General features: G+C 65.4%; 81 protein-coding genes, 2 tRNA genes, 3 rRNA genes and 1 pseudogene (1 of these 87 cut by a window edge). 37 read left to right on the top strand and 50 right to left on the bottom strand.

All coding sequences use genetic code 11. The annotated features are described in order from the left end of the window. Window positions 1-3 precede the first annotated feature (3 nt). Window positions 4-207 (top strand): cold-shock protein, encoded by a 204-nt coding sequence (locus tag AC3AP7_RS20530; RefSeq protein ID WP_487364398.1) that lies wholly within the window; start codon window positions 4-6, stop codon window positions 205-207. Between the two features lie 189 nt (window positions 208-396). On the opposite strand, the gene AC3AP7_RS20525 is transcribed toward AC3AP7_RS20530, so the two are convergent. Next, complete coding sequence (locus AC3AP7_RS20525) at window positions 397-1320, bottom strand: LysR substrate-binding domain-containing protein (RefSeq protein WP_487364954.1); 924 nt, start codon at window positions 1318-1320, stop codon at window positions 397-399. 117 nt (window positions 1321-1437) lie between these two features. Then, window positions 1438-2361: a polyphosphate kinase 2 gene (ppk2, locus tag AC3AP7_RS20520; RefSeq protein WP_487364397.1), complete on the bottom strand. Its 924-nt coding sequence runs from the start codon at window positions 2359-2361 to the stop codon at window positions 1438-1440. Between the two features lie 170 nt (window positions 2362-2531). Here ppk2 and AC3AP7_RS20515 point away from each other — a divergent pair, with 170 nt between their 5' ends. Continuing rightward, window positions 2532-3578, top strand: a complete 1047-nt coding sequence (locus AC3AP7_RS20515; RefSeq protein ID WP_487364396.1) for a S1C family serine protease — start codon at window positions 2532-2534, stop codon at window positions 3576-3578. A gap of 15 nt (window positions 3579-3593) precedes the next feature. On the opposite strand, the gene ggt is transcribed toward AC3AP7_RS20515, so the two are convergent. Then, window positions 3594-5327, bottom strand: a complete 1734-nt coding sequence (ggt, locus tag AC3AP7_RS20510; protein WP_487364395.1) for a gamma-glutamyltransferase — start codon at window positions 5325-5327, stop codon at window positions 3594-3596. 146 nt (window positions 5328-5473) lie between these two features. Next, complete coding sequence (locus AC3AP7_RS20505) at window positions 5474-6877, bottom strand: MFS transporter (RefSeq protein WP_487364394.1); 1404 nt, start codon at window positions 6875-6877, stop codon at window positions 5474-5476. Window positions 6878-7223: 346 nt separating this feature from the next. Here AC3AP7_RS20505 and AC3AP7_RS20500 point away from each other — a divergent pair, with 346 nt between their 5' ends. From AC3AP7_RS20500 to gmtX, 8 genes are all read left to right on the top strand, one after another. Further along, window positions 7224-7655, top strand: coding sequence for a hypothetical protein (locus AC3AP7_RS20500; RefSeq protein WP_487364393.1), 432 nt, complete (start codon window positions 7224-7226; stop codon window positions 7653-7655). A gap of 563 nt (window positions 7656-8218) precedes the next feature. Beyond that, a complete protein-coding gene (locus AC3AP7_RS20495; protein WP_487364392.1) occupies window positions 8219-9379 on the top strand; it encodes a porin in 1161 nt (386 codons plus the stop codon). A gap of 201 nt (window positions 9380-9580) precedes the next feature. Next, entirely contained in the window at window positions 9581-9925 is a 345-nt protein-coding gene (locus tag AC3AP7_RS20490) for a sugar ABC transporter ATPase (RefSeq protein WP_487364391.1), read from the top strand. A 103-nt stretch (window positions 9926-10028) separates the two neighbouring features. After that, a complete protein-coding gene (locus tag AC3AP7_RS20485) occupies window positions 10029-10547 on the top strand; it encodes a metal-dependent hydrolase (RefSeq protein WP_487364390.1) in 519 nt (172 codons plus the stop codon). A 302-nt stretch (window positions 10548-10849) separates the two neighbouring features. After that, on the top strand, window positions 10850-11140 hold the full coding sequence (locus AC3AP7_RS20480) for a hypothetical protein (RefSeq protein ID WP_487364389.1): 291 nt from the start codon (window positions 10850-10852) through the stop codon (window positions 11138-11140). Between the two features lie 6 nt (window positions 11141-11146). Beyond that, complete coding sequence (gene gmtY / locus AC3AP7_RS20475) at window positions 11147-12559, top strand: gamma-mobile-trio recombinase GmtY (protein ID WP_487364388.1); 1413 nt, start codon at window positions 11147-11149, stop codon at window positions 12557-12559. Continuing rightward, the gene (gene gmtZ / locus AC3AP7_RS20470) at window positions 12556-15156 is read left to right on the top strand and encodes a gamma-mobile-trio integrase GmtZ (RefSeq protein ID WP_487364387.1); all 2601 of its coding nucleotides are present in this window, start codon (window positions 12556-12558) and stop codon (window positions 15154-15156) included. Before gmtY ends, gmtZ begins: the two co-directional genes overlap by 4 nt. Then, complete coding sequence (gene gmtX / locus AC3AP7_RS20465; RefSeq protein ID WP_487364386.1) at window positions 15153-15791, top strand: gamma-mobile-trio protein GmtX; 639 nt, start codon at window positions 15153-15155, stop codon at window positions 15789-15791. The genes gmtZ and gmtX overlap by 4 nt, the downstream gene beginning before the upstream one ends. A 541-nt stretch (window positions 15792-16332) precedes the next feature. Here gmtX and AC3AP7_RS20460 read toward each other — a convergent pair. The 4 genes from AC3AP7_RS20460 to AC3AP7_RS20445 all read right to left on the bottom strand — a co-directional run bounded on the left by AC3AP7_RS20460 (window position 16333) and on the right by AC3AP7_RS20445 (window position 21023). Continuing rightward, a complete protein-coding gene (locus AC3AP7_RS20460; RefSeq protein WP_487364385.1) occupies window positions 16333-17505 on the bottom strand; it encodes an NAD(P)/FAD-dependent oxidoreductase in 1173 nt (390 codons plus the stop codon). A gap of 36 nt (window positions 17506-17541) precedes the next feature. After that, window positions 17542-19041: an L-piperidine-6-carboxylate dehydrogenase gene (gene amaB / locus AC3AP7_RS20455; RefSeq protein ID WP_487364384.1), complete on the bottom strand. Its 1500-nt coding sequence runs from the start codon at window positions 19039-19041 to the stop codon at window positions 17542-17544. Window positions 19042-19305: 264 nt separating this feature from the next. After that, window positions 19306-20262 (bottom strand): copper chaperone, encoded by a 957-nt coding sequence (locus AC3AP7_RS20450; RefSeq protein WP_487364383.1) that lies wholly within the window; start codon window positions 20260-20262, stop codon window positions 19306-19308. Then, window positions 20259-21023 (bottom strand): DUF899 domain-containing protein, encoded by a 765-nt coding sequence (locus tag AC3AP7_RS20445; protein ID WP_487364382.1) that lies wholly within the window; start codon window positions 21021-21023, stop codon window positions 20259-20261. Before AC3AP7_RS20445 ends, AC3AP7_RS20450 begins: the two co-directional genes overlap by 4 nt. A gap of 153 nt (window positions 21024-21176) precedes the next feature. On the opposite strand from AC3AP7_RS20445, the gene AC3AP7_RS20440 reads away from it, so the two are divergent. From AC3AP7_RS20440 to AC3AP7_RS20420, 5 genes are all read left to right on the top strand, one after another. Further along, the gene (locus tag AC3AP7_RS20440; RefSeq protein ID WP_487364953.1) at window positions 21177-22397 is read left to right on the top strand and encodes a helix-turn-helix domain-containing protein; all 1221 of its coding nucleotides are present in this window, start codon (window positions 21177-21179) and stop codon (window positions 22395-22397) included. A gap of 41 nt (window positions 22398-22438) precedes the next feature. Continuing rightward, on the top strand, window positions 22439-23095 hold the full coding sequence (locus AC3AP7_RS20435) for a Vgb family protein (protein WP_487364381.1): 657 nt from the start codon (window positions 22439-22441) through the stop codon (window positions 23093-23095). 59 nt (window positions 23096-23154) lie between these two features. Then, window positions 23155-23487, top strand: coding sequence for a DUF2322 family protein (locus AC3AP7_RS20430; RefSeq protein ID WP_487364380.1), 333 nt, complete (start codon window positions 23155-23157; stop codon window positions 23485-23487). Between the two features lie 146 nt (window positions 23488-23633). Next, a complete protein-coding gene (locus AC3AP7_RS20425) occupies window positions 23634-25034 on the top strand; it encodes a bifunctional enoyl-CoA hydratase/phosphate acetyltransferase (protein WP_487364379.1) in 1401 nt (466 codons plus the stop codon). Continuing rightward, complete coding sequence (locus AC3AP7_RS20420; RefSeq protein WP_487364378.1) at window positions 25031-26239, top strand: acetate/propionate family kinase; 1209 nt, start codon at window positions 25031-25033, stop codon at window positions 26237-26239. The genes AC3AP7_RS20425 and AC3AP7_RS20420 overlap by 4 nt, the downstream gene beginning before the upstream one ends. A gap of 84 nt (window positions 26240-26323) precedes the next feature. Here AC3AP7_RS20420 and AC3AP7_RS20415 read toward each other — a convergent pair whose 3' ends face one another. Continuing rightward, window positions 26324-27475, bottom strand: a complete 1152-nt coding sequence (locus AC3AP7_RS20415) for a porin (protein WP_487364377.1) — start codon at window positions 27473-27475, stop codon at window positions 26324-26326. Between the two features lie 300 nt (window positions 27476-27775). Here AC3AP7_RS20415 and AC3AP7_RS20410 point away from each other — a divergent pair, with 300 nt between their 5' ends. After that, window positions 27776-28831 carry a Dyp-type peroxidase gene (locus AC3AP7_RS20410; protein WP_487364376.1) on the top strand — a complete coding sequence of 352 codons (1056 nt, stop codon included), beginning with the start codon at window positions 27776-27778 and terminating at the stop codon, window positions 28829-28831. Continuing rightward, window positions 28824-29624, top strand: a complete 801-nt coding sequence (locus AC3AP7_RS20405; RefSeq protein WP_487364375.1) for a family 1 encapsulin nanocompartment shell protein — start codon at window positions 28824-28826, stop codon at window positions 29622-29624. Before AC3AP7_RS20410 ends, AC3AP7_RS20405 begins: the two co-directional genes overlap by 8 nt. 539 nt (window positions 29625-30163) lie before the next feature. On the opposite strand, the gene AC3AP7_RS20400 is transcribed toward AC3AP7_RS20405, so the two are convergent. Beyond that, the gene (locus AC3AP7_RS20400) at window positions 30164-30403 is read right to left on the bottom strand and encodes a hypothetical protein (protein ID WP_487364374.1); all 240 of its coding nucleotides are present in this window, start codon (window positions 30401-30403) and stop codon (window positions 30164-30166) included. Between the two features lie 344 nt (window positions 30404-30747). On the opposite strand from AC3AP7_RS20400, the gene AC3AP7_RS20395 reads away from it, so the two are divergent. Both AC3AP7_RS20395 and AC3AP7_RS20390 read left to right on the top strand, forming a co-directional pair. Continuing rightward, window positions 30748-30972 (top strand): hypothetical protein, encoded by a 225-nt coding sequence (locus tag AC3AP7_RS20395; RefSeq protein ID WP_487364373.1) that lies wholly within the window; start codon window positions 30748-30750, stop codon window positions 30970-30972. A gap of 176 nt (window positions 30973-31148) precedes the next feature. After that, entirely contained in the window at window positions 31149-32588 is a 1440-nt protein-coding gene (locus AC3AP7_RS20390; RefSeq protein ID WP_487364372.1) for an alkaline phosphatase family protein, read from the top strand. Between the two features lie 242 nt (window positions 32589-32830). Here AC3AP7_RS20390 and AC3AP7_RS20385 read toward each other — a convergent pair whose 3' ends face one another. The 11 genes from AC3AP7_RS20385 to AC3AP7_RS20335 form a co-directional block, all read right to left on the bottom strand. Continuing rightward, window positions 32831-34129, bottom strand: a complete 1299-nt coding sequence (locus AC3AP7_RS20385; protein ID WP_487364371.1) for a sugar efflux transporter — start codon at window positions 34127-34129, stop codon at window positions 32831-32833. Window positions 34130-34419: 290 nt separating this feature from the next. Then, window positions 34420-34752, bottom strand: coding sequence for a cytochrome o ubiquinol oxidase subunit IV (cyoD, locus tag AC3AP7_RS20380; RefSeq protein WP_487364370.1), 333 nt, complete (start codon window positions 34750-34752; stop codon window positions 34420-34422). After that, entirely contained in the window at window positions 34753-35373 is a 621-nt protein-coding gene (cyoC, locus tag AC3AP7_RS20375) for a cytochrome o ubiquinol oxidase subunit III (RefSeq protein ID WP_487364369.1), read from the bottom strand. Between the two features lie 2 nt (window positions 35374-35375). After that, window positions 35376-37376 (bottom strand): cytochrome o ubiquinol oxidase subunit I, encoded by a 2001-nt coding sequence (cyoB, locus tag AC3AP7_RS20370; protein WP_487364368.1) that lies wholly within the window; start codon window positions 37374-37376, stop codon window positions 35376-35378. A gap of 2 nt (window positions 37377-37378) precedes the next feature. Next, window positions 37379-38266, bottom strand: coding sequence for a ubiquinol oxidase subunit II (cyoA, locus tag AC3AP7_RS20365; RefSeq protein ID WP_487364367.1), 888 nt, complete (start codon window positions 38264-38266; stop codon window positions 37379-37381). Window positions 38267-38612: 346 nt separating this feature from the next. Beyond that, window positions 38613-40160, bottom strand: a complete 1548-nt coding sequence (locus AC3AP7_RS20360) for a complex I subunit 4 family protein (protein WP_487364366.1) — start codon at window positions 40158-40160, stop codon at window positions 38613-38615. Between the two features lie 575 nt (window positions 40161-40735). Beyond that, window positions 40736-40848 (bottom strand): 5S ribosomal RNA (gene rrf / locus AC3AP7_RS20355). A gap of 164 nt (window positions 40849-41012) precedes the next feature. Then, window positions 41013-43893: ribosomal RNA gene (locus AC3AP7_RS20350) — 23S ribosomal RNA — on the bottom strand. Window positions 43894-44180: 287 nt separating this feature from the next. Further along, a tRNA-Ala gene (locus AC3AP7_RS20345) sits at window positions 44181-44256 on the bottom strand. Window positions 44257-44290: 34 nt separating this feature from the next. After that, window positions 44291-44367: transfer RNA gene (locus AC3AP7_RS20340), tRNA-Ile, on the bottom strand. Between the two features lie 61 nt (window positions 44368-44428). Beyond that, window positions 44429-45959: ribosomal RNA gene (locus tag AC3AP7_RS20335) — 16S ribosomal RNA — on the bottom strand. The 16S, 23S and 5S rRNA genes sit together here with 2 tRNA genes alongside, the layout of an rRNA operon. A 697-nt stretch (window positions 45960-46656) precedes the next feature. On the opposite strand from AC3AP7_RS20335, the gene rpoD reads away from it, so the two are divergent. The 3 genes from rpoD (at window position 46657) to AC3AP7_RS20320 (ending at window position 49950) form a co-directional block, all read left to right on the top strand. Beyond that, window positions 46657-48648 carry an RNA polymerase sigma factor RpoD gene (rpoD, locus tag AC3AP7_RS20330; protein WP_487364365.1) on the top strand — a complete coding sequence of 664 codons (1992 nt, stop codon included), beginning with the start codon at window positions 46657-46659 and terminating at the stop codon, window positions 48646-48648. An 80-nt stretch (window positions 48649-48728) separates the two neighbouring features. Further along, window positions 48729-49145 (top strand): lysozyme inhibitor LprI family protein, encoded by a 417-nt coding sequence (locus tag AC3AP7_RS20325; RefSeq protein WP_487364364.1) that lies wholly within the window; start codon window positions 48729-48731, stop codon window positions 49143-49145. 178 nt (window positions 49146-49323) lie between these two features. Further along, entirely contained in the window at window positions 49324-49950 is a 627-nt protein-coding gene (locus AC3AP7_RS20320) for a helix-turn-helix domain-containing protein (protein WP_487364363.1), read from the top strand. A gap of 42 nt (window positions 49951-49992) precedes the next feature. Here the strand turns inward: AC3AP7_RS20320 and AC3AP7_RS20315 are convergent, their stop codons facing one another. Together AC3AP7_RS20315 and pcaQ are read right to left on the bottom strand one after the other, a co-directional pair. Beyond that, complete coding sequence (locus tag AC3AP7_RS20315) at window positions 49993-51117, bottom strand: 4-hydroxyphenylpyruvate dioxygenase family protein (protein WP_487364362.1); 1125 nt, start codon at window positions 51115-51117, stop codon at window positions 49993-49995. Between the two features lie 179 nt (window positions 51118-51296). Further along, a complete protein-coding gene (gene pcaQ, locus AC3AP7_RS20310) occupies window positions 51297-52274 on the bottom strand; it encodes a pca operon transcription factor PcaQ (protein ID WP_487364361.1) in 978 nt (325 codons plus the stop codon). Window positions 52275-52379: 105 nt separating this feature from the next. Between pcaQ and pcaH the strand changes: the two genes are divergently transcribed. Both pcaH and pcaG read left to right on the top strand, forming a co-directional pair. Further along, window positions 52380-53084, top strand: coding sequence for a protocatechuate 3,4-dioxygenase subunit beta (pcaH, locus tag AC3AP7_RS20305; protein WP_487364360.1), 705 nt, complete (start codon window positions 52380-52382; stop codon window positions 53082-53084). Window positions 53085-53087: 3 nt separating this feature from the next. Next, the gene (gene pcaG, locus AC3AP7_RS20300) at window positions 53088-53678 is read left to right on the top strand and encodes a protocatechuate 3,4-dioxygenase subunit alpha (RefSeq protein ID WP_487364359.1); all 591 of its coding nucleotides are present in this window, start codon (window positions 53088-53090) and stop codon (window positions 53676-53678) included. A 23-nt stretch (window positions 53679-53701) separates the two neighbouring features. Here the strand turns inward: pcaG and AC3AP7_RS20295 are convergent, their stop codons facing one another. Both AC3AP7_RS20295 and AC3AP7_RS20290 read right to left on the bottom strand, forming a co-directional pair. Continuing rightward, window positions 53702-54283, bottom strand: a complete 582-nt coding sequence (locus AC3AP7_RS20295; RefSeq protein ID WP_487364358.1) for an NnrU family protein — start codon at window positions 54281-54283, stop codon at window positions 53702-53704. A 210-nt stretch (window positions 54284-54493) separates the two neighbouring features. Then, complete coding sequence (locus tag AC3AP7_RS20290) at window positions 54494-54757, bottom strand: H-NS family nucleoid-associated regulatory protein (RefSeq protein ID WP_487364357.1); 264 nt, start codon at window positions 54755-54757, stop codon at window positions 54494-54496. Between the two features lie 369 nt (window positions 54758-55126). Here AC3AP7_RS20290 and AC3AP7_RS20285 point away from each other — a divergent pair, with 369 nt between their 5' ends. Further along, window positions 55127-55768 (top strand): LysE family translocator, encoded by a 642-nt coding sequence (locus tag AC3AP7_RS20285; RefSeq protein ID WP_487364356.1) that lies wholly within the window; start codon window positions 55127-55129, stop codon window positions 55766-55768. 35 nt (window positions 55769-55803) lie between these two features. On the opposite strand, the gene AC3AP7_RS20280 is transcribed toward AC3AP7_RS20285, so the two are convergent. From AC3AP7_RS20280 to recC, 4 genes are all read right to left on the bottom strand, one after another. Continuing rightward, the gene (locus AC3AP7_RS20280) at window positions 55804-57477 is read right to left on the bottom strand and encodes an acyl-CoA synthetase (RefSeq protein WP_487364355.1); all 1674 of its coding nucleotides are present in this window, start codon (window positions 57475-57477) and stop codon (window positions 55804-55806) included. A gap of 212 nt (window positions 57478-57689) precedes the next feature. Continuing rightward, window positions 57690-59831 carry an exodeoxyribonuclease V subunit alpha gene (gene recD, locus AC3AP7_RS20275; protein ID WP_487364354.1) on the bottom strand — a complete coding sequence of 714 codons (2142 nt, stop codon included), beginning with the start codon at window positions 59829-59831 and terminating at the stop codon, window positions 57690-57692. Then, window positions 59828-63751, bottom strand: coding sequence for an exodeoxyribonuclease V subunit beta (recB, locus tag AC3AP7_RS20270; protein WP_487364353.1), 3924 nt, complete (start codon window positions 63749-63751; stop codon window positions 59828-59830). Before recB ends, recD begins: the two co-directional genes overlap by 4 nt. Beyond that, window positions 63748-67353, bottom strand: coding sequence for an exodeoxyribonuclease V subunit gamma (gene recC, locus AC3AP7_RS20265; RefSeq protein ID WP_487364352.1), 3606 nt, complete (start codon window positions 67351-67353; stop codon window positions 63748-63750). The genes recB and recC overlap by 4 nt, the downstream gene beginning before the upstream one ends. A 537-nt stretch (window positions 67354-67890) precedes the next feature. On the opposite strand from recC, the gene alr reads away from it, so the two are divergent. Then, on the top strand, window positions 67891-68958 hold the full coding sequence (gene alr, locus AC3AP7_RS20260; protein ID WP_487364351.1) for an alanine racemase: 1068 nt from the start codon (window positions 67891-67893) through the stop codon (window positions 68956-68958). Between the two features lie 50 nt (window positions 68959-69008). On the opposite strand, the gene AC3AP7_RS20255 is transcribed toward alr, so the two are convergent. Continuing rightward, a complete protein-coding gene (locus tag AC3AP7_RS20255; RefSeq protein WP_487364350.1) occupies window positions 69009-72122 on the bottom strand; it encodes an autotransporter family protein in 3114 nt (1037 codons plus the stop codon). Between the two features lie 799 nt (window positions 72123-72921). On the opposite strand from AC3AP7_RS20255, the gene AC3AP7_RS20250 reads away from it, so the two are divergent. Further along, the gene (locus AC3AP7_RS20250) at window positions 72922-75378 is read left to right on the top strand and encodes a fimbria/pilus outer membrane usher protein (protein WP_487364349.1); all 2457 of its coding nucleotides are present in this window, start codon (window positions 72922-72924) and stop codon (window positions 75376-75378) included. 92 nt (window positions 75379-75470) lie between these two features. On the opposite strand, the gene AC3AP7_RS20245 is transcribed toward AC3AP7_RS20250, so the two are convergent. Next, a complete protein-coding gene (locus AC3AP7_RS20245; protein ID WP_487364348.1) occupies window positions 75471-75683 on the bottom strand; it encodes a hypothetical protein in 213 nt (70 codons plus the stop codon). A 172-nt stretch (window positions 75684-75855) separates the two neighbouring features. Between AC3AP7_RS20245 and AC3AP7_RS20240 the strand changes: the two are divergent. After that, window positions 75856-76448, top strand: a pseudogene (locus AC3AP7_RS20240) (hypothetical protein); the annotation flags it as partial. Window positions 76449-76597: 149 nt separating this feature from the next. On the opposite strand, the gene AC3AP7_RS20235 reads toward AC3AP7_RS20240, so the two are convergent. From AC3AP7_RS20235 to AC3AP7_RS20215, 5 genes are all read right to left on the bottom strand, one after another. Next, a complete protein-coding gene (locus tag AC3AP7_RS20235) occupies window positions 76598-77296 on the bottom strand; it encodes a DUF1120 domain-containing protein (RefSeq protein WP_487364347.1) in 699 nt (232 codons plus the stop codon). 30 nt (window positions 77297-77326) lie between these two features. Further along, complete coding sequence (locus tag AC3AP7_RS20230; RefSeq protein ID WP_487364346.1) at window positions 77327-78019, bottom strand: DUF1120 domain-containing protein; 693 nt, start codon at window positions 78017-78019, stop codon at window positions 77327-77329. A 26-nt stretch (window positions 78020-78045) separates the two neighbouring features. Continuing rightward, the gene (locus AC3AP7_RS20225; protein ID WP_488324860.1) at window positions 78046-78747 is read right to left on the bottom strand and encodes a DUF1120 domain-containing protein; all 702 of its coding nucleotides are present in this window, start codon (window positions 78745-78747) and stop codon (window positions 78046-78048) included. A 219-nt stretch (window positions 78748-78966) separates the two neighbouring features. Further along, window positions 78967-79794 (bottom strand): fimbria/pilus chaperone family protein, encoded by an 828-nt coding sequence (locus tag AC3AP7_RS20220; RefSeq protein ID WP_487364344.1) that lies wholly within the window; start codon window positions 79792-79794, stop codon window positions 78967-78969. Window positions 79795-80057: 263 nt separating this feature from the next. Then, complete coding sequence (locus tag AC3AP7_RS20215) at window positions 80058-83042, bottom strand: hybrid sensor histidine kinase/response regulator (RefSeq protein WP_487364343.1); 2985 nt, start codon at window positions 83040-83042, stop codon at window positions 80058-80060. 492 nt (window positions 83043-83534) lie between these two features. Between AC3AP7_RS20215 and AC3AP7_RS20210 the strand changes: the two genes are divergently transcribed. Then, a complete protein-coding gene (locus AC3AP7_RS20210; protein ID WP_487364342.1) occupies window positions 83535-84284 on the top strand; it encodes a response regulator in 750 nt (249 codons plus the stop codon). A 69-nt stretch (window positions 84285-84353) separates the two neighbouring features. Here AC3AP7_RS20210 and tssH read toward each other — a convergent pair whose 3' ends face one another. Continuing rightward, complete coding sequence (gene tssH, locus AC3AP7_RS20205) at window positions 84354-87020, bottom strand: type VI secretion system ATPase TssH (protein ID WP_487364952.1); 2667 nt, start codon at window positions 87018-87020, stop codon at window positions 84354-84356. Between the two features lie 467 nt (window positions 87021-87487). Between tssH and AC3AP7_RS20200 the strand changes: the two genes are divergently transcribed. The 8 genes from AC3AP7_RS20200 (at window position 87488) to AC3AP7_RS20165 (ending at window position 96434) form a co-directional block, all read left to right on the top strand. After that, complete coding sequence (locus AC3AP7_RS20200) at window positions 87488-88540, top strand: TagK domain-containing protein (RefSeq protein WP_487364341.1); 1053 nt, start codon at window positions 87488-87490, stop codon at window positions 88538-88540. Window positions 88541-88589: 49 nt separating this feature from the next. Then, window positions 88590-89402: a type VI secretion system accessory protein TagJ gene (locus tag AC3AP7_RS20195; protein ID WP_487364951.1), complete on the top strand. Its 813-nt coding sequence runs from the start codon at window positions 88590-88592 to the stop codon at window positions 89400-89402. Then, a complete protein-coding gene (gene tssE / locus AC3AP7_RS20190) occupies window positions 89389-89907 on the top strand; it encodes a type VI secretion system baseplate subunit TssE (RefSeq protein WP_487364340.1) in 519 nt (172 codons plus the stop codon). The genes AC3AP7_RS20195 and tssE overlap by 14 nt, the downstream gene beginning before the upstream one ends. Before the next feature lies 1 nt (window position 89908). After that, on the top strand, window positions 89909-91789 hold the full coding sequence (gene tssF / locus AC3AP7_RS20185) for a type VI secretion system baseplate subunit TssF (RefSeq protein ID WP_487364339.1): 1881 nt from the start codon (window positions 89909-89911) through the stop codon (window positions 91787-91789). Continuing rightward, a complete protein-coding gene (gene tssG, locus AC3AP7_RS20180; RefSeq protein ID WP_487364338.1) occupies window positions 91786-92835 on the top strand; it encodes a type VI secretion system baseplate subunit TssG in 1050 nt (349 codons plus the stop codon). The genes tssF and tssG overlap by 4 nt, the downstream gene beginning before the upstream one ends. Before the next feature lie 18 nt (window positions 92836-92853). Then, window positions 92854-93906, top strand: a complete 1053-nt coding sequence (locus AC3AP7_RS20175) for a type VI secretion system protein TssA (RefSeq protein WP_487364337.1) — start codon at window positions 92854-92856, stop codon at window positions 93904-93906. Window positions 93907-94004: 98 nt separating this feature from the next. Next, window positions 94005-95036, top strand: coding sequence for a fimbrial protein (locus AC3AP7_RS20170; protein WP_487364336.1), 1032 nt, complete (start codon window positions 94005-94007; stop codon window positions 95034-95036). Window positions 95037-95075: 39 nt separating this feature from the next. Next, window positions 95076-96434 carry a GlcNAc-transferase family protein gene (locus tag AC3AP7_RS20165; protein WP_487364335.1) on the top strand — a complete coding sequence of 453 codons (1359 nt, stop codon included), beginning with the start codon at window positions 95076-95078 and terminating at the stop codon, window positions 96432-96434. Here AC3AP7_RS20165 and AC3AP7_RS20160 read toward each other — a convergent pair. The 13 genes from AC3AP7_RS20160 to AC3AP7_RS20100 form a co-directional block, all read right to left on the bottom strand. Beyond that, complete coding sequence (locus AC3AP7_RS20160) at window positions 96345-99785, bottom strand: RHS repeat-associated core domain-containing protein (RefSeq protein WP_487364334.1); 3441 nt, start codon at window positions 99783-99785, stop codon at window positions 96345-96347. The genes AC3AP7_RS20165 and AC3AP7_RS20160 overlap by 90 nt on opposite strands. Window positions 99786-99796: 11 nt before the next feature. After that, entirely contained in the window at window positions 99797-100066 is a 270-nt protein-coding gene (locus tag AC3AP7_RS20155) for a PAAR domain-containing protein (protein ID WP_487364333.1), read from the bottom strand. Window positions 100067-100156: 90 nt separating this feature from the next. Next, on the bottom strand, window positions 100157-102508 hold the full coding sequence (locus tag AC3AP7_RS20150) for a type VI secretion system Vgr family protein (protein WP_488324859.1): 2352 nt from the start codon (window positions 102506-102508) through the stop codon (window positions 100157-100159). A gap of 103 nt (window positions 102509-102611) precedes the next feature. Next, complete coding sequence (locus AC3AP7_RS20145; RefSeq protein WP_487364950.1) at window positions 102612-103157, bottom strand: hypothetical protein; 546 nt, start codon at window positions 103155-103157, stop codon at window positions 102612-102614. 2 nt (window positions 103158-103159) lie between these two features. Beyond that, window positions 103160-107059, bottom strand: a complete 3900-nt coding sequence (gene tssM / locus AC3AP7_RS20140) for a type VI secretion system membrane subunit TssM (protein ID WP_487364331.1) — start codon at window positions 107057-107059, stop codon at window positions 103160-103162. Window positions 107060-107073: 14 nt separating this feature from the next. Then, a complete protein-coding gene (tssL, locus tag AC3AP7_RS20135; RefSeq protein ID WP_487364330.1) occupies window positions 107074-108369 on the bottom strand; it encodes a type VI secretion system protein TssL, long form in 1296 nt (431 codons plus the stop codon). After that, window positions 108366-109715, bottom strand: a complete 1350-nt coding sequence (tssK, locus tag AC3AP7_RS20130; protein WP_487364329.1) for a type VI secretion system baseplate subunit TssK — start codon at window positions 109713-109715, stop codon at window positions 108366-108368. The genes tssL and tssK overlap by 4 nt, the downstream gene beginning before the upstream one ends. After that, window positions 109712-110260, bottom strand: a complete 549-nt coding sequence (gene tssJ / locus AC3AP7_RS20125) for a type VI secretion system lipoprotein TssJ (RefSeq protein ID WP_487364328.1) — start codon at window positions 110258-110260, stop codon at window positions 109712-109714. Before tssJ ends, tssK begins: the two co-directional genes overlap by 4 nt. A 149-nt stretch (window positions 110261-110409) precedes the next feature. Next, on the bottom strand, window positions 110410-110892 hold the full coding sequence (locus tag AC3AP7_RS20120) for an Hcp family type VI secretion system effector (protein ID WP_487364327.1): 483 nt from the start codon (window positions 110890-110892) through the stop codon (window positions 110410-110412). 244 nt (window positions 110893-111136) lie between these two features. Further along, complete coding sequence (gene tssC / locus AC3AP7_RS20115; protein ID WP_487364326.1) at window positions 111137-112636, bottom strand: type VI secretion system contractile sheath large subunit; 1500 nt, start codon at window positions 112634-112636, stop codon at window positions 111137-111139. Between the two features lie 34 nt (window positions 112637-112670). Further along, window positions 112671-113216 carry a type VI secretion system contractile sheath small subunit gene (gene tssB, locus AC3AP7_RS20110; RefSeq protein WP_487364325.1) on the bottom strand — a complete coding sequence of 182 codons (546 nt, stop codon included), beginning with the start codon at window positions 113214-113216 and terminating at the stop codon, window positions 112671-112673. A gap of 225 nt (window positions 113217-113441) precedes the next feature. After that, complete coding sequence (locus AC3AP7_RS20105; protein WP_487364324.1) at window positions 113442-115130, bottom strand: OmpA family protein; 1689 nt, start codon at window positions 115128-115130, stop codon at window positions 113442-113444. Then, window positions 115127-115343 carry the final stretch of a DotU family type IV/VI secretion system protein gene (locus tag AC3AP7_RS20100; protein ID WP_487364323.1) on the bottom strand. The gene runs 446 nt beyond the window's last position, so only the last 217 of its 663 coding nucleotides appear in the window; its start codon lies beyond the right edge, outside the window — the gene reads right to left on this strand; its stop codon occupies window positions 115127-115129. Before AC3AP7_RS20100 ends, AC3AP7_RS20105 begins: the two co-directional genes overlap by 4 nt.

Below are 115343 nucleotides of genomic sequence, written 5' to 3'. Positions count from 1 at the left end.
AAAATGGCAACAGGTACCGTGAAGTGGTTCAATGATGCAAAGGGCTTTGGTTTCATCACGCCGGACGACGGCGGCGAGGATCTGTTCGCGCATTTCTCCGAAATCCAGTCGAACGGCTTCAAGTCGCTGCAGGAAAACCAGAAGGTCAGCTTCGAAGTGAAGCAAGGCCCGAAGGGCAAGCAGGCGGCCAAGATCACGCCGATGTAATACCGCTGCGCGTCGTCCGCGCATGCCAGGATGGCCCGCGCAAGCGGGCCATCGTCGTTTATGGCCGCAGGAACACCGGTTGCGCGCGGCAAACGCGGCGGACCACGGCTGGCCCAGGCCATCTTGCCGCCTCATTGATTCGCACAACCAGGCGATGGTCCGGCCGCCCTCTCGTTCGCGCGAGCGCGCTTACGGCTGCGGCGCGGCCGACGGATCGAAGCCGCGCCCGGTCAGCCAGACCTCCTGCAGCAGCCAGTCGCGAAACGCCGCCAGTTGCGGCAGATCCGCCTGGCCGGGGCGCGTGACGAGCCAGTAGGACTGGTGCCCGTCGACGTGCACGTTCAGCACCTGCGCGAGCTCGCCGGCGGCCAGTTCGCGCGCGATCATGTGGCGATCCGCGATCGTGATGCCGAGCCCGTCGATGGCCGCCTGTATCGCGAGATCGAGCAGATCGAACTCGTAGCCGCCGTGCGTATCCACGCCGTCGATGCCGGCCGCTTTCAGCCAGTGCTGCCAGGTCAGATAGCGCTGATCGGCGCTCGCGAGCACGTGCAGCAGCGTGAAGCGGTTCAGGTCGATGCCCGCCTGTCCGGCATGACGCGCCAGCAGCGCCGGCGCGCACACCGCGACGTGACGCTCGGTCATCAGAAGCCGGTTGTCGAAACCCTCCCACTCGCCGTCGCCGAAGCGGATCGCGCAGTCGAGCACGCCGGACTCGGCGAGCCGGTCGTCGATGCGCGTCGACAGGCTCACGTCCAGCTCCGGGTGCGCGTCGCGCAGGCGTCCGAGGCGCGGCATCAGCCAGCGGCTCGCGAAGGTCGGGGGAGCGTTCAGACGCAGGCGGTTCAGGTGCGTCTTCTCCTGAATGCTGCGCACGGTCAGCTCGATCTTGTCAAACGACTGCTGCAGCGCCTGCAGCAGCAGACGGCCCGCCGCCGACAGCTCCAGATGATGATGGCGGCGCTGCAGCAGCGGCTCGCCCAGTTGTTCCTCGAGTTGCCGGACCTGGCGGCTCACCGCGCTCTGCGTGACGTTCAGCAGTTCGGCAGCGCGGGTGAAGCTGCCGGTGCGGCCGGCCACTTCAAAGGCTTTGAGCGCGTTCAGCGCGGGCATCTTTCGTTTCAAGGGCGTCTCGGCGGGAAGGCGGCGGTCCGGAGCGCCATTCTACGCGCTCGCCCGCGCGCCCCGGCCCCCGCCGCCGGCCACCCCGCCGGGGCTGCGGGACCGCCCTCAATAGATATCGGGCACGATCATGTCCGCCGGCACCGGCTGACGGATGTACTCGGCGTTGTAGACGCGTTCCGGCAGCGTGACGGCCGGATGCTCGACCTCGTGATAGGGCACCTGGCCGAGCAGATGGTGGATGCAGTTCAGCCGTGCGCGCTTCTTGTCGACCGCCTGCACGACCCACCACGGCGCCTCCTGGATATGCGAGCGCTGCAGCATCACCTCTTTCGCCTGCGTGTAGGCCTCCCAGCGGCGCCGGCTTTCGAGGTCCATCGGGCTCAGCTTCCACTGCTTCAGCGGGTCGTGAATACGGCTCCGGAAGCGGATTTCCTGCTCCTCGTCGGTGATCGAGAACCAGTATTTGAGAATCTGGATGCCGCTGCGCACCAGCATCTTCTCGAACTCCGGCACCGAGCGGAAGAACTCCTCGTACTCCGCGTCGGTGCAGAAGTTCATCACGCGCTCGACGCCGGCGCGGTTGTACCAGCTGCGATCGAACAGCACCATTTCGCCGCCGGCGGGCAGGTGCGGCACGTAGCGCTGGAAATACCATTGCGTGCGCTCGCGGTTGCTCGGCGCCGGCAGCGCCGCGACCCGGCACACGCGCGGATTCAGGCGCTGCGTGATGCGCTTGATCGCGCCGCCCTTGCCCGCGGCGTCGCGCCCCTCGAAGATCACCACCAGCCGGTGACCGGTCGCGACGATCCAGTCCTGCAGCTTGACCAGCTCGCCCTGCAGCCGGAACAGTTCGCGGAAGTAGGTCTTGCGCAATTCGCGCTGCTCTGCCGAGAACACGCCCTCGCCGTCGAGGACGTCGTCGTCCCGCTCCATTTCGAGCTCTTCGTCGTACGCGTCGATCAGGTCTTCTTCGAAGCGGCGCTGCCGCTCGGCCAGCGCGGCGACGGCTTGCGGATCCTGTTCTTTCATTGCGGCTCTCCTCTGGGCGGGATGGCGCCGGCACGCGGCGCCGAACGCCTGATTATCGCAGCGCCACGTTTCAGCGGTATGTCGGAAACGGTCGACGGGCCGCGCCGGCGCCCCCTTGAAAGCCGCTGCGCCGCCCCGCAATTACGGACCCGTCTCCGAGGACCTGCATCATGGGAAGCCGTCCCCGCTTCATCGACGACCTGCCGTCCGGGCACGCCGCCGCCTCCGGCCGCCCGTCGCCGGGCGCACGGGACGCGCCGGACGACGGCGCGCTGCTCGACGCGTACTCGCGCACCGTCATCGGCGCGCTCGCGCGGGTGCAGCAGGCGGTCGCGTTCATCGACGTCGAGCGCCGTGGGTCCGGCGAAGCCGGCGCACGCCGCGCGCGCGGCGGCTCCGGCTCCGGCTTCCTGTTCACGCCGGACGGCTATCTGCTGACCAATAGCCACGTCGTGCATGGCGCGACGCGCCTCCACGCGACGCTCGCGGACGGCAGCCGGTACGACGCCGATCGGGTCGGCGACGATCCCGACAGCGACCTCGCGGTGCTGCGAATCGGTTCGCCGGAGCCGCTGCCTCACGCGACGCTCGGCCACTCCGGCGCGCTGCAGGTCGGCCAGATCGCGATCGCGGTGGGCAATCCGCTCGGACTCGCGCAGACGGTCACCGCCGGCGTGGTCTCCGCGCTCGGCCGTTCGCTGCGCTCGACCTCCGGGCGCCTGATCCACGACGTGATCCAGACCGACGCGGCACTGAACCCGGGCAACTCCGGCGGGCCGCTGATCAACTCGGCAGGCGAGGTGATCGGCGTGAACACGGCCATCATTCCGGGCGCGCAGTCGATCTGCTTCGCGACCGCGATCGACACCGCGAAGTGGGTGATCATGCAGATCTTCGCGCACGGCCGCGTGCGGCGCGCCTATATCGGCGTGGCCGGAACGACGATGCCGTTGTCGCGGCGCGTGCAGCGCTACTTCGGGCTCGCGCAGGAAAGCGGCGTCCGGGTGCTCGAAATCGTCAAGGGCAGTCCGGCGGCGACGGCCGGACTGCGCACCGGCGACACGATCGTCGCGATCGACGCGCTGCCGGTCGACGGCGTCGACAGCCTGCAGCAGATCCTCGACGCGTCGCGCATCGCGCGCGCCGTGAACGTCACCGTGCTGCGCGGCGCGCAACGGCTCGACCTGGGCGTGACGCCGGTCGAGCAGCGCGGTTGACGCGTCGAGGCGGCATCAGCGGATCACGCGCGCGACCCCGCGGCCGCGCGGATCGGATGCCGGCTGCGGCGTGTCGCCCTGGACCAGGATCGCCTGGATGTCGCCGTTAAAGTGCTGCCCCTTCAGCACGTAACCCATCGCCTGGAGCTGCTGCGCAAGCGTGCCGGTGATCGGCGCATACGGCTCCCAGTAGATCGTATCGGGCGGCAGCAACTGATGGTGAAAGCGCATCGCCGCCACGGCCTGCGGTAGCGGCAGATGGAAGTCGTACAGGTCGGTGATCACCTGGAAGATCGACGTAAAGATGCGCGAGCCGCCCGGCGTGCCGATCACGAGCGCGACCTTGCCGTCCTTCGTGAGAATCGTCGGCGTCATCGACGACAGCGGGCGCTTGCCCGGCTCGATCGCGTTCGCCTCGCCGCCCACCACGCCGAACATGTTCGGCGCGCCCGGCTTCGCGGAGAAATCGTCCATCTCGTCGTTCAGCACGATGCCGGCGCCGTCGACGACCTCGCCCGAACCGAAATAGCCGTTCAGCGTGTACGTGTTCGACACCGCGTTGCCCCACCGGTCGATCACCGAGAAGTGCGTCGTTTCCGCGCGCTCCGGCATCGACGTGCCGAGTCCGGGCTGCACGCGCTGCGTGTCCGACGGCGCAGCCGGGTTGACTTCCGCCGCCCGTTTCGCGAGATACGCGTCGTCGGTCAGCTGCGCAACCGGCACCTTGTAGAAGTCCGGATCGCCGAGATACTGCGCGCGATCGGCAAACACGCGCTTCTCGATCTCCGCGACCAGATGGATGTACTGCGCGGAGTTGAGCGGCACGCCGTTGAATGCGGGCGCGAGATCGGCTTTCATCTTCAGCAACTGCACGAGGCCGATGCCGCCCGAGCTCGGCGGCGGCGCGGTGATCACGCGGTAGCCGTTCCAGTCGGCCTCGACCGGCTGCCGCCACACCGCGCGGTACGCGCGCAGATCGCGCTTCGTGATGAGCCCGTGACCGGCGCGCATCGACGCGACAATCAGATCGGCCGTCTTGCCGTCATAGAAGTCGGTCGCGCCGTCGTTGGCGATGCGCGTGAGTACCGCCGCAAGCTGCGGCTGCGTGAAGCGGGTGCCCGTGTTCAGGCGGCCGAACCACGCGTCGAAGTTCGTCTTGCCGCCGAATGCTGTCGCGGCCGCATCGCGACGTGCCTGCAACGCAGGGCTTACCACGAAGCCCGCGCTGGCGTAATGGATCGCGGGCGCGAGCACCTGTTTCCATGTCAACCGTCCGAAGCGGCGCTGCGCGTCCCACATGCCCTCGACGGTGCCCGGCACGCCCACCGCGCGATAGCCGTGCCGGCTCATGTCCCTGATCACGTGGCCGGCGCTGTCCTGATACATCGTGCGCGTCGCGGCGAGCGGCGCTTTCTCGCGATAGTCGAGGAAATACGGCTTGCCGTGCACGTACAGCGTCATGAAGCCGCCGCCGCCGAGGTTGCCGGCCTCCGGGTACGTGACGGCCAGCGTGAACGCGATCGCCACCGCGGCATCCACCGCATTGCCGCCCTCCTTGAAAATCCGCGTGGCCGTGTCGGCGCCGTAGCGGTCGGCAACCGCGACTGCCGACGCATCCAGGACAACCGGCTCCGTTTGCGCGGCGTCCTTCGCACAGGCCGGCGACCCGTCGACGAAGCCCGCCGACACGACGGCGAGCGCCCCGACCGCAAGCGGGCGCGCGAACCGCGCTGTTTCAAGCCATGACATGGAATGTCTCCTTCGGTTGACTTCGGCTGACTTCGGTTGACTTCGGCTGCCCCGGCTACCTTCAGTTGTCCTTATGGACCGGTCGCAGTGCTCGCTGCGCCGATGTCCCGCAGCCGCCCGCTTGCGCAGCACGCCGCGTGCCCGGCTTACGCGCGCCCACGTCCGCCGCGCGCCACTTCGTCGCCGCTGCCTTGCGGCATGCGCGCGGTGACAGGAATCGAGCAGAGCGAGAACAGCCCGATCGCGACGAACGCCGGCCAGAAATCCGACCACACGATGGCCGGATGCCCTTGCAGGCGGTGCGAAATCTGCAGCACGAGGCCGCCCACCGTGACGCCGAGGCCAAGCGACATCTGCTGGATCACGCTCGCGACGCTGGTCGCCCGCCCCACGTCGCGCGCCGGAATGTCCGCATAGGCCAGCGTGTTCAGCGACGTGAACTGCAGCGACGGAAAAATACCGCCGACGAGCACGATGCACCAGATCAGCCCGCGCGACATGCCTGGATGAAAGCACCCGTAGACTGCGATCGCGAGCCCGGCGAGCACCGCGTTGACCATCAGCACGCGCCGGAACCCGAAGCGCGCGAGCACGCGCGCGGCCACCGTCTTCATGAAGATCGAGCCGAACGCCGAGGCGCACGTGATCGCACCGGACATGAAGGCCGTCATGCCGAGCCCTTCCTGCAACGCGAGCGGCAGCAGAAACGGCACCGCGCCGAGACCGATGCGAAACAGCGAACCGCCGAGCACACTGGCCTGGAAGCTCGGAATGCGCAAGAGACGCAGATCGAGTACCGGCAAGGCGGCCCGGTTCGCGTACCCCCCGTATGCGAGCAGCAGCGCGACGCCGCAGGCGAGCATCACGAACGCGCGGCCGGTTGGGATCAGTTCGCCGCCGACGAGCGACAGGCCCAGCATGAACAGCGTCGCGCCGCCGGCGGACAGCACGAAGCCGGCCCAGTCGAGCCGCCCGGGATGCGCTTCGCGCACGTTCGCGATATGCCGGTTCGCCAGCCAGATGCCGAGCACGCCGATCGGGATGTTGATGAAGAAAATCAGCCGCCAGTGCAGATAGGTGGTGATGAAGCCGCCGAGCGGCGGCCCGACGACCGGGCCGAGCAGCGCGGGCACGGTCAGGTAGTTGACGGCCCGGATGAACTGCGACTTGGGCAGCGCCCGAAAGATGATGATCCGCCCGACCGGCACCATCAGCGCGCCGCCGATGCCCTGGATGAAGCGCGCGCCGACGAACATGCCGAGCGACGTGGATGCCGCGCAGATCAGCGAGCCGGCCATGAAGATGCCGATCGCGGCGCGAAACACGGTGCGCGAACCGAAGCGGTCGGCCACCCAGCCGCAGATCGGAATGAACACGCCGAGGCCGATCACGTAGCTGATCAGCGCCAGTTTCAGCGTGATCGGGCTATGGCCGAAGTCGCGTGCCAGCGCCGGCAGGGACGTCACGATGACCGTGCCGTCGACGTTCTCCATGAACATCGCGCACGCGACGATCAGCGGCACGATGAAGGCACCCAGGGCAAGAGGCATCGGCGGATCGATGGGCGGAAAGGCCCGATTATCGCATCGTCGCGCAACATTTGTTGTCGACGATCCCCGTTGCCACAGCAGAATCTGCGGCACCGCCGCGATCGTTGAGCACGCAACCAGATGACGCGGCGGCGCTCGCAACGCCATCCGGCTCGCCGCGCGTGCGCAGCGCAGTGCAGCGCCGGCAAGCTTGCGAATGTCTTTCATTGTTGCGCGCATTCGCTGCCAGGATGCGCGAACTGCACAGAAAACCAGCAGAACCCGGGGAAGATTGGTAAAGTGCGAACTCGGTTGCCGGCGGTTTCCGCCGCGGCCGCCACTGTATTTTCAACCTGCCCCGCCGCACATGAAGCACGTTTTGCCTGCCGTTCTCGCCGCCGCCGGCATCGCCCTGTCCACCGCCTGTCAGGCGGCCGCGCTGGACACGCCGCTCACGTGCAACGAATCCGCTCACCAGTTCATCGCCGACCTCGCGCGCGCGCAGCTGATCGATCCGACACCCACGCGCGTCGAAAGCAATTCGATCAACGCGTTCAGTCCGGCGCGAGGGGCGGACCTCAGCGCGTTCGGCTTTCATGTATTCGCGGTGGTGGGCTACGAGAAAAACGATCCGATCTTCCGCACCGGCGACGGCGCGCCGATCGCGAACTCCGCGTATGGCGCCGTCGTGTTCGGCAGCGACTCCAGCGTGCAGGCCGCGGTGACCCAGGCCGGCAGCACGGCGATCGTTCATCACGTCGCGCCGCACATCACGGCGATCTTCTGCAAGCGCAGCTAGCGCGCGGCGGCGCGCCTTCCGCGGACGCGACGCCATTATTTCCCGATCAAGAACGATATTTTTCCGGCTTTCGCGGAACCTGATATCCGTTCAAATCTGCCATTTCATTCACGCATAAAAAAACGCGGCCCGCGGGCCGCGTTAAAACAGATGAAAAGACACCCCCGGTCAAGGGGTGCCTTCGATTTTAAACCCGTCAAACCAGGCCGGCCCGCGACTAAACTGGAATAGTGAATTTCAGATATCGAATCAATATAAACCCGCACTAATCGCGTGCCTATTCGCGCGCCGCGGCAATACGCGTTGCCCGTCGCATCGGCACAACAGCCCAAAAGGCTTGACAGCCCGTCCCGCGCCGCCCGGATAATCACAAAAATGCTTTGTTTATCCGCACTTACCCGAATCGACATCACCATTCCTGATTCAGGAAAGGATTATTGTGTCGATCAACCTTAATCAATTCATCTGCAGGAATACACTTCGCTTCGAATCGTCGGGTAAACGTCTATTTGACGGACCGCCCGCAAGCCGATTCCCTATGGACTGTTTCGGAGTATAAAAGCATGAAAAAAACCCTTATTGTCGCGGGCATCATGAGCGCATTTGCGATCAGCGCTCATGCACAAAGCAGTGTCACGCTGTACGGCACGCTCGACGCGGGCCTCGTCTACTCGAACAACCAGACCGGCCACAGCAACTGGCAGGAACGCAGCGGTTCCGTGTCCGACACGTACTTCGGTCTGCGCGGCAGCGAAGACCTCGGCGGCGGACTGCACGGCATCTTCGATCTGGAAAGCGGTTTTAACGTGAACACCGGCCAGTTCACCGAAAGCAACACGCTGTTCAACCGTCAGGCGTACGTCGGTCTGCAGAGCGACCAGTACGGCACGGTCACGCTGGGCCGCCAGTACGACTCGATGGTCGACTACCTGTCGCCGCTGTCGGAAGCGGGCGCGGACTTCGGCAACAACCTCGCCGCCCACCCGTTCGACAACGATAACCTCGACGAATCGTTCTCGATCAAGAACGCGATCAAGTACCAGAGCGCGAACTACCAGGGTCTGCGTTTCGGCGGCCTGTACGGCTTCAGCAACGCGGCCGGCGAGTTCTCGAACAACCGTGCATGGAGCGCGGGCGCCACTTACACGAACGGCCCGCTGAACTTCGCCGCCGCCTACCTGCAGACGAACAACTCGCCTGACCTGTCGAATGACGCAGGCGGCGCGGTGTCGGCCGGCGACGGCAACAACGCGAACCTGACCGCGGCGCTGCAGCGCACGTTCGGCGCCGGCGTGAACTACTCGTATGGCCCGGCCACCGTTGGCTTCGTGTGGACCCACACGCAGGACGAAGATCTGCTCGCGGGCGCACAGGGCGGTACGGCCTTTGCCATCCCGACCGATACGAACCTGCGCCTCGACAACTTTGAACTCAACGGCAAGTACGCACTGACGCCGGCGCTGAACCTGAACGCGGCCTACACGTTCACGGACGGCAAGTCGACCGGCGGCGTGACCGAAGGCGATCCGAAGTGGCAGACCGTGTCGCTGCAGGCGGACTATTCGCTCAGCAAGCGCACCGACGTGTACCTCGAAGGCGTGTACCAGCACGCATCGGGCGAGATGGCCAACGGCCAGGCAAACGTAGCGATGATCAACACGCTCGCGCCGTCGACCAACGGCAACCAGGTCGCGGCCGCAGTGGGTCTGCGTCACCGCTTCTGATCGAAGCAGCGGACCGGTTCTGCGGAACCGGTCGCCCCGCCCGCGCGCGCGTGAACCGGTCACGCGCGCGTTTTCTTTTTGCGCGTCGATTTGCGCACGCGGCGCGCGGGGTGCGGCCACGCGTGCAGCGTGCGCCGCTATACTCGTGGATATCGCCCTGCGCGCCGCGCGTCGCGGCGTCCCGATCTCTACGACTCCACCATGAAAAGACTCCTCGCCATCGTTCCCGCCGTGCTCGCGCTCGCCGCCTGCGGCAGTCCCGGGGGACCGTCGCGCGATGCCTCGCAGCCGCTCGTCTATCTGCGCTCGGCGCGCAGCGCGTCCTCGATCAGCGCGTGCCTCGAAAGCCGGCTGGCGCGCGTGCGTGCGACGATCGTCGGCAACGAGACCGAACTCGCGGTCGGCTCCGACTCCGATACCGCGTACTTCGTCACGCTGACGCCGCTCGCCGATGGCGCGGTCGTCAAGGTGATGCGCCCGGCGCACGCATCGGACGATCCGCCCGAGCCCGAGCTGCGCTTCGACATCGCCCGCTGCACGACCTGATCCGCACAGCGGCCGCGCACGCGCCGCTGTCATTTTTTGCACGCTTCTGCGAACATAGCCGCCCTTCGTTTCCGATCGGCGTGTCGCGCGCCGTGCAATTCCGATGGCTTCACGTCATGCCCATCATGCGACCGGCTTCGCGGCCGGCGTGATCGCTGCAGTTTTTATCGTGCGCGCCGGCGCGGGCGGGCCGTTCGGCCTGATGGCGTTGCCTGGCTTCATCAGTGCAGTCGCGGGCAGCACGGCGCCCGACTGGCTCGAAATCGCCTGGTGGTCGCGCAGGCGGCGGCTGTGGATCACGCACCGCACGCTCACGCATTGGGGCGTCGCATGGGCTGCGCTGCTCGTCGTGTCGTATCGCTCGCTCGGCCCCGCGCACCCGTGTGCGGCGCTCGCGTTCGGGTTCGCCTGCGGCGGCATCATGCACCTGCTCGCGGACTGGCCGAATCCGCTGGGGGTGCCGTGGATCGCGACCCGTCATTCGCTGAACTGGTGGACGAGCGGGCGCTGCGACCTGCTGGTCGTCGGCGCCTCGTGGCTGGCGGCGGGATGGGTTGCGAGCCATATGTGGCTGCCGCGCCTGTCGCTGGCGGGATGGCACCGGCTGGCGGGAATGGGTTAGACGCGTCCGGGGCGCGACGAGGTGCGCGACGCGAAGCCGAAGCCGGAGTTACCCACAGATTCTTTATTCCCCCCAAACATAGATACATAGCTAGGCTGATTCAGCTCACAGTAGCCCGCAAAACCCCTCTAGTTGGGGGTTTTTTTTGATTGATGGTTGGCAAACTTATTCCATAATTATGCATCGCATGTAGATTCCGCCCGAAGGATGTCGCGATGTCTTTGGGTTTCGAGTAGCAGTCTTTCTTTGAAAGACGAGTAGCAGGTGGGGGGCCGGGGGAGGAGCGTATGGGACGACGGTCTGTGGATAACTTGACGCTGGAGCGCTGGCGGGCGCTCGATGCCATCCTGGTGTTGGATAAGCTGGGGTGCTATGCGAAGGCCGATGACACTTTCGAGCCCATAAGGGCACAGGGCACTCTGCGCTATCACGTCAATGCTGAAGGACGAGATTTCGAATTGCTTCTTCGCGGCCCAAAGTTCTTCGACATCCGGCTCAAGCGCGGCGGAGGGGGGGCGTTGGATTTGGTCATGCATTTGCACCATCTCGACTTCAAAGGTGCGGCGGACCTGTTGCGTCGTCTCTCTGTTTAGGTCCCCATGTTCGTGACTGTTAAAGCTAAGGTCTACACAGACGCCACAGGCGTCTATACCGAACTGCCAGGACTCCTGACCCCAGTTGGGGTACTGGAGCCTTTGCTCGACTACTACCTGTACCGCAGCCACGACCGCAGCCTGGCCTGGATGTCTAAAGTGACCCGCTCAGTGCGGATGTTCCTCGAATACCTGCAATCCAACCCCGCCGAGTGCGACACCTACCGCCTGTTCCAGAACTTCGCCCAGCGGCTCTACACCGGCACCTTCGACCGTACGACCGGTCTCGACCCCAGCGGCCTGTGCTGGGCGCCGCGCTCACCCCAGGACGCCTCGCACATTGTCACCCACCTGACCGACTTCTTCGACTGGCTCTGCGAAATGCGCCCCGAAGCGGCACAGGTGAACCCGCGCTATGCGGGCGGCGCCTTCGACCGGCAGACCGACGAGGTCGCCTACCAGTTCCGGCGAAGCAAGGCCTTCCTCGGGCACACCTGGGCAGCGAACGCATCCCCCGCCGAAACCGGGCACCGTGTCCGTGGCCAGCGCCTGCCAAAGGTTGAAAAAGACGAGCCGCCGGCCTTCCCGGAAGAGCGCTTCGAGGAACTGCTTGCCAAGGGATTCAGCGCAGCCGGACGCCCGGATTATCGCGGCATGCTCATCACGCTGCTGCTCCATGGCGCGGGCTTCCGCGAATCGGAGCCCTTGCATCTCTACGTTTCGGACGTATTCCCGGACCCGGCCAACCCGCGACAAGCCAAGGTGCTCATCCATCATCCGAGCCACGGCGCCGCGCCGGCGGATTGGCGCGATGAAAGAAGCAAGCCGCGCAAAGGCAACCGAGCGGAATACCTCGCCCAGCAGTTCGGCCTCGTGCCCCGCACCGAGGTCCTGGACCGGCGTCACGCCGGCTGGAAGGGTGGCATGCACGATGGAGCCTACTACAAGCAGGCGTACTGGTTCACGCCGGAGTATGGTGAGTGGTTCCTGCAATTGTGGCACCGCTACCTCGAACAGGTCGTACGTGTCGAGCGCGACCACCCCTTCGCCTTCATAAACTTGAGTCGCGAGCCCGTGGGCGCGGTGTACACGCTCACCCAGTACAACAAGGCGCATGCCGCCGCTTGCAAACGCATTGGCCTCGACGTCGGCAAGGCACTGGGCACGACACCGCACGGCCACCGTCACGCCTACGGCCGGCGCCTGCGGAATGCCGGGGTCGACAAGCATCTAATTCGGCGCTTCATGCATCACGCCTCCGAACAGAGTCAGGAGGTCTACACGCAGGCGAGCACCCGCGAGGTCCTGGCGGCGCTTGAAGCGGCCGCGCAGCGACTGCGGGACAAACACGGCGGCACGCCATTCGTACTGGGCCAGTTGCTACCGGACATTGCCCTCAACGACAAGGATTCCATATGAAAAAACGGAAGACAGCGACCGCGCCGTCTACCGCTGCCGCTGCCCGCAAATTAGGTGTACAGCGAAGTACGGATGCGGATTTGGGTTGGGTGGAGCGGGAATATCCTCAATTGGCTGCCTGGCGCGTCTTCGGGGTTGATTGGCTCAAAGGGGAAGTGAGCGCAATTAAGCCAAAGCTCGGCGCCTTGGTGGCTTTCTTCGAGCGTTACCTCGTTAGGCAGGGCTTGCCACTCGAACCGGCGGTGCTTCTAAACCGAAGCACGGTACTGCCTGACTTCTACCGTACAGCCTGCCCGGATTCGTATGAAGGCATCAAATACAACAATTACATCAACGCCTTCCTACAATTTGTACTGCTCCGCGAGTTCAGCGAAACTGACGACAACGGGAAGCCAGTGGTCTCGCCAGCCTTCCGAAACCCTCTTCCGCGGTTGTCCTTTGGCGGCCAGCCCAGACGGGACGAGAGCGTGCATTCGCCGCTGCCCTACGGCTACATCGACGAACTGCGCCAAATGCTCGCAGCAGGACCGCAGTTCCGGGACTGGCACTTTGCGCAGAACGCCTTGAGTCCGGGCGTCAGCTATCGGCTCAACTACGCGCCTGACTGGTTCGAGGTGACTGAAGACCAGATTGACCGGAACGACCCGGACTGCGTGTGGCGACTCCGCAAAGTGAGCCAGGACCATCGCGATGAGCGGCAGGTGCTAGAAATGTGGTCCCCAGTACGTTGGGTCGCTCTGCTCGTGAAGCTTATCGTGCCGCTACGCACCTTCCAGGTCCGCATGCTCGACTCTGGCGAAGCAGATACTTGGCGCTTCGAAAATGGCAACTGGATGCTGAACGCAGGCCGGCTTGCTCAGGGCAACGAACGCCGCCCCCTGCAGCAAGGAGTGTTTCGCCGCAACAGCCCGCTCGCCGATGGCGAAGCCGTCCCAGCCGTGCTTTACATCAATACCAACAAAACCGCCGACATCGCCAAGTCCGGGCCTGAGAAGGGCTATGTGTTGCCCTGGTTCTGTGGCGGCCCAGTGCACCAGGATGTCTTCTTCTGGATGGAGAAGTTGCGCAACTGGCAGGAAAAGTACAACCCCATCTCGCAGCGCACGGCCTGGACGGAATTGGACGGCCGCCATATCGGAGCCAAGAGCGAGGTTCAATTGGCAAGCTACTCCGACACTTGCTTTCTGTTCAGGATGCCTGAAGCCGGTAATGCAGAGCGTCATCTGCCTGGTAGGGTGGCCGTGTTGGACACCTGCTGGTTTGCGATGCTCAAAGAGATGGAAATACGGCTTGCAGCACGGGGCGAGACCCATCGCAATGGCTCGCCGATTAAATTCCTCCCTCCGATTGAAGAACGCACAGGCAATCCGACAACTCTCTTTCCTCTGCATAGTCTGCGCGTCTCCCTCATCACCGCACTGGCCTTGGAAGGGCAGGTGCCGTTTCCAATTCTTCAAAAGCTCGTCGGCCACAGTCGGTTGCTGATGACGATGTACTACACCAAACCGGGCGCGACATACATCCACGACGTGCTGCTGGGCGCGGCGGAGCGGCTCGAAAATGGCAAAGAACTGAGCATTCAGAATTTCCTGCTCGACACCTCGCACGACGAACTGTTGCACAAGGCCATCTGCAACAGCGTGCCCAGCCTCGCCGCAGCCATCCCTCAGCACCCGGCCGCGCGCAACCCGGCGGGCTGGATGCCCATGCACCACGGCCTGTGCCTGGTCGGCGGCAACACTAGCGAGGTTGAGGACAACGGTGCGGTCGGTGGCTGTTATAACGGCGGACCGCAGATTGGCCCCGCAACCTTAAAGAAGTATGGCCCCGTGCCCGGTGGCAGCCGCAACTGCGTGCGTTGTCGCTGGTTCGTGACCGAGCCGCATCACCTGCCGGCGCTGACCGCTCACTTCAATACGCTCGCCTACCACTTTGATGAGGCGCGCAATGACTGTCTCACTCGTGAAAACGCGTTGCTGGACCTGAAGAAGCAGAAAGCCGATGCGGAATACGCAGGCCAGCCGTTCACCCGACTGGACGCCCACCGGCAGGCCGAGCGTGTGTGGGAGAGTTCCATGAAGCGCTTCAGCGACCTCGCCGAAGACCTGGTGGCCTGCTGGCGTTTAATCGAACGCTGCAAGGCGGCCCTCGATGCGCTGCAGGGCGATGGAACCCAGTTGGTCTCCGCCGGCACAGTGGGTGACGTGCGTCTCGCGTTCGAGGAGACGGAATCGGAATTGTTCCAGCTCGCCGGCGTGTGCGAAAACGTCGAGGTCTACCCTGACTTGGAACCGGGCAAGGCGGTGTTCCGTCGCAGCCAGCTACTTGACGCCGCGCTCTATCGCGACGACCTACCGCCCGTGTTTATGCTTATGAGCGAACAGGAGCAACTGCTTGCAGGCAACGCCTTCATGCGCCGCCTTGCCCAGCAGGTGGACCCCACGAATCCCGCGCTCGGCCAGCGTCGAGTGATTCACTTGATGGACGCAGGCATGAGCCTCAGCCAGCACTTCGATATAGACCTGACCGCGCTGCTGCCCACGACCAATCCGCTCCCGGTAATTCGGCTCCAAGCTCTCACGGGAGACAAAGCATGAATGGTGCGACGGACATCCACCCGGACGCTGTGCTCGAGTCGCTGCTCGCCAAAGGCGGACGCTCGAACCGGCGTGCAAATCTGGCAAAGATGCACGAGCTCTGCCGCAGGCAGCACGAAGTGGGCTCGCGCGACTTCTCGCTGCCGGCCGTAGGACGCCTGGCAGAAGCGTCAGGCATCATGAAGGGGCGTGCGCTTTACAACGCCCAGTCGGCCGACTACCGGGCGCTCATCGAAGCGTGGGCCGCCTACGCAGGCCCGCCCGCACCCAAGCCACCGAAGACGCTTGCAAGCCACGAATACCTAATGCGCATCGAGGACCCGGCCATCCGCTCCATCATGCAGGCCATCATCGCCGAGCGCGACAAGCTCAAGGCGCAGCTCAATGTGCTGAAAGCCAATGCGCAAGTGACGGTGGACCGGCGCCCACTACCCGTCTCGCAACCTGTGAACGTGCTCGCTATGACCGCACAGTTCACGCCGTCCGAGCTTGAGGCGATACAGAAAGCGGTTTCGGCCGACTTCCTCGAAGCGCGCGGCCTGCGCGAAGGTAGCCATGGCGAGATTGTCGACGCGCGCGGACGGACGGTATTTGAGGTGGGATTTGCGCGGGCAATTCGAAAAGTGCTTGTTTAGGCAAAGCAAAAATTAAAGGGGAACAACATGAGTGTGGCTTACTACCTTGCCTGCATTGAATCCAGGCAGTATGTGTGGGTCGGGGCACTAGGTTCGAACTGCCAAGCAATGCCGGACGGGCAAGCCGGCGCGATATCGCGATTTGCGCTGGCCCATCGTGGTAAGCCTCTGGTTGTGGTGAGTGATACCCATCCTATCCTTGGTGATGGCAAGGAGTGGGAGGCGGCGCCGGAGGAATAGCAGGCTCAAAGGGCACACCACCAAGCCCCCTGATGTACGAACTACGCGATAGTCAAAGCGCCCGCGTTATCGCTGGCGCTTGGAAGTTTCCGTGTATTACGATGTATTTATACATCGCAAGGCTCTGCTCCTTAAAACCCAACTCTAACCTGAATTCCTCGCTACTTACCCAGGAACTATGTATCGTTAGGGTATAAGTCAGTTTCTGTTCAAAACCCTGTGGACATCCTGCGCACGCATCCGGCAAGTCCCTGAACGCACGGCGAATCGCCACGCTGCCCGCGATCCGCGGTCGTCCCGCTCAGACGACGTTCTTCTCGACGATCGGCCGGTTCTCCAGCACGCGCGCGAAGCCCAGCGCCGACAGGTCGAGCGTCGTGTAACGGCCGTGCAGGATCAGCTCGCTGACGCCGCGCCCGGTGGCCGGGCCCTGCTGCAGGCCGTGGCCGCTGAAGCCATTCGCGAAAATGCAGTTGTCGATGTCCGGATGCGGGCCGATGACCGCGTTCTGATCCAGCACGTTGTACTCGTAGTAGCCGGACCAGCAACGCTCGACGCGCAGCGCCTCGAACTGCGGCACGCGGTGCGCGAGCACCGGCCAGATCACCGCGTCGAACAGCGCATGATCGACTTCGTCGAGCGGCAGGTCGTCCGGGTCGTGGTCCGCGTGCGGCGACGTCCCGCAGAGGTACGTGCGCCCCTCCGGACGGAAGTAGACGCCGCTCGGGTCGATCAGCAGCGGGCACGGTTCGAGCCGCGCCGGGGAACTGACATTGAAGATGCTGCGGCGGCGCGCGTACACCGGCAGGTCGATGCCGAGCATCTGCGCGATCCGGCGCGACCACGCCCCTGCGGCATTGACGACGACGTCGCATGCGTGATGCCCGCCGCGCGCGGTGACCACCTCCGTCACGCGCCGGCCATCGCGGCGCAGGTCGACGACCTCGTCGGCCGCGTAGCGCGCGCCGAGCGCCTGCGCCTTCTTGCGCAGCGCCTGCACGAGACCGTAGCCGTCGAACCAGCCCTCGCCGCTCTCGCCGAAAGCGCCGGCGGCCAGATCGGCCGTGTTCAGCCACGGGAAACGCACCTGCAGGGCAGCCGCGTCGAGCAAGCTGATGTCGGCGCCCAGACGCCGCTGCAGCGCATGATTCTCGCGCAGCGTCGACGCGCCCTCCGCTGTCGCGAGAAACAGATAGCCGCCTTCGTGCAGGTCAATCGACGGTTGCACCCCGTCCACCGCCAGGCGCTCGCCGAGCGAGCGCAGGAACGCAATGCCGTACAGCGACATCTGGATCGAAAGCGGCGTCGAGAACTGCTGCCGGATCGACGCGGCCGACAGCGCCGACGACGACCGCGCATAGGTCGGATCGCGCTCGATCACGACCACCTCGACTTGCAGGTCTGCGGCGCGCAGAAAATACGCGATCGCGCTGCCGATCACGCCTCCGCCGACGATGACGACTTTCGCAGTCACGACGCACTCCTCGACGACGGGGCCCGCGCGCGGCGCTCAGCCGAGATTGAAGTCGATGCCCTGCGCGAGCGGCAGCGCGGACGAGTAATTCACCGTGTTGGTCGCGCGGCGCATGTACGCCTTCCACGCGTCCGACCCCGACTCGCGGCCGCCGCCGGTTTCCTTTTCGCCGCCGAACGCGCCGCCGATTTCCGCACCGCTCGGCCCGATGTTCACGTTCGCAATGCCGCAGTCGCTGCCCGACGCGGACAGGAAGCGCTCGGCCTCGCGCAGGTCGGTGGTGAACACGCACGACGACAGCCCGTGCGCGGCGGCATTGTTCGCCTCGATCGCCGCGCCGAAGTCGCGGTAGCGCAGCACGTACAGGATCGGCGCGAACGTCTCCTTGAGCATCACCGGCGTCTGCGACGGCATCTCGACGAGCGCGGGACGCACGTAGTAGCCGCCGTCGTGCCCCGGCACGTCGACGCGCTCGCCGCCGCTCACGCGGCCGCCCTCGGCCGCCGCCCGCTGCAGCGCGTCCTGCATGCGCGCGAATGCCCGCTGGTCGATCAGCGGACCCATCAGCGTGCCTTTTTCGAGCGGGTTGCCGATCGGCACCTTCGCGTACAGCTGCTTCAGATGCGCCACGGTCTGCTCGTACACGCTCTCGTGCACGAACAGGCGCCGCAGCGTCGTGCAGCGCTGGCCGGCCGTACCCACCGCGGAAAACACGATGCCGCGCAAGGCGAGCGCCGGGTCGGCGCTGCCGGTCACGATGCCGGCGTTGTTGCCGCCCAGTTCCAGCAGCGAGCGGCCAAAGCGCTTCGCCACTTCGACGCCGACCGCGCGGCCCATTTCGGTGCTGCCAGTCGCGCTCACGATCGACGCGCGCGGATCCGCCACCAGTTGCGCGCCGACCTCGCGGCCGCCCTGGATCAGCGCGGTCAGCCCGGCGGGCGCGTCGCCGAACGCCGCGAGCGCCTCTTCGAGAAGGCGGGTGACGGCGAGCGCGGTCAGCGGCGTCTTCTCCGAAGGCTTCCAGATCACCGCGTTGCCGCACACCAGCGCGAGTGCGGCATTCCACGACCAGACGGCCGCCGGAAAGTTGAACGCGGAAATCACCACGCAGGTGCCCAGCGGATGCCAGCTTTCGGCCATCCGGTGGCCCGGACGCTCGGAAGCGATGGTCAGCCCGTACAACTGGCGCGACAGCCCGACCGCGAAGTCGCAGATGTCGATCATTTCCTGCACTTCGCCGAGCCCCTCCTGCAGGATCTTGCCCGTTTCGAGCGTGATCATGCTGCCGAGCGCCTGCTTCTTCTCGCGCAGACGGCTGCCGAGCAGCCGCACGAGCTCGCCGCGGCGCGGCGCGGGCACGTCGCGCCACACGCTGGCCGCCTGCTTCGCCGCGGCCAGCGCCGCATCGACCCGTGCGGCGGGTTGAGAGGCAACGCGCCCGATCAGTTCGCCGTTGATCGGCGAGTGAACCGCGATGTCGCCGGCTTGTGCCGCGTCCGCAATACCGAGTTCGGCAAGGATGGTCGAAGCGTTCATGGCGGCCCCTTTGAATTTCCAATACGAAACAAAAGTAAGTTCGGAAACTATACACGTGGGGGAACAGGGCGGCAAGCACGGCCGGCCCGGGACCTGGCGCTGCCACAGCGCAGATCTGGTGAAAATGGCCGCGCGCGGGCCGCCGTCGGGCGCACGGACTGGCGCTGCGCGACGCTACCCGTCCGCCCCGCCGTGTTTCTGATCGGAAAATTTCGGCCGGGGCGCCCCGCCCACGCGTCGCCGATCCCGCGCGGGCGTACCCGCTCAGATGAAGCCCGCCGCGCGCGCGATCTGCCAGGCGCCGGCCCCGCCGAGCGCGACGCCGATCGCGCGGGCAACGCGCGCACCGCGCGGGGCGAAACGCTCGGCCGCGAGCGCGATGGTCATGCCTGTCATCGTGCGCAGATCCATCATGCCGGTCACGACGAGCGCGAGCGTCAAACCCGCGCAGCAGACGCTGCAGTGAAGGCCGGCACGCAGACCATGCCGCCACGCCGTGCCCGTGCCCGTGCCCGTGCCAGTGCCCGTGCCAGTGCCAGTGCCAGTGCCAGTGCCAGTGCGCGGCGCGCGCCGCGCATCGCAACCGCCGTGCGCCAGCCCGGCGCGGCAGCACGCGAGCGCGCGCGCCTTGCATGCGCTGAACTGGAACAGACCCGCGCCGATCAGCGCGATCCCCGTGGCCCACGGCGCCGCGCGGGCCAGCAGCGGCCCGCGCAGCGCGAGCGCGGCGCAGGCCGCGCCGGCCAGCCATATCGCCGGGCCGAGCGCGCTCCAGACCAGCCCATAGCCGGCCGCCGCTTGCGCGAGCCACCCCGCGCGGCGCGCGGCGCCGATGCCGACGCGGGCGAGCGCGGCCTCCTCGCGGCCGAGCATCGGCGCGAGGAGCGGCACCATCATCGCGCCCATCATCGTCGACCACATGCCGGCGAACGACCTCGCCATCGCCCACCCGGTTTGCCCGCAACCCGGCACCCAGAGCGTCGACAGCATCCAGCCGCCCGGCATCGGCAGCGCGCCCATCGCGGCCATTGCGGCGCTGGCGCGCACCGTCAGCACCGCGCAACCCGCGCATGACAGCGCGGCAAACGCATAGAGCACATAGAGGCCGCAAGGTCGCCCATGCCCGGCGCGCTCCGCGCGAGCATCATGCGCGTTCGTTGACGCCTGCGCGCCCGCGCGCGTCGAGACATGCGCGAACAGCACCCGCCGGCGTCCGTTCATGGCCGCGCATACTCGTCGTGACGACGCCACCAGATGCCCGTCTCGTTGCGCCCGCGCGGTGCGCGGTCGAGCCACGGGTACATGCCCCACAGCGCATCGAGACCGCGCGCGTAGGTCGAGTACGTGTGATAGACGACGCCCTCCTCGCACACGAACGCGCTCATGCCCGGCCGGTCGCGCGCGTACGTGGCCGGGTCGGTGCCGCAGGTCGCCGCGAACTGCGCGACGGGCGCGGGAGCCGGCGTCGCGTCCATCGGATGACGCCCGCGCGCATAGTTATACTCGACCTCGCCGTCGCGCTGCTGCGCTTCGGTGAATGCCACGTTGAAGTCGAAATTGAAGTCGCTGTCCTGCGACGACGCCCACGGAAACGTCCAGCCCATCCGATCGCGGTACGCAAGCAGCTTCGCGAGCGGCGCGCGCGAAACGGCCATCAGCGTGACGTCGTGATGCGCGAGATGCACGACGAGGCCATCGAACCCATCGGCGATCGCCGAGCACGACGGACAGCCCGCCGCGTAATCCGGGCCGAACATGAAGTGATACACCAGCAGTTGCGAACGGCCGCCGAACAGATCGGCAAGCGACGCGCCACCATCTGCGGTGTCGAACCGGTAGGGCCGCTCGACGCGCACCCAGGGCAGCGCCGCGCGCTGCTGCGCCAGCGCGTCGCTCTGGCGGGTGAGCGCCTTCTCCGCCTCGAGCAGATCGAGCCGGGCTTTCAGCCACGCTGCGCGCGTGGTCACGGAATGGGTCGTCATGATGGCAGCCTCCTTGGGAAACAGGTTATCGCGCCGCGCCGGCAGCCGGCCCGCGCGGCCAAAACGACGAAACACGTGTGCTAGATTAGGCGCCGGCTTGCCAACGGTGGGAGTGACAAAAATGGCGGGATTCATGGGGGGAGTCGCCGCATGATGGACTCGCTCGTTACAGCGGCTGCGTCTGCGCTCGCCGCGGGCGATCCGCTCGGCGCGCTGAACCGCATCGCGTTGCGCGACGACCCGCCTGCGCTCGCGCTGCGCGGCATCGCGATGGCACAGCTCGGCGACCTGACGCGCGCCCGCGCGCTCGTGCGCCGCGCGGCGCGCGCATTCGGCCCGCGCGAGGCGCTCGCGCGCGCCCGCTGCGTCGTCGCCGAGGCCGAGATCGCCCTGGCGGCGCGCGAGCTCAACGGGCCCGGCAAGGCGCTCGCCGCCGCGCGCGCGACGCTCGAAGCGCACGGCGACCGGCTCAACGCGACGCATGCGCGGTACGTCGAGATCCGCCGTCTGCTGCTCGTCGGCCAGCTCGACGACGCGCACCGCCAGCTCGCCGCGCTCGACATCGCGCACCTGCCGCCTGCCGCCCGCGCAACGCACGCGCTGATCGAAGCGGGCATCGCGATGCGGCGGATCCACGCGGATCGCGCGCGCGCCGCGCTGGCCGATGCGAACGCCGCCGCACACGCGTCCCGCATTCCCGCGCTGCGCGCCGAGATCGAGCACGCCGCGCGGCTGCTCGATGCGCCGGCGGCGCGGCTCGTCGCAGGCGGCGCACCGCGCCTGCTCACGCTCGACGACATGCAGGCGCTGTTCGCGTCGCCCGCGTTCGTCGTCGATGCCTGCCGTCACGTGGTGCGTGATCCGCGGACCTCCGTCGTGCTCGCGCGCCGTCCGGTGCTGTTCGCGCTCGTGCGCGCGCTTGCCGAAGCGTGGCCGCGCGACGTGCCGCGCGACGAACTGGTCGCGCGCGCCTTTCGCCTGCGGCTCGCGGACGAATCGCATCGCGCGCGCCTGCGCGTCGAGATGGGACGGCTGCGCGCGATGCTGCGCGCGCTTGCGGACGTGAACGCGACCGCGCGCGGCTTCGTGCTCGCGCCGCATGCCGCGCGCGACGTCATCGTGCTGGAGCGGCCCGTCGACGAAACGCATGCGGGCCTGCTCGCGCTGCTCGCGGACGGCGAGGCATGGTCGAGCTCGGCGCTCGCGCTCGCGCTCGGCACGAGCCAGCGCAGCGTGCAGCGCGCGCTCGACGCGCTCGCGCAGGCGGGCAAGGTGCAGCCGCTCGGCCGCGCGCGGGCGCGCCGCTGGACGATGCCGCCGCTGCCCGGATTCGCGACGCCGTTGTTACTCGCGGTGCCGCTGCCGGACGGGTAGCATCGACGCATCCCTTTTGATCCGTCGACGAGGAAACCGCCATGAAACGCTCACCTGCAGAAATCGTCCGCGAATACGGCCCGTTTGCGGGCGTCGAGCAGATCGGGGGCGTCACGTATGACGGCCACCGGATCTGGTTCGCATCCGGCGACCGCCTCACCGCGCTCGATCCGGCGAGCGGCGCGAGCGTGCGCACGCTCGACGTCGCGGGACACGCGGGAACCGCCTTCGACGGCCGGCATCTGTACCAGATCGCCGAGGACCGGATCCAGCGCATCGATCCCGACAGCGGCCGCGTGCTCGCGACGATCCCCGCACCGGGCGGCGGCGCCGACTCGGGGCTCGCATGGGCCGAAGGCTCGCTGTGGGTCGGGCAGTACCGGGAACGCAAGATCCATCAGATCGATCCGCAGACCGGGGCGATCCTGCGCACGATCGAGTCGAACCGCTTCGTGACCGGCGTCACCTGGGTCGACGCCGAGCTGTGGCACGGCACCTGGGAGGCCGGCGAAAGCGAGTTGCGGCGCATCGATCCACGCACCGGCGCCGTGCTAGACAGCCTGCAGATGCCGCCCGATACCGGCGTGTCCGGGCTCGAATCCGACGGCGATGCGCTGTTCTACTGCGGCGGCGGCAACAGCGGCAAGGTGCGGGTCGTGCGCCGGCCCGCGCGCGGCGGCGCGAGCGGGCAGGACTGACGGGCGATCGGCCGGGGTACGGCCCGCCTTTCCCGCACACAACCGGCGGAGCACGTTCGATGATTCAACCGGGCCACGTATTCAAGGACAACCTCGCGCAACTGCCGGCGATCGACACGATCGCGCGTCTCGATCTGCTCGACGGCAGCGGCGCCGTCGTCGCCAGCATCGGGAACACACCGGGCAAGCAGGGCTCGCTCGCGGTCTATCACTTTCTGCGCGAAACCTTCGGCACGCTGGATGCGCAAGCCGCCGGGCACGGTCTCGCGGTGTTCGCCGACCATACGGCCAACGCACGCAGCCGGCCCGGCGCGCATCCGAACGTCGACCGCCTGCTCGCGATCGCGGCGGGCGCGCCCGCGCTGCGCATCGAGGTCGTGGCGGCTGCCTGAGCGGACCGCGCCGCCGCGCGACGACGCCGCGGCCGCATGCGTTTGACGTCGATCAACATGCGCACGACGTCGATCGCCGATAGTGCCCGGGTTGCGGCGGTGCAGCGGTGCGATTGCGCGCCGGTAGCCGCCAGCGGGGCGCGAAGATGGAACAGATCGAGAATCACACGTATGCGGAACTGCGCGTCGGCGATGCCGCGACGCTCACGCGCACCTTCGGTCGCCGCGACCGTGCGCTGCTCGGCCAGCTCACGGACGGCGACGCATCGCTCGACGCGAGCGCGGACGCGGACGCGGACGCTTGCGCGTCGCCGCGCGCGAACGTCGATGCGGGCCTGTGGGGCAGCCTGCTGCTGTCGACGCTGATCGGCGCGCGGCTTCCCGGCGCCGGCACCGGCTGGGTCGATCAGTCGCTGCGCTTCGCGGCCGCGATCGCGCCCGGCGATACGCTGAGCGCGTCCGTGCGCGTGACGGACAAGGACGACGCCGCGCAATGCGTCACGCTTGCCTGCACCGCGTTCAACCAGCGCGGCGAATGCGTGATCGACGGCACCGTGCGGGTCGTCGCGCCGACCCGCAAGATTGCGCGGCCGCGCAGCGCGCTCGCGCAGACCGGGCTGCAGGATACCGGGCAGCGCTACCAGCGTCTGATCGCGATGACGCGCGGACTCGAACCGATACGCACGGCGGTCGTCAACCCGGTCGACAGCGTGTCGCTGGGCGGTGCGATCGAGGCGGCCCGCGAAGGCCTGATCGTGCCGGTGCTCGTCGGCCCGGAAGCCGGGATTCGCGCGGCCGCCGAGCAGGCTGCGATCGACGTGTCGCCGTATGCGATCGTTGCGGCCGCGCACGGCGAAGCCGCGGCCGCCGAAGCCGTCGCGATGGCGCGCGACGGCCGCGTGGAGGCGCTGATGAAAGGCGCGCTGCATACCGACGAACTGATGCACGCGGTCGTCGATGCCGCAGCGGGGCTGCGCACCGCGCGCCGCATCAGCCACGTGTTCGCGATCGACGCACCGGGCTATCCGCGGCCGCTCCTCGTCACCGACGCCGCGATCAACGTCGCGCCGACGCTCGAAGACAAGCGCGACATCATCCAGAACGCGATCGATCTGGCCCACGCGCTCGGGATCGTGCAGCCGCGCGTCGCGATCCTGTCGGCGGTCGAGACCGTCACCGAGAAACTGCGCTCGACGCTCGACGCCGCCGCGCTGTGCAAAATGGCCGAGCGCGGCCAGATCACCGGCGGCCTCCTCGACGGGCCGCTCGCGTTCGACAACGCCGTATCGGAAGAAGCGGCGCGCACCAAGGGCATCCATTCGCCGGTCGCGGGGCGGGCCGATGTGTTCGTCGTGCCGGACCTCGAAGCGGGCAACATGCTCGCAAAGCAGCTCGAATACCTCGCCGGCGCGCACATCGCCGGCATCGTGCTGGGCGCGCGCGTGCCGATCATCCTGACGAGCCGCGCCGATCATGCGCTCGCGCGGCTTGCTTCCTGTGCGATCGCGCTGCTGCTCGCGCGACACCATGACGGGGCCCGCGGATGACCCCGTCCACGACGGACACGATTCTCGTCCTCAACGCCGGATCGTCGAGCGTCAAGTTTTCGCTGTTCCCCGCACACCAGCGGCCCGAGCGCGCGCATCTGATCTGCGAAGGCGAGTGCGAGGGCATCGGCGCGCGGCTGCGTCTGCGCATCGTCGAGCGCGGCGGCCGCGCCGTCGCCGACATGCAGCCGCCCGGCGCGACGCATGAAGACGCGCTGGCCGCGCTGCTGCACTGGCTCGCGCAGCACTATCCGCGCCAACGCGTGAGCGCGGCCGGGCATCGCGTCGTCCACGGCGGCGCGCACTATGTCGAACCGGTGCGGATCGGGCCCGAGGTCGTCGCGGCGCTGCGGCGCCTCATCCCGCTTGCGCCGCTGCACCAGCCGCATCATCTGGCGGCGATCGACGCACTGTCCGCGTTGCATCCCGCGCTGCCGCAGGTCGCCTGCTTCGATACCGCGTTCCATCACACGCAGCCGCCCGTCGCGACCACCTTCGCGCTGCCGCGCGCATTGAATGACGAGGGCGTGCGCCGCTACGGCTTTCATGGCCTGTCGTACGAGTACATTGCCGGTGCGTTGCCGGAATACCTCGGCGCGGCGGCGGCCCACGGGCGCGTGGTGGTCGCGCACCTCGGCAGCGGCGCGAGCATGTGCGCGCTGCGCGAGCGCCGCAGCGTCGCGACGACGATGGGCTTCACCGCGCTCGACGGGCTGCCGATGAGCCGCCGCTGCGGCAATCTCGATCCTGGCGTGGTGCTCTATCTGATGCAGGCCAAAGGGATGAGCGCGGATGCGATCGGCCACCTGCTCTATCACGACTCGGGGCTGTTCGGCGTGTCGGGCCTGAGCGACGACATGCGCGTGCTGCTCGCGAGCGACGCAGCGACCGCGCGCGAAGCCGTCGCGCTCTTTGTCTACCGGATCGTGCGGGAACTGGGCTCGCTCGCCGCCGCGCTCGGCGGCATCGACGCACTGGTGTTCACGGCCGGCATCGGCGAGCATGCCGGCGCGATCCGGCGCGGGGTCTGCGAAGCGAGTGCGTGGCTCGGCATCGCGCTCGACGCAGCCGCCAACCTGGCGCACGGCCCGCGCATCAGCGCGCCGCACAGCCGGGTATCCGTCTGGGTGATACCGACCGACGAGGATCTGATGATCGCCCGCCACGTGTGCGCGGTGCTCGGCAAGGGCGCTCCGCACGATTGAGGAACGCGGCAAAAAGACTCATCGCGCGGAGATGCCGCGCGATGAGCCGCAAAGGGCATCACGTCGTGTGATGCCGCGTGGTGGTTAGAACTTGTGACGCAGCGCGACGCGCACGACCACCTGGTCCGACGTCGACGACGGCGCATCGGTGCCGGTGATGAATGCGTCGTCGAGGATCGAGCCGGTCTTGTCGCCCGCGACCTTCTGGTAGACGCCCTGCACGTAGAAGTCGGTGCGCTTCGACAGGTTGTAGTCCGCCATCAGGCCGACCTGATGGATCTTCGGCTGGGTCGAGCCGGTCGACGCGTCATAGTTCTCCATCGTGTACACATACTCGGCGCCGACGAAGAAGGCCGGCGTGATCTGGTACTTGCCGTTCACTTCGAAGTTCTGGTACTTCAGCGTGTTCAGCGTGGAGCCGGCCGCGACGATCGCACCCGGCGTGCCGAGGTAGCCGTTGCCGGTCGGGTTCCTGTAGTTCGTGTTCGTGTAGGCAAAGCCCAGCGTCGCCGGACCGAACGTGTAGTTGATGCCCGCGCCGAACACGCGCATGCGCGCGGCGATGAAGCTGGCGTCGTTCGCGGTGACCGCGCCGGTCGAGCCGCTGCCGACGTTGTCCGCCTGCAGGTAGGCGGCCGCGAGCAGCAGGCCGCCGTTCGCGTACTGCGCACCGAGGCTGTACGCGCGGTTGTTCGCAAAGTTCGTATCGTTGCTGAACGCGTACGCGCCGCCGAACTGGAAGCCGTTGAAGTCCGGGCTCGCATACTTGACCGCGTTATCGAGGCGGAACGAGTTGTCGGTGTTGTCGTTGTCGTACGGATGCGCGAACAGGTAGCCCGCCCAGTTGCCGTTCGCGGTCGTCTGCGCGAGATAGTCGACCACCGAGTCGTACTGGCGGCCGAGCGTCACCGTGCCGTACGTGTTGCTCGCCAGACCGACGAACGCTTGCCGGCCGAACATGCGGCCGCCCTGGCCGAGGCCGCCCGAATTCACGTTGAAGCCGTTTTCCAGCTGGAAGATCGCCTTCAGGCCGCCGCCCAGATCTTCGGCGCCCTTCAGGCCCCAGCGGCTGCCTTGCGCGTAGCCGCTCGCGAGTTCGTAGACATGGCCGCCGCCGACGTTGTTGGTGTAGTCGATTCCTTCGTCGATCACGCCATACAGGGTCACGCTGCTTTGCGCGAATGCCGGGGCAGCCGCTGCGGCCGAAACGGCCAACGCGATGAGGTGCTTTTTCATGAAATCTCCAGTGTCTCGAATCGAAACAGCTTGTTTTAAATCCGCCGGCCGGCGATAACGCATGCGCCGGTCCGGTTTCGATGAGCGTTCGTGCGACGCCGGACCGGATGCTTGCATGCCTGCCCATCGGGCGTCCAGCAACGGATGTGACGCAACGCAATACCGTTGTGAAATCCCAACCGGGGCCGGGGCAATCCCGCGAATTGCCCCTCTCGCAAGCCGTTGCGACCGCATCAATTCCGCGCTTTGCCACCCGCTGAGCTATGCTGTTGCCGAGCCCTCTCACCCGCCGAGCCCCCGATGCCCAACCCGTCCACTTCGCCTGTTCCCGAACCTCAGGCGATCGCCGCTCCGGTGACACGCAGCGCGATCTTTCTGGTCCTCGCGCTCGGCCCGGATCCGGTGCATCACGACACCGTGCGCGCGTGGTGCGCGGACATCGCCGCGCGCGTTCGCTCGGTCGGCAAGCGCGTGCCGGCAGCGGCGCTGTCGTGCGTGTGCGCGTTCGGCGCGAACGCGTGGGATACGCTGTTCGGCGCGCCGCGTCCCGTGGCGCTGCATCCGTTTCGCGAATTCGGGCCGCCCGGCCGGCGCGCGATCGCGACGCCCGGCGATATCCTGCTGCACATCCGCGCCGACCAGATGGACCTGTGCTTCGAACTGGCAACCCAGTTGCTTGCGCCGCTCGGCGGCGCGGTGAGCACCGTCGACGAAGTGCACGGCTTTCGCTATTTCGACCAGCGCAGCATCGTCGGCTTCGTCGACGGCACCGAGAATCCGGAAGGCAGCGAAGCGGTCCGCTTCACGGTGATCGGCGACGAGGATCCGGCGTTCGCGGGCGGCAGCTACGTGCTGGTGCAAAAATACCTGCACGACATGACGGGCTGGAACGCGCTCACGGTCGAGGCGCAGGAGCGCATCATCGGACGCACGAAACTCTCGGACATCGAACTCGACGACTCCGAGAAACCGGCCAACGCGCACAATGCGCTGACCGTGCTCGAAGAGAACGGCGAAGAGATCAAGATCCTGCGCGACAATATGCCGTTCGGCCGCCCCGGCTCGGGCGAGTTCGGCACCTATTTCATCGGCTATGCGCGCTCGCCCGCGCCCATCGAACAGATGCTCGAAAACATGTTCGTCGGCCGTCCGCCCGGCAACTACGACCGGCTGCTCGATTTCAGCCGCGCCGTCACCGGCGGACTGTTCTTCGCCCCCGCCGGGCCGCTGCTCGACGCGCTCGCCGCCCGCAGTCCAGCCGGTGCGGCGCCGGTCCCCGAATCCCCCTCGTCCGCCGGTTCCAGCGACGGCTCGCTGAACATCGGCTCGCTCAAAGGAGCTCCACGCCATGAATAATCTGCACCGCGAACTCGCCCCGATCTCCGCAGCCGCGTGGTCGGAAATCGAGGAGGAAGTCGCGCGCACCTTCCGGCGCTCGCTGGCCGGCCGCCGGGTGGTCGACCTGCACGGTCCGGCCGGCGCCGGTCTCGCGGCCGTCGGGACCGGCCACCAGAGCGCGATCGAGCCGCCGCAGCCGGGCATCGGCGCGCGTCGGCGCGAAGTGAAGGCGCTCGTCGAATTGCGCGTGCCGTTCGAATTGCAGCGCAGCGCGATCGACGACGTCGAGCGCGGCGCGCGCGACTCCGACTGGCAACCGGCGAAGGACGCCGCGCAACAGCTTGCCTACGCGGAAGACCGCACGCTCTTCGACGGCTACAAGGCGGCGCACATCGTCGGTATCCGCGAGGGTTCGTCGAATCCCGCACTGACGCTGCCCGCGAACGTGCGGGACTATCCGGCGGTGATCGCCAGGGCGCTCGCGCAACCGCGCCTTGCCGGCGTCGACGGCCCCTATTCGGTGCTGCTCGGCGCCGATGCGTACACCGCGCTCAGCGAAGCCAGCGATCAGGGCTATCCGGTGCTCGAACACATCAAGCGGCTCGTCAACGGCGAGATCATCTGGGCGCCGGCCATCGACGGCGGCTGCGTGCTGTCCACGCGCGGCGGCGACTTCGACCTGCACGTCGGCCAGGACCTGTCGATCGGCTACCTGAGCCACAGTGACGACGTGGTCCGGCTGTATCTGCAAGAATCGCTGACCTTTCTGATGCAGACGAGCGAAGCGTCGGTCGCGGTGCTACCGGAGTAAGCGCGGCAAGTGGGCGCGGCGTGTGAGCGTTCTCCACAGAAACTGTCGGCAAGCCTGTGGATATCCTGCGGACACGTCGCGCAAGTGGTTGATCCGGCTCGCGTTGAGCACCGTGCGTGCCATGCGTGCGCCGTTGCCGGGACAAGCGCGGCAGAGTGGGATATACGGGGGGTAGACGGGTGCGGAAGTCGAGCGCCTTATGCTCTGCAGTCCGAATGATTATCCTCGCGCAAAAACGGTTATACGGCGACCGGTTATACAAGGACAGGCCATACAGCGACTGGCTACACAGCGACCGGCTACACAGCGACTGGCGATTCAGCGCCCCGCGCAGCGGGCAGGCGCCTGCCGGTTCGGCGTCGCCCCACCCGGCACGCGCACAGGACGCCGCGGCAGTTCATCAAGGCAGTTACCCACAGATTCTGTTCGCAAGCCTGTGGACAACCGTGGGGCAAGCACGCGATGTCATTGATGCGGCACGATTCCGGCACGTTGCTCCGGCGCCGCGACAACGTGGCGCGCCGCGCGCCTTCCTGCGATTAAACGTGCTCGCGGTCGCAGAATTCGTCGATCAGCACTTTGGCGCGATGCTCAAGCGTGCTCATGGCCATCAACGGATCGATCTTCAGGCGGGGAATCGCCAGTTCGGGACTTTCCGGCACGCCCTTGCTGGTATCGCCATCGACGCGCTCGATCACGGCGCGACAAAGCCACTGGACGCCCAGTTCATCCGGCGTCACATCGACATTTACACGAAAACCACGATGTTCGAATGCCACACTACCCTCCAGACTGACGACATGGTTAGCTTTGTGCGCCGCCACAAAGCAACGCCCAAGATTCGCATCGTAACACGTTTGTGCTCAACTTTTAAGCAAACCCGGCGTCCGGGCCACCGAATAGACGGGGTCGGAACCGCGCGCGCGAAACGATGATCCGGTATGGCTTTGCCGATGATTTAACGAAGCTTCGGGCAAGCTTTAAACTGCCTTTCATATCGCGGGATATTCAGGCCGTTTTTGCATCATTTTTGATGTTGCGTCGCAACATTCCACCCCGGCGCCGGTCAAACGCCAGCAGGGGGGCGTCGATGCCCCGCAGCTTACGACGAGCGGAGGTAAAGATGACAAATCCGCGTAGCTCACCCGAGATCACGCTTCACGTTTTCGAACAGGACGGCAGCTGGCATTGGGCGCTGACGCTTCCCCGGCCGCACGGCATCGGCAAGAAGGTGGTCGCCTATAGCGACGCGCAGTTCGGCTCGGAAGCCGAAGCCCATGCGGCCGGCGCACACGAAAAGCATCAGTGGGAACAGGATGCCGGCTTGCAGCGCACCGCGTTCGCCTGACCGCGCGGGCACGACGACGGCCGCGCCGGGACGACGCTGTCACGCTGTCACGCTGTCACGCTGGCGACGCAGCACCGGCGTAGAAGTGCAGAGTAGTGCGCCGAAGGCCCCGTGCGCGGGCGCCTCGCGGACCACCGACCACCCCTGACGCCCTGCGCGGCAATCTGGAGGCAAGCATGGCCAATCGCCTCGATGCGATCGAGCATATCGTCGTGCTGATGCTCGAAAACCGGTCATTCGACCACATGCTGGGTTTTCTCTACACGGACCAGCAGAACCGGTCGGCGTCGGGCCAACCGTTCGACGGCCTCACGGGCGCCGAATCGAATCCGGGTGTCGACGGCGAGCCCGTGCGCGTCTATCCGATCAGAGCCGACGACGAAAACGCGTACTTCCAGCCAGGCGCCGACCCGGGCGAAGGCTACTCCGCGACCAACGCGCAGCTGTTCGGCAGCATTCATCCTCCGTCGCCGCCCGCGGCGGGCAACCGCGGCTTCGTGACCGACTACGCGTACACGCTCGGCTGGGAATCGAAGAAGCCCAGCTGGTCGGTGCTGCCCGGCACCGTCGCGACCGACATCATGGGCATGTTCACGCCGTCGATGCTGCCGGTGCTGTCGGGGCTCGCGCGCGGCTACGCCGTTTGCGACCAGTGGTTCAGTTCCGTGCCCACGGAAACGCTGCCGAACCGCGCCTTCGTGTGCGCGGCGACGAGCCAGGGCCACATGGACGACACGACGAAGTCCTTCACTGCGCCGAGCATCTTCGGTCTGCTGACGCAGCACGGCGTCAGCTGGGCTATCTACGGCTACGACCAGCAGCCGCTCACGCGCCTGAACTTCCCGGATACGTCCGCCGCGCCGGACAGCCATTTCGGGCTCTTCGCGGATTTTCAGCGCGCCGCGCAGGCGGGCACGCTGCCCGCCTATACGTTTCTCGAACCCAGCTGGGACGCGGCGGGCAACAGCCAGCATCCGAACTACGACGTCGCGCTCGGCGAACAATTCATCCACGACGTCTACTACGCTTTGCGCAGCAACGACGCGCAATGGCAGCGCACCTTGCTGATCGTCACGTACGACGAGCACGGCGGCTGTTACGACCATGTGGCGCCGCCGCTCGACGCCGTGCCGCCGGACGGCTCGGTCGGCGAATACGGCTTCGACTTCCGGCGCTTCGGCGTGCGCGTGCCGACCGTGCTCGTGTCGCCGCTGATCGAACCCGGCAGCGTGTTCCGCGTGGCGGACGGCACGACGCCGCTCGATCACACGTCGATCCTGAAGACCGTCGAAACGCGCTGGAACCTGCCGTCGCTGACTGCGCGAGACGCCGCCGCGCAGGACGTCGGCGACGCGCTGACGCTCGCGCTCGCGCGCACCGACGATCCGCTCGCAGGCGTCGTCGTGCCGATTTCGAACGGAGCGGCGCCGGCACAGGACGCGCCGTCGCATCTGCAACAGATCCACGCGGAACTGGTCGCGCGGTTGCCGGTGCCGGATGCGCAGGGCGGCACGCATCACACGATGCCCCCGCTGCACACCCGTGCCGAGTATGCGCACTACATTGCGAGCCGCACCGCGGCATGGATCGCCAGCAGGAAGCCCGGCACGCCGTGATGAACGGCAGCGCGCGCATGCGGTCACAAGGCCGGCGACGGGTCGCCCCGGCGGCCGCTCGCGCGACGCTGTCGCGCGCTGTCCGCGTCAGCGGCTCGACAGAGCACGCGCACGCCGACGGATGCGCCGCCCGAGCCCTGAGCGCGAGGCCGCTTGTTTGCCGCTTGTTTGCCGCTCAGGGCCCGCTTGTTTCCCGCCCACGCACAGCCCGCACACTGCTCACGTGTCGCTCACGCACCCGCTCACATACCGTCCCGGCGTGGCCAGTACGCCTGCATGCGAGCGGCGATGCGACGCCACGGCGGATCTGCGAACAGGATCAGCGCACCGAGCGCGAGGCAGCCACAGCACAAGAACGTGCCGCGATAGCCGAGCGCGGCGACCATCAGTCCCGACAGCACCCCCGACAGGATCGACCCGACCCGCGCCGAATTGAAGAACAGCGCGGTCGCCTCGCCCGGTGTGCGCGGCATCAGATCCTGAACGTATGTCAGGCCGAGGCAGGACGTCACCGCGACCACGAACGCGTTCAGCCCCTGCATCGGGATCAGGAAGGGAATCGACGCCGCCCCCGCCACGCAGACGAAGTACAGCGTATGCACGCCCGCACACGCAGCCAGCCAGCGCGCCTTGTTGAGCCGCTCTCCGCGCGCGCCGAGCGCGAGCATCATCGGGATTTCGAGGAATGCGCCAAGGCCGAGCATGATCGATACGTCGATGCGCGTGCCGTGCAGTCCGTGCACGACGTACAACGGCAGCACGATCATCGTCGCGTTCGCGGCAAGACCGATCAGCGTCAACGCCAGCACCGCGCGCCAGATCACGCGAGGCGGTGCGAGCGGATGCACGAAATCCGGCTCGATCGGATTCTCCGGCTCGACCGCGGTCACCTCCAGCGACGAAGCCGGATCCCCCGCGACGTGTTCCGGTTGCGGGGCAGGCGCGAGCGCGTGCGGCACCTCGCGCATGCGCCAGACGATCGCGGCACAGGCCGCAAAGCATGCCGCGGCGAACAGGAAGAGGCCGTAGAAGCCGGTGCCCGCCAGCACGAGCGCACCCACCGACGGGCCGAATACCCATGCCCCCGACAGCACGGTGCGCAACGTCGCGGTGGCGAACGTGCGCTCCGCTTCGCCGGCGACCGGCAGTGCGACGCGCCCGAACGAGAACACCAGCGACAGCGCCGAGCCGCCCGCCCCGAGAAACGCAATCCCGATGACCAGCAGCGCGTGATAGTTGCGCACGAAACAAAGCAGCAAAAAGCCGAATGCCGCCGCCGCGAGCGCGGCGAGCAGCAGCGTTCGATGATGACCGTGACGGTCCGACCATTTGCCCGCCCATGCGCTCGCGCCGACGCCGCTGGCGGCGATCACCGTCATGAACAGGCCGAGTCGCAGGGGCGTCATCGCCGCCTGCTCGACGCCGAACAAGGACAGATACGGCGCGGTGAACGACATCGCAATCCCCAGCATCAGCGTGGCGCTAGCAAGGGGCACGAAGTGAGGAATGCGCGCGAGACTGGCGAGCCTGGACAGGTTCATCGACGATGCTGCGTGGAAGAGGCGAACCGCCTGGAAATCGGCCCTTGCGGGCCCCGCTGAGGACGGTCGGCGGGGGCGCGACACGGCATCCCAGATACCGGATACGCGTGGCGCGCGGCTAACCGGCAGTATGCCAAAGGTCGCTGAATCGTGTTAGCGGTCTCGCCAATCGGCCAGTTTTAGCGCCGGCCATCGCGCGAGCCGCGCATCGGGACGCGCGTCAGAACGGCGCTCAAAACAAAACGGCCCCTTCAGAAGGGGCCGCTTGTCAGGTGTGAAGCGCGAAGTGCTTAACGCGACATCATGTTCAAGCCGACGTTATGCATGATCCACAGCGAACCGATGATCAGGATCACCGCGGTCAGCACCGTGAAGGCAAACGCCGTGATGTTCCAGCGCTGCGCCGACGACGAGTTCATGTGCAGGAAGCACACGAGGTGAACGACGATCTGCACGAACGCGAGGCCGGCAATGCCCAGCAGCGCCGCGTGCGGCGACACCGCGCCGCTCAGCACCAGGCCGAATGCCGCCGCGGTCAGTACAACGGAGAGGATGAAGCCGACCGCGTAGGTGCCGAAGCTGCCGTGGCCTTCACCCGCGTGAGTGGTATGGCTATGGTCCATTTAAATCACACTCGCAAGATAAACGAAGGTAAACACGCCGATCCAGACGATGTCCAGAAAGTGCCAGAACAGGCTCAGGCACGTGAGGCGGCGCAGTTCGCGCTCGGTCAGTTCCGGCGCGCGGATCACCTGCACGGACAGCACCACCATCCACAGCAGACCGAAGGTCACGTGCAGACCGTGGGTGCTCACCAGCGTGAAGAACGACGACCAGAATGCGCTGCGGCTCGGGCCTGCGCCCACTTCGATCAGGTGCGCGAACTCGCGCAGTTCCAGCACGAGGAACGACACGCCCAGCAGGAACGTGACGGCCAGCCAGCCGAGCACCGCGCCCTTCTTGCCCTTGTACGCGCCGAGCATCGCGAAGCCATACGTAATCGAGCTCAGCAGCAGCGCCGCGGTTTCGAGCGCGACACCGGGGATCTCGAACAGGTCCTTGCCGGTCGGGCCGCCCGCGAACTGGTCGCTCATCACCGCGAATACCGCGAACAGCGAAGCGAACAGAATGCAGTCGGTCATCAGGTACAGCCAGAACCCGAATACCGATTGCGACGGCACGTGGTCGGCATCGTGCGCGTCGTGCGCCGAATGCGACGGATGTGCGAGAGAAATATTCTGCATGGTCAGTCAGCCTCCACCAACTCGGTCGCCGCGCCGGCGCCGGAACCAGAACGCCGTTCTTCGATCATTCGGACCGTCTCGGCAGGGATGTAGTAATCGACATCGGTTGCGAAGCTGCGCGCGATCACCGTGCCGATCGCACCGGCGAAGCCGATAATCGCGAGCCACCAGATGTGCCAGATCGCCGCGAAGCCGAGCACGAGGGCGAATACGCCGATGAAGACGCCTGCACCCGTGTTGGACGGCATATGGATGTCGCGGTACACCGGCTTTTCCTGCACCTTCTTCGCGTTCGCCTTCTGATAGGCGAGTTCGTCGAGTTCGTGCACGGTCGGCAGGATCGCAAAGTTGTAGATCGGGGGCGGCGAGGTCGTCGCCCATTCGAGCGTGCGGGCATTCCACGGATCGCCGGTCAGGTCGCGGTTTTCCGGCAGGTTGCGGTCACGGATGCTCACGTACAGCTGCGCGACCTGATGCGCGATGCCAATGGCGACGAGGATGGCGCCGACTTCCGCGGCCAGCAGCCACGGATGCCATGCCGGGTTGTCATAGTGGTTCAGACGACGCGTCATGCCCATGAAGCCCAGCACGTAGAGCGGTCCAAACGCGACCCAGAAACCGATCTGCCAGAACCAGAACGCACGCTTGCCGAGCTTTTCGTTCAGCTTGAAGCCAAACGCCTTCGGGAACCAGTAGTTGAACCCGGCCAGATAACCGAACAGCACGCCGCCGATAATCACGTTGTGGAAGTGCGCGATCAGGAACAGGCTGTTGTGCAGCACGAAGTCCGCGCCCGGGATCGCCATCATCACGCCGGTCATGCCGCCGATCGTGAAGGTGATCATGAAGCCGAGCGTCCACAGCACCGGGGTCGAGAACTCGAGACGCCCCTTGTAGATCGTGAACAGCCAGTTGAAGATCTTCACGCCCGTCGGAATCGCAATGATCATCGTCGCGATGCCGAAGAACGCGTTGACGTCGGCGCCGGAGCCCATCGTGAAGAAGTGATGCAGCCACACGACGAACGACAGCACCATGATCGCGCAGGTCGCATAGACCATCGTCTTGTAGCCGAACAGCGGCTTGCGTGCGTACGTCGCGATCACTTCCGAGAAGATACCGAACGCCGGCAGGATCAGGATGTACACCTCGGGGTGACCCCATGCCCAGATCAGGTTCAGGTACAGCATGGCGTTGCCGCCGCCGTCATTCGTGAAGAAGTGCGTGCCGATGTAGCGGTCGAGGCCGAGCAGCGCCAGCGTAACCGTCAGGATCGGGAACGCAGCCATGATCAGCACGTTCGTGCACAGCGCGGTCCACGTGAACACGGGCATCTTCATGTAGGTCATGCCCGGCGCGCGCATCTTCACGATCGTCACGAAGAAGTTGACGCCTGTCAGCAGTGTGCCGATACCCGAAAGCTGGAGACTCCAGATGTAGTAGTCGACCCCCACGCCCGGGCTGAACTGCAGCTCCGACAGCGGCGGATACGCCAGCCAGCCCGTCTTCGCGAATTCGCCGACCACGAGCGAGATGTTGATCAGGATCACGCTCACCGCGGTCAGCCAGAACGACACCGAGTTCAGGAACGGGAACGCGACGTCGCGCGCGCCGATCTGCAGCGGCACGACGAGGTTCATCAGGCCGATCATGAACGTCATCGCCATGAAGAAGATCATGATGACGCCGTGTGCCGAGAAGATCTGGTCGTAGTGATGCGGCGGCAGATAACCGGGGTTGTGATACGCGATCGCAAGCTGGGTGCGCATCATGATCGCGTCGGCGAAGCCGCGCAGCAGCATGATCAGCGCGACGAAGATGTACATCACGCCGAGCCGCTTGTGGTCGACGGACGTGAGCCACTCGGTCCACAGATACTTCCACTTGCCGAGATACGTAATTGCGCCGAGCACCGCGAGCGCGGCCAGAATCATGCCGCCGCCCGCCACCACGATAATGGGCTCGTGGTAGGGAATCGCGTCTAATGTGAGCTTACCGAACATATTTACCCCTTCGAACCACACGACGCACCGAAATCGACGAAGTGGCCGTTGTTGTACTTTGCAACAATGTTTTCAAACAGCTTCGGATCAACCGACGAGAAGTACGTCACCGGTACCTTCCCGCCCGGCTGCGTCAGCGTGTTGTACCGGTTCATGTCGAGGTGATCCGTCGACGCGCGCACCTGGGCAACCCACTTGTCGAAATCGGCCGGCGATTCCGCGAGCGCGCGGAACTTCATGTCCGAGAAACCGTTGCCGCTGAAGTTGGCCGACAGGCCCGCATAGTTGCCTGCATCGTCGGCGATCAGGTGCAGACGCGTCTGCATGCCCGCCATTGCATAGATCTGGCTGCCCAGCTGCGGGATGAAGAACGAGTTCATCACCGAGTCGGACGTGATATTGAAGTTGACCGGCGTACCTACCGGGAACGCGACCTGGTTGACGGTCGCAATGCCCAGATCGGGATAAATGAAGAGCCATTTCCAGTCGAGCGACACGACCTCGACGTTGATCGGCTTCACCTGGGATTCGAGCGGACGGTACGGATCGAGCTCGTGCGTGCTTTTCCACGTCAACACGCCAAGGAACACGATGATCAGCGTCGGCACCACCCACACCACCACTTCGATGGCGGTCGAGTGCGACCAGTTCGGACGATAGTCAGCGCTCGTGTTCGATGCACGGTAACGCCACGCAAAGAACAGCGTCATCAGGATCACCGGGATCACGACGATCAGCATCGCCCACGTGGACGTGGCGATCAGGTCTCGCTCCGCGACGCCCACACTGCCTTTGGGGTTCAACAGATCGAGATTGCTGCAGCCCGAGAGCAGCGATGCCAGACCGATGGCCACGAAACTCATCGATCCTCTTAGAGTCTTTTCTTTCATATCGATTGCCTGCTCTTTACGTCTTTGACGAATATCATCCGACCGCCTCCAGTGAAAGCGGACGCATGGTAAAGCCCCGTCTGCCGAATAAAAACAGCGAATTTTGCAACGATGTGTTGCGGGACTGGACCGTGTGACACGTTGTCGCAGCGACGCGGGGACGAAAAACCGGGGCCGTTCGATACAGGTCGATCAAACGGCTGGCGTAACGCCGGACCACTTGCAAAACTGCGCGCGCAACCAGAAGGCTGCGCGCGCATGATGAAGCATTGGGCCGCACATCGCAACTGTTCAGTCGCGCAACGGCACAAAAATGATACCTGGCGACACAAAAACGATGGTTCGATCAACCCGGCGCATGGGTCGGATTGACATTGGCAACCGTACGTGCTGCCTGCTGGCTGTCGGCGTTGGCAAGCGAGGCGGGCTGCGCCGAACGGTCCGCTTGTGCGAGCAGCGTTTGCGAGGTCGCACTGATTGCATCGGTGAAAGGTTTCGGATAGATGCCGATGCCCAGCACCATGACCGCCATCGCACCGAGCAGCAGGAATTCGCGCCGGCCGATGTCGCGCAGGTTCGCGACGCGCGTGTTCTTTACCGCGCCGAAGATCACGCGCTTGTACATCCACAAGGTGTAAGCCGCGCTCAGAATCAGGGTGGACGCCGCGAGCGCGCCGATCCAGAAGTTGAAGCCGACGGCGCCCATCAGCACCATGAACTCGCCGACAAACCCGGCGGTGCCCGGCAGCCCGACGTTGGCCATTGCGAAGAGCATCGTGAACACGGCGAACTTCGGCATCGTATTGACGACCCCGCCATACGCGTCGATCGCGCAGCTCTGCGTGCGATCGTGGAGCATGCCGGTGCACAACAGCATCGCGCCGGAGATGATGCCGTACGAGACCATCTGCATGACCGCGCCCGACTGGCCGAGCGGGTTGAAGATGAACAGGCCGAGCGTCACGAGGCCCATGTGAGAAACCGACGAGTACGCGAGCAGCTTGCGCATGTCGGTTTGCACGAGCGCGAGCAGGCTTGAGTAGATCACCGCGACGAGCGCCAGCGTGATCATGGCCGGGGCGAAGAAATGACACGCCTGCGGCGTGATCGGCAACGCGAAACGCAGCAGGCCATAGCCGCCGATCTTCAGCATGCCGATCAGGACGGCCGCGCCGGTCGGACCGTCGAGGTGCACGTCCGGAAGCCAGCTATGCACCGGCCACATCGGCACTTTCACCGCGAAGGCGGCCAGGAACCCGAGGAAGACAAGCGCCTGCGGCACGAACCCGAGCTGCGCGGACTGCCAGCGCGCGAGATCGAAGCTCTGCGTTTGCGCGTACAGATACAGCATCGCGATCAGCATCATCAGCGAGCCGACCAGCGAGAAGAAGAAGAATTTGACCGCGGCGTGCCGACGGTTCTTGTGGCCCCAGGTACCGATCAGCAGATAGAGCGGAATCAGCGTCGCTTCGAAGAAGATGAAGAACAGCATGCCGTCGAGCGAGCTGAACACGCCTTGCATGAAACCCGACAGCATCAGGAAGGAGCCGAAATATTGCGCGCTGCGCAGCGTGATAGACCGCCAGCCCGCGACGACGATGATCAATGTGGTCAATGCGGTGAGCACGATCAGCCACAGCGAAATTCCGTCCACGCCGAGATGCCACGCGATGTCGAACGTGGGCAGCCACTTGGCGTTCTCGACGAACTGCATTCCCGGCGCGCCATTCTGAAAGCCGGCGACCAGCGGAACGACCGGCGCGGCCCCTGCGAGTGCGCCGACAAGAGCGAGCCAGCGCGCGCGGACCGGCGAACTGGCGCCCGCCCGCAGAACAATGATCCCCGCCACGATGGGGACCCAGATCAGAAGGCTTAAGAGCGGAGGGGATTGCATTTGATCTTCAAGGTCTGAGGCAGAAAACCGTCCGACACAACGCTTTGCTGCCGAAAGCATTGCAATGAAAATTACATTTAACCTTCATTCGGGCGGCGCTGAAGTAAGTTTCAGCGCCAGGTCAGTGCGTCGAAAAGGCGCACTTCCGCCGAGGGTTAACCAGCATAACCCAAAAACAATATTTTTGCAGCGCCACATGCACCTGCTGGCCATGTAGACAACAGGCGGTAAACTTCATTGGAATCAATGGTCTAGCTTTCTGGAGTGAGACGGATGCCTGTGCAAAACCCGATGTTTTGCAACGATCTGACGACCCGTTTCAATGCACGAAAGCCGTAGCGTGAGAGGTGGGAGTATCTGAAATCAGGCCGACAAAGCTTATTACAAAAAGAAAGCTTTTCGCCATCAACCATTCAGATTTCTTACAAGACGCGCTTTATTCGACCAATAGTCTCCGCCTGTGCCGCCGGTCAAAAAATCGATCTCAAATACCGGAACGACAAAATTATAGTCTTTCCGTAAACGGCCGAACCCCGCCACGGAGGTGGACGGGGTTCGGAGCGAGGGCATGAGGAGCCTGACGATTACCTACTTTCACACGGGAATCCGCACTATCATCGGCGTGGAGTCGTTTCACGGTCCTGTTCGGGATGGGAAGGGGTGGGACCGACTCGCTATGGTCATCAGGCATGACGGGTTGCTGCGTCGCCGGCACGGCGCCGCAGCCAATCGGGAAGAAGCGTAAAGAGGGATGCTGAAGCGGGGTTGCGTTGTTTCAGGCACAACACGCGATCTCAACCCGGGTGGTCTGCCGCGCATCCCGGTTCGGGGGCGGCGAAACACACCGGTTATAGGATCAAGCCTTACGGGCAATTAGTATCAGTTAGCTTAACGCATTACTGCGCTTCCACACCTGACCTATCAACGTCCTGGTCTTGAACGACCCTTCAAGGGGCTCGAAGCCCCGGGGAAGTCTCATCTTGAGGCGAGTTTCCCGCTTAGATGCTTTCAGCGGTTATCTCTTCCGAACATAGCTACCCGGCGATGCCACTGGCGTGACAACCGGTACACCAGAGGTTCGTCCACTCCGGTCCTCTCGTACTAGGAGCAGGCCCCCTCAAACTTCCAGCGCCCACGGCAGATAGGGACCAAACTGTCTCACGACGTTTTAAACCCAGCTCACGTACCTCTTTAAATGGCGAACAGCCATACCCTTGGGACCGGCTACAGCCCCAGGATGAGATGAGCCGACATCGAGGTGCCAAACACCGCCGTCGATATGAACTCTTGGGCGGTATCAGCCTGTTATCCCCAGAGTACCTTTTATCCGTTGAGCGATGGCCCTTCCATACAGAACCACCGGATCACTATGACCTGCTTTCGCACCTGTTCGACTTGTCAGTCTCACAGTCAAGCACGCTTATGCCATTGCACTATCAGCACGATTTCCGACCGTACCTAGCGTACCTTCGTACTCCTCCGTTACACTTTGGGAGGAGACCGCCCCAGTCAAACTGCCTGCCATGCACTGTCCCCAGACCCGCTTCAGGGCCCAAGGTTAGAACCTCAAACAAGCCAGGGTGGTATTTCAAGGACGGCTCCACGCAAACTGGCGTTCACGCTTCACAGCCTCCCACCTATCCTACACAGGCCGGTTCAAAGTCCAATGCAAAGCTGCAGTAAAGGTTCATGGGGTCTTTCCGTCTAGCCGCGGGGAGATTGCATCATCACAAACACTTCAACTTCGCTGAGTCTCGGGAGGAGACAGTGTGGCCATCGTTACGCCATTCGTGCAGGTCGGAACTTACCCGACAAGGAATTTCGCTACCTTAGGACCGTTATAGTTACGGCCGCCGTTTACCGGGACTTCAATCAAGAGCTTGCACCCCATCATTTAATCTTCCGGCACCGGGCAGGCGTCACACCCTATACGTCCACTTTCGTGTTTGCAGAGTGCTGTGTTTTTATTAAACAGTCGCAGCCACCAGTTTATTGCAACCCTTTCACCCTCCAGGCGCAGGCCTGTCAAGCTACAAGGGCGTACCTTATCCCGAAGTTACGGTACCAGTTTGCCGAGTTCCTTCTCCCGAGTTCTCTCAAGCGCCTTGGAATACTCATCTCGCCCACCTGTGTCGGTTTGCGGTACGGTCAATGTGAAACTGAAGCTTAGAGGCTTTTCCTGGAACCCCTTCCAGTTGCTTCGCTTCCGGAGAAGCTCGCGCCACGCCCTTGAATCCCGTGCCCGGATTTGCCAGAGCACCTTCTCCAACGCAGCGACCGGGACTTCCAACACCCGGACAACCTTCCGCGATCCGTCCCCCCATCGCATTTCACACTGGTGCAGGAATATTGACCTGCTTCCCATCAGCTACGCATTTCTGCCTCGCCTTAGGGGCCGACTCACCCTACGCCGATGAACGTTGCGTAGGAAACCTTGGGCTTACGGCGAGGGGGCCTTTCACCCCCTTTATCGCTACTCATGTCAGCATTCGCACTTCCGATACCTCCAGCACACCTTCCGGTGCACCTTCGCAGGCTTACGGAACGCTCTCCTACCATGCACATTGCTGTGCATCCGCAGCTTCGGTATATGGCTTAGCCCCGTTACATCTTCCGCGCAGGACGACTCGATCAGTGAGCTATTACGCTTTCTTTAAAGGGTGGCTGCTTCTAAGCCAACCTCCTGACTGTTTTAGCCTTCCCACTTCGTTTCCCACTTAGCCATATTTCGGGACCTTAGCTGGCGGTCTGGGTTGTTTCCCTCTTGACACCGGACGTTAGCACCCGATGTCTGTCTCCCGTGATTGCACTCTTCGGTATTCGGAGTTTGCTATGGCGAGGTAATCCGCAATGGACCCCTCAACCATGACAGTGCTCTACCCCCGAAGGTGATACACGAGGCACTACCTAAATAGTTTTCGGAGAGAACCAGCTATTTCCAGGTTTGTTTAGCCTTTCACCCCTATCCACAGCTCATCCCCTAACTTTTCAACGTTAGTGGGTTCGGCCCTCCAGCACGTGTTACCGTGCCTTCAGCCTGGCCATGGATAGATCACCTGGTTTCGGGTCTACACCCAGCGACTGGACGCCCTGTTCGGACTCGCTTTCGCTACGCCTGCCCTATTCGGTTAAGCTCGCCACTGAATGTAAGTCGCTGACCCATTATACAAAAGGTACGCCGTCACCCCTTGCGAGGCTCCGACTGTTTGTATGCATGCGGTTTCAGGATCTCTTTCACTCCCCTCCCGGGGTTCTTTTCGCCTTTCCCTCACGGTACTGGTTCACTATCGGTCGATCACGAGTATTTAGCCTTGGAGGATGGTCCCCCCATCTTCAGACAGGATTTCACGTGTCCCGCCCTACTTGTCGTACACCCAGTTCTTCCACACTGCCTTCGCCTACGGGGCTATCACCCACTATGGCCGCACTTTCCAGAGCGTTCAGCTGACAATGCAGATAAAGAGTACAGGCTGCTCCCATTTCGCTCGCCACTACTCTGGGAATCTCGGTTGATTTCTTTTCCTGCGACTACTTAGATGTTTCAGTTCGCCGCGTTCGCTTCGCATGGCCTATGTATTCAGCCACGGATACTCCATTCGGAGTGGGTTTCCCCATTCGGACATCTGCGGATCAAAGCTCGTTTGCCAGCTCCCCGCAGCTTTTCGCAGGCTACCGCGTCCTTCATCGCCTGTGATCGCCAAGGCATCCACCACATGCACTTGTTCGCTTGACCCTATAACAGGTGTGTCTCTTCCGACACCTTCCCGCTACAGGTTGAGTTTTCGCGTTGTGCCGTATTCCACTGCCCTCTTCCGAGGGCCCTGAGATACATCGATACAATCACAACCCTGATTCACCTACTCGCATCCATCTCGAGATGCTTTCGGCCAATCTCTTTACTACTTCTTCCTGATTGTTAAAGAACGACAGCCGGCGCACACCCTGTGCGCGCCGCCATGACTGGCTCAATCGCCAATGCACGCAGGCCCTGCCACCGCAGGCGCTTCGTGCATTGAGGACTGGTGGAGGCAGACGGGATCGAACCGACGACCCCCTGCTTGCAAAGCAGGTGCTCTCCCAGCTGAGCTATGCCCCCCATGTCTTCCCCCAGGGGCCCGCCTCCGACAGATTGGTGGGTCTGGCTGGATTCGAACCAGCGACCCCCGCCTTATCAAGACGGTGCTCTAACCAACTGAGCTACAGACCCCTGAGTCTGTCATGCCTACAGCCGATAAGCGTGAGCACTTGCGCCATGGCGCAGGCTCTGGAAAGGAGGTGATCCAGCCGCACCTTCCGATACGGCTACCTTGTTACGACTTCACCCCAGTCATGAATCCTGCCGTGGTGACCGTCCTCCTTGCGGTTAGACTAGCCACTTCTGGCAAAACCCACTCCCATGGTGTGACGGGCGGTGTGTACAAGACCCGGGAACGTATTCACCGCGGCATGCTGATCCGCGATTACTAGCGATTCCAGCTTCACGCACTCGAGTTGCAGAGTGCGATCCGGACTACGACCGGTTTTCTGGGATTGGCTCCACCTCGCGGCTTGGCTACCCTCTGTTCCGACCATTGTATGACGTGTGAAGCCCTACCCATAAGGGCCATGAGGACTTGACGTCATCCCCACCTTCCTCCGGTTTGTCACCGGCAGTCTCCCTGGAGTGCTCTTGCGTAGCAACTAGGGACAAGGGTTGCGCTCGTTGCGGGACTTAACCCAACATCTCACGACACGAGCTGACGACAGCCATGCAGCACCTGTGTGACGGCTCCCTTTCGGGCACCCCCACCTCTCAGCGGGGTTCCATCCATGTCAAGGGTAGGTAAGGTTTTTCGCGTTGCATCGAATTAATCCACATCATCCACCGCTTGTGCGGGTCCCCGTCAATTCCTTTGAGTTTTAATCTTGCGACCGTACTCCCCAGGCGGTCAACTTCACGCGTTAGCTACGTTACCAAGCCAATGAAGGCCCGACAACCAGTTGACATCGTTTAGGGCGTGGACTACCAGGGTATCTAATCCTGTTTGCTCCCCACGCTTTCGTGCATGAGCGTCAGTATTGGCCCAGGGGGCTGCCTTCGCCATCGGTGTTCCTCCACATCTCTACGCATTTCACTGCTACACGTGGAATTCCACCCCCCTCTGCCATACTCCAGCGCTGCAGTCACCAATGCAGTTCCCAGGTTAAGCCCGGGGATTTCACATCGGTCTTACAGCACCGCCTGCGCACGCTTTACGCCCAGTAATTCCGATTAACGCTCGCACCCTACGTATTACCGCGGCTGCTGGCACGTAGTTAGCCGGTGCTTATTCTTCCGGTACCGTCATCCCCACGAGGTATTAGCTCAAAGGTTTTCTTTCCGGACAAAAGTGCTTTACAACCCGAAGGCCTTCTTCACACACGCGGCATTGCTGGATCAGGGTTGCCCCCATTGTCCAAAATTCCCCACTGCTGCCTCCCGTAGGAGTCTGGGCCGTGTCTCAGTCCCAGTGTGGCTGGTCGTCCTCTCAGACCAGCTACAGATCGTCGCCTTGGTAGGCCTTTACCCCACCAACTAGCTAATCTGCCATCGGCCGCCCCTGTAGCGCGAGGCCCGAAGGTCCCCCGCTTTCATCCACAGATCGTATGCGGTATTAATCCGGCTTTCGCCGGGCTATCCCCCACTACTGGACACGTTCCGATGTATTACTCACCCGTTCGCCACTCGCCGCCAGGCCGAAGCCCGCGCTGCCGTCCGACTTGCATGTGTAAGGCATGCCGCCAGCGTTCAATCTGAGCCAGGATCAAACTCTTCAGTTCAAACCTGTTACTGTTTTCGGTTCCGCGGTCTCCCGCTAAACCGGTCGCTCACTCAACGTACTGACGTTGTGGCCAGGCCCTGCCCCTTGACGAAGCAGCCCTGACCTTCCTTTCAATACTGTGTGAGACACTTTGATACTTTTGCCCTGCGCGCGGCTCTTGCGAACCCCGCGCTGCGCGCCCTGCATCAAGTGCCCACACTTATCGGCTGTATGTTTTTAAAGAACATTCGCTGCGTGCTGCGCCCCGCTACTGCCCTGTTCACTCCGGCGCTGCTTCGCTGCGTTGCTGCGTCTGCAGCAGAGAAACGAGATTATGCAGAACCTCCTCCCCCCCGTCAACTCCACCTGCGAAAAAATTTGCAGCCACAGCGAACACTGGACCACGCGGATAGTCAGACCGTGAACCTGACCTTGTCGACACCGGTTCCGTCCATCAGGGCGCGCACCACTTGACTCATCCGCAACAATTCTCAAACACGAAACAAGCAGGACGTCGAGTTCGGATATAATCGCTCGCCGCGCGAAATTCGCGCGCTTCCATCGGCCCGCTGCGAGCGGGCCAATCTTTTCGCTCCCTATCCGAGCACTGACAAACTTTCCGGCTGCAACAGTCACGGCCGTGACCGTTGCAGCCTTGCCCCTGCGCGTGAGCGTCGCGACCCGCGCCTCATTGCGAAGCCTTCGAGGAGAAGATATTGAACCCATTCGATCGGGACGATTCCGCAGACAGCACGGCCGGATTCAACATCAAGGTTCCGGCCGGACGCAACGCCAAGGGCAAGAATGCAGGCAAGGCGCTCCCGGCCGCAGCCGACGCCGCTCCCCAGCCGGTCGAGGAACAGCAGCGCCAGATGCGCGCCCTCATCCAGCTGGGCAAGGAGCGCGGCTATCTGACGCACGCGCAGATCAACGATCACCTGCCCGACAACTTCGCCCAGACGGCTGCGATGGAAACCATCGTCGCGACCTTCAACGACATGGGCGTGGCCGTCTACGAAACCGAGCCCGACGCAGAAGCGCTGCTGCTGAACGCCAACTCGCCGATCGACTCGGACGATCAGGCCGATGAGGAAGCCGAAGTCGCGCTGTCGACCGTCGACTCCGAATTCGGGCGCACCACGGACCCGGTGCGCATGTACATGCGGGAAATGGGCGCCACCGAACTGCTCACGCGCGCGGGTGAAATCGCCATCGCCAAACGTATCGAAGACGGTCTGAACGAGATGGTGCAGGCCATCGCCGCGTGCCCGTCGGCGGTCGCGGCCATTCTCGCGAGCGCCGAGCAGATCGCGGCCGGCGAGTTGCGCATCGACGAACTGATCGACGGTCTGAACGACAGCGGCGACGAAGCGCAGGTCGAGGACGAAAGCGCCGACCCGCCCGCCGAACTCGAAGCCGAAGCCAGCGACGACGACAGCAGCGATGATGACGACGACATCTCCGCCGACTCCAGCGGCATGGACGAAGCGCGTCTGAAGAAGCTCACCGCGGACTGCCTCGACATTTTCGCGCGCGTGCGCGCGCGCTTTGCCGACGTCACCGCGCTGCAGGCGAAGGGCGACACGTCGTCGGCCGCCTACCGGCGCGCCTGCACCGACATCCAGCAGGAACTCGCCGCACTACGCTTCACCGCGCGCACCATCGACCGCCTGTGCGGCAACGTGCATAACCGGGTGACGGAAGTGCGTGCCATCGAACGGCGCATCCAGCAGATCGTGCTGGAGCGCAGCGGCATGCCGCGCGAGCTCTTCATCGACACGTTCCCCGGCCACGAAACCGATCTGGACTGGACGATGCGCATGGCGAAGAAGTCGAAAGACTTCGGCCCCGCGCTCGAGCGCCACCTGCCCGCGATCCAGGCCGAGCAGCAAAAGCTGATCGCGATCGAGGACGTGGTCTCGCTGCCGCTGCAGCGGCTCAAGGAAATCAATCGCAAGATGGTCGCCGCCGAGGCGAAGATGCGCAAGGCGAAGAGCGAAATGATCGAGGCGAACCTGCGCCTCGTGATCTCGATCGCCAAGAAGTACGTGAACCGCGGCATGCAGTTCCTCGATCTGATCCAGGAAGGCAACATCGGCCTGATGAAGGCCGTCGACAAGTTCGAATACCGGCGCGGCTGGAAGTTCTCGACGTATGCGACGTGGTGGGTCCGGCAGGCCGTCACGCGTTCGCTCGCCGATCAGGCGCGCACGATTCGCGTGCCGGTGCACATGATCGAGACGATCAACAAGCTGAACCGGATCTCCCGCGAGATCACCCAGCAGACCGGCCTCGAACCGCATCCGTCGGTGCTCGCCGAGCGCATGGACCTGACCGAGGAGAAAGTGCGCAGCATCCTGAAGATCGCGCGCCAGCCGGTCTCGATGGAAACGCCGATGGGCGAGGACGGCGATGCGACGCTCGGCGACATGATCGAGGACACCGGCGTCACCTCGCCCGCGGATGCCGCGGTGCAGGCGAATCTGCGGCTCGCGATCGACGACGCGCTCGACTCGCTGTCGCCGCGCGAAGCAAAGGTGCTGCGCATGCGCTATGGTCTCGACACCAAGTCCGACCACACGCTCGAAGAAGTCGGCAAGCAGTTCGACGTGACGCGCGAGCGGATTCGCCAGATCGAAAGCAAGGCAATGCGCAAGCTGATGCATCCGAGCCGCGCAGACCGCCTGCGCTCGTTCCTCGACCGCTGACGCGCACCGGCCGGGCGCGCCGCGCATTTGCCCTGGAGCAGGCGCCCGCGCCCACCGTCCTATACATCAAAGGATTGCCCGTGAAGTTCCTGCATAGCGTCGCCGCCCTGCTGCCCCTCGTCGTGATGCCGCTCGCGGCCCACGCTGCCGATTGCAGCCATCCGTCAGGCGGACCCGGCATGTCGAGTGCGCAGGCGAGCTTTCAATGCGCCGAACAGGTGCGCATTCGGGACGACCAGCAGCTCGACGGCCTCTACAACAAACTGCTCGCCACGCTGCGCGACGATCCGCGTCTGCATACCCATCCGCGCGAAGACCTGACCGCCGCTCACCGCGCGTGGCTCGCCTACCGCAACGCGGAATGCCAGTTCCGCATCAGCCTCGCGAGCGGCGCGCCGCAATGGGCACAGGTGAATCATTCGCAATGCCTGTCGAACCTGACCGAGGCGCGGATCAGGACGCTCGCTGACTATCTGCAGCAGGCCCAGGGCGAATAGCCGAATGAGCGGGCGCGGCTGCGCCCGTTTCCGATCCGAAAAACCGCGGCCGGTCCTGGCCCCTCCCGATCCCACATCGGCCGCGCACAAAGCCCGCCCTCGGCGGCGAGTCGCGCGAACGGGGTGTTATGATCGGAAACACCGCGCGCCGGCAGGCGCTTTTCCCTGCTTCACGTCCATGGACACTCACCTCACAAAACCCGCCGAACCGTCGACCCCGGATCTGGGCCGGCGCGTGAGGGCTGCGCGCCAGGCGCAGGACCTGACGCTCGAAACGGCGAGCAGGCTATGCGGCGTTTCGCGCTCGACCCTCTCGAAAGTGGAAAACGGGCTGATGTCTCCCACGTTCGACGTCTTGCAGAAGATCGTGCTCGGTCTGAAGATCGAAATCGGCGAGCTGTTCGGCTCGGCGCCGATTGCCAGCGCCGGCGGCCGGCGCGCGCTGACCCGCAAGGGCGCCGGCCAGCGTCACGCGTATCGCGGCTACCAGATGGAGCTGCTCGCCACCGACCTCGCGCACAAGGCGATGTTGCCGTTTCGCATCCGCATTTCCGCGCATACGCTCGACGCGTTCGACGACTGGGGACGCCACGAGGGCGAGGAATTTCTCTACGTGATCAGCGGCAGCGTGTGCCTGTATTCCGAGCTTTACGCCCCCACGCATCTGAACGCGGGCGACAGCATCTATTTCGACAGCCGCACCGGTCACGCCGCCATCTCGACCAGCGAAGAAGACGCCGAGGTCCTGTGGATGGCCACCCGTGCGGACGTCCCGCTGCCGCCGCCCGAGCCGCCGCGCACCTAGATCGGCTGCATCCGCGCAGCGCCGGCGTCCGGCGGCCCGGCTTCAGGCATCGCGCGCCTGCGCGAGCGCGGCGAGATTGCCTTCGCCGAACCCGTGATGCCCTTTGCGCTGCACGATCTCGAAGAAAATCTCGCCCGGGCCGCGACGCACGAACGTCTGAAAGAACAGCAGCGGCACGCCGTCGGCGCCCATCTCGCCATCCACCAGAATGCGGCCGCGCTGGAGCCGCGCGAGATCGAGGCCGTGCCCCGGCAGACGCGCATCGATCTGTTCGTAATAGCGCGCGGGCGGCTCGACCATCTCGACGCCATTGGCCGCGAGCCGCTCGACGCACGCGACGATATCCGCGGTCGCGAGCGCGATGTGCTGGACACCCTCGCCCGGATGATCGGGCAGATACGCATGCATCAGGTCGGTGCGGCGCGTGCCCTCCTCGTACAGCGGGATGCGGATCGCGCCGCACGGCGACACCATCACGCGCGAATCGGCGCTGATGTGCCAGTTCGCGTGCAGCTCGCGGATTTCGCGGAAATTCAGCAGATCGTGATAGAAATCGAGCCATTCCTGCATGCGGCCCGCGCCCACCGTCTGCGTCAGGTGATCGACCGCGATCAGGCCCGTGCCCACGTGGCTCAGGTCCGCCTGAGCGGTGTCGATCTCGATCGGGCGGAAATCGATGTCGAAGATCGAGATGTCGCCGACGCCGCCGCGCAGCCCGCCGCGCCCCCGCCAGCGGTCCACGAAGTACATGTGCGAATCGCCGATGCCCTGGATCGACGGAATCACCAGTTCGCCCTTGCCCACGCGCTCGCCTTCGAACGACCACGCGCCCAGCCCGATCGCGCGCTCGTACGCCGCCTGCGCATCCGCCACGCGCAAGCCCAGCGCGCAAATGCCGGCGCCATACTCCTGCGCGTAACGCGCGGCGAACGAGTCCGGCTCCGCGTTCAGGAGGAAATTCATCTCGCCCTGACGATACAGCGTGACGTCCTTGCTGACGTGGCGTGCGATCGGCTTGAAACCGAGCTGCCCGAACATGCGCGCAAGCGCCTGCGGATCGCGCGCGGCAAACTCGACGAACTCCAGTCCCGCCGTACCGAGCGGATTGTGCAGCGGATCCGCCGCGGCCTTCAGGGCGTCGCTCCGAGAAGGCAGGTCGCTGGGCATGGCTATCTCCTTTCAGGTACGTTCGTCGCCGCCAACCATGTCGCATGTGCGCTGCGCTCGCACACCGGTACGCGCGGCGCATGGCTTGCGCACCGTGTTTGTACACCGGGTGGGGCGCCGCGCGCAACCGAATTTTGTACCAGATAGTTCACATTGGAGCCCCCGCGGCCGCCCGCGGATCAGCGCGGTCTGCCGCGCCGCTTCGGCTCGTGACTGTCCGCATGCTGCGCCATCCGCTCGCGCGCGACCGCGCGCAGCGCCTCGATCAGCGCCCGCCCGACCGGCGAAGGCTGCGTGTCGGAACGGCGAATCAGTCCGACCGGCTCGTCGGTCCCCGCAACCGGCAGCGGCACGCGCACGAGCAGCCGGTGAGCCAGTTCGTATTCCACTGCGCTTTGCGGCACGAGCCAGAGTGCGTCGTTCTCGAGCGCGAGCGCGCGCCCCGTCGACACTGACAGCACCTCGACAAAAGCCGGCAAGGGCAGAACGCCCCACGCGGCCAGCAGGCTGTCCGCGGATTGCCGGATCAGCGTGCCGAACGGCGGGACGACCACGGTAAAGCCGTCGAGCCTTGCCGCCGGGGACGCGCCGTCCGACGCGAGCGGATGCCCGGCCCGCACGACCGCGATCAACGGCTCGCTGAACAGCTGCTCGAAACTGAGACCGACCGTGCGTTCCGGATCGGCCAGCCGCCCGACCGCAAACTCGATCTCGCCGGCCTTCAGCCGCTCCAGCAATTCCGCGTTCGCTCCGGTCGCCAGACGCACGCTGACACGCGGCCACTGCTGCGCGAAACGCCTGAGCACCGGCGGAATCAGCGCGCCGGCGACGGTCGGCAGCACGCCGATCGACAGCGTGGCCGACGCCGCGCCCTCCACCTGCGCGAGCAGGTCCACCCCCTCGCGCAGCGCGCTGACACAGGCGTTGGCGTGCGGCATGAACAACTGACCTTCGCGGGTCGGCACCGCGCCATGCCGGCCGCGCTCGAACAGCCGCACACCGAGGATCGCCTCCAGCTCGGCCACCGTTTTCGACACGGCCGGCTGCGTGATCGACAGGCTGGCCGCCGCCTTCTGCACGCCGCCGAACTGCGCGACCGCGAGAAAGCACTGCAGGTGACGGAACTTGACGCGGCTATCCGCAAGACTTCTTTGCATAACAGACTGTTATACGAATAGCAATAAAACATCATTTTGCATAACTTCCTGGATTAGATAAAGTCCGCTCATACCCGTATCAATCCGATCCCCAGGAGACACCGCATGGACGAGCCGACGCTCACCCCGCGGGACTTCGCGTCCCATCCCGCGTACCTTCATCCCGCCTACCGCTCGTCCGTGAAACGCGGCCCGACGCGCCCGCTGATTCCGCTGAAGGAAAAGCTGCGCGACCAGCGCGTGCCGGTCTATGGCGCCGAAGACCTCGGCCCGCTCGACCACGACCTGACGCGCAACGCCGTGCGCAATGGCGAACCGCTCGGCGAGCGCATCATCGTCACCGGCCGGGTGCTCGACGAAGGCGGGCGGCCGCTGCGCAACACGCTGGTCGAGATCTGGCAAGCCAACGCGGCGGGCCGCTATGTGCACAAGGCCGACCAGCACGACGCACCGCTCGATCCGAACTTTCTCGGCGCGGGCCGCTGCCTGACCGACAACGAGGGCCGCTACCGCTTTCTGACGATCAAGCCGGGCGCGTATCCGTGGGGCAATCATCCGAACGCGTGGCGCCCGAACCACATCCACTTTTCGCTGTTCGGCGAGTATTTCGGCTCGCGCCTCGTCACGCAGATGTATTTCCCCGGCGACCCGCTGCTCGCCCACGACCCGATCTTCCAGGGCACGCCCGAAACAGCACGCGAGCGCCTGATCTCGCGCTTCTCGCTCGACACGACCGAGGAAGCGTACGCGCTCGGCTACACGTTCGACATCGTGCTGCGCGGCCCGAACGAAACCCCGATGGAGCGCTAAGCCATGACAGCCCTGAAACAAACGCCTTCGCAAACGGTCGGCCCGTACTTCGCGTACGGCCTGTGCCCCGAGCAATACCATTTCGACCTGAAGAGCCTGTTCACGCCGGCGATCGCCGACCATGACGCGGCCGGCGAGCCGATCACGATCGTCGGCCAGGTATTCGACGGCGACGGCAACGTGGTCGGCGACGCGATGCTCGAAATGTCGCAGGTCGATAGCGAAGGCCGCTATCCGGCGTCCACGGCGCAGGCAAGGGCGAGCGGCTTTCGCGGCTTCGCGCGCGTCGGGACCGGCACGGATCCGCACCAGCGCTTCGTCGTCGACACGGTAAAGCCGGGCCGCGCGAGCCCGGGCGACGCACCGCATCTGAATGTGGTCGTGACGATGCGCGGCATGCTGCTGCACACGTTCACCCGCATCTATTTCGAAGACGAAGCCGCCGCCAACGAAGCGGACCCGGTCCTCGCCGCCGTCCCCGCCGAGCGCCGCCATACGCTCCTCGCCCGCCGCGTGCCCGGCACGAACCGGCCGGTTTACCGTTTCGATATCCGCATGCAGGGCGACGGCGAAACCGTATTCTTCGACCTCTGAGACCGCGCGGATTCAGCCGCGCTTCACGCGAGCGGCTGCACGCCGATCAACAGTCCGTGCAGCCAGAACGCAAAGATCGCCCACACAATGGCGCCGCTCACCACCGCCATCAGATCCTTGCGCAGCGTCCCCGGCGGATAGGTCGTGCCGAGCAGGCGGTCGCGGCGGCGCGCCGCCGCGTAATCGACCACCGCCCAGACGAAGAACGCGCCGAACAGAATGACGTCGTCCAGCGTTCCGTTGGCCAGCAGATGCCCGAATGCCCACAGCCCGACCCCGGTCACCATCGGGTGCCGGAGCCATGCCTTGAAGTGATTGCCCGGAATGTGCGCAGCCGGAAACAGGATGAACGCAATCAGCGTGAACAGCGCCGTCAGATGCGGCGCCCAGACCGGACGCGCCCACAGCACCACCGCCGGTTCGCGGCGCGCGAGCGCATAGCCCCAGATCACCAGCACGAGTCCGATGATGGACACGAGCGAATAAAGCGCCCGCCAGCGCCGGGCGCCGAGTTGCTCAATCTGTCTGTTGCGCCAGGATTCCGCGAAGATGCGAACCGAATGAAGACCCAGGAACACCACCAACCCGACAATCAGCAACCGCATGGCCAGCTCCTTGAGAGGGGATGTGACGAATCGCGGCGATTGTCGCTCAAGCAGATGACGTTGCCAATCGCGGGCGCGAGCGCAGGCGGGCCGCGCCGGCTGGCGCGGGGCAGCGGAATGAAACAGGTGGGAGGACAGGCGGTGGCGGTGGCAGCAGCAGCGGCGCATTCACACGCGGCGCGACGTGCGCCAGAACGTCAGCGCATCGCGTCAGCAGCGAAAGTGATCGATACTCTGGCCGGCATGGATCGCGCGCGCGAGCCAGTCGGGCTTGTCGCCCTCGCCGTCCCACGTGTTGCCGTACGCGTCACGGTACCGGATGGCCTTCGTCGCGGCCGCGTCCGCGGCCATTGCCGCCGCCAGTGCGTCCAGCGTAATGCCGTATTCGTCCATCCTGCGCCGTATCCACACGACGAGGCGCTCACGCGCGTTTCCATCGAGTTCGAACACGCGTTGTTCTTCTCGCTCTTTCATAACGTACCGATGTCGCGGCTGATTCTGCGCGCTTGAGGAAAATAAAACGTTTCGCGGGGAAACCCGTAACCGATAAAAGATTCGCGAAAGCCGGATGCCGCGCACGCATTGAGGGCACGCCGCCGGCCGTGGTGCACGGCGCAATGTGGGTCGAACACGATGTCCGCTCGCTGAGCGGCACGAACTTTTGCCGGTTCGGTCTTCGCTTTGCGGCGACCGTTTTAGCGTTTATGCATTGATTTTAGCATCCATTTTCCGGATCGCACGGCACACGCTGGCAAGCACGCGCGCGCACCGGCGCAATCCCCCGATTTATCGTGCTATTTTAGCGGCTCATCGCGTCTTTTCATCCCCCACCGGAGCATTCCGATGTCAGCCAATACCGCCATTGTGGCGATCCTTGCCGCACTGATGCTCGGCGCGATGAGCCCCGGGCCGAGCTTCGTCATCGTCGCGCGTACCGCGATCGGTCTATCACGTCGTGATGGACTCGCGACCGCGCTTGGCATGGGCATCGGCGGCGTCTGCTTCAGCGCCATTGCGTTGCTCGGGCTCTACACGTTGCTGGCGGCCGTCACGTGGCTGTATGTCACGCTGAAGATCGCGGGCGGCCTGTACCTGATCTGGCTCGCGTCGAAAATCTGGCGTGGCGCGGCCACCCCGCTCACGGTCGACATGGCCGCCGCCGGCGCGCCGCGCGGCCGCCCGAGCAAATCGTTCTGGATCGGCCTGAGCACGCAGTTGAGCAACCCGAAAACCGCGGTGTACTACGGCAGCATCTTCGCGGCGCTGCTGCCTCAGCATCCGCCGCACTGGTGCTACTTTGCGCTGCCGCCGGCGATCTTCGCGATCGAGGCCGGCTGGTACACGATCGTTGCGTTGTGCTTCTCGAGCCGCGCGCCGCGCGAATGGTATCTGCGCGCGAAAGCGTGGGTCGACCGCGCCGCCGCCGGCGCCATCACCGCACTCGGCCTGCGCCTGATCGTCGCCGCACACCGCAGCGGCCTCTGACATCGAGCGCGCGGCGCTCGCTGCGCCCGCGCCGCTCAGGATCCGGGCTGTGCCGCGTCGCCCGCCTCGCCCGCGAGATCGATCGCGCTGCCCGACTTCACGCGGGCGCGCAGTTCGAACTTCTGGATCTTGCCGGTCGAAGTCTTCGGCAACTCGCCGAAGCGCACCGCCTTCGGCAGCTTGAAGCCGGCGAGAAACTGCCGGCAATGCGCGAGGATCTCGTCCTCGCTCGCGCTGCATCCGTCCTTCAGTTCGACGAACGCGCACGGCACCTCGCCCCACTTCGGATCGGGCATCGCCACCACGGCGGCAACCGCGACCGCCGGGTGACGGTACAGCGCGTCCTCGATCTCGATGCTCGAAATGTTTTCGCCGCCGGAAATGATGATGTCCTTGCTGCGATCGCGAATGCGGATGTAGCCGTCGGGCATCGTCACGCCGAGGTCGCCGGTATGGAACCAGCCGCCGCGAAATGCGTCGTCGGTTGCGCGCGGGTTCTTCAGATAGCCCTTCATACAGATGTTGCCGCGGAACATGATCTCGCCGAGCGTCTCGCCGTCGCGCGGGACGGCCTCGAGCGTCTCCGGGTCGCGCACCGTGACCGCCGCCTGCAGGTGATACCGCACGCCCTGGCGCGCGTTGAGCCGCGCGCGCTCGTCGTCGCCGAGCGCCTCCCAATCGGCCTGCTTCGCGCAGACCGAAGCCGGTCCGTAGACCTCGGTCAGTCCGTAGACGTGCGTGAGGTCGAAGCCGATTTCCTTCATCTTCGCGATCACCGCCGGCGCGGGCGCGGCGCCGGCCACCATCGTCGCGACGCGATGGGCGATCCCCTCGCGCCACGCGGCCGGTGCATTGGCGAGCGCGCCCTGCACGATCGGCGCGCCGCAGTAATGCGTGACCCGCTCGCTACGGATCAGCTCGAACACGGTCTGCGGATCGAAGCGGCGCAGGCAGACGTTGACGCCGGCGCGCGCCGCGACCGTCCACGGAAAGCACCAGCCGTTGCAATGAAACATCGGCAACGTCCACAGATACACCGCGTGCTTCGGCATGTCCCATTCGAGGATATTGCTGAGCGCGTTCAGGTAGGCGCCCCGGTGATGGTAGACCACCCCCTTCGGATCGCCGGTCGTGCCGGACGTGTAGTTCAGCGCGATCGCATCCCATTCGTCGGCGGGCGGCTGCCAGGCGAATTGCGGATCGCCGCCGGCAAGGAACGCTTCATAGTCCACCGCGCGCGGAAAATCGCGTGGGTCCGCCGGCATCGCATCGGCGACGCTGATTATTTTCAGCGCGGGCGATTCCAGCGACACGCGGCGCGCGAACGACGCAAACTCGGTATCGACGATCAGCGCCTTCGCATCGCCATGCCGCAGCATGAACAGCAGCGACGCCGCGTCGAGCCGCGTGTTCAGCGTATTGAGCACCGCGCCCGCCATCGGCACGCCGAAATGCGCGTCGATCATCGCCGGGATATTCGGCAGCAGCACCGCGACCGTGTCGCCGCGTCCGACGCCGGCTTGCACCAGCGCGCTCGCGAGGCGCCGGCAGCGCGCGTAGGTTTCGCTCCAGGTCCGGCGGATCGCGCCATGAACGACAGCGGGCCGCTCGCCATAGACCTCCGCCGCGCGGGCAATGAAATCGATCGGCGTGAGCGGCACGTAGTTGGCTTCCCGGCGGCCCAGCCCGTCTTCGAACATCGGCACCATCGCATCGTCTCCCCGGGAGCGCCCGGCCCCCTCTCGTTTTCGGCCTTGCCGGCGTACCGCGCCCGGCCGTCGCGCGGATGACGCGGCCGGCCTTCGGGCATCCGTCATCGTGCATCGCCGCCCATCGGCAGATCGTACTCGCGCGCCGCGCGCGCGAACACCGGGAATGCGCGCAGCGGTTGCGCTGCATCAGCCCCACGCGCGCGCGCCGGTCAGCGCGCTTCCTCTGCGCCATCCCACCCGGCCAGCAAGCCGCTCGCGCGCTGCACGCGCGCCGCCACGGCCCGGTCGAGCACCGGGCGCCCTTGCGGCAGCACCAGCGTCAGGAACGCGCGCGCGCGCGTGATGCCGGTGTACACGAGCTCGCGCGTCAGGATCGGGCTGAAGGTGTCGGGCAGCGCGAGCGCCGCGTGGGCAAACTCGGAGCCCTGCGACTTGTGAACGGTCAGCGCCAGCACCGTCTCGACCGCCTGCAAGCGGCTCGGCAGCACCCACTTGATGCTGCCGGAGCCGTCGCTTGCCGCGAACGCGACGCGCAGCACCGTGCCCTGCTGCGCGCCGCCGGGCAGTTCGAGCGTGATGCCGATATCGCCGTTCATCAGACCCAGCTCGTAGTCGTTGCGGGTCACGAGCACCGGCCGCCCCGGATACCACTCGCCGCGCGGCGCGATCAGCCCGGCTTCCTGCAGCAGACGCGCCACGCGGCGATTCAGTCCGTCCACGCCCCATGGCCCGCGCCGCAGCGCGCACAGCAGCTGGAACTCGCCGTGTGCTTTCAGCACCTCGGCCGCCCATGCGTCGAATGCGGCCGGTTCGGCGTTGCGCGGCGGCGCGCCGCGGCGCATCGTTTCGAGGTAGTGGCGGTAGCCATGACGCGGACGCGCGAGGTCGCCATTCGCGTCGAACAGCTGCGCGGACGGGGCCGCGCCGTTGTCGCCGTCGATCACGAGCGCCTTGAACGCCGCGTCGTCGCCGGCAGGGCAGACGAGCAGCGCCAGATCCGCGTGCCCGTGCGACCAGATACGCGCGACCCGCGCGGCATCCCCTGCGTTGACGAGCGCGGCGAGCTGGCCAATGCCGCTGTGCGCCGAGAAGCGATGGCTCTCGCGCAGCATCGCGACCGCCTGGTCGAGCGCGGTGCCGTGCGCATCGAGCATCGTCTCGTCGATCCGCTCGCCGGTGGCCGCCTCCAGCCAGGCGCGCGTCGCGGGCGTGTAGTGGCCCTGCGCGGCACGCGCGCAAAGCTCGCCGAGCACCGCGCCCGCCTCGACGGAGGCAAGCTGGTCCTTGTCGCCGAGCAGGATCAGGCGCGCCGAGGACGGCAATGCGTCGAGCACGGCGGCCATCATTTCGAGGTCGACCATCGACGCCTCGTCGATCACGAGCACATCGACCGGCAGCGGATTGCCCGCATCGTGGCGAAAGCGCCGGCTGTCGGGACGCGTGCCGAGCACCCGGTGCAGCGTCGCGACGACGGTCGGGATCGCCGCGCGCACGGCCGCGCCGTGCGGCAGCGCGTCGACCGGCAACTGCGCGACCGCCCCCGCGACCGACGCGTTCAGCCGGGCCGCCGCCTTGCCGGTGGGCGCCGCCAGCCGGATCCGCAGCGGCCGCGCGGGGCGGCCCGCGTCGGCGGGCTGCCCGAGCGCGAGGGTCTGCAACAGCGCGAGCAGCCGCACGACCGTGGTCGTCTTGCCGGTACCCGGCCCGCCCGTGACGATGCTGAACGCGCTGCGCGCCGCGAGCGCGCACGCGAGCTTCTGCCAGTCGGCGCCGGGCGCCTCGCCGCTGCGCGGCGCAAACAGGACGTCGAGCGCGGCGCGCACCGCATCGGTCTGCAGCGACGCTTCCGTCTGCGCGGACGCCGCGAGCCGTCGCCCGATCGCCGCGCGCACGTCCTGTTCGTACTGCCAGTAACGGCGCAGATAGAGGCGCGTGCCGGCGCGCACCAGCGGCGTGTTGCCGGCGCCGGCGCCGACCAGGTCCGCTGCGTCCAGCGCATCGAGCCAGGCGGCGAGCGTCACGCCGTGCAGGACATCCGCGGGCAGCGGCTGCGCTTCGAGGTCGTCTGCATCGAGCGGCCCGTCGGGCGGCAGCGACAGCGCAAACGCGGGGTCGTCCAGCGTCGCCTGCAGATCGAGGCACGCGTGGCCGCGTCCGAGCTGGTGGCTCGCCAGCGCGGCGGCCAGCACCAGCAGCGGCGTCGCCTGCGGCGCTTCGCGCCACAGGAAGCGCGCGAGGCTCGTGTCGAGCGGGCGCAGCCAGCCGCGCGCGACCCACTGGTCGAGCACGTCGAGCATGCGCGACGTGTCGCGCTGCGCCGCGCGGACGGTTTCGGTCGGGCGTGTCGTCATGCGGCTTCCCCGGGCGCCGTGGCGGCGCTGCCGCCTCCCTCGAACAGGTCGTCCAGCGCGTCGATCAGCGCGCGCGGCGGACGCTCGACATGCAGCCCCTGGCCGGGCGCCGCGCCGCCGCGCAGGAACAGATACACCGCGCCGCCGACATGGCGGTCGTAGTCGTAATCGGGCAGGCGCACTTTCAGCAGCCGATGCAGCGCGAACAGATACAGCACGTACTGCAGTTCGTAGCGCGATGCGAGAATCTGCGCGCGCATCCGGGCGGGCGTGTACGCGTCGTCGTCGGGTCCGAGCCAGTTCGACTTGTAGTCGGCCACGTAGTAGCGGCCGTCGTGCTCGAAAACCAGATCGATAAAGCCTTTCAGCATGCCGTTCAGCCGGGTGGGTTCGAGCGCCGGACGGGCGGCGCCGCCGAGCGTGCGGCGGGTGACCTCGGCATCGAGCGCGAGCGTGTCGACATGGTGTGCGGACAGCCAGAACTCCATTTCGGGCAGATACGCGCCGAGCGCGGCGAGCGTCACGGGCGCCACCGCGCCGCCGTCGATCGCGGGGAGCGCGAGCGGCGTCCCGAGCAGGTGCAGCAGCCAGCCGGTCAGCGGTTCGATCCAGCGCGCCCAGCCGCGCAGATGACAGCGCCGCGCCACCGTATCGCGCACCCGTTGCGGATGCGCGGCAGCCTTCGCGAAGCCTTCGTTGGCCGCCCACTCCATCAGCTCGTGCAGGAAGCTGCCGGCATCGGCGCCCCGCACGAACGCGTGCAGGCCGACGCCGCGCGCAGGCGCCTCGCGTGCGGCGTCGACCGCATCGCGTATCTCGGCCTCGCGCAGTTCGTGAAAGACGTCTTCGCTGCGCGTGTCGGGTGCGCTTCGCGCGGGGTTCGAGGCGGATGACGCGAGCAGTGGCGCGAGCGGCAAGGCAAGCGTTGGCGTAGGCGTTGGCGTTGGCGTTGGCGTTGACGTAAGCGTTGGCGTAGGCGGCAACGCAGCCGAACGGCTGGCGTCGTCCGCATGCGGACCGGACGCCGTGCGCAAGCTCGAATAGCTCGCGATCCACCAGTGCTCGCGCACGGCACGCGTCAGCGTGCGCGCCGCGCCGCGCGCCTGCCGTGCGTCACGCGGCACGTACGGATCGGCGCTCGCAAGCGGCGCCTCCACGACGTCGATTTGCGTGCAGTCGCCCCGCCAGGCCGCGAGCTGTCCGGGCAGCGCATCGGCCGCGACCGGCTGACCGCCGCCCAGCAGATAGCCGAACGCGCTTAGCTCGATCGCCTGAATCGGCGCGATGCCGACCCATGTGGCGTAGCGCGCGCGCGTGAGCGCCACGTACAGCTTGCGCAGATCCTCGCCGAGCCGCTCGCGATCCACACGGGGCAACACGTCGGCGTCGCCGATCGCGATATGCAGCGCGCCGTCGGCATCATGCCATTTCAGCGGCATGTCCGAGACTTTCGCGGGCCGGAACGCGCACGCGAACGGCAGGAACACAAGCGGATATTCGAGCCCTTTGGACTTGTGCACGGTGACGATCTGCACGAGCCCCGCATCGCTTTCGAGACGCAATTGACGCGCATCGCCGCCCACACCGCCGCTCTCGGCGCCGCATTGCTCGTCGAGATAGCGCAGCAGCGCGTGCTCGCCGTCGAGCTGCGTGCTCGCCTGCTGCAGCAGTTCCGCCAGATGCAGCAGGTTGGTCAGCGCGCGCTCGCCGCCGACGGCCGCTCCCGCGTGCTGCCCGAGCAGGCGCTGCGGCACCCGAAAGTCGCTCAGCAAACGACGCAGCATCGGCAGCACGCCCTTGCTGCGCCAGCAGTCGCGATACGACCTGAACTGCAGCACGCGTTGCTCCCATGCGAGTTCGTCGTGGTTCAGCGTGTCGAGCGCGGCCCAGTCGAGCCCCAGTGTCGCGCCTGCGAGCGCGGTGCGCACGAGCCGGCCGTCATCGGGATCCGCGCAGGCCGCGAGCCAGCGCCGCAACTCGGCCGCCTCCTCTGTCCGGTACACCGAATCGCGGTCCGACAGATAGACGCTGCGCACGCCGCGCTCCGCCAGCGCGGCGCGAATCGCGCGCGCCTCGTTGCCGTTGTTGACCAGCACCGCGAGATCGGCGGGGCGCAGCGGCGCGATGCCCCGCGCACCGGCGAACCCCGCTTCGCCGGCTTCGCCCAGGTTCAGCAGCCGCACCATCTCGGTCGCACAGGCGGCCGCCATGCCGCGCAGATACGCGTCGCGGGTGAGCGGCCGGCCGTCCTCGCCGCCGCGCAGCCACCAGGCGGTCAGCGCGGGCACGGCGGCGCCGCGCACCTGCAGCGCGTCGTCACGCCCGTAGGCGTCAGCCGGGATGAACGGCAGCGGATTGTGTGTGCCGTGTGCGCCGTGTGCGCCATCCTCGCGGTCCGCGCCGCGAAACAGGAACGCACCCTCGCCGCCCTCCCGAGCCTCCGCCGCCTCGAAGCAGCGGTTGACCGCGGCCACCATCTCGCGCGTCGAGCGGAAGTTCGTCTGCAGCGTGAACAGGCGCCCCTCGCAGGCGCGACGCGCCTTCAGGTACGTATAGATGTCCGCGCCGCGGAATGCATAGATCGCCTGCTTCGGATCGCCGATCAGCACGACCGCGGTCTGCGGGTCGTTGCGCTCGATCCGGTAGACCGCATCGAAGATCGCGTACTGAACCGGATCGGTGTCCTGGAACTCGTCGATCAGCGCGACCGGGTACTGCTGCCGGATCAGTTCGGCGAGCCGCGCGCCGTTGGGCGCGTGCAGCGCCGCGTTCAGGCGCGTGAGCAGATCGTCGAAGCCCATCTGCGAGCGCCGCGCTTCCTCCTCGGCAAAACGCTGCTCGGCCCAGCGCGCCGCGTGACACAGCAGGTCCCGGTAAGCGCTCGGGGACGCCGCGAGGCGCGCGCGCAGCGACGCCAGCGCGACGAACGCCGGATGCGCGGGCGGCTCGCCGTCCAGCCAGATCTGCGCAAGGCCGTCGGGGGTCAGGCGCGTCCACACCGCGGCGCTGTCGTCGAAATCGGGCCGCTGCAGCGCGGGGTCGCGCGCCCAGTCGCGCAGCTTGCCGATCCACTTCTTGCTGTTCGGCGCGTTCAGACTGGTGGCCTTGAACCGCTTGTGGGCGCGCGCGTCGTCGAGGAGCGCCTCGATTTCGTCGCACCAGCGCGGCCAGTCGGCTTTCAACGCGTCGAGATGGGCGCGCTGCTGCGCGCGCGCCTGTTGCAGCGCGTCGCGGGGCGCGGGCGCGTCGGGCAATTGCGCCGCATGCCCGACGAGACCGCGGATCGCCGCCTGCAGCGCGGACGGACCGGCAAACCATTGCCGCACCTCGGCGGCGGCCTCCGCGTCGAGCGGCGCGAGAAACGTGCGCCAGTAGTCGCGCACGACTTCGGCGCGCAGTTCGCTCTGGTCGGTTTCGAGGGTCTGCGAGAACAGGCTGTCGCTATCGAATGCATGCTCGCTCAGCATCCGGTTGCACCAGCTATGGATCGTCGATACCGCGGCTTCGTCCATCCATTCCGCCGCCAGTTGCAGGCGGCGCGCGCAGGCCGGCCACTGCTGCGGCGCATAGTCCGCGCGCAGATCGTGCAGCAGATCCTCGCCGGCGCCGCGCGGCGCGACGTCGTCGGGGTCCGCGCGGAAGTAGCCGGCGGCCTCGGTCAGGCGCGCGCGGATCCGCTCGCGCAGCTCCTGGGTCGCCGCATCCGTGAAGGTCACGACGAGGATGTCCGGCGGCGTCAGCGGCTGCGACGGTTCGTCCGCGCCGCGATGCCCAAGCACCAGGCGCACGTACAGCATCGCGATCGTGAAGGTCTTGCCGGTGCCGGCGCTCGCCTCGATCAGGCTGCTGCCGTGCAGCGCAAAGCGCAGCGGGTCGAGGACCTCGGCGGCCGCGCGGGCTGGAACCGGTCCCCCCGTCATGGCCGCGCTCCCGGTTCCGCGCCGGCGGCGGCGGCCTCGTCCGCTGCGCCGCGGCCGCGCGCCGGCGAGACCGGTATCGCGCGCTGCAGCGGCAACAGCAGCGCGCATGCGAGCGCATCGAATTCGCCGCTTGCGGCGAGCGCCGCAAACTCAGGGAACACACGCTGAAGATACAGATTGGTGTCGCGCTCGCCCGGCTGAAGCGGCGCGCCGTCGTAGACGGCGCGCGCCGCCTCGTACGCATCGGCGCATTGCGCGGCACCGGCGCCGGGCGGCACGTCGGCCGCGTCCGGACGCCTGCGCAGCCACGCGAAGGCCGACTTGACCGCGAGCGGCAACGGCCGGCGCATCCCGTCGTCCCAGGCGTTCATCAGCGTCAGCAGATGCGCACGCGCCGCTTCCACGGCAAGCGGAGCAAACTCGACGCTGCCCACCTTGCCGACGATCACCGTCGTCACCACGCCGGGCGCAACCTGCGCCGCGAGATGCCCGACCCAGTAGCCGATCAGCGGCTCGCCGCGATACTTGCGGTCCTTGATCAGCGCGCCCGGATCGAGGAACACCCGCGCGCGCGCGCCGCCGTCCCCGCCGCGCAGCTCGCCGATCCAGTCCTCGACGCCCAGACCGCGCGGACCGCCGTCCACGCGCAACGCGTACTGCGCGTCGAGCGGCTGCGGCCAGCGCGCGAGTTCGGCGCGATAGCGGGCGAACAGATCGGCCATCGGCGCGAGCAGTTCGGCCCCGATCACCTCGCCGAAGCCCCCGCCCGCGAGGCTGCCGCTCCGATGCATGCGCGCAAGGCGCTGCCGCGCGGCGGGCTGCAGATCGTCGTCGCCGCGCGCGAGCGCTTCCGCCTGGGCGCGAATCAGCTCGCTCTGCAATTGCCACGCTTCGAGCGCATCGACTTCGAATGGCTCATGATCGTCGCTCGCCGCGTCGTCGGGCGTGAACGCGACGCGCAGGCGCTGCTGGAAAAACGCCTTGACCGGATCGCGCAGAAAGGCCGCGAGATCGCGCAGCGACAAAGGCTCGTCGCGAACCGCCGGCGCCAGCGCGGCCGCGCTCTGCGCCGCGTCGCGCGGCGGCGCGTCGCCCCATTCGCTCGCATAGGTGAACAGCGCGGACGCGCGCGGATCGGCGGGAAAGTACGCCGGGCTGAACGGTTGCAGCCGGTGCTCGACGGTCAGCGCCGCAAGCAGCGCGCCGCTGTCAGCGCCGGCAGCGCCCGCGAGCCGCCAGCCGGCTTTCAGATGATCGCGCAACTGTCCAACCAGCACGGACGGCGGACGCGGCGTATTGTCGTGGACGCTGCGCCCGACCCACGAGATGTGCAGATGCTCGCGCGCGGACAGCAGCGCTTCGAGAAACAGATAGCGGTCGTCCTCGCGCCGCGAGCGGTCGCCGGGCCGGTAGTCCCGGCGCATCAGATCGAAGTCGAGCGGCATCCGGCTGCGCGGATAGTCGCCGTCGTTCATGCCCAGCAGGCCAACGAAGCGAAACGGGATCGCGCGCATCGGCATCAGCGTCGCAAACGTGACCGCGCCGGCGAAAAAGCGCTGCGACAAGCCGCCGCCCTCGAACTGCGCGAGCCAGTAGTCGCCGACGATCGACAGCGGCAGCGCGTCGGTGAGCGCGGCTTCGTCGCAGGCGTCGCGCCAGGCCTCGAGTGCGACGTCCAGCCGCTCGATCGTATAGGCATCCTCGCTGTCCTCGGCCGCGAAGAATGCCGCTTTCAGTTCGCGCAGCCGCGCGCACCAGGTCTCGACGGTCGCCGGCGTGCGCAGCATCTGCCATGCCCATTCGAGCGCGTCGACGAGGCGCGCGAGCGGGCCGAGCAGCGCCGCGTCGAGGCCGCCGATCTCCGCATACGGCTCGATGTCGCGCCAGGCGCCGGCCCGCTCGCCGCTTGCGTAGCCGAGCAGCATCCGGCGCAGGCCGAACGCCCAGCTGTTCGGCGCGTGCGCGCCGTCGCCGGGCGGCAGTCCGAGACTCGCGCGCTGCGCGGCGTGCAGCCCCCAGCGGATGTTCGCGCCGCTGATCCACGTATGCAGCTTCGGCAGATCCTCGCTGGCGATGCCAAAACGCGCGCGCACGGCGGGCACTTCGAGCAGATCGAATACGTCGCCGGCGGTCACGCGCGACTGCGGCAGCGCCAGCAGCATTTCGAGCGCGCCGATCAGCGGATCGATCGCGCGCTGCCCGCGATCCGCGACGCTAAACGGGATGAAGCGCGGATCGTCATGATCGAGCAGACCGAACACGGCCTGGATGTGCGGCGTGTAGACCTCGATATCCGGCACCATGACGATCACGTCGCGGGGCCGAAGCGTCGGGTCGGCTGCGAACGCGGCAAGCAACTGGTCGTGCAGGATCTCGACCTCGCGCTGCGCGCCGTGCGCGACGTGAAAGCGGATCGACCGGTCGGTCTGCGGATCGACTTCGGGCCACTGTTCCCGGGTCTCGTGCAGCGGACGCAAGTCGCGGATGTCGTCCTGCAGTTGCTGCAGCAGCGTCACCGCGTCCTCGCCGTCGAACAGGTCGATCCGCTCGCCGATACCGGTAAAGCGCTGCGCGTAGCGCTCGCGCGCCTCGGCGCTGTCGTACTCGTCGAGCAGCCCGATGAAATCGCGTCCCTGCTTGCCCCATGCCGCGAGCAACGGCTGTGCGTGCAGATGGAGCGAGTCGGCGGCGGGCGCGGCCGGCGCGCCCACGCGCCGCCGCTGCCGCGAACGTTGCGCGCGCAACAGGTCCTGATCGGCGACGATGTCGGCCCAGTAGTGCGCGCACGGGTTATGCACGCACATCAGCACCTGGGTCCAGCGCGACAGCGCCGCCAGCACCTCGACCGCCTGACGCGGCAGGCTGGAGATGCCGAAAATCGTCACCCGGCGCGGCAGGTGCCGCGGACGATCGCCTTCAGCACGCTGCGCGGCGGCGCGCATGAACGCTTCATGCACGGCGGCGCGTCCCCCGTGCGACACGCCGGCATCCGCCGGCCCGTGCGCGCGGACGTCGTCGAGCAGCGCACGCCAGAGGGCCGCCTGCCAGCGGTCGTCGTCGGCGAGCGGCGAACGGTTGCCGCGCGCGTCGATCAGCACGTCCTCGCCCGCCGCCCATGCGGCCAGCCAGTCGGCACGGTAGACCTGATACGGGTCGAACAGGTCGGCCACGCGCTGCGCAAGCTGAAAGCGCTTGCGCCGATCGCTATCGTGCGCCATGAAGCGCTTGAGCGGCGCATAGCCGGGCGCATCGAGCAGCGTCGGCAGCAGCCGCGTGAGCCGCCAGACGAGGCGCGACTTGTCGAACGGCGAAACGGCCGGCACCGCGTCCTCGCCGAGCACCGCCCGATACGCCTGCCACTGGAAGCTCGCCGGCAACAGCATGTCGAGCGCGGCCGAGATGCCGCAGCCGCCGTCGCGCGGGTCGGCGGCGAGCGCCAGCTTCAGCCACTGCGCGATGCCATTGCTGTGAACGAGGATCACCTCTTTCTCCAGCGGCGCGAGCGGGTGTTGCCGGATCCAGTGAACCATCAGGTCGCGCAGGCGCTCCGGCTGGTTGCCGTGGACGAGCATCAGGCCTGCGGGAATCGGGTCTGCCGTCAAACAAAGCTCCGTCGAGAGGCGTGGGCGGGTCGCGTGGTGAAATCGTGTTGCCGGGCGGCAAGCGAAACGCGCGGCGTAGATAGGGCGGCGGCACGCGGCACGCGGCACGCGCCGGGTCCGGCAAAGCCGTCATGTTACGGCATCGCTCGCGGCTGCGGATCGGGCGGGTCGGCACACGGTTCGGCACGATTCATCCGGTACTCGCCGGCACACCCGGACATGATGAAACAAAACAGGATGAAATACTGAAATTTGTTAAAAATACGATAACAAAAACTGCATATCGACCGATAACATAGCTGCCGAATCTGCCTCAAGGCATTTCCGACAGCCTCAGCTGCTCCGTCATGCCTCAGCGGCCTGCCTCAGCGACCGGTCATGAACGCTCGAACCGGGGTTGAGCGTGTTGCCCGAACCGCGAGCGCGGCTTCGATTGCCGGCGAATCGTCACGCCAGCACTTCGTTGTCCGAATTGAATTGCGCACGCATCGCAAGACGATGTGTCCTTGTCACGCCTGTTTTCCTTCGACGCCGACCATGCCACGCCCGATCATCGCTCAAGTTCATCCGGACGCCATCCGCCATAACCTCGATGTGATTCGCCGCACCGCGCGCGGCGCGCGCGTCTGGGCGGTCGTCAAGGCGAATGCGTACGGTCACGGCATCGAGCGCGTTTATCCGGCGCTCGCCGCAGCCGACGGCATCGCGCTGCTCGATCTGGACGAAGCCGTGCGCATCCGCGCGCTGGGCTGGAAAAAGCCGGTTCTGCTGCTCGAAGGCATCTTCAACGCGGCCGATCTCGCGCTCGTGGATGCGCTGCAACTGACGGTCACCGTGCATGGCGACGACCAGCTCGCGCTGATCGCGGCGGCCCAGGTCTCGCGCCCGATCGCGATCCAGCTGAAGATGAACTCGGGCATGAATCGCCTCGGCTTTCAGCCGCAGGCATTTCGCGCCGCATGGGAACGCGCGCGCGCGACCGGCTCGATTGGCGACATCACGCTGATGACGCATTTCGCGAACGCCGACGCGGACGATCTCGACTGGCAACGGGAACGCTTCGATGCGGCCACGCGCGACATCCCCGGCGCGCGCAGTCTCGCGAACTCGGCGGGTGTGCTGTGGCATCCGCGCACGCATCGGGACTGGGTACGCCCAGGCATCGTCCTGTACGGCGGCTCGCCGAGCGGCCGTGCGCGCGATATCGCGGACGTGGGCCTGCGGGCTTCCATGACGCTCGCGAGCACGATCATCGGTACGCAAATCCTGTCGGCGGGCGAAACGGTGGGATACGGGCGGCGTTTTACCGCTGACGACAGCATGCGCATCGGTATTGTGGCGTGTGGCTACGCGGACGGGTATCCACGGCATGCCCCCACCGGAACCCCGGTGGCCGTGGACGGGGTGATGACGCGCGTCGTCGGCCGCGTGTCGATGGACATGCTGACGGTCGATCTGTCGCCGTGCCCGGCGGCAGACGTCGGTTCGCGCGTCGAGCTATGGGGGGAGCAGGTGCGCATCGACGACGTTGCGCAGCCCTCGGGGACAATCGGCTACGCATTGATGTGCGCGCTGGCGCAGCGGGTTCCCGTCGAGACGGTGTGACCGGGACAAAACGGGCGCCCGCAGGCGCCCGTCGTTTCCGCGATGACGCGTTACCAGCTATAGCGATAGCCGAGGTTGCCCCGCACGCCTTCGGTCGTCTGACCGCCCAGGTTCTTCGCATAGCCAACGCTTGCGTAGAGTTCGCCGCGCTTGCCGTATGCCACGCTCAGGCCCACCCCGACGTCGAACCATGTCCGCGCGTAGCCCGGATTGAACGACGTGCCGCCGACCACGGTCTGCCCGGACGGCAGGAAGTCATGCAGCAGGTTCGCCGTGAAGTACGGTGTCGCCGCTCCCGTGCGCGTTTCGGTATACATATCGGGCCGGAACAGACGGAACCCGAGACGGCCGCGCAATGCGTTCGTCGTGGTAGCGGACACCGACGATACGTTGTCGTCGAAACCGCCCAGGTTCAGATACTGGTACGCAAGCTGCACCTGCGGCTCGAACGCGAGCGGCAGATGTCCCACCTGAAACGGCTTGCCGAACTCCTGCGAGACCGCGAAACCGTAGCCGTTCTGAACCGGGCTGTTGCCGCCGACGTCGCTGTAGTGATTACGATAGTGCGTGATCTGAGCAACGCTGTCCGCGTAGGTGCCGTCGCCGAGGTAGCGCGTCCAGTAGCCGCCGACGCCTTGCATCTGCGTCTGCACCGAACCGGTTGCATTAGCCAGGCCCGCCATGCTGCGCGCATCGTCGGAGAAATCCGCCGATGCGCTGCCGAGCGTCACCGTGACGCCCGCATGCGTGCTGCCGCCCTGCGCGGGCGTCGACAGCGTCCAGTCCTTGCCGAACTGCGCGAAGAAGGTGCGGCTGTCGGACGAGAACCGGTCCATTGTGCTGTCCCGCTGATTTTCGCCGTCGATACGGCCCCACACGCCGTCGCGATTTGCATCCTCCGCGCGCACCGCGCCGGGCACGTCGCCCACGCGCCGATGCAGCGTGCCCAGCATCGAGAAGCCCTCATCGAGGTTCAGGTGCGGCGCCATCACGTAGCCGACCACGCCCGGGCGGTATGCGAGCGGTGCCGCAGACGCGGGCTGCGCGCTGCTGTCCGCCACGCCCTGACCGCCGCTTTCGTTGGACACCGGGGTCTCCAGCGTCGAGCGCAGGTACCAGTTGCCGTTGGATGCATCGGTGTCCACCCCGCCCTTGTAGAGCGTGTACTGATAGGCGCCGGCCTGGATCGCGCCGGTCTGGCTGAAGGTGCCGTTCGACGCGCCGTCGACCTGTACCAGCTTGATGCCGTCACCGGTGGTCTGCGCGCCGAGCCCCTGTGCATTGACCACCTGCACGTTCGTGCCGCCCGAGGTCGCCCCCTGCACATGGAGCAGATCGGTCGCCGACGACGAGTCGCCGAGCGCCGTGTTCATGACCAGCAGGCCGCCGTTGCCGGCGTAGTCGCCTGCCACCGTCAGCACCGTGCCCGGCGCCGTGCCGAAGTGCACCGTGCCGCCGTTGTTCAGGCCCGCGACGGTCTGGTTGAAGCCGTTCAGGTCGAGCACCGCGCCGCCGGCCACCGTGAAGTTCGATGCCGCGCTGAACGCGGCGGCCGCGCCAGCCTGCAACGTGCCCGCCGCCACCGTCGTATCGCCCGAATACGTGTTCGCGCCGACAAGCGTGAGGATCCCGTCGCCCACCTTCGACAGCGCGCCGGCCCCACCGATCGGCGCGCCGAGACTCACGTCGAAGCCATTGGTGTCGACCGTTGCGCCGCCGGCGGCCAGCGTGACCGCATCCAGATTCAGCTGCGCTGCCGACATGTAACGCAGCGTGCCGTTGTCGAACGTCAGGGATGTGAGGTTCGAATCACCGGTAAGCTGCCAGACCGAACTGTTCTGCAATGTCGCATTCAGCGTCGAATTCGAGTCAGCGTATGACGTGCCCGTCAGATTCGACGCGTCGGCGACCACATTGAGCACGGAGCCGAGGTTCGATGACGCGCTGGTGTCGGCGTCCATCAGATAGCCTGCGGGGGCGTTCACCGACGAGCTGTTCAGCGTGACATCCAGCACCCCGCCGTTCGCATGGATTCCGTTCGCCTTCATCGAATTCAGCGTGCTGTTCGTGAAAGTGGCGGACGCGGGCGTCGTGACGTCGTACGTCCAGCCCAGCACCGCGTCCGAGCCGGCACCCCGCGTGATCAGCGCACTGTCGGACACCGAAACGTTGGCGCCGGACGCAACCTGCACCGCGGGCGAGCCTTGCCCCGACGTATTGATGGTCAGACCGGATGCAGCGAGCGACGGCGGCGTCGTGCCGGGGTCGCCGGAGGTCTGCGGCATGCCGGCGACCAGAATCGCAGGGGAGGCATTGCCCGTGGTGGAAATCACCCCGCCGGCGTACTGCACCTGCGCCCCGAACTGCGCAGCCGCGCCGGGGCTGGTGGCGCCATTCGTGTACGTGCGCACGTTCGTTGCATTCAGCGTGGCGTTGTCCGACGCCAGGATGCCGTATGCGCTCGTGCCGCTCGTGAGTACCGTGCTGTTCGAGATGTTGGTGACGTTTTGCGTCGAACCGTTGCCGACCACGCCCTGTACGCCGATCTGTACGCCACTAGAGTTATCGCCCGACGTCTGCAGCGACACGTTGTCGAGCGTCATCACGCCGCCTTGCTGGTTGAAGGCGGCATTGCTCGAATCCCCGGTCGTGAATACCGAGGTGCCGCTCGCCGACAGATTCGCGCTCGTGCCGATGTTGTACAGTCCGTGCGCATACTGGCCGCTGGTGTCCACCTCGCCGTCCTGCAAGGTGACATTGCTGTAGCTGTTCGCCTCGACGCCCGGCGCCTGGCTGCCGGAAGTCTGGACCGTGACGTTCTCGGCGCTGATCGTTGCGGTGCCGGCCGCGGCGCTGCCGGAAAAGCCGTAGATGCCGACCGACTGGGCCCCGCCGGTCGTGACCGAGCCGCCGCTCATCTGGACGGTGCCGCCGTTCGACACGTACACGCCTTGCGCGGAGCTGCCCGTGGTCGTGACGCTGGTCCCCGTGGAGACCAGCGTGCTGCCTTGCGTGACGTAAAAGCCGTAGCCAGGAAAGAAATTCGCTGTCGTTGAAAAGTTGAGGTTGGTGACCGAACTGAGCGAGCCGTCGGTCACCGACACGCTCTGCGCATGCACGGCGTTCGCCACCAGCAACAGGGCAGCCAGCGCGGTGCCCTTCATCTGAAGCCGACAAGGTGTCTGTATCTGAATATCTCTCACCACTTTATCTCTCAGGAAAACTTATTTTTAATCCCGACGGTTAGACCGCATCGAGCCTGTTGAAGCGAAGGAGATGGTGAACGAGTCCGGCCTCGATTCCTATCTGACAAGTTCGAAAATGAAATTTTTGTTGCGGCTGTGACAAAACTGTCCGTTCGGACTATTAAATTTTCTGACCGATTCTGCATAGCGCCGGCCGGTCATCCCGAAGAAAGCGCCGCGCATGCCCGCGTTCATCCCCTCGATCATGCCCGCGACCGGCTCGCACGACGCGGCGCCGCCCGCCGCTGGCCGCGCTCGCCGGTTTGCGCCGCAGCGTCGTACGCAGGGGTTCGCACCCCAGTATTTCGGCCATCGCGCCGCTGTATGCCCGCGCGGCGCCGACAGGATTTGCTGACAGGGTTCGGTGTTCGGAGGACGCTCCGTTTAGGACTGGTCTTAATCATTCCGGGCTGGGATCGCTCCAAAGCCGATGGTGAGGCACTTCCGGAAATCCGATACTTCCACCAGAACGAAACGGAAGCAGATTTAAACGCTGCTTACGCTTCACCGCTTGAATTGAAAATTCACAACCATTTCGAGACAGATCTCCAGGTCATTCAGGGAAGCGCTCGAATCAGGTCCGTTATTTTCAAGCCTCATCTGTAATCACCCGGTTTCTGTTTCCGGCAGACCCACCGGCTGGAATGAGAGGCTACTTCACCGTAAAAAGGGTTCGTCGATGAAAATGCGTCACCGAAATACAGCCAATGAAGCCAGCGTGCTGCGACCGAGGCTCCTCGCACTCGCCGTCACGCTCGCCATTGCGCCCCAGATCGGCTGGTGCGCGGACGACACCCTGCGCTTCGACGCCAACGCGCTGAAGGCCGTCGGCATTGACGCCGACCAGATCGACACCATCCTCGCGCAAACCCGCAAACCGGTGGGCCGGATGGATGTCGGCGTGCATTTCAACGGCAGATATAGCGGTGTCCAGGAAGTCAACTTCGACAAGGACGGCAATCCGTGCCTCGACGACACGTTTCTGAATGCCTTTTCGATTAAAAAAGAGCTGCTGACCATCAACCAGGAAAGCGGCTGCGTCGACATCAAAAGCGTTTCGCAACTCGAAATTCGCTACGAGCGCACCGCGAACTCGCTGTATGTGAATTTCCCCGATTATTTTCTGGACAAGGATTCCGGATTCAAGAACCTCCAGTCCGGCGGCTTCGGCACGTTCCTCAACTACAACGTCAATCTCGGCCAGAGCATGGGCGGTTCGGCAAACGCGAATACGGTCACCGCCCTGATGACGTGGGGCGCGAACATCGACAACTATCTCTTTCGCACCGACTTTTCCTACGGCAGCTTCAGTTCTTCGTCCGGTCTGAGTTACAACACGACTAGTCTGAACAATGCCTACGTGGAAAGAGACTTTGCCGACACGTACCGCGTGCGGGCGGGTTACCTCAGCGTCGGGAATACGCTGTTCGGGGCGGGCCAGATCTACGGCGTCCAGGTCGACAACAATGCCGGCCAGTTCAGCGGCGACTCGACTGTCAGCGTCAGCGGCACCGCCTCCGACTACGCGCAGGTCGAAGTGTTCCAGCAAGGCCGGCTGATCTTCAGCCGGCCTGTACCGGCCGGCGCATTCCTGTTCGAGGCTGTCGCCCTGCATACGGCTTACGCGGATGCCGAGGTCGTCGTGCGCGAAACGTCGGGTGCCGAACAACGCTTCGTCATTCCCAAGGCCGCATTCTCGGTGAGCAGCCAGATGGCGTCGCGCGTCACGGCGTTTGCGGGAACGATGGATGCGCAGCGCGGCCTCGGCACGGGCCCGGTGGCAGGCGCCGAATACCGGATGCCGTTCACCGAGTACGTGCAGCCGTTCGTCGGCACGCTGCTTGCCAGGAACTACATCGGCCTCGGTTCGGGCACCGACTTTAATGTGATTCCGTTCAATACGCGCGGCAATGCGAACGCCACCGTGTCCCGCAGCGGCCATAAGGGCGACCTGGGCGCGAAATTCAGCACCAACCTGTCCGCCGAGGTCGGTGTGATGAACCCGTACGTCTCGTTCAGCTGGCAAAGCCGCCTGTATCGCGACCTCGGACTGAGCCAGCAGGATATCCTCGCTGCCCAGAACGGCTGGAACCTCCAGGACATCTATTCGTCCACGCCCCGCTACAGCTTCAACGCGGGCGTGAGCCGGCCGCTGACCGACCGCCTGAGCGCGGCGATCGCGGTATCGAGCAACACGTATTACGGCCAGCAGACCAACAATTCGCTGTCCGCGTCGGCGACCTACGCGTCCGCCCGATTCACGCTGAGCGGCAGCGTCAACTACGGCTGGACGCAAACCAGTCCGAGCCAGCCCGGCAGCAAGATGTGGTCCACCTTCGTCAACTTGCGCATCCCGTTCACGCTGGGCGGCAAGCCGGGTTCGTCGACTTCGTACGTCAATCGCTATGGCGATGCGACGCGTTACGGTACGCGCTTCGATCAGACCCTGACGGACAACCTGCGGGTCGGTGCGGGTGCCGAAGTGACGCAAAGCGGCTCGGGTAGCAACAACACCCGTCAGTTCGCACAAGCGTTCTGGCGCACGCCGTACACAAACGCGAGCCTGTACTACTCCGGCACGAACAACAGCGGACAGAACTACAGCGCAAACCTGAGCGGCTCGGTCGTCGCCACGGGCAGCGACTTCGTCATGGCACCCGATCAGGTTCGCGACACGTTTGCCATCATCGATACGGGCATCAAGGGCTTCGTCGGCATCGACACGCCGACCGCCCGCATGATCACGAACCACGACGGCAAGACTGTTGCGCCGCAACTGTTCGAGGGCAAGTCAAATGTGGTCAACATTGTCACGAAGACGTTGCCGGATGGCGCGTATGTGAAGAACCCGCGCGAGGAGATCGACGTCAAGCGCGGCGCCGTCGGCCGGATCAGCTATGCATCGGACCAGGCGCGCCAGTACCTGGTGAAGCTCAGCGCGGACAACATGAAGTTCCCGATGGGCACGGAAGTGCGCAACGACAAGGCAGAATCGATCGGTTATCTCGTTGACGAGAACATCCTCTCGCTCGACCAGCATGGGATGGACATGATCGAGCAGGACGGCGGCCGGCTGTCTGCCAACGGCGGCCCCTCCTGCCGTATCGACAAGCAGAAGATCGACCCGGCAGCGGCCAGCAACCTGGTCGAGGTCAAGGTCCAGTGCGCAAATTGACGGATGCACGCGCAGCAAGCTCGCCGCACGCAAGTGCGGCGGCCTCCCCCCGTGTCGCTCGCGACCTGCCTGCCTGATATCTTCCGGTCTTTTCAATCCTGGCGAATGTCCTCGTCGACGTCGCCCAGGCGATCGCCGATGCCGACGATGCGCGTGCCCCACGGCAATACCCCATGAGCACGGCCGCTCGCTCGCCGTCCACCAGCCATTCGATGCTTTCCTTCACGCTGAACGCCTGCCGAACGCCTGTCGTTTGCGCAGGCGTTTTTGGCGCGCTGCTCAAGCGAGCCTGATCCGGATTTCATACGCGGTTCCCCGAGCGGCAAACCTGCTGGCGGCGCGGGCGGCAGACTGCGCTCCCGGCCGCCGCGTACGCAGGGACTGGTGAGCGACATACGCCAGGTCCCCGGTCGAACGGGCACGCACCACGAGAAACGGAACGCCGGACGGCGAGGCCTCCCGTAACATGACTGGCCGGCGTGCAGTGCGCAGGCGATGGTCGCGCCCGGCATCCAGGCCGCGATCGTCGTCATGCTGCGTCCAGCTCGACGGCTCGCCGCGTCGCACAAGCCGCGCGGCAAAGTCGCCACTGCGGCGCAATGCCAGGCTCACCCTCTTTGGCCGGTCCTGACCCGCATGCCGGGAAGGCGGCGTCGGGACCGCGGCCAGACGCTTCACGGAAGTCGCTCATCAAGCCTTTGCTTCAGCCGCACGCCTTGTCGCGCGCCTTGCCGTGCACCTTGCCGTACACCTTGCCGTGCACCTCGCCGTGCACCTCGCCGTGCACCTCGCCGCGCACGCCGGCCTTGCACGGGTGGCGGGTGACCCGTAACACGACGCCCAGGCTCGTCCATGCGCGGCGAACGCCGGTCCAGACCGGGCCATCCGGTGCCCGAAACGACGCTTTTCCTCTCCGCCCGTGCCGTGCCGCGCCGCGGTACCCGATCTCAAGGGACGACAACGTTCGCAGGATTCCTCAGGGCAAGCGCCGCGGCCCGGCGTACATGGCTCTCGCCAGAAGCCGCCGCGACTCACTGTTCACCATGCCGCGTGACCGCATCTTCTATCAAACGGCATGCCCCCGGTGCTCGACCGGGCATGGAGGAGTGCCCCATCACTCGCTCAGCGGCTGGGCATGGAAAGCGCACCGCCCATGAAAAAAGCCATGCCCTGTGACAGGCATGGCTTTCGGATTCCAGACTGCTGGAATCAGCGGCGCTTAGAAATAACGCACGTAGAACTGCGCGGTGCCGCTGAACGGAACCTGCTGTGCGTTCGTGATGTTGTTCGCCGTGTTCAGCTGCGGATAGACGTCGAAGCTGAAGGTGAAGGTGTTGGCCACGGCCGGAGCACTGGTCGACGGATCGAGCACCGTCCAGTCTTCCTGCGTGCTGTAACCCTCACCCATGCTCCACGAGCCGAAGCTCGTCGAGGTGTGCGTGGCATCGCCGACGTAACCGAACGTGCCCGGATTGTCCGTGCCGTCGAACGACGATCCGGTCGACACCAGCGAGAAATTGCCGATCTTCTGGTTCGTGACCGGGTCCATGCCAAGGCCGAAGATCCGGTTCGGATCGCCTGCGTTAGACTGGCTCGTGCCCGGGATCGTGGTACCGACCATCGCCGAGCTGGCGTTCGGATCGGTCGCCCAGAACGCCATGTGCGTCGTCAGCCCGTCATCGCAGCTGACCTGCAACGTCGCAGTCTTAGCCGTCAGCGTGGTGTAGGCCGTCGTGCTGAGCTCGTTATGCGACACTTCGCCCCAGTCGAGATCCGCACCGCCGGCGAACTGCGCCGAGCATGCGGGCGGCACGATCACGCCGGTCACGTTCACGTTTGCCGATTGTGCGTGGGCCGCGCCGGCCGCTGCAAACGCACACAGAACGGCACTGCGCGTAATGAGTTTCGAAAGACTCATGGAAATACTCCCAAGTTGAGTTAAATTACGTTAAAAGTAGCGCACATAAAACTGCGCTGTACCACTGAACGGCACTTCCTGCGCGTTCGTAATCGCACCTGATTTATTCAGCTGCGGGTACACGTTGAGCGATACCGTGAACGTGTTCGCTTCGGCCGGACTATTGGTCTCGTCGAACACGGTGAAGTCACTGCCGATCTGATACCCGGTACCGTTGAAAGGCGACGAGTTGAAGCTCGTCTCGGTGTGTGTGCTCGTCGCGATCCAGCCGTGGCTGGCCGAATTGGTTGTGCCGTCATACGACGAACTCGTCGGAATCATCGTGAAGTTGCCGAGCGGCTGGTTCGTGATCGGGTCCGTGCCGATGCCGAAAATGCGGCTCGCCTGATCGCCGTTCGGCTGACCGTTGACGCTTACCCCGGCGATCGCACTGGACGCGTTGGAATCGACCGCCCAGAAGGCCATGTGCGTCGTCAAACCGTCATCGCACTGCGTCTGCAGCGTGACCGGCTTCGACTGCAAAACCGTCATCGTGGTCGCGTTCAGCTCGTTGTGCGAAATCTCACCCCAGTCGAGATCCGCGCCGCCCACGAACTGCGCCGAGCACGCCGGCGGCACGATCGTCCCCGTTACGTTCACGTTTGCCGATTGAGCGTGGGCGGCACCGGCCGCAGCAAGCGCACACAGCACCGCACTCCGGGTGACGATATTGCGAATTTTCATAGTCAATATTCCTTATTAAAAGGTCATTAAAAATAACGCACGTAAAACTGTGCGGTCCCGCCGAACTGCACTTCCTGAGCGTTCGTGATCGCCCCCGACTTATTCAGCTGCGGATAGACATCCATCGTGAAGGTGAAGGTGTTGGCTTGCGCCGGCTTTGTGCCGGAGGCGCTGTAAATCGTATAATCCGCAGTCGTCAGGAGTCCCGATCCTCCGAATGAGGCTGTGCCGAATGTCGTCTCCGTGTGCGTGGAGGTTGTCACGAAGCCGTACGTATCCGTCCGAACGGAGCCATCCGCGGCCGAGCTGATCGGGAGCATCGTGAAATTACCGAGCTTCTGGCCGGTGATCGGGTCCATGCCGAGGCCGAAAATGCGATCCTGCGCATCGCCGTTCGGCCACTGCGACCCCGCCACCCGTTTCCCCGGCAGCGCGGAACTCGGGTTCGTGTCGACCGCCCAGAACGCTATATGTGTCGTGAGCCCCGCGTCGCACTGCACCTGCAAGGAGACCTGCTGCTTCTGCAGGACCGTGAAATCGCTGGCGCTCAGCGAGTTGTGCGAAATCTGCCCCCAGTCGAGGTTGCCCCCGCCGACAATCTGTGCCGAGCATGCAGGCGGAACGATCGTGCCCGTTACGTTCACGCTCATCGATTGTGCGTGGACCGCACCGGCCGCCGCGAATGCACACAGCGCAGCGCTGCGGGCGATCAGTTGAGAAATGCGCATGTGTTCAATCTCCGTTCAGATCAGATGGATTCGTACTGGCGGCCTCTCACGCAGGGAGCGCCGCCCATGGGTGCGACTCACGCCATTTCTGAAAGGAGAATGGATGTCCGTCGCGTTTGCCGTGATAGGACCGTCACGGCTTCGGTGTTGCTTGCACGCAGGCGCAAGGCCCGCGTGTTCCGGTCTGCTGGCCCGACAGGCTCAGTCCGCGCTACCCGCTCAACCGCCCGATGCGGCCTGCGGAGCGGCCTTGTCACCGGACACATCGGCCGGCGGCGCGGCGTCGTGCGCGCCCGGCGCAGCGGCCTGCGGTGCTGCCGGCGCGTCGTTCGCCACACGCTCGACCGGCGCATGCCGCCCGTCGAGGATGTAGTTGTAGTCGGACACCGCGGAGAACTCGACCTGGGTGCCCGCCGGCGGCGTGTAGCCGGCCGGCAGCGGGGCGCAGTTGTTCGAGTCCGGCAGCGCATAGGGTTTCGGCATCGTCACCGGCGTGTTGTCCGGCACCAGCCTGACGTTATTGACAAAGCGCACCGCGTACTTCGTGTCGTTGGACACGCACAGCTGATCGCCCCTGAAGTGCCACTTCAGGTATTCCCACTTGTTGTCCACGGGCTTGTAGCCCTTCGGCCGGATCACCACCGGCAGATCCTGGCCGAGCATCATGCTGATGCGCCCGGGCTTGTCGTCCTTGGGCGGAATGCCCATGAACAGCACGCGTGCCAGATGCTCCCTGTCGAGCGCCTTGTCGCTGCGATAGAGCACGCGCACGACCTGCGTCTCGCCCGGCTGCACGACCACCGCCGCGGGCGTCGGGATCAACGCCGCGTCCAGATTCTCGTCGTCGAGGCGGACGATCTTCGTGTACAGCAGCACCGGCTCTTTCTCGGTATTCTTCACGCCGATCGAACCTTCCTTGTCCGCCTCGTTGATGATCAGCACCGACGTGCTCGGCAGCACCGCGGAGGCCATCGCCTGTCCGCAGAGCGTGCCCAGACCGGTCACGCCGGCGATCAGCGACAGCATCAGGGGGTTCAGTTTTCGCATTGCAATCTCCAGGGAATGTTCTCGAATCCGGTTTGACAGGCAGCGCCGGGGGCGTCGGCGACGGCAGGACGAAGTCCCGTATCGCAAGCTTCGTCGGAAGATCAGGAGTGCTCCTGATTTCCCGTCTGGCCGTGCTGCTCAACATGAGTGAAAGTATCGGTTTTAACCGGAGCGCCCACTATCGGGCACTCGGACATCGGCCCCGAAATCGGCTAGGACCGGTCCTAAACGTTGGGCGCGTGCCGTCAATGCGGATGCCCGCCCTACCGAAGCGTCGGCACATCGTCGAGCGGCAGCGCGATGTCCGCCTCGGCAATTGCGCCAAGACCCTCTGTGTCAATACGCGCTTCAAGTGCGCTGCAGCGCGCCGCGAGCGACTTCAATCTGAACACGCCCGCTGCGCCGCGCAACGCATGCAATTGCGCCAGCACACGACCTGTATCGCCGCATGCCCACGCGGCATGTATCTCCGCGCACGAAGCCTCATACGATGCGAGAAACGTCGCCCAGATCGACTCGGGCAGCGCCTTCCCGCCCAGCCAGCCGTCGTCGTACGCGTCGTACGCGTCGTCGTACGCGTCGTCGTGCGCGTCGTCCGGCGCGTCGCAGCAGCGCGCCAGCACGCTGGCCAGCGCATCGAGCGACAGCGGCTTGCCGACCGTGCCCAACGCGCCCGCCGCCTCGCAGGCGACGCGTCGCGGCGGCGAGAGATCGGCCGTGACGACGATCGCCGGCATCCAGGGCCACTGCGCGCGCACCCGGCGAATCAGCGCGAGCCCATCCATGCCGGGCATCTGCAGATCGGTGAGCAGCACGTCGTAGTGCGTGCCCGCAAGGCACGTCAACGCCTGCTCGCCATCGCCGACCCCATGCGCGTCGCAGCCGAGCAGTGCGAGTTGTTCCGCAAGGAGCCACCGGTTGACCGCGTGGTCGTCGGCGACCAGCACCTTCAGCCGGCGGGGCAGCGCCGGCCGCACGCGCGTTTGCGCGTCGCCCTTCAGGGGCGCCCGGTACAGCGCATGTCGCAGCGCACTCGCCCAACCCTTTGGCGAGTAGCTTGAAACGCTGATGACGCGCTCCGTGCGCACCGGAGCGTCCGGCTTCCCGGTGCCGATGTCGATCACACTAGCGGCCTGATCGACGAGGCCCCGCTCCTCCTGAGCATGCCAGGTTCCGCGCGGACCGCACAGGATCAGCGCGGCGGCCGCGCGGATCGTAGCGGCGCCGACCTGCGCCGGATGCCGTAATGCCCGGACCGTGAGGCCCCACGCCCGCAGCACGGGGACCACGTCGGCATGCTCCGCGTCGTCCGCCGCGAGGAAGACCACGCGCTCGCCGGCGAACCGCGGTCTGTCCGGCTCCGCCTGCGGCGTACCGACCGGTAGACGCACCGAGAAGCCACGCCCGTCGCCGGGACGGCTGCGTACCGCGATGGCGCCGCCCATTGCTTCGGCGAGGCGCGCGCACAGCGCGAGACCGAGTCCCGTCCCGCCGAAGCGGCGCCCGATCGATGTGTCAACCTGGCTAAACGGACGGAACAACCATGCTTGCTGTTCGTCCGGGATGCCGATCCCCGTATCCGCCACCTCGATATCCAGCACCGCCGCGACGCCGGCGTCGCGCCGCACCGCCACGCGCAGCGTGACCTCGCCCGCTTCCGTGAAGTTGAGCGCATTCGACAGCAGATTGTTGATCATCTGCCCAAGCCGGGCCGGATCGCCGCGCATGGGCAGCGTCGTGTCGAGGCACGGGACGCCGCGCAACCGGATGCCTTTCTTGCGCGCGAGCGGCTCGAATAGCGTCAATGCGCGCGAAATGACGTCAAGCGCATCAAACTCGATGCGCTCGAAATGCATTTCGCCCGCTTCGACCTTCGACAGATCCAGAACATCGTCGACAATCGCTGACAGACTCTCCGACGACGAGTGGATCGTGTGCAGTCGGTCGCGCTGCCACGCATCGAGGTTCGCGTGCCGCAATAGTTCAAGGTTGCCGAGAATCGCGTTCAACGGCGTACGGATTTCGTGCGTCATCGTGGCGAGAAAGACGGATTTCGCCGCGTTGGCCGCCTCCGCAGCCCGCCTCGCTTCGCGCAACTGGCATTCGAGCCGGCTCTCCACCGTCATGTCGCGCAGCGCGGCCACCAGCACCGCTTCCCCGCGGTAGCGCGCACGCGCCGTCGAGACCGACAGGACGACATCGTCGCCGTCCGTCGTGGGCAACGTCAGCCGCTCATGATGCACACCCGCTTCGTCTGCCTCGGGACCGCGCGCCCGATGACGTCGCATCAGTTCCTGCCCGATCTCGAACCCTCGCGTCGCGACGCGCCGCCCCGTATCGAGCAGGCATGGATTGGCCAGCAGGAGCCGCCCGCTGTCGGCCGAGATCAGCCCCAGTCCGACCGACGCCGTTTCGATCACGGTACGGCTCAGGTGCTCGCTCTCGAACACCTTGCGCGACTGCTCCAGCGCACGCCCGAGATAATGCCGCGTGAAAACGAGCAGGCAGGTCCAGATCGCCACCAGCGCGCCGAGCGTCAGCAGGACGTTGGCGGCGATCGGCATGCCGATCGCCGCCGCCAGTTCGCGTAGCCGGAGGACAGACGCGAGCGTCAACCCGCTGTCGCCGAGCGGCTCGGCCAACGCGAATGCATCGTCGCCGCCGCGCTTCGCCCACGTATCGCCTGACGGCCCGCGCGGGGCCGCCCGGTCCGATTCGCCGGAGTCGCCCTCGGCGGGCGGGACGCTCGCGAGCCGTGTTCCGTCGTCCGACACGTCCGGTTCGGACGGGCCTTGATCGCGCTGCGGCGAGACCGACAGAACACCCGCCACCGGATGTCGCAATCCGACAAAATAGGCGGTCGTCGATCGATCCCGGTCGGGCAGGTCGACCGTACCCGCCTCGCCAAGTTGCATCGCGAAGTGCGGATAGCGGCGCGCTTCGTCGCCGGTAAGCCGCGCGTCGGCTGCGCTAAACACCCATTGCGTTCCGGCGCCGGATGACGCGGGCAACCGCACGCTGGACGGCCCGTGGGCCGATCGTCGCGCCAGCGCGGCATCGACCCGCGCGTCTCCCCGCCACGCCCGTTCCGCGCCGACCCGCGCCGCGTGCGGCGCCTGCTCCCTGTCCGCGAGTTCCTGTACGACAAAGCCGCGATTGACGACGAAGTTCTGGCGCGTTTGCGCCAGATATTCCCGCACCACCGACAGGTTTGCGAGCACACACACGAGCAGCATCAGACTGCTCATCGTGATTCCGCTCACGTAAATCAGAATTCGCTTATATCGGCCGAGCTTCGACAGTGCCTGGCATTCCCGATCAAATGACATTGGGACTTCGAGCGGGAAGAAGAGGGAGATTCATGTCAGATCATATTCTTTCGTTAAACGGCGAAACTGGCAAAACAATCGGCAGCGACCGACGATAGCGATTGATTAAAAATAGAAAACGCGTTGACATTTTTCAGCAATGCCAGTCATTTCCCATGAATTTCATAAACCATTCTCCGGCACCCACTTATGAAATAAGTAAATTGAATTTTCAATAAGATGATTCCTAAATTCGACATTTATTTCGAGGCTCGCAGCAATGCTGTCGCACGAAAATAGGCCACGCCATCCGTCATACCCGGATACCGCCAGGACAAATCTCAATTTCGCCGCGCTCGCTCAGAAATTCCGATAAATCTCTCCACGATCAGATAAACTCTTCCGACCGCATCATTCAAAACACCACGCAGTATGAAAATCAAGGTCATCTTGGCGGACGACCACCCGGTACTGATCGCCGGTATCCTCCATGAACTCTCGGGCATCCATACGATCGACGTGGTCGGCACGGCCTTCACCACGACAGAACTGATCGATCTGCTGGCCCAGGTTCATTGCGACGTGCTGGTGACCGACTATGTCATGCCGGGCGGCGCGTATGGCGACGGCATGACGCTTCTGTCGCTGCTGCGCAGGCACTATCCGCAGCTTAAAATTATCGTGTTCACGTCCATCAACAACCCCGCGATCCTGAGCGGTATCCAGAAACTCGGCGTCAACTCCGTGCTAAACAAGGTCGACGACGTCGGCTACCTGATTTCCGGGATCCACGCAGTGCACGCCGGAGTCATGTACTTTTCCCCCGTTGGCATACAGGAAAAACCTCCGGTTCCGCAGGTAATTGCGCATCAAAAGATCGCAAATCTGACCCGACGCGAGTCCGAAGTCTTGAGGCTCTATGTCTCGGGCGCGTCGATCCAGCAGATTGCTACCGAACTGAACCGTACGAAGCAGACGATCAGCGCGCAAAAAACCAATGCGATGCGCAAACTGGGAATCTGTCGTGAAGCCGATCTTTACCAGTTCGCGTACGAAACTGGCATCATCGAAACCTCGAATTCGACTCAATACCGGGAAGCGCGCGGCGCAGAGCGTCATGACGCGAAGCGACCGCACAAGAAAGCCGAGCCGCAAACCAAGAGCGGCCAGCACGACGCCTGACGGGCGGACGCCCGACGTGCGATCTGGCATGCCGGGCGCGCGGCGCCCGCAAGCCGCCCGCCCAGCCCGTTATTTCACCTGCTCACCATAAAAGCCCTGAACGACGAAGGCGTCGCCGGGTGACGCCGCCGCATCCCCGATCGCGAGTTCGATGCGTTCGAGCGCACGGCGAGACGAAAACGCTTCCAGCCAGATGCTGGCGAGCCGCGGCAGTACGTGCTGCTCGATAAACCCGATCAGCAGACGCGCCCCGGTCTCCTGGACCAGGCACCGTCCCACGATGTACTGGACGACGTCCTGCGTATAGGACAACTGAATCGCGTGACTGTTGGCCATCATCCGGGCAACCACGCGATCGAGGTGCAGCGCGACGATATGGGCGAGCGACGCCTGCACAAGCGGCCGGTACGGTACCAAGGTCACCCGGCCGAGGAATGCCGCCGGAAACGTCTTGAGCAGTTCCTGACCCAGTGCCGCGCCCAGCGCGTCGGTGCCGGGCGCGAGCGATTCGTCCGCGCACAGGCTCGCAATCAGTTCGGAGCCGGCATTGCTGGTGAGCAGGATTGTCGTATTGCGGAAATCGATATAGCGACCGTCGCCGTCCTCCATGTAGCCTTTATCGAACACCTGGAAGAACATTTCGTGCACGTCGCGGTGCGCCTTCTCGATTTCGTCGAGCAGCACCACCGAATAGGGCCGGCGGCGAACCGCCTCGGTCAACACACCGCCCTCGCCGTAGCCGACATACCCCGGAGGCGCCCCCTTGAGCCCGGAGACGGTATGCGCTTCCTGGTACTCGCTCATGTTGATCGTGATCAGGTTCTGCTCGCCGCCGTAGAGCGCCTCGGCCAGCGACAGCGCGGTCTCGGTCTTGCCGACGCCCGACGGCCCCGCGAGCAAAAACACCCCCAGCGGCTTCCTGGGATCGGTCAGCCCGGCGCGCGCGGTCTGCACACGGCTGGCAATCTGCGCGAGCGCTTCCGGCTGGCCGATCACGCGCTCGGAAAGCGTGCGCGGCAACGCCTGTACCGCGTCGATCGCGTCGGTCAGCATCCGCCCTGCGGGGATGCCGGTCCAGTCCGACACAATACGCGCGACCATTGCCTCGCCGACCTCGGGAAAGACCAGCGGCGCATCGCCCTGCAGATCGGCCAGCGTCCGCTCCAGCCCTCGAAGCGCGGCGATTTCCACGTCCTGCGCATCGTGCGAGCCGGCGCGCGCGCTGATCAGCGCCTGGGCCGCGTCGAGCTGGGCCCGCCAGCGCGCGTCGATGTCGCGCTGCGCCGCTTCCAGTTCTGCGATGCGCACCTGCGCGCGGGTCAGCGCATTGCTATCGCCGAGCCCGAGACGCCGCTCGTTATCGAGCAACGCCAGTTCGACGCGCGCCGCCTGCAAACGCTGCTCCACGTCGCGCACCTCGCGCGGCGGCGCATGCTGCGACAGCGCGACGCTTGCACAGGCGGTATCGAGCAGACTGATCGCCTTGTCGGGCAACTGGCGAGACGGGATGTAGCGATGCGACAACGCAACGGCCGCGCGGATCGCCTCGTCGAGGACCACCACGCCGTGATGCTGCGAAAACGCCCGCGCGAGGCCGCGCACCATGTCGATCGCCGCCGCCTCCGAAGGCTCGTGCACCTGCAGAACCTGAAAACGCCGGGTGAGCGCCGGATCTTTCTCGATGTGCCGTTTGTATTCGGCCCACGTAGTGGCGCCGATCGTGCGCAGCGTTCCGCGCGCGAGCGCCGGCTTCAGCAGGTTCGCGGCGTCGCCGGTCCCGGCCTGGCCGCCCGCGCCCACCAGCGTGTGAATTTCGTCGACGAACAGGACGACCGGACTGCCCGACTTGTGCGCGGCCTCGAGCACCCCCTTCAGACGCGCCTCGAACTCGCCCTTCATGCTGGCGCCGGCGAGAAGCGCGCCGACGTCGAGGCTCAGCAGCCGGACATCGGCGAGCTTCGGCGGAACGTCGCCGTTTGCGATCGCGCATGCGATCCCCTCGACCACCGCAGTTTTGCCGACCCCCGCTTCGCCGGTCAGCAGAGGATTGTTCTGACGGCGCCGCAGCAGCACGTCGATCATCGTGCGAATTTCCGCTTCGCGCCCCACCACCGGATCGATCTCGCCGGCGCGCGCGCGCGCCGTCAGATCGACGCAGTACTGTTCGAGCGGCGACCCGCCGCGCTGCGGCGCCAGCGCGGCGGAGGCGTCGCCCGGCGCGGCCTCGCCGAAGTCGCTGTGGTCGTACGGCACGTCCGAGGTTTCGGGCGACCCGTCGACCCACGCCGGCAACATGGCATGCAGATCCTCGACCGCGATCCGGCCAAACAGCGGCGAGATCGCCAGCAGCACACGCCTCAATTCCGGCGTGCGCAGCAGCGCGGCAAACAGCCACGCGCCGCGAATCCGGCCGTCGCCGAACTCCAGGGTCGCCACCACCCATGCGCGTTCGATCGCCATCTCTATATGGTGCGAAAAATCGCTGATCGAGCTCGCACCGGCCGGCAGCGCGCCGAGCGCGCGCGTGACGTCGCGCTCGAGGGCGTCGCGGTCGATCTCGACGTGACGCAGAATGCGCTGAAGATCGCCGTCGGTCGCCTGCATGATCTGATGCACCCAGTGCACCAGCTCGACGTAGGGATTGCCGCGCAGCTTGCAGAAGGTCGTTGCCGACTCGATGCTACGAAAGAGCGAGCTGCCGAGCTTGCCGAATAAAGCCTGCCGTGAAACTGTCATAGCGATGACTCTGGATCTCCGTTGGAGTGTCAGATGAAGGACGGAACGCTGCGCAACACGAAGCCGTGACGGGAAACCGCGACACGGACAACGCTCGACGCCGGCGCGCGCCGGGCGACGACCCAATAGGGCCCGCCAGAGAGAATACAAGACCTTAATCTCCCCGCCGCGCTCATCCAATAGGACAACTCCTTATTCGACGGACACCCAAACACAGACAAGTCTTAAATTGGCTGCGCGCTACTGGACAGCAACGTCGCCGCTCATCATTATTGAACGTTGCTTCGGACCGGCCGCAATTTGCCACCCGTTTTCTGACATTTCCGATATCGGTCCGCATCGATGCACGCTACCATCGCCCCACTGCATCCTGTGCAATCAGACCGGTCGCGCGGCATTCGGGATTCGACTCGCGAACGCCTGCTTCACCCCCTCCGGGCGGCACGACATCCACGCTATCTTTCGTCATGCAGAACAACACGTTCTACACGTTCCCCACGGATACCCGGCAAGCGCCGGGCGTGCCGTCACCCGTCGAAAGCGGATCGCCCGCTCCCGCATTGACCATCATGCGGAGCAACGGCGAGCCGCTGGCCGTGCCCGCGCCGGACGCGCCCGGCGACACGCTCTACGTCTACACGCCGGCCAACGATGCGTTCGCCGCGCAACCGCCGGGCGCGGCCACGCCGCGGTCAGGCATCCTGTTCCATCAAGACCGGTCGTCCGGCATCTGGGTCGAACATCGCGCGGCCGGCATCATCTGCTGTGTCAACGGAACCCCCGTTGATCCCGGCACGCGCCGCGCGCTTGCACGCGGCGACGTGGTCACGGTCGGCGCAACAGCACTGAAAATCGACCACGCACCGTCCCGGCTGTCGAGCTGGCGCGACGAGCCGCAACCCACCGACCTGATCGCCGTCGGCAACGCATTGCCGCGCACCGAGGCCGCCCATTTCGGCGATCTCGCGCTGCTGGCCGAAGCGCAGCCGGCGGCGTCGCCGGACGCCCGGACACGGGGTAGCCAGAACGATCCGTATTCACTGCTCGGCAATACGCTGGTGTACCGGCCACGGCCGGCGCTCGATGCAGCGGAAAGCAACGATCCGCTCGCGGGCCTGCTCGACGAATACCAGCACGCGCTGATTCAGCACGAAGGCGGGCACGTGCACCCGTACGAACTGAAGGCCATCGAGCAGCCGAAAGTCAGCACGCCGGTCCCCGACGACCCGTTCACCGATCCCGCGGGACGGTACCGCGACGGCTCGCTGCTCGGCGACCTGCTGGCGGGACGGTCAAGCATCAAAAACGTCCTGGACGAGATGAATCCGTTTTTTTCGGACGATCTCTTCAGACGCGAGCCATCGCACAACGTGCTGCATCTGCTGGCGCCGCACGGAACCGCGCCGCAGCCGTTTGCGCGAACCGCGCCGCTCGCTCGCCAGGAGCATCACGTCATCAGCGCGGACAGCCATTTCCCGATGCTGACCGCCGTCACCGACACGACCCAGGAATCCGCATAACGTGAGCCCTCTCTCCGACCCTACCCCATCCGGCCGCAGCGCGGACGGCATGACGCTCGCCCAGGTGTTGCGCACGCAGTCGCTCGACGAACTGAAAGCGCAGACAATGGACGCCGTGCGCGCGCGCCCGTCGGATGCGCGCGAGCGCTGGCTGCTTTGCCAGCTGCTGTGCATCGAAGGCGACTGGGAGCGCGCGCTCCGCCAGATCGCCACCTGGGCAACCCTCGATCCGTCCGGCGAACCGCGCGCGCAGCTGTATCGCGGCCTCATTGCAAGCGAGATGTTCCGCACCGAAGTGTTTGCGGGCATTCGCCGGCCGGGCTTCATCGATACGCCGCCGGACTGGGTCGAAACGCTACTGCAGGCGAACGCGCAACTGGGCCTCGGCGAAGTCAAGGCGGCCGACCAGTTGCGCCGGGCAGCATTCGACGCATCGCAGACCGCGAGCGGAAGCGGCGCCGAACTGGGCGAATTCGCGTGGATCGCCGACAGCGATACGCGCCTCGGACCGGTCTGCGAACTGGCGGTGGCGGGCGGCTACCGCTGGATTCCGTTTGCACAGATGCGCTCGCTCGCGTTCACGCCGGCGGCCACGCCCGGCGACCTCGTCTGGCGTCAGGCGACCGTCGTCCTGAGCGACGCCACCGTGCTGCGCGGTTATGTGCCGACACGCTATCCCGGCTCGCAGAGCGGTCCGGCCGAAATCCGGCTCGCCGCCGAAACCTGCTGGGCCGACGTGGGCGACACGAACGTGATCGCGCACGGCCAGAAAACGTGGACGACCGATCGGGGCGACTGGGGGCTGATGCAGCTCAGCCAGTGCACGTTCGCGAACCGACAGGACAACGATGCGGCATCCTGAGGCCCGGCACCGGCTCGTCTACCTGCCGTCGCTGCTCGACCGGCTGAAGGACGACGCGCCTCACGCGCGCAGCGAGCATCCGGACGCCTACGCGCCGAACGCCGACGCGATGCGCCGGATCATCCAGCGCGATCTCGGCCTGCTGCTGAACACCAGCAACCTGGAAGCCGAAGTCGACATGAGCGACTACTCGCAGGTGCCGTCGTCGGTGGTCAACTACGGGCTGCCGCCGCTCTCGGGCCATTACCTCGACGACCGCAACTGGGATGCGATCGAAACCGCGGTGCGCAACGCGATCCTCCATTTCGAACCGCGCCTGATCGGCGACTCGGTCGCTGTCCGGCCGCTCGCGGAAATCCGCCCAGCCAGCTACAACAAGCTCGTGTTCGAGATCAGCGGGCTTGTGCAATGGTCGCCCTATCCGCTGGAATTCCGCATCCAGAGCACCTACGACCTCGAATTGAACAAGGTCACGTTCGACCGGTCCACACGGGGCGACAACTGATATGGATCCTCAGTTTCTCGACTACTACAACCGCGAACTCACCTACATGCGGGAACACGCCGCCGAGTTCGCCGCGCACCATCCGAAGATCGCCCGGCGGCTCGGCATGCAGGGCATCGACGTCGCCGACCCTTATGTCGAGCGGCTGATCGAAGCGTTCTGCTTCATGTCGGCACGCACGCAGTTGAAGCTCGAAGCGGAATTTCCCCGCTTTACGCAGCGGCTGCTCGAGGTCGTCTATCCGAACTACGTCGCCCCGACCCCGTCGATGGCGCTCGCGCGCATCCACCCGAGCCTGCGCGAAGGCGACTTCAGCAAGGGCTTTACCGTGCCGCGCCAAAGCATGATGCGCTCGCCGGTTCCGCCGGGTGAACAGACCGCGTGCGAGTTCCGCACCGCACACGAAGTCACGCTGTGGCCCATCGAGATCACCGAGGCCCAGCTCACCGCCGTGCCGCCCGACCTGCCCGCACTCGAGCGCAGCCTGCTGCCGCACATGCGGCTGCGCGGCGCGCTGCGGCTGCGCCTGCGCACGGTGGGCGAAGTCCGCTTCTCGCAGATCGCCGGCCTCGACCGCCTGCCGGTGTACCTCGGCGGCGACGAGCGGATCGCATCCCACCTGTTCGAACTGATTCACGCAGGCAGCGTCGCGTCCGTGGTGCGCGCCCCGGGTGCCGCCCGCGGCGAGGGAGCCGTCGTCGCGCGCCAGGCGGTCGACTTCGAAGGGCTGCGGCCGGATCAAAGCCTGCTGCCCTCGCAGTGGAACACATTCCACGGGCACAACCTGCTGCAGGAATACTTCACCTGCCGGCAGCGCTTTTACTTCTTCACGCTCACGCAACTGCGGGCCGGTCTGTCGCAGATCGACGGCAAGGAGGCGGAAGTCGTGCTGCTGCTCGACCGGCTGCCGGACGAGCTGATTTCGCACGTCGACGCATCGCGTTTCCAGCTATTCTGCACGCCGATCATCAATCTCTTTCCGAAGCGCACCGACCGCATCGAGATCGACCGCGCGCGAACCGCGTTTCACCTCGTGCCCGACCGCACGCGCCCGCTCGACTACGAGGTGTTCTCGGTCTCCCGCGTGCACGGCCAGAAGGCGGAGAGTTCGACGGAAGTCGTGTTCAATCCGCTCTATCAGACGTTGCACAGCGACATCGGCAACTACGGCCGCTATTTCTCGATTCTCCGCGAGGCGCGGGCGCTGTCGGCCAACGCCCGCAAATACGGCACGCGCACCCCGTACATCGGCACCGAAGTCTATCTGTCGCTGGTCGACCAGGCCGAGGCCCCCTATGACGACGACATCCGCTATCTGTCCGTCGACGCATGGGTCACCAACCGCGATCTGCCGCGCCTGATGCCGCGCAGCGGCGTGCGCGACCTGCGGATGCAGGATTCGGTGCCGGTCGAAGGCGTTAGCCTCGTCCACCCCCCGAGCGCCCCGCGCGAACCGTATGCGCGCGGCGAGACCGCGTGGCGGCTGATTCGTCAGCTGAGCTTCAACTATATGCCGCTCGCCGGGCTCGATCACCGCGACGGCGGCCAGGCGCTGCGCAACATGTTGCGGCTGTTCGTGCGCACCGGCGAGCGCGAACAGACCGCGCAAATCGAAGCGCTTGTCGGCACGCATATCGAGCCGGTCGTACGGCGCCTGCCCGGTCATGGCCCGCTGGTCTACGGGCGCGGCGTCAAATGCGAACTGACGGTGGACGAGTCCGGCTTCTCCGGCATCAGCCCCTACCTGTTTGGCCTCGTGCTCGAACAATATCTCGCGCGCCACGTGTCGATCAACGTATTCACCGAGACGGAACTTCGCTCGATGCAGCGTGGCCTCGTCACCCGATGGGCGCCCCGCATGGGCGGGCGCAGCGCCGTATGAGCGGGCCCCGTCAGGACCTTCCCGCCATCGACGCGCGCTCGCCGCTGCATCCCGATGCGCTGCACGCGTGGTTCGACCCCGAAGCACCGTGGCAAGCCGGTTTCCTCAGCCTGCTGCGCGCCATCGCTGCACGCGCGCCGCAACTGCCGGCGCCCGGCACCGCCAGCTTGCCCGCGCAGGAGCCGTTTCGCATCGGGCAGCGGCCGACAATGGCCTTCGCACCGCGTGAAATCGCGTCGCTCGAAGTCCGCGACGGACGGCTCGATATCCAGCTTTTCTCGCTCGGCCTGTGGGGACCGCAGGGCCCCCTGCCGCTGCATCTGACCGAGCTCGCCTACACCCGCGCCGAGAGTGACCAGGACCACACGCTCACTGCGTTTGCCAACCTGTTCCATCATCGTGCGCTGACGCAGTTCTATCGCGCATGGGCCGCTTCGCAACCCACCGTGTCGCTTGACAGGAGAGATGACGAGTCATTCTCCTTCTACGTCGCGAGTCTGATGGGCACCGACGTCGCCGAGGCGGCGCTCACGCATCCGCCCACGCATGCCCGCTATGCAGCGAGCGCGCATCTGGTGCGCGAGGCGCGCAATCCCGATGGCGTCGCGGCAACGCTTGCGCATTACTTCGGCGTGCCGGTTGCCGTCGAAGAATACGCGGCGCACTGGATCCGCGTCTCGCCCGCCGAGCGCTCGGTGCTGAGCGCGCCGTCCCTGTCGTCGATCATCGGCGAGGGCGCCATGCTCGGCGACGCAATTTTCGACTGCCAGCACAAGTTCCGTATCGTCATCGGGCCGCTGGATCTCGACCAGTATCTGCGTCTCACGCCGCATGGCGAAGACCTGCCCACGCTGACCGACTGGGTGCGCGCATTCACCGGTTACGAATACGACTGGGAGATCAAGCTGCTCGTCAAGCCGCGGGAAGCACCCGGTGCGCGGGCCGACACCACACACCGGCTGGGTTATTCGACCTGGCTTGGCGAGGCCGCCGCCGATACGCCCGTCGTCGGGATGGTGTTCGAGCCCGAAACCTACTTTGCCTGAACCAGAGCGCCCTTACGTATGACGACTCCCTCCACGGACCTCCTGTCGCGCTATGCCGATCTGCTCGAACCAGTCTCGGCCGACGCGCCATGCGGCCCCGACCTCGAGTATGACCAGGCGTTCGTCCTGCTGCAGGCCGCCATTGCACCCAAAACCGACGCGCAGTACGGCGATTTTGTCGACTCGCCGCAACCGGTCAACTGGGCCGAAGTGGAGCGCGATTGCCGAGCGCTGCTCGCGCGAACGCGCGACATCCGCCTGCTCGTCGTTTTTGCGCGCTGCCGGATCCGTCAAAGCGGTGCAGCGGGACTGTGCGACGGACTGGCGCTGCTGTTGCATACCATCGAGCGATTCGGCGAGGCCGTCCATCCGGCTCAGGTCTTCGACGGCGAACGCGACCCGGTCATGTACGCCAACGCGATCGCGGCGCTCGCCGACGCGTCCGGCGCGCTTGGCGACGTGCGCGATATCGCGCTGCCGAAAGCAGGCGGACTGCAATTGCAGGTACGCGATATCGAAAAAGCGTTCATCGTCCCGCGCGTGAAGGAAGCTCTCACCCCCGACGCCGCCAGCCGTCTGCTCAAGGAACTCTGGGTCCGGCAGGATCCGACCGTCGTCTCGCTGGTGAACGCGCAGCACCTGGTCGCGGACCTGAGCCAGCGCGTGCGCGACGCGCTGGGGGACGAAGCGCCGTCGCTCCAGCACCTCGAAAAGCTGCTGCAACCGTTTGCCCAGGCCACGCTGGAATCGGCCGACGCGCGCGCAGCGAACGTTCTGTCCGCTGCGCCGCCGCAGCCGGCCGATGTGCCCGAAGCGACAGCAGCGAGCACCGGCACCGCCGCAGCGAGCCCCGTCGCCATGGCTGCCGCCGCCCTTCCACAGGCGATGGATCGCTGGAGCGCGTTGGAGTCGATCCGCGCGACCCGTCTCTGGTTCGAACGCAATGAGCCGAGCAGCCCGGTGATCGTGCTGCTTCGCCAGTCCGAGCGGCTCGTCGGCAAACGATTTTCCGAAGTGGTCAACGCGATCCCGCCCGAGTTGCTCGCGCAATGGGATGCGATCGACCTGTAGACCGGCGCGCAAACGCGGCCGCGGCCGTATGCGGTCCCGCGCAGCCCCACGCAGCCCCTTCCCGTCCTCGTTCAACCTATCTCCGCGATATTCAACTGATGAGACAACTCCTTGCTTTCCTGATGATGGGCTTCCTGCTCGTCGCGTCCTCTCCCACCTGGGCGGGCTGCCATCAGATGACCGCGCAGCAGGCTGCCGAACTGGAGGCGACCAATGGCACCCCTGCCCAGACGCACACGACATTCACTGCCGTGTTCCCTGAGCAGACGATCGACCTCGATCCCGATTTTCCGATCGGCGGCACCATCACGACGGCGCAAAGCGCCACCGTGCCGGCACCGGGGTTGTTCTTCATCTATTGCGATCCGCCGTCCGGCACGATCAGCTATGCCTTTACGTCGGCGCCGGTGCTGTCTTCGCTCGGCAACAACATCTACAACACCAACGTGCCGGGCGTCGGCTACCGTCTGAGCTATGTGCGCGCGAGCGGCAGCACGTCCGTCGTGCCCTACGTGAACAGCTGGACGCCGCAGGTCGCCGGCCAGTCGGCAGGCATCACCTACGGTGCGGGCGCGCTCTTCCAGGTCGAACTCATCAAGACCAGCAACGATATTCCGAGTCTCTCGACGGTCACGCTCGGCCAGATCGGGCGTGGCTTCGGCGACGCCGACGGCATCACGGTCACGGACATCTTCGCCGGCAATGTGACCATCCAGATCCTGCCGAAATGCCAGGTCAACAGCAGCACGCTGAACGTCGACTTTGGCCAGTTCGGGCCGCAAGATGTATCGACTACGTCGGGCCCCACGCAGCCCGTCAGTTTCACGGTGGTCTGCACCGGGCCCACCCCTCCCGCCTCGATCACCGCGACGCTCGGCGCGCCGCCCGATACGACCAATCCGAGCCTGATCCAGAATACCGGCGCGCAAAATCTCGCCATCCGGCTAGAAGAACCGTCCAGCGGCACGATCCTTCAGCCCAACAACGCCAACAGCACGCTTGTGCATTTGCCGAACGGCGCGACGCAATCGGCGTTCAACCTCGAAGCCACGGTGCTGCGGGTCGGATCGGCGACACCCACCGCAGGCACGATCGACGCCACCGCTGTCGTCACGCTAACGATCCAGTAAGACGGTTCACACCCCGTGTCGTATCGATCGCATCGCCCCATGCAGAACGCCATCTTTGTGCAAATGGCCAGCTACCGCGACCCCGAACTCGTGCCGACGCTGCTCGACCTGATCGAACGCGCAGCGTGCCCTGAAGCGCTGCGTATCGTCGTGTGCCGTCAGCACGCGCTCACGGAGAGCGTCGGCAGTTTCTTCGTACGCGGTTTTTCGCAGCGCTTCGTCGATACGCAAGGGGCGTTTCCCGTTTGCACGCTGACCTACCGCGGCGCCACGGTCGAGCTGATCGAGGTGCCGCATCAGCGCTCGGAAGGAGCCTGCTGGGCGCGCAACCTGATCCAGCAGCACTATCGCGGCGAACGGTACACGCTGCAACTCGACTCGCACCATCGCTTCGTGGATGAATGGGACACGGCATTGATCGCCATGCTGGAATCGCTGCGGCCGTTCAGCGCAAAGCCCGTCCTGACCGCCTATCTTCCGGGGTATGCACCGGACAGCACGCGCGACACGTTCTCCTGGGAGCCGCTGGCGATGTACCTGCTGCGCTTCACGCCGGAGGGCGTCGTACTGTTTCGTCCAGCCCCGATCGCCGGCTGGGAAAATCTCGCGCTGCCTGTTCCCGCACGCTTCTATAGCGGCCATTTCGCATTCGCAGACGGTCACTTCGCGAGCACCGTCCAGCATGACCCGGCGTTCTTCTTTCATGGCGAGGAGATCTCGATCTCGGTGCGCGCGTTCACGCACGGCTACGATCTTTACCACCCGCACCGCGTCGTCGCGTGGCACGAATACACCCGCAAGGATCGCGTCAAGATCTGGAACGACCATACGGCCGATGCGAAAGCAACCGGCGCCGTCACCGAGCATTGGGGCGAACGCGACGAACGCTCGCACACTCGCAACCGCGTCCTGCTGGGCGTGGACGGCGAGCACGATCCCGACATGGATTTCGGCCGATATGGCCTTGGCACAGAACGTTCGCTTGCCCAGTACGAGCGCTACGCGGGCCTGAGCTTCGCCTGCCGCGGCGTACAGCCCGCGCTGCTGGAGCACGCCACGCCCATTCCGGGAACACCTACGTGCACCTCCGACTCCGAGCCGGGTTGGAAAGCGACCTTGAGGCGCGCACATGACGCGCGCGTGTGGGCGCACCGCAGCCGCTTCGAGTCCGTGCTTTCGCGTGTGCACACCTGCCGCATCACGGCGTACGACTCGCAAGACACCGCACTGCACCGCGCAACACTGGAAGCCGGCGTGTTTCGCCGGCATATTCCCAGTGACTGGTTTGATTACCGCCTTGTCTTCACATCAGGTCTGGAAGAGCGGCCGGCATACTATGTGATCGAACTCTTCGACGCTTCCGGTGAGCGGCTGGTCGAAATCAAACGGTCGATCTAGACATACGCCCTGTCGCACGTCCGCACCCGGGCGGGCAAGCGACACGGCACCTCCGGTGGGATTCGCGGTGGCGAGCGGGTTCGACACGTAGCGATACGGACTGGTGCCCGCAGGCGCCGCACGATCCGGGCTCAGATAGCGGCCGGTATCGGGATCGTAGACGCGTTGGCCGTTCAGATGCAGGCCCGTTTCCTCGTCCACATGATGGCCCGCGAAGCGCAGCGGCTGTGCGATCGGCGTCAGCATCGTTTTCGACGGCACAAGCCGGCCCCACGCCTTGTATCGGCCGCTCCACACGAGCGCGCCCGTTTCGTCGGTCATGGCCACCACGGTGCCGGCGATGTCGGTTTGATAGTGGTACACCTGCATGGGCGCGAGCGATCCATTTTCGCGGCGCTTCCGGTCTACCCGTGCAAACGGGACGTGGCTGATCCAGCCATCGCGGGCAGGCCGATAAAAGTAGATGCGCACACCCTCGTCCCAGGTCTCCTGTAGCAGGCGATTGCCCTGCCAGATGAAATGCGTGACCTCGGCTTTCGTCTCCGACAGCGCGCCGTCGGCGTGCTGCCGCTCGACCTGCTTCCGAATCCGCCGGCCGAGTGCGTCATAGCCGTAGCGCACCTGTTCGCGCCGGCTGCTCACCGCCATCAGTTTGCCGTCCGCATCCCAGCTGAACGTAAGATCCCCGGCGACACCGCGCCTGGCCGTCACCTGCCCCCACACGTCGTACTCGTAGCGGTAGCCGTAGTATTCGCGCAAGCGATGATCGGGATAAATCGGGGGTTCCCAGCCCACACGCGGGACTTCGAGCAGATTGCCCGCCGCATCCCACATGAAGCGTTCGATTCCGAGCTCGTCCGACACGCTGCGCAACAGGCATCCGCGACGATCGAGATCGAAGTAGGTCCGCCCATCGTAGCGGTCGTCGACCCGGGCAAGATTGCCGGCCGGACTGTACTGGAACTCGCGCCAGTATTCGACGTCTCCGGCCGCCATCTCGTCGTTGGGACCGCGCGTCACGGTCATGGCGAACCAGCGCTGGATCTGCGACAGCGACGTATACACCGTGCGCATGTAGAGCGATCCCTGCGAGCGCAGCATTTCGCGGCCCACTGCGTCGTGGCGGAACGCGGCGATGCCGAGCCTGTCCTGCTCGTGTGCGATGCCGACGAGCGACACGTGGCCCGCGTCGTCGCGCTCGACCTTCAGCACATGGCGGTCGGGCAGCATGACGCCGTTTGTTCGGCCCGCCGCATCCACGTCATAGCGCACCGTACCGCTTGCACCGTGCTCCGCCACGAGGCGTCCGGACGCACCGTACTCCAGGCGAATCGTGTCGGCTTCCACGCCGAGCGCCGCCCCTTCGTCGGTCGGCAGACACGCGACCGATTCGAGACGACCGTCAGCGGTATACGTGTACCGGTACTGCGCATGTTGTGTCTCGCGCGCGATGCAGTGACCGGCCAAGTCGTATGAAAAGGTCTCGCGGCGCGTCCGGCCCTCCGCAGCCGTGAGAATCTGCTGGAGATTGCCGGCTGCCGTATAGTCGAAGGTCCGCTTCACGCCGTCCGCATCGACGACCGACGCAAGCCGCCCAGCCGGATTCCACTCCAGTGTCTGAATTGCACCGTTGCCGCTCACGGTGCGCACTCTGCGCCCATGAGCGTCGTACTCGTGCGCCGTGACATTGGCCTCTTCGTCGACAGCCTGGACGATGCGCCCGTATTGATCCCGATGCCAATGCCGGATCTGACCATCAAAGCCTGTCGTTGCAGTGAGCTGCCCCGCGGCGTTCCAGACATGGCGCTCGCTCTGACCGTTTGGAAACGTCACGACAAGCGGCCGCCCGAACGCGTCGGGTTCGATCGTGGTGACGGCGGCCGCCGCGTCGACGATCTCCGTCAGATGACCTTCATCGTTGCGGCGATATTCGGTCGCTGCCCCTGACGCATCGAGGTGCCGGATCAACTGGCCGCGGCGATCGTACTCGAACGTGGAGACTCGACCCAACGCCGACGAAAGCGTATGAACCTCGCGATCTTCGCGCACCTCGTATGCAAACTGCGTCACGCCCTCCGACGGCGCCTGGCATTCCACTGGACGCAACGACTCGTCGCGCCGCCACGTCCACGTGCGGCCGTCGCCGAGCCGCACGGTGACGGGCTCGCCGGTGGCAAACGCATAGACGGACGTCCGCTCGGTGCCGGCCGGATCCGTGTCGCGCGTCACCCGGCCGAGCGTGTCGTATTCTGCCTGCACGACCCGCTCGCCCGGCAACACGAGGCGGGTCGGCCAGCCGGCCCGACCATAGGAAAATGCGTAGCGCGAACCGTCGAAATCGGCGTGTTCGGTCACGCGCCCGTGCGCATCGGCTTGCCAGCGCGCGACATGTCCGAATGCGTCGGTCGCACGGCTGACGCGTGCGTCCAGATCGTACTCGATACGTTCGCGCGCGCCACGGCAAGTCGTGCGCTGCACGACGCGCGCCACACCGCCGATCAGCGCCCACTCGTAACGCGAGGTCTGCCCGAGCGCACCGGCTTCTTCGGTCATCAGGCCGGCGTCGTATGTGAAGCGTCGCACCACGTCGCCGGCGCGATTGTGCACCTCCGCCAGTTGACCGTTGTCGTCATAGCGATAGCGCACCAGGAACCCTCGCGGACCGCCATCCACGCGTTCGATGCCGGTCAGCCGCAGGCCGTCGGCGCTGTCGTAATGCAACATCAACTCCTGACCGCAGGTGCCGCGCATGCGCCGCAGGCGACCCGCCTCGTCCCAGATGCACCCGATCCGTTGCTGGTCGAGATTCTCCACGTATCGGAGGCGTGCGAGACCCTGCGTGTCGAATTCGCCAAAGACGCGAAAGCGCGGCGCCAGATCCGCTACCAGCAACGTTCCATCGGCCAGATGCGCAACGTGCAATTGCTCGGACGACACGATCACCTGGGCACCGCGCTTCGGCATCGGCAGAATCAGCGCACGCCCCTGCTCGTCCGTGTACACGAGTTCATCGTCGCGACGCTGCAGCGTCACTTCCCAGCTGCTGCGCCAGCCGCGGCCGAGCAGTCCGGCCTGAGCGAGGCCGCTCGAATAGAAGCGTCCCCACGCAATCGGCAGCCGCCCGGGCAGGACGAAGTCCGACTCGTTCGCGGCAAGACAAACCTTGTGCCCCGATGTCATCTCCACATCGCGGCGTAACAACGCGGACAGCGCACGCGTTGCGCCGTGGCGCCCGGCAAGGTCGCCGGGCTGGTCGCGAAAACGGTCTACCCGCGGCGCGACGTCCAGCGACTCGAGCAACGTCCCTTCCAGCGCGGTCAACGCTCCGCCCAAACCTGCGATTCCAGTCATGACAGCCTCTGTTAAGGTCCGATGAGCACGTCACCTGAACCCGAAACGACTGCGTCCCCGCACGACGTCACGGAACCGGCGAATGCCGCGGGAAAGCCATTGATGAAAACCGACCCCGAACCGGTGGCCAGCAGTTGCGCGGACAGGTGTAGCGGACAGGTTGCGACGCTCCCGGCTGCGATGGACGCGGGGCTGCCGTTCACAAATACGTCCCCGGAGCCACACGTGATGACGCCTCCGGTACAGGTGAGATCGCCCACTCTTGCTGCAGGACTTGTCATGCTTGAATACTCTTGCTCGTAACTGATCGGACAACGGACAAATCTGCGCGCGACACATCGACGTGGCGCCGCGCGCAGCCAAACCCTGCACTAGAGTTCCGACACCTCGGGCGGCAGACTCGTGGGAGGCGGTTCCGTCGATGGCGGCGGTTCCGTCGACGGCGGCGGTTCGCTCGACGGTGGCGGCTCCGTCGATGGCGGCGGTTCGGTTGTCGGCGGTACCTCGGTGGGCGGCGGTGGCAGCGGCGGCAAGATCGGCAGCGAAATACCCAGCGCCAACGCCGGCAACGGAATCGGCGGGAGGGCGAAGCCGAAGCCGAAACCGCCGCCTCCGTCGTCATCGTCGTCGTCACAATCGTCGCAGCACGGGTTCAGTTGCAGCGGATCGCCCTGAACGATGACTTCATCGTCACCCACGATGCGGATTTTGCTGCCCTTCAGCGTGATCGTTCCGTCGGCGCCCAGATTCAAGCTGGAGTCACCCACCACGATCGACAGATCTCCGCCGACGCTGATCATATAGGCGCCGCCGACGTTCGTTGCCATCGCGCCGCCGACCGACGTCGACGACGCGCCGCCGACCGAAACCGCGTGTGCGCCCACCACGTTCAACGCGTAGGCGCCGCCCACGGTCGTCGACTCGCCGAGCCCCACCGCGTAGCTGGCCGCACCGCCGACGACGCTGCTAAACAGTCCGCCGATCATTTGCGTACAGGCAAGACCGACGCCGATCGAAAGATTGGCGCCCACCGTATGCGATTCGTTGTTTTTCGTCAGGCGGTTCATGTCCTTTTCCGCCTGCATGTGAAACTCCTCGGCCCCTTGCGCATCCTCGAAGCGCACGCCGCTGTAGTTCTCCCGGCCGCCCGCGATCGACTTGCTCTTGAAGCCGCTCTTGGTCGCCTCGGCCGGCAAATCCCACGGCGGCGGGGTGACGGTGTTGTACAGGCTGCCCAGAATCAGCGGCCGGTCCGGGTCTCCGTTCAGAAACCCGACGATCACTTCCTGGCCGATACGCGGAATATAGATCCCGCCGAAGTTGGACCCGGCCCACGCCTGGCTCACGCGCACCCAGCACGAATCGGTTGCGTCGTTGCGCGCGTAGCGGTCCCACAGGAAGCGCACCTTCACGCGGCCAAATTCGTCCGTCCAGACTTCGTGGCCCGACGGTCCCACGACGATCGCCGACTGCGGGCCGCTGGTAATCGGCTTCGGCGTGACGCGCGGCATCCGGAACACTTCGTTCGTCGGCTGCAGCATCAGATTGTTCGTGCATTCATAGAGGAAGCCGCCACCCGCTTCGTCGGCAGCTTCCGACAACTCCAGTACCGAAGCGACGACAAGATACTCACGGTTGGCGTCGCTATGCTTGTGCTGGGTCAGAACGAACGTCTCGCCGGGGGCCAGCCCCCGGACATTGCCCTTGGCGCGCGCGAGCGTTCCGGGCGCACGCCGTTCTTCCATTCGCACGCGGCTGATCAGTTCGCCATGCTTGCTGTCGGTGTAATCGCCCGGCCACTCGTACAGCTCGCCCTCGTTCCAGTTCGTTTCGCGCGGCTGGTTATTGGCGCTGACGAGACTCGCGAGCGGACGCGTGAAGTCGAAATCGTCCACGACCACGCGGCCGGGCCGCAACGCCTCGTCGGTCGACAATGTGTCGAGATACTCGATGTCGATCTTGCCGCCGTTCGGATGGTATTCGATCTGATGATAGGCTTCGCTCGGCGACTTGCGGTGACTGCCGATGTGATCGCACAGGACCAGCCGGTGCTTGCCGTCGGAATGCTCGAAGAACCAGTAGATTCCCCACTCTTCCATCAGGCGCTGGATGAAATCGAAGTCGGTCTCGCCGTACTGCACCTGGAACGCACGCGGTTCGTTACGCTGACTCTCGCCCTGCACCGCGTATTTGTCGACATCGAGACGCTTTTCGACGGGGTACGGATAGTCCTTCAGTACCGCGTCGATAATGTCGATCACGGACTTGTCCTGAAAGATCTTGTAGTCGCTCGTCAGCATGGCGAGCCACAGCCACGGCCTCAGTTCGATCCGGTAGATATTGAAGCGGCCATTCGTGCGCAAGAACCCCGCTTTTGTCACAAGGCCGCTGATCTCCCGCGTACCGGCCCCGACGTTTTGCAGCACGCCGCTGCCGATGCCCTCCAGCTGGACGCTGACCGTCATCTCCGTGCCAATCATCGCCTTCAGATCGAGATTGGCGCTCGTCGCCAGCGGGACGGTGAAATCGTCGGGGGTGCGTAAATCTAGCGTGTATTGATAGAGCCTGCCCAGATGCTCTTCGCCACGCAGCGCCATGAACTCGAGCGCCGGCTGCCCGAGCAGTTGCGGCATCGCATCGCTGCGGATCACGACCGTGCGATCTTGCGATTCCAGCCAGTTAGAAGTTGCTTGCGACATGTAGCTAAATTCTCTCCCACTCATCACGACAGATGTGCTGTTCGATGTGTGCACAATGCGCCCCGGGCCTCGGAGGGAAGCCACCGGCCACAGCGAATGGATGGCGCTTGCGCGGCGATTGTTCTACCTACCCCTGCGCCGGACGAACGGCGGCCTGTCCCAGCAAAACCTCGATCAAAAGCCCGGCGCCCAGTTCGCGCGCCGCGTCGACGAGGTAGCTCGCGGCCACGTCCAGATCCGACGCGTCGCGTGCATTGACGACTTGCCGCGCGAAATCCACGATGCGCCGCAGGCCGTAGCTCGCCTCGCGCGGCGTGGGCGCGATGCCCGAGCCCGCTGGTTCGATGCTGACGGCCGCGCCGAGCAATGCCACGTCCGCGTCGATCCAGCCGTGTACGGTGTGCGCGATCGTTCCCAGGTTGTCCGGTGAATACAATGCTGCGGCCTGGACGGGCCCGCCATCGGACAACTGATGCGCCGCGAGCCTCAGCGCCTGCTGAAGACGCGTCGACGCCGCGCTGCGCCGGAACGCCACGATTTCGCGGTACTCCCGAAGCCGGTTGCGCAGCGTCGGACAATTCGATGCCACCGCGCGCTCCAGCGCTTGCGTGCTCTCCTCATGGCAGCTCACGAGGCGATCGAACGCATAGGTATCGGCATAGGGTGGGTTCATGGTCACGTTGCGCTTCCCGGACAACGGAAATTCTTCAGCAGCTGGCTCGCAAACGGATTCAGCTGCCCCCCTGACATCAACTCGATCTCCGCGTGTCGACCGTCGAAGTTGTAATCCAGCGTCATGCGCCCCGCCGACGCAGTGCCCGTCAGCCGGCCGCGATCGATCAGCCGGAACAGCGCCCAGGGTCCGGTCGTCAGCACCGTCGACGTGTCGGGACTGACCCGCGGCATGGCGGTGATCTGCGCCATCGCGCCGCCACGCGGACCGGGCCAGTTGACGGAGAGCGGGACGACCGGACCATGTGCATAGCGCAACGCCTGGCCGTCGATATCGAGCAGCAACTCGGTAATATCGGGATCGACCGACACAAACTTCATGTTCACTTTCCATGCCATGCGCCTCGCGCCTGGATCACGGAAGAACACCTCGCGAATGTCCGCCGCGCGTTCGAAGGCCTGAAGATCCGGCCCATGAATAGGCGGCATGCCGGGACTGAGCGCCTTGTAGCGCCAGGGCTTCGTGTTCGTATCGACGTAGCTCGCCAGCGCTTTCTGGAAGAACCCGTCAAAGATGCCGCCTTCGGCAAAAAGCTGGTTGAAGTCGTCGATGTCGACTTCCTGGTTGCTGTTTGCGAACGGATATTTGCCTGCGATCATCGCCCGGCAGCTTTGCCCGACACTCGAATCGATCTGCGTGGCAAGCAGCGCGCCCACCTGCCCGCTCACCTTGTCGGCGGTCTGCCATGCAATGCCCCCCAGCACGAGCCGGAGCGGCGCCGGCAGCTTGTCCGCCTCGACCTGAAGAGCCGTGCCAATGTCGAGCGCGGGCGGCACGCTGCCGTTGGACAGCGCGTTGTCGGCCACCACGAGTCGCGTGTATTGCTCGTTGATCAGCGTGATCAGCGCGTCGAGTTGCAGCGGCTTGCCCCCGGCCGCCATCCCGACTTCGGTAAAGGCAGGCCCGACACCGGTATCGGCCTGCCCCGTGACCACCTCGCGCAGCGCCGTGAAGCGGTTATCCACGAGCGACTTTTCAAGCCGCAGTTCCGGCAGCGACGCCACGACCTTCTTCAACGGGCTCGCCGCATTGGACTTGCCGCCGGTTGCCGCGAGTGCGGCATTCGCGAGCGAACCATCGGAGGGGTCGGCCAGCGTCAGCGACGTCTGATGGACCGCCGCGCGCGCGAGCCTCACGAGCGGCGAATCGGGCGCCGCGAACGTGCGCAGCGTCGTCATGTCGAAGGCCAGCGTACCGCCACCGTCCGTACCGGTCGACGCTGTCGAGCGGATATCGTTTAGATACTGCTGCCAATAGTTGCCGTAGTCGGTCAAATATTGACGGCGTACCTCTTCGGCGACTTTCGCCATGCCCGCGAGCGCGCTCGCGCTGTCCTGCACACCCGATGTTCCGCCCGGCCCCTGCTGGCGCCCCATCACCCACCCGTCGTCCGCCTGCGCGCGCGCGAGGAATTCGGGCAAACGCTTGTTGAATACGTCGTGAAAACCCTCGTAGGTGTACAGTCCCGGCACGCCGGCCGCAAACCGGCTGCCTTCCACGAGCGTGAAATTGGCGGCGGCCTGCGTGCCGATCGCGCGGGCAATCGTGAAGTTCTCGGGCGCGTCTTTTTCCATCTCCCCCAGCGCGCGCTCGTAAAGGCGCGCGGGAGCGGGGTTCGCTCCCAGCAACTGGCGCGCGCGCTGCACGACCGCGGCATTGGGCGACATGCCGGATGCGGGCGGACGGCCATCCGCAAACAACGCGTCGAGGTGCGCCGACAACGCATTCCGTCCACCCATCGGCGCAGCACTGTCGGAGCGCTCCCAATCGCGCAGCACCCAGTTCTTGACCGTGTTTGCGTCGAAATGCGACTGATCGAAGAGCATCAGATAAGCCGTCAGCGTGCGATAGACCTCGTCCGGATTCTTCGCGTCGACCTGCGCATTGAGCACCGTTTCCATGCGCCGCTCGATCTGCGGCAGCAGGTTCTGGCGCAGCAGGTCGTGGTACGTCAGGTCCGACGCATCGATCACGCCGGGCGCGGCATAGAGCCCGTAGCGAAACGCGCCGCCCGGCGCATCGAGGTCCACGTTCCGATACTGCGGCAGATCGTGCGCCGCACCGAGCAGCGCCGGAATAGCCGACAGCTTCGGGGCGAGATACTGTGCGTTGACGCGCTCGGCAAGCGCGGTCGTTTTCCCGGCGATCGTCGCCAGATAAGCCCGGTTATTGCCGTAACTCACGGTCATCGCACCCGCAAGCCAGATCAGCAGCGCGATACTGACCGCGTGTGCTCCCCAGCGCAGCAGCCTGAAGCGTATCTCCCAGATGCGGTTCGGCCGGACAAGGTGCGCCTCGGGCACGATCACGCGCTGGAACACGTTGCGCAGGAAATAGCCGCGATGCCCGATCGCCGCCATGTCGCTTCCCGCGGGCGCGGCTTCGATCTCCGCCTTGCGGCCGCGCGCTATCCGGCGAACCAGCCGCTGCAGCACCGTGTCGCTGTCCGCGGGCTTCACCGTTCCGGTTTGTTGCGCGCTCGTAAAATACACGCCACGCAGCGACCCTTGCAGCTGTGCCTCGTCATAGCGCGAGTCCAGAAACACCAGTCCGAGCATCTCCGTAAGCGCACTGACAATGCTGCGGAATTCCTGCGGCAATGCGTACAACTTCTTGCGCCGGTCGGTTTCGTATTCTTCGAGCAGGCGATTGTTGAGGCCTGCGTCGATGCGTGCTTCGAGCTGGGCGAGCTGATCCGCGCAGTACGTCCGCAGATCCGGCACGCTTGCCTGCAAAGGCGCATTCACGTCGTGAGGCAGCGTAAAGCCCCATACCTGCGTGCGCCCCTCGGCCGTCAGCGACTGGAAATACTCCGGAAAGCCCGGCAGCAGGTCGAGCTTCGTCACGAACACGTAGACCGGGAAACGCACCCCGAGCGTCTCGCGCAACTCCGCGAGACGCGCGCGCAGTCGCGCCGCGTGCGCGGTACGCGCCGCCTCCGGCTTGTCGACGAGGTCGGCCACGCTGATTGTCAGGATCGCGCCGTTCAGCGGCGCACGCGGGCGATGCTTGCGCAGCAGTCCGAGGAAGCCGCTCCATTCCGCCGCATTGACGGCGCTCGCCGCGTCATCGCCCGGCACGTCCTGCTCGACATATCGTCCTGCCGTATCGATCAGCACCGCCTCATTGGCGAACCACCACTCGCAATTCGACGTACCGGCGAGCTCGTGCCCGGCCGTGGCGCTCATCTGCTCGGGAAGCGGAAATTGAAGACCCGAATTCAGGATCGCAGAAGTCTTGCCCGACCCCTCGCCGCCGATCATCAGATACCAGGGCAGTTCGTACAGATAGCGGCCGCTCTCGAGGACACGCCCCCAGCCGGGCGTACCGCCGCGCAGACGTCTGAGCTGTGCAATCGCCTTCGACACGACGACACTCACCGCGCGAACTTCCGCACGCCCGATCTCGTCCGGTTTCGCATCGGTCGGATTGAGGATGCGGCGAACCAGCGCCTCGTTGGTCCGCATCGCCTGCCAGATGCGATACAGCCCCCACACGAGGTAGCAGAACGCGGCGACCGAGATCACCAGCACGCGTATCCACACGGGCTCGAACGGGTGATGGCCGCTCACGCCGAATGCCGGTCCGGTGTACCAGAACAGCAGGCAAAGCGCCGCCACCCCGACGAGGCTGACAGGCCAGCCCAGCAGCGAAAACAGCAGCATCGCGACGAGCAGCGCGATGATCACGATGCGCACCGCCGCGCTCGCGAACGGATGCAGATCGCCGAACGCCAGCAACGGCCCGATCAGCCACACGGCCGCGGCGGCAAGCAACACCGCGACGAACACGAGCGTGCGCGCGGAAAAGATAAATTGTGTTAACCGTTTGAAGAATGACATGCCGAACTCCAGCGTTACAGCGTGACCGTGATTTCGACACGGCGATTGCGGGACCGGCCGGCTGCCGTCGCATTGTCGGCAAGCGGTTGCGCATCGCCTTTGCCTTGCCAGCGAATCCGGTCGGCCGGCGTTCCATACTGTTCCAGAATGCTGGCGACATACGCTGCGCGCTTCTCGGACAAGACCAGATTGCTGGGAAACTCGGCCGTGCGGATGGGCTGGTTGTCGGTATAGCCGACCACGCTGACGTTGCCGCCCACACGCGCGACCTCGTGGGCGACCTTTTCGAGCACGGGGTCCATATCCGGCAGCACGCGGCTCTGGCCCGACTCGAACATCGCATCGCCCTTGAACGTGACGACACTGTGGCGGTCGTCCTCCACGACCGTCACGAGACCGCGCGCGATCTCATTGGCGAGCAGCGTCGACAGCCGCAAGCGCTGCGGTGCCGCTTGCGGTTGCGGTTGCGCGGGCGCTTCGTTGCCGATCGCGCGGATTTGCCGTTCGAGCGCGTTGCGCTGCGCGAGCAGGCGGTATTCGTACGACACGTACAGACCGCCGAGAATCAGCGCCACCATCGCCGCGCTCGCCCAGACCGGCACCCCGCGCAGCAACGGCAGCTTGCCGGGCTGCGCACCACGCCAGTTCGACGACAGGTCCGAGTGGATCGAATCGCGTGCGCCGGTGATGAGCGTCCAGAGACGCTGGCGAATCTGCTCGAGATGCCGGTGACCATCCGTGACGACGCTGTAACGCCCCTCGAATCCAAGGCTCAGCACCCGGTAGATGATTTCGAGAATGTCGACATACTCTTGAGGATCGGTCGCCATCCGACCGATCAACAGGAAAAACTTCTCCCCGCCCTCACGTTCGCCTTCGAACTTGACGAGCAGGCTGCGCGACGCCCAGACGCCACCCGCGCCCCAACGCGTGCGGCTCGCCGCTTCGTCGAGCGCCGTGCACAGGCAATAGCGCACCACGGCCATGTGCTTCCACGGCAGATCCGCTTTCTCGCATAGCCGCTGAAACAGCCCCACTTCCTGCTCGAGCAATGCGTGCAGACTCTCGACGGCTTCCGCCGTCTCCAGCGATGCGGGCATGTCGGCGAGAAAACGCAACAAGGGACTCGCCGCTTCAAGCAGTGCGTTGGGTGCCTTGCGGATATCCGCCAGACGCCGGTCGATATCGATACGCTCGACCTCTTCATGCATGCCGGGAGGGGGCGGCTGACGACGTGCGGGCGGCATGTCGGGGCCGCCGCGTCCACCGCTCAGGAAGTCGAACGCGTCGTCATGACTGTACCCGCTCATTGATGACGCACTCCCCAGAGTTCGAGCTTCAACTCAGGGAACTGACCGGCGATGTGCATCGCCAATCCGCCCTGCTCGGCAATTTGTTCCCAGAATGGGCCGCTGCGCGACAGCTCGTAATAGATGTAGCTCGAATTGAACGGAATCTGCCGCGGCGGCACCGGCAGCGGAATCAGCGACAAGCCCGGCAGATGCGAACGGATGAGCTCGGGCAGACGTTGCGGCTGGCTGATCTTGGTCTGGGCCGCGAACTGCTGCTTCAACACTTCCGGCGACATCTGCGCCCCGACGGCCAGCACAAGGTTCGCGAAACCGGCGAGTTCCGTGGGCAGCATGGTTGCCGTGCGGATGCCGTGCGCCTGCTCGGTAATCGGGATGGGCTGCGCGCCACGAATCAGCACCTGGTTGAGCAGGAAATGCACCTCGCCGACCAAAGGACGAATGCTCTCGTACAGGCGCGCGTGATCGTAGCCGGGCGCCGGCAACGGACGACGCGTTTGCGGACGCACGAACGTCGAAAGCTCGCCCGCGAACATGGCCAGTTCGCGATACAGCTCCACGGGGGCAGTCTCGCGCAGGCGACATAGATGCTCGAGCATCGGCTCGTAGCGATTCAGGACCTGCAGCAGCAGATAGTCGGCGACCTCGGCGGCCGCACCCGCGCGGCCGTCGCTGCCCGAGAGGCGCGCGGCCAACGCGTCGGCGCGCAGCTTCGAGAGCCCATGGAGTTGCGTCGCCCATTCGCGCAGCAAGGCATTCGCGCCATACTGGCTGACGGGCGGGATGTAGTCCGAGTCGTGCAGTGCAACCGAACCGTCCGCATGTAGCGATTTCACACGGGTCAGCGCGATGCCGATCCACGAGCGGGTCAGCTCCTTCTCCGGCAAGAGCCGCAAACGCAGGTTCGCGAGCTGGACTTGCCGCGGACCCTGCCCGATTGCGTTGCTGTCGCGCAGTTCGGTGTCAAAGGCGGAATAGCGTGCGAGCGAACCCCGTTGTTCCGAAAACGCGGTTTCTTCAGTATTCGGCAGGCGCAGGGGTACCGCCAGGTAGATCAGTTGATCCTGGTGCTCCGGTGCGACCGTCAGCGGCGGCGGCGGCGGCGTATGACCCGGCACCTCGAACGGCGTACCGTCGGGAAACACGCCCGAGCCGCTGCGCAGCACGAGCTTGCCGAACGTCAGGGCTTCCTGATCGATCTCGTAGCCGCTGAACCCCCAGAAAAAAGGACTCAGCACGGCCGCACGCCGGTGCGCGAAGTACTCCAGGTAGCGCTCCTGCTGCTGGAACAACTGCGGAACAAGGAATAGTCCTTCGTTCCACACAACCTTATTATGGAAACTCATTGCGATCCATTCACTTCAGTTACCGACACGGCTCGGGGACCCACCATGACGTTCAATATGACTTTGGGGCGCGGCATCATCGATCGGTACCACGAGGCTTCGGGTAAGGGCGCAAGCCGGTAGACGGTGCGCCATACCGACTTGCCGAGATCGCGATATCCGACCAGCACGCCGACGGCGGTCGTCGCCGGATTCGAAAGGCGACGCAACGTCCGGACGTCCCCAGGACGCAGAATGAACTCGTCCGTCACCAGTGCATCGTCGCCCAGCACGCTCTTGCGGTCGGCCTGCAATGTGAAGAAGTCGGCATTCTCGAACGCATGGGTCGACTTCAACTCGAAGATGCGGACCATCACCGGTGCCGCCCGCCCCTGCTCGTCCGGATTGGCGCGGTCGCTGGCCGACACCTTGATCTGGAGGTTGGCCATCTCCCTGCGCGGCGGCGCATCCGAGCACGCGGCAAGCCACAGCAGCGCACAGGCTGCCGCGCCCCACTTCGCGGAGCGAGCCTGAACGCACAGACGGCGAAACCATGGATAAAACATCGGGATAGTCCTGTCGTACCGGTAAAGCGGTTGGCCATAGGGCCTTGATGTGTCGAGTCCATTGCCAGAACGCAAGGCGGACTAGGGGCAACCGCCTGAGAACCTCGCCGCAAGCGGCGAGGTTCGTGCCGGCAAGCCGGCATTCAGGCTTACGCTGCGTTCTTCTTGATATCGAACGTTGCCGTGATCGCACCGCCGCTACCACCTTGTGCGTTCTGGACCACGTACTCCTGCTTGAGGCGGCTGAACGACAGGCGGACGACTTCGCGCGGACGCGTTTCGCTGTCCGAGAGTCCCGACGGGCGGACTTCGGTCACCAGCACATCGTTCATCGTCAGCTTGATGTACTCGAGCGGATTGCCACCCGCCTTGCGCACGACGAGCTTCGCTTCGTTGATGTGCTTGCCCAACAGGCAGTACTGAATCAGATTCGGGCTTGCGCGGTCGATGAAATGTTCGAACTCCAGGTCGTCGACCGAGGCCTTGCCTGCGCCGCCGCCCGAACCCTGATGCATGTTCGATTGCTGGCTCACCTTCCACGACCAGCTCATGACCTGGATTTCCCCTTTGTGAGCTGCGTCTTCCGCTTCGCCATCGATACCGTCAATCTTGAGGAAAATGTCTTGCGACATCGAGATTCACTCCTTATCACGTCGTTAAGTTTCAGTACTACTTATGGTCAGGGAAGATTTAACGAGCGCCCGCCGATCGCTCTCGCGGGCAGCCCCCATCCTGCAGGACGCCGCCCGACTTGCCCACACGTTGCCAGAAGCCACTCCTTCATCCGGAGCGAAGGCACGCTTCGTGCCTTTTTGTGCCTTTTCGTGCCGCATCCAGCTTCGCTTACCACCCTGTCACCGGTATGCCGGCCTGTCGTCAGCTCGCTTCTTTCACCGACGGCAGCTTGGCCACGAGACGCAGCGAAACCGTCAGGCCTTCGAGCTGGAAGTGCGGACGCAGGAAGAACTTCGCCTGGTAGTAGCCGGGGTTGCCCTCGACTTCCTCCACCACGACCTCGGCTGCCGCGAGCGGACGGCGCGCCTTGGTCTCCTGGGACGAATTGGCCGGATCGGCATCCACGTAATTCATCACCCACTCGTTCAGCCATTGCTGCATCTCGTCGCGCTCTTTGAACGCGCCGATCTTGTCTCGAACAATGCACTTCAGGTAATGCGCGAAACGCGAGCAGGCGAACAGATAAGGCAGGCGCGCCGACAGGTTCGCATTGGCCGTGGCGTCCGGATCGTAGTACTCCGCCGGCTTTTGCAGCGATTGCGCGCCGATAAACGCCGCGTAATCGGTATTCTTGCGATGGATCAGCGGAATGAAGCCGTTCTTCGACAGTTCGGCCTCCCGGCGATCGGAAATCGCGATTTCGGTCGGACACTTCATGTCGACGCCGCCATCGTCCGTCGGGAACGAATGGCACGGCAGGTTTTCCACGACGCCGCCGCTCTCCACACCGCGGATCAGCGTGCACCAGCCGTAGTTCTTGAACGAACGGTTGATGTTGACCGCCATTGCGTAGGCCGCGTTCGACCACACGTATTTGCGGTGATCCGCGCCGTCGGTTGCTTCTTCGAAGCCAAACTCGTCGACCGGGTTCGTCGTCGCGCCGTACGGCAGACGCGAGAGAAAGCGCGGCATCGCAAGACCGATGTAGCGTGCGTCCTCGGAATTGCGCAGCGAATTCCACGACGCATATTCGAGGTTTTGCGTGAAAATCTTCGTGAGATCGCGCGGGTTGGCGAGTTCCTGCCACGAATCCATCTGCAGCACCGACGGCGATGCGCCCGTGATGAACGGCGCGTGTGCCGCCGCCGCCACCTTCGCGATCGACGCAAGGAGGTCCACGTCGGGCGGCGTATGGTCGAAGTAGTAGTCGGCCACGAGGCAGCCATAAGGCTCGCCGCCGAGCTGGCCATACTCTTCTTCGTAAATCTGCTTGAAGAACGGGCTCTGGTCCCACGCAACGCCCTTGTAGCGCTTCATCGTGCGACGCAGATCGTCCTTCGAGATATCCATGAAGCGGATCTTCAGCTTCTCGTCCGTCTCGGTATTCGTGACGAGGTGATGCAACCCGCGCCATGCACTTTCGAGCTTCTGGAAGTTCTCGTGATGCAGGATCAGATTGATCTGCTCGGAAAGCTTGCGGTCGATCTCGCCAATGATGGATTCGACGCTCTTGTATGCGTCGTCCGACAGCGAGACGGAATTGATCAGCGCCTGCTCGGCGAGCGTCTTGACAGCGCTTTCCACGGCGTCGCGCGCCTGATCGGTCTTCGGCTTGAACTCACGCGACAACAATGCGTTGAAGTCCGATTGCGCAGTAAGCTGCGCTTCGACAGCTTTCGCCTGCGATTCTCGTACGGCCATTTTTTCTCCTGGGGATGATTTCCGGTTCACCGAATTACTGCTCGTCCGTTTGCTCGTTCGTACCCGACGAAGCAGGCGCGGGCGTCGGCTTCGGCGCGCGTGCGAGCGCGCTCAGCAGTGCCGGATCCTTGAGCACCTTGCTCACGAGGTTTTCGGCACCCGACTTGCCATCCATATAGGTCTGCAGATTGGCGAGTTGCGTCCGGGCGTCGAGCAGCTGGGACAGCGCATCCACTTTTTTCGCAATAGCAGCCGGAGAAAAATCGTCCATCCCTTCGAACGTGATGTCGACCATCAACTGCCCTTCGCCGGTCAGCGTGTTGGGCACCGCGAATGCGACGCGCGGCTTGATCGCCTTCATCCGCTCGTCGAAGTTGTCGATGTCGATGTTGAAGAACTTGCGATCCGAAACCGCAGGCAGCGGTTCGAGCGGGGAGCCGGACAGATCGGCCAGAACGCCCATCACGAATGGCAGTTCGACCTTCTTTTCCGAACCATAGATCTCGACGTCGTACTCGATTTGCACACGCGGTGCGCGATTGCGCGCAATGAATTTCTGCGAACTGTTGGATGTGGCCATAGATTCTCCAGGGAGGTATCGGTTTGTGACGCTCAAAGGAAGTGGACCGCCGGCGAGTGACAGCCTGCCGACGCATTACCCGTCCGACCCGATCCATTACCGCGCCATCGGCACTGCTCTCATAGACACAACCCGCTTCACGAGCGTGTCCAGGCTGGCATTCTCCGATAGCCGTCAAATAATCTGAATCGGACGAGTTCGAAAATTGCGCGCGATTTATGGGGCTCATCGTCCCCATTCGTCTTCGAACTTCGACCCGCTGTGCAGCGCGGGGTCATCCGGGAGCAGCGAAATCTCAACCCGGCGGTTCCGCGCTCTGCCCGACGCACTGTCGTTGTCGGCAATCGGGTGGGTATCGCCCTCACCCTGCACGGCAATGCGCGTGACCGGCAGGCCACCTTGCGCGACCAGCCAGTCGCGAATTGCCCGCGCGCGGGCCTCGGACAGACGGATATTGGCTTGCGGCGACCCCTCGCTGTCGGCATGTCCCGTAATCAGCACGCGATAGCCCGGATTTGCATTGATCCACCGCAGCACGCGCCGCAGTTCCTGCTGGTTCGCATTTGGCGAGAACCTGGCCGAACCGCTCGCGAACAGCGCGAGTGAATCGATCTGCTGGGTCAGCGAGGGGGGACGATAGCGCGTCAGAACATCGCGGAGTGTCGTGTTCAGCGCCGCCCCCTGGTAAAGTCCCCAGCCAAGACGCGCCGGAACGCCTTCCTGCATCGTCCGTTCGATGTGCAAGCGGTCGCGCATCAGCTGGTCATAGGCGCGCCGCTTCGCGTCGATCGTGTCATCCGGTGTTTGAAGGAAGGTCTCGAGATCGCTCCCCACCTGAGCGATCAGACGCCGGTTCGACGCACCCGAAACAAGCACCGCGAGGCCGATCGCCAGCACAGCAGACAACAGCAGCTCCGGGATGACAGGACCGCGTCGCGCGACGGCTTCGAGCCGCAGCCGCGAGCGCTGCGATGTCGGCGTGACGACGGGCGGCACGGGCAGTGCATCGCGAGTCGGATTGGCCGCGACAGCCCGCAGGCCCGTTCGCGCCGTGAGCCAGCGCGCCCACGCCCCGGGCCGAACCGGATCGCGCCGGATATCGCCAAGCAGCACGCCGCGCAGCGCGAACGGCGGCGTGTTGGCGAGCGACGAAAGCGCAGGCAGCACGCCGACGTCCCCGAGCCAGTCCAGCAGGGCGCCGCCCAGCACGCGACTGCGCGCAGTGTCCGCGACGCGCGCCTGCACCGGAGACATCAGACGCTCGCGCAATTCGCTCACGCATTGCGTGAGTCTCGCGCCGGCGGAAGGCGCACCTTCGCCGAGATCGATGGGCGCCCCGTACCACTGCGGCTCGGGCGACTCGCCGGGGCCACGGGACAGACACGCATAGACCGCGAGCCAAGTCGGCAAGACCGATTCGGGATGACATATCAGGCTCTGCAGCACATGACGCCAATTGCTGAACTCGCGTCGCAACACAACGTCGTCATCCGCATCGGGTACGATGGGCAACAGGGCCGCATCGGGCCCTCGACCGCGCGACGCCTTGATCTGTGCAACGACATCGGCGAGTTGCGTCGGCGTACCCGCATGCAGCCAGACCGCTTCCTGTTCGCGCCGCAGGACGTCGCCCTGCCGGAGGCCGCGGAAAAAATGTGCCGAGTGCGGCCCCACCACGACAATGACGGGCAACGTCCCATCCGGAGCCATCGGCCGCGTTCGAGCGCGGACGTCCGGCTCCACGCCGCGGTGAATCGCGATGACGCCGCACGCGATCACGCACGCCAGCCCGGCCGCGATGAGCCATCCCGGCTGCAAGGCTGCGGGCATGCACAGGCATAACGCAATCGATGCGGGTAGGGCGGCCCATGCGATCCACCGGCGCCACGTGAAAGCGGGTTTCATTGCGGTCATCGCTGATGTCCGCCGACGTCGGTGGACTGGATGACAGGCAAACGACTCACCGCATTGCCCAGATAGTCGTGCATGCCTCCCCATAGCGCCGCGAGCGCGACTCCAGACGCTCCGAGTGCCCAAAGCCACGGATTCGCGCGGACTCGCACCGGCCGCCGCACGTCCGCGTCATGCGAGAACGCCACGTCCGGGCGCACGTTTTCCCCCAGCGCG

Source organism: Paraburkholderia sp. PAMB 6770 (assembly GCF_057748135.1).
Note: the sequence above shows the minus strand (reverse complement) of the source record. Positions and strands in the feature narration are given on the sequence as shown.

Bases quoted from the DNA above. Each gene is read 5' to 3' on its own strand.
- AC3AP7_RS20530 (WP_487364398.1), top strand. From the start codon at position 4: ATGGCAACAGGTACCGTGAAGTGGTTCAATGATGCAAAGGGCTTTGGT.
- AC3AP7_RS20525 (WP_487364954.1), bottom strand. From the start codon at position 1,320: ATGCCCGCGCTGAACGCGCTCAAAGCCTTTGAAGTGGCCGGCCGCACC.
- ppk2 (WP_487364397.1), bottom strand. From the start codon at position 2,361: ATGAAAGAACAGGATCCGCAAGCCGTCGCCGCGCTGGCCGAGCGGCAG.
- AC3AP7_RS20515 (WP_487364396.1), top strand. From the start codon at position 2,532: ATGGGAAGCCGTCCCCGCTTCATCGACGACCTGCCGTCCGGGCACGCC.
- ggt (WP_487364395.1), bottom strand. From the start codon at position 5,327: ATGTCATGGCTTGAAACAGCGCGGTTCGCGCGCCCGCTTGCGGTCGGG.
- AC3AP7_RS20505 (WP_487364394.1), bottom strand. From the start codon at position 6,877: ATGCCTCTTGCCCTGGGTGCCTTCATCGTGCCGCTGATCGTCGCGTGC.
- AC3AP7_RS20500 (WP_487364393.1), top strand. From the start codon at position 7,224: ATGAAGCACGTTTTGCCTGCCGTTCTCGCCGCCGCCGGCATCGCCCTG.
- AC3AP7_RS20495 (WP_487364392.1), top strand. From the start codon at position 8,219: ATGAAAAAAACCCTTATTGTCGCGGGCATCATGAGCGCATTTGCGATC.
- AC3AP7_RS20490 (WP_487364391.1), top strand. From the start codon at position 9,581: ATGAAAAGACTCCTCGCCATCGTTCCCGCCGTGCTCGCGCTCGCCGCC.
- AC3AP7_RS20485 (WP_487364390.1), top strand. From the start codon at position 10,029: ATGGCTTCACGTCATGCCCATCATGCGACCGGCTTCGCGGCCGGCGTG.
- gmtY (WP_487364388.1), top strand. From the start codon at position 11,147: ATGTTCGTGACTGTTAAAGCTAAGGTCTACACAGACGCCACAGGCGTC.
- gmtZ (WP_487364387.1), top strand. From the start codon at position 12,556: ATGAAAAAACGGAAGACAGCGACCGCGCCGTCTACCGCTGCCGCTGCC.
- gmtX (WP_487364386.1), top strand. From the start codon at position 15,153: ATGAATGGTGCGACGGACATCCACCCGGACGCTGTGCTCGAGTCGCTG.
- amaB (WP_487364384.1), bottom strand. From the start codon at position 19,041: ATGAACGCTTCGACCATCCTTGCCGAACTCGGTATTGCGGACGCGGCA.
- AC3AP7_RS20450 (WP_487364383.1), bottom strand. From the start codon at position 20,262: ATGAACGGACGCCGGCGGGTGCTGTTCGCGCATGTCTCGACGCGCGCG.
- AC3AP7_RS20445 (WP_487364382.1), bottom strand. From the start codon at position 21,023: ATGACGACCCATTCCGTGACCACGCGCGCAGCGTGGCTGAAAGCCCGG.
- AC3AP7_RS20440 (WP_487364953.1), top strand. From the start codon at position 21,177: ATGGACTCGCTCGTTACAGCGGCTGCGTCTGCGCTCGCCGCGGGCGAT.
- AC3AP7_RS20435 (WP_487364381.1), top strand. From the start codon at position 22,439: ATGAAACGCTCACCTGCAGAAATCGTCCGCGAATACGGCCCGTTTGCG.
- AC3AP7_RS20430 (WP_487364380.1), top strand. From the start codon at position 23,155: ATGATTCAACCGGGCCACGTATTCAAGGACAACCTCGCGCAACTGCCG.
- AC3AP7_RS20425 (WP_487364379.1), top strand. From the start codon at position 23,634: ATGGAACAGATCGAGAATCACACGTATGCGGAACTGCGCGTCGGCGAT.
- AC3AP7_RS20420 (WP_487364378.1), top strand. From the start codon at position 25,031: ATGACCCCGTCCACGACGGACACGATTCTCGTCCTCAACGCCGGATCG.
- AC3AP7_RS20415 (WP_487364377.1), bottom strand. From the start codon at position 27,475: ATGAAAAAGCACCTCATCGCGTTGGCCGTTTCGGCCGCAGCGGCTGCC.
- AC3AP7_RS20410 (WP_487364376.1), top strand. From the start codon at position 27,776: ATGCCCAACCCGTCCACTTCGCCTGTTCCCGAACCTCAGGCGATCGCC.
- AC3AP7_RS20405 (WP_487364375.1), top strand. From the start codon at position 28,824: ATGAATAATCTGCACCGCGAACTCGCCCCGATCTCCGCAGCCGCGTGG.
- AC3AP7_RS20395 (WP_487364373.1), top strand. From the start codon at position 30,748: ATGACAAATCCGCGTAGCTCACCCGAGATCACGCTTCACGTTTTCGAA.
- AC3AP7_RS20390 (WP_487364372.1), top strand. From the start codon at position 31,149: ATGGCCAATCGCCTCGATGCGATCGAGCATATCGTCGTGCTGATGCTC.
- AC3AP7_RS20385 (WP_487364371.1), bottom strand. From the start codon at position 34,129: ATGAACCTGTCCAGGCTCGCCAGTCTCGCGCGCATTCCTCACTTCGTG.
- cyoD (WP_487364370.1), bottom strand. From the start codon at position 34,752: ATGGACCATAGCCATACCACTCACGCGGGTGAAGGCCACGGCAGCTTC.
- cyoC (WP_487364369.1), bottom strand. From the start codon at position 35,373: ATGCAGAATATTTCTCTCGCACATCCGTCGCATTCGGCGCACGACGCG.
- cyoB (WP_487364368.1), bottom strand. From the start codon at position 37,376: ATGTTCGGTAAGCTCACATTAGACGCGATTCCCTACCACGAGCCCATT.
- cyoA (WP_487364367.1), bottom strand. From the start codon at position 38,266: ATGAAAGAAAAGACTCTAAGAGGATCGATGAGTTTCGTGGCCATCGGT.
- AC3AP7_RS20360 (WP_487364366.1), bottom strand. From the start codon at position 40,160: ATGCAATCCCCTCCGCTCTTAAGCCTTCTGATCTGGGTCCCCATCGTG.
- AC3AP7_RS20320 (WP_487364363.1), top strand. From the start codon at position 49,324: ATGGACACTCACCTCACAAAACCCGCCGAACCGTCGACCCCGGATCTG.
- AC3AP7_RS20315 (WP_487364362.1), bottom strand. From the start codon at position 51,117: ATGCCCAGCGACCTGCCTTCTCGGAGCGACGCCCTGAAGGCCGCGGCG.
- pcaQ (WP_487364361.1), bottom strand. From the start codon at position 52,274: ATGCAAAGAAGTCTTGCGGATAGCCGCGTCAAGTTCCGTCACCTGCAG.
- pcaH (WP_487364360.1), top strand. From the start codon at position 52,380: ATGGACGAGCCGACGCTCACCCCGCGGGACTTCGCGTCCCATCCCGCG.
- pcaG (WP_487364359.1), top strand. From the start codon at position 53,088: ATGACAGCCCTGAAACAAACGCCTTCGCAAACGGTCGGCCCGTACTTC.
- AC3AP7_RS20295 (WP_487364358.1), bottom strand. From the start codon at position 54,283: ATGCGGTTGCTGATTGTCGGGTTGGTGGTGTTCCTGGGTCTTCATTCG.
- AC3AP7_RS20290 (WP_487364357.1), bottom strand. From the start codon at position 54,757: ATGAAAGAGCGAGAAGAACAACGCGTGTTCGAACTCGATGGAAACGCG.
- AC3AP7_RS20285 (WP_487364356.1), top strand. From the start codon at position 55,127: ATGTCAGCCAATACCGCCATTGTGGCGATCCTTGCCGCACTGATGCTC.
- AC3AP7_RS20280 (WP_487364355.1), bottom strand. From the start codon at position 57,477: ATGGTGCCGATGTTCGAAGACGGGCTGGGCCGCCGGGAAGCCAACTAC.
- recD (WP_487364354.1), bottom strand. From the start codon at position 59,831: ATGACGACACGCCCGACCGAAACCGTCCGCGCGGCGCAGCGCGACACG.
- recB (WP_487364353.1), bottom strand. From the start codon at position 63,751: ATGACGGGGGGACCGGTTCCAGCCCGCGCGGCCGCCGAGGTCCTCGAC.
- alr (WP_487364351.1), top strand. From the start codon at position 67,891: ATGCCACGCCCGATCATCGCTCAAGTTCATCCGGACGCCATCCGCCAT.
- AC3AP7_RS20255 (WP_487364350.1), bottom strand. From the start codon at position 72,122: ATGAAGGGCACCGCGCTGGCTGCCCTGTTGCTGGTGGCGAACGCCGTG.
- AC3AP7_RS20245 (WP_487364348.1), bottom strand. From the start codon at position 75,683: ATGAAATCCGGATCAGGCTCGCTTGAGCAGCGCGCCAAAAACGCCTGC.
- AC3AP7_RS20235 (WP_487364347.1), bottom strand. From the start codon at position 77,296: ATGAGTCTTTCGAAACTCATTACGCGCAGTGCCGTTCTGTGTGCGTTT.
- AC3AP7_RS20230 (WP_487364346.1), bottom strand. From the start codon at position 78,019: ATGAAAATTCGCAATATCGTCACCCGGAGTGCGGTGCTGTGTGCGCTT.
- AC3AP7_RS20225 (WP_488324860.1), bottom strand. From the start codon at position 78,747: ATGCGCATTTCTCAACTGATCGCCCGCAGCGCTGCGCTGTGTGCATTC.
- AC3AP7_RS20220 (WP_487364344.1), bottom strand. From the start codon at position 79,794: ATGCGAAAACTGAACCCCCTGATGCTGTCGCTGATCGCCGGCGTGACC.
- AC3AP7_RS20215 (WP_487364343.1), bottom strand. From the start codon at position 83,042: ATGAGCAGTCTGATGCTGCTCGTGTGTGTGCTCGCAAACCTGTCGGTG.
- AC3AP7_RS20210 (WP_487364342.1), top strand. From the start codon at position 83,535: ATGAAAATCAAGGTCATCTTGGCGGACGACCACCCGGTACTGATCGCC.
- tssH (WP_487364952.1), bottom strand. From the start codon at position 87,020: ATGACAGTTTCACGGCAGGCTTTATTCGGCAAGCTCGGCAGCTCGCTC.
- AC3AP7_RS20200 (WP_487364341.1), top strand. From the start codon at position 87,488: ATGCAGAACAACACGTTCTACACGTTCCCCACGGATACCCGGCAAGCG.
- AC3AP7_RS20195 (WP_487364951.1), top strand. From the start codon at position 88,590: ATGACGCTCGCCCAGGTGTTGCGCACGCAGTCGCTCGACGAACTGAAA.
- tssE (WP_487364340.1), top strand. From the start codon at position 89,389: ATGCGGCATCCTGAGGCCCGGCACCGGCTCGTCTACCTGCCGTCGCTG.
- tssF (WP_487364339.1), top strand. From the start codon at position 89,909: ATGGATCCTCAGTTTCTCGACTACTACAACCGCGAACTCACCTACATG.
- tssG (WP_487364338.1), top strand. From the start codon at position 91,786: ATGAGCGGGCCCCGTCAGGACCTTCCCGCCATCGACGCGCGCTCGCCG.
- AC3AP7_RS20175 (WP_487364337.1), top strand. From the start codon at position 92,854: ATGACGACTCCCTCCACGGACCTCCTGTCGCGCTATGCCGATCTGCTC.
- AC3AP7_RS20170 (WP_487364336.1), top strand. From the start codon at position 94,005: ATGAGACAACTCCTTGCTTTCCTGATGATGGGCTTCCTGCTCGTCGCG.
- AC3AP7_RS20165 (WP_487364335.1), top strand. From the start codon at position 95,076: ATGCAGAACGCCATCTTTGTGCAAATGGCCAGCTACCGCGACCCCGAA.
- AC3AP7_RS20160 (WP_487364334.1), bottom strand. From the start codon at position 99,785: ATGACTGGAATCGCAGGTTTGGGCGGAGCGTTGACCGCGCTGGAAGGG.
- AC3AP7_RS20155 (WP_487364333.1), bottom strand. From the start codon at position 100,066: ATGACAAGTCCTGCAGCAAGAGTGGGCGATCTCACCTGTACCGGAGGC.
- AC3AP7_RS20150 (WP_488324859.1), bottom strand. From the start codon at position 102,508: ATGAGTGGGAGAGAATTTAGCTACATGTCGCAAGCAACTTCTAACTGG.
- AC3AP7_RS20145 (WP_487364950.1), bottom strand. From the start codon at position 103,157: ATGAACCCACCCTATGCCGATACCTATGCGTTCGATCGCCTCGTGAGC.
- tssM (WP_487364331.1), bottom strand. From the start codon at position 107,059: ATGTCATTCTTCAAACGGTTAACACAATTTATCTTTTCCGCGCGCACG.
- tssL (WP_487364330.1), bottom strand. From the start codon at position 108,369: ATGAGCGGGTACAGTCATGACGACGCGTTCGACTTCCTGAGCGGTGGA.
- tssK (WP_487364329.1), bottom strand. From the start codon at position 109,715: ATGAGTTTCCATAATAAGGTTGTGTGGAACGAAGGACTATTCCTTGTT.
- tssJ (WP_487364328.1), bottom strand. From the start codon at position 110,260: ATGTTTTATCCATGGTTTCGCCGTCTGTGCGTTCAGGCTCGCTCCGCG.
- AC3AP7_RS20120 (WP_487364327.1), bottom strand. From the start codon at position 110,892: ATGTCGCAAGACATTTTCCTCAAGATTGACGGTATCGATGGCGAAGCG.
- tssC (WP_487364326.1), bottom strand. From the start codon at position 112,636: ATGGCCGTACGAGAATCGCAGGCGAAAGCTGTCGAAGCGCAGCTTACT.
- tssB (WP_487364325.1), bottom strand. From the start codon at position 113,216: ATGGCCACATCCAACAGTTCGCAGAAATTCATTGCGCGCAATCGCGCA.
- AC3AP7_RS20105 (WP_487364324.1), bottom strand. From the start codon at position 115,130: ATGACCGCAATGAAACCCGCTTTCACGTGGCGCCGGTGGATCGCATGG.